General features: G+C 46.4%; 129 protein-coding genes, 1 other RNA gene, 1 pseudogene and 2 riboswitches (2 of these 133 running past the window's edge). Of the genes and pseudogenes, 12 read left to right on the top strand and 119 right to left on the bottom strand.

The window, feature by feature from the left end:
- The 9 genes and pseudogenes from G9F48_RS13890 to G9F48_RS13850 all read right to left on the bottom strand — a co-directional run.
- Nucleotides 1-436, bottom strand: the 5' end (the start) of a protein-coding gene (locus tag G9F48_RS13890) for a THUMP domain-containing class I SAM-dependent RNA methyltransferase (RefSeq protein WP_070082011.1). Its footprint begins 713 nt before the window's first position; 436 of the gene's 1,149 nt are visible here — the first part of the coding sequence; the start codon lies at nt 434-436; the stop codon falls past the left edge of the window.
- 96 nt (nt 437-532) lie between these two features.
- Nucleotides 533-914: RNase P RNA component class B (gene rnpB / locus G9F48_RS13885), an RNA gene on the bottom strand.
- A 55-nt stretch (nt 915-969) separates the two neighbouring features.
- Nucleotides 970-1,269, bottom strand: a complete 300-nt coding sequence (gene gpsB / locus G9F48_RS13880; protein WP_165409638.1) for a cell division regulator GpsB — start codon at nt 1,267-1,269, stop codon at nt 970-972.
- A gap of 79 nt (nt 1,270-1,348) precedes the next feature.
- Nucleotides 1,349-1,897, bottom strand: a complete 549-nt coding sequence (locus tag G9F48_RS13875) for a DUF1273 domain-containing protein (RefSeq protein WP_014305282.1) — start codon at nt 1,895-1,897, stop codon at nt 1,349-1,351.
- Nucleotides 1,898-1,985: 88 nt separating this feature from the next.
- Nucleotides 1,986-2,222 (bottom strand): spore coat protein CotD, encoded by a 237-nt coding sequence (gene cotD / locus G9F48_RS13870; RefSeq protein WP_003153539.1) that lies wholly within the window; start codon nt 2,220-2,222, stop codon nt 1,986-1,988.
- An 83-nt stretch (nt 2,223-2,305) separates the two neighbouring features.
- Nucleotides 2,306-2,413 (bottom strand): annotated as a pseudogene (locus G9F48_RS13865) (hypothetical protein); the annotation flags it as partial.
- A gap of 121 nt (nt 2,414-2,534) precedes the next feature.
- Nucleotides 2,535-3,773 (bottom strand): ribonuclease H-like domain-containing protein, encoded by a 1,239-nt coding sequence (locus G9F48_RS13860; RefSeq protein ID WP_101562215.1) that lies wholly within the window; start codon nt 3,771-3,773, stop codon nt 2,535-2,537.
- Nucleotides 3,774-3,792: 19 nt separating this feature from the next.
- Nucleotides 3,793-6,039 carry a DEAD/DEAH box helicase gene (locus G9F48_RS13855; RefSeq protein WP_165409637.1) on the bottom strand — a complete coding sequence of 749 codons (2,247 nt, stop codon included), beginning with the start codon at nt 6,037-6,039 and terminating at the stop codon, nt 3,793-3,795.
- Nucleotides 6,040-6,137: 98 nt separating this feature from the next.
- Nucleotides 6,138-6,644, bottom strand: coding sequence for a PTS sugar transporter subunit IIA (locus G9F48_RS13850; RefSeq protein WP_012117833.1), 507 nt, complete (start codon nt 6,642-6,644; stop codon nt 6,138-6,140).
- A gap of 138 nt (nt 6,645-6,782) precedes the next feature.
- On the opposite strand from G9F48_RS13850, the gene G9F48_RS13845 reads away from it, so the two are divergent.
- The gene (locus G9F48_RS13845; RefSeq protein WP_156734874.1) at nt 6,783-7,196 is read left to right on the top strand and encodes an Hsp20/alpha crystallin family protein; all 414 of its coding nucleotides are present in this window, start codon (nt 6,783-6,785) and stop codon (nt 7,194-7,196) included.
- A gap of 29 nt (nt 7,197-7,225) precedes the next feature.
- Here the strand turns inward: G9F48_RS13845 and G9F48_RS13840 are convergent, their stop codons facing one another.
- Nucleotides 7,226-7,660, bottom strand: coding sequence for a YppG family protein (locus G9F48_RS13840; protein ID WP_156734873.1), 435 nt, complete (start codon nt 7,658-7,660; stop codon nt 7,226-7,228).
- A 186-nt stretch (nt 7,661-7,846) separates the two neighbouring features.
- On the opposite strand from G9F48_RS13840, the gene G9F48_RS13835 reads away from it, so the two are divergent.
- The gene (locus tag G9F48_RS13835; protein WP_003153532.1) at nt 7,847-8,029 is read left to right on the top strand and encodes a YppF family protein; all 183 of its coding nucleotides are present in this window, start codon (nt 7,847-7,849) and stop codon (nt 8,027-8,029) included.
- A 38-nt stretch (nt 8,030-8,067) separates the two neighbouring features.
- Here G9F48_RS13835 and G9F48_RS13830 read toward each other — a convergent pair whose 3' ends face one another.
- Complete coding sequence (locus G9F48_RS13830) at nt 8,068-8,436, bottom strand: YppE family protein (protein WP_003153529.1); 369 nt, start codon at nt 8,434-8,436, stop codon at nt 8,068-8,070.
- Nucleotides 8,437-8,481: 45 nt separating this feature from the next.
- Complete coding sequence (locus G9F48_RS13825) at nt 8,482-8,727, bottom strand: DUF5446 family protein (RefSeq protein WP_165409636.1); 246 nt, start codon at nt 8,725-8,727, stop codon at nt 8,482-8,484.
- Between the two features lie 205 nt (nt 8,728-8,932).
- On the opposite strand from G9F48_RS13825, the gene sspM reads away from it, so the two are divergent.
- Entirely contained in the window at nt 8,933-9,037 is a 105-nt protein-coding gene (gene sspM, locus G9F48_RS13820) for an acid-soluble spore protein SspM (RefSeq protein WP_003153525.1), read from the top strand.
- Between the two features lie 43 nt (nt 9,038-9,080).
- On the opposite strand, the gene G9F48_RS13815 is transcribed toward sspM, so the two are convergent.
- The gene (locus G9F48_RS13815; protein ID WP_032861546.1) at nt 9,081-10,043 is read right to left on the bottom strand and encodes a DUF2515 domain-containing protein; all 963 of its coding nucleotides are present in this window, start codon (nt 10,041-10,043) and stop codon (nt 9,081-9,083) included.
- 41 nt (nt 10,044-10,084) lie between these two features.
- Between G9F48_RS13815 and recU the strand changes: the two genes are divergently transcribed.
- Nucleotides 10,085-10,693 carry a Holliday junction resolvase RecU gene (gene recU / locus G9F48_RS13810; RefSeq protein ID WP_003153521.1) on the top strand — a complete coding sequence of 203 codons (609 nt, stop codon included), beginning with the start codon at nt 10,085-10,087 and terminating at the stop codon, nt 10,691-10,693.
- Between the two features lie 38 nt (nt 10,694-10,731).
- Nucleotides 10,732-13,515: a PBP1A family penicillin-binding protein gene (locus G9F48_RS13805; protein ID WP_165409635.1), complete on the top strand. Its 2,784-nt coding sequence runs from the start codon at nt 10,732-10,734 to the stop codon at nt 13,513-13,515.
- A 77-nt stretch (nt 13,516-13,592) separates the two neighbouring features.
- Here G9F48_RS13805 and G9F48_RS13800 read toward each other — a convergent pair whose 3' ends face one another.
- The 18 genes from G9F48_RS13800 to G9F48_RS13715 all read right to left on the bottom strand — a co-directional run bounded on the left by G9F48_RS13800 (nt 13,593) and on the right by G9F48_RS13715 (nt 29,808).
- A complete protein-coding gene (locus G9F48_RS13800; RefSeq protein WP_165409634.1) occupies nt 13,593-14,084 on the bottom strand; it encodes a YpoC family protein in 492 nt (163 codons plus the stop codon).
- The gene (gene nth / locus G9F48_RS13795) at nt 14,081-14,740 is read right to left on the bottom strand and encodes an endonuclease III (RefSeq protein WP_003153517.1); all 660 of its coding nucleotides are present in this window, start codon (nt 14,738-14,740) and stop codon (nt 14,081-14,083) included. The genes G9F48_RS13800 and nth overlap by 4 nt, the downstream gene beginning before the upstream one ends.
- An 18-nt stretch (nt 14,741-14,758) precedes the next feature.
- Entirely contained in the window at nt 14,759-15,457 is a 699-nt protein-coding gene (dnaD, locus tag G9F48_RS13790; RefSeq protein WP_003153516.1) for a DNA replication protein DnaD, read from the bottom strand.
- A 94-nt stretch (nt 15,458-15,551) separates the two neighbouring features.
- Entirely contained in the window at nt 15,552-16,844 is a 1,293-nt protein-coding gene (gene asnS / locus G9F48_RS13785; protein ID WP_003153515.1) for an asparagine--tRNA ligase, read from the bottom strand.
- Between the two features lie 134 nt (nt 16,845-16,978).
- Nucleotides 16,979-18,160: a pyridoxal phosphate-dependent aminotransferase gene (locus G9F48_RS13780; protein WP_165409633.1), complete on the bottom strand. Its 1,182-nt coding sequence runs from the start codon at nt 18,158-18,160 to the stop codon at nt 16,979-16,981.
- Between the two features lie 22 nt (nt 18,161-18,182).
- Entirely contained in the window at nt 18,183-18,668 is a 486-nt protein-coding gene (tseB, locus tag G9F48_RS13775; RefSeq protein ID WP_014305291.1) for a cell wall elongation/penicillin-binding protein regulator TseB, read from the bottom strand.
- 9 nt (nt 18,669-18,677) lie between these two features.
- Nucleotides 18,678-18,848: a YpmA family protein gene (locus G9F48_RS13770; RefSeq protein ID WP_003153512.1), complete on the bottom strand. Its 171-nt coding sequence runs from the start codon at nt 18,846-18,848 to the stop codon at nt 18,678-18,680.
- 147 nt (nt 18,849-18,995) lie between these two features.
- Nucleotides 18,996-21,782 carry an ATP-dependent DNA helicase DinG gene (gene dinG / locus G9F48_RS13765; RefSeq protein WP_165409632.1) on the bottom strand — a complete coding sequence of 929 codons (2,787 nt, stop codon included), beginning with the start codon at nt 21,780-21,782 and terminating at the stop codon, nt 18,996-18,998.
- Between the two features lie 121 nt (nt 21,783-21,903).
- A complete protein-coding gene (gene panD, locus G9F48_RS13760) occupies nt 21,904-22,287 on the bottom strand; it encodes an aspartate 1-decarboxylase (protein ID WP_003153510.1) in 384 nt (127 codons plus the stop codon).
- A gap of 1 nt (nt 22,288) precedes the next feature.
- Nucleotides 22,289-23,149: a pantoate--beta-alanine ligase gene (gene panC / locus G9F48_RS13755; protein WP_003153508.1), complete on the bottom strand. Its 861-nt coding sequence runs from the start codon at nt 23,147-23,149 to the stop codon at nt 22,289-22,291.
- A 3-nt stretch (nt 23,150-23,152) separates the two neighbouring features.
- Nucleotides 23,153-23,986 carry a 3-methyl-2-oxobutanoate hydroxymethyltransferase gene (panB, locus tag G9F48_RS13750; protein ID WP_070082024.1) on the bottom strand — a complete coding sequence of 278 codons (834 nt, stop codon included), beginning with the start codon at nt 23,984-23,986 and terminating at the stop codon, nt 23,153-23,155.
- 244 nt (nt 23,987-24,230) lie between these two features.
- The gene (locus G9F48_RS13745; RefSeq protein ID WP_146277072.1) at nt 24,231-25,208 is read right to left on the bottom strand and encodes a biotin--[acetyl-CoA-carboxylase] ligase; all 978 of its coding nucleotides are present in this window, start codon (nt 25,206-25,208) and stop codon (nt 24,231-24,233) included.
- Entirely contained in the window at nt 25,193-26,383 is a 1,191-nt protein-coding gene (locus tag G9F48_RS13740) for a CCA tRNA nucleotidyltransferase (protein ID WP_165409631.1), read from the bottom strand. The genes G9F48_RS13745 and G9F48_RS13740 overlap by 16 nt, the downstream gene beginning before the upstream one ends.
- A gap of 4 nt (nt 26,384-26,387) precedes the next feature.
- Nucleotides 26,388-27,521: an N-acetyl-alpha-D-glucosaminyl L-malate synthase BshA gene (bshA, locus tag G9F48_RS13735; RefSeq protein ID WP_020955989.1), complete on the bottom strand. Its 1,134-nt coding sequence runs from the start codon at nt 27,519-27,521 to the stop codon at nt 26,388-26,390.
- A complete protein-coding gene (bshB1, locus tag G9F48_RS13730) occupies nt 27,518-28,231 on the bottom strand; it encodes a bacillithiol biosynthesis deacetylase BshB1 (protein ID WP_003153501.1) in 714 nt (237 codons plus the stop codon). The genes bshA and bshB1 overlap by 4 nt, the downstream gene beginning before the upstream one ends.
- Nucleotides 28,224-28,637 carry a methylglyoxal synthase gene (gene mgsA, locus G9F48_RS13725; protein WP_003153499.1) on the bottom strand — a complete coding sequence of 138 codons (414 nt, stop codon included), beginning with the start codon at nt 28,635-28,637 and terminating at the stop codon, nt 28,224-28,226. Before mgsA ends, bshB1 begins: the two co-directional genes overlap by 8 nt.
- Nucleotides 28,638-28,660: 23 nt before the next feature.
- The gene (gene dapB, locus G9F48_RS13720) at nt 28,661-29,464 is read right to left on the bottom strand and encodes a 4-hydroxy-tetrahydrodipicolinate reductase (protein WP_071391699.1); all 804 of its coding nucleotides are present in this window, start codon (nt 29,462-29,464) and stop codon (nt 28,661-28,663) included.
- An 8-nt stretch (nt 29,465-29,472) separates the two neighbouring features.
- Nucleotides 29,473-29,808, bottom strand: a complete 336-nt coding sequence (locus G9F48_RS13715) for a nucleotide pyrophosphohydrolase (RefSeq protein WP_003153495.1) — start codon at nt 29,806-29,808, stop codon at nt 29,473-29,475.
- Nucleotides 29,809-29,950: 142 nt separating this feature from the next.
- Here G9F48_RS13715 and G9F48_RS13710 point away from each other — a divergent pair, with 142 nt between their 5' ends.
- Nucleotides 29,951-30,823, top strand: coding sequence for a YitT family protein (locus G9F48_RS13710; RefSeq protein WP_003153493.1), 873 nt, complete (start codon nt 29,951-29,953; stop codon nt 30,821-30,823).
- 23 nt (nt 30,824-30,846) lie between these two features.
- On the opposite strand, the gene G9F48_RS13705 is transcribed toward G9F48_RS13710, so the two are convergent.
- The 35 genes from G9F48_RS13705 to G9F48_RS13535 form a co-directional block, all read right to left on the bottom strand.
- Entirely contained in the window at nt 30,847-32,022 is a 1,176-nt protein-coding gene (locus tag G9F48_RS13705) for an oxalate decarboxylase family bicupin (protein WP_101562226.1), read from the bottom strand.
- A 29-nt stretch (nt 32,023-32,051) separates the two neighbouring features.
- Nucleotides 32,052-32,834, bottom strand: a complete 783-nt coding sequence (gene ypjB / locus G9F48_RS13700; protein ID WP_017418030.1) for a sporulation protein YpjB — start codon at nt 32,832-32,834, stop codon at nt 32,052-32,054.
- A 67-nt stretch (nt 32,835-32,901) separates the two neighbouring features.
- The gene (locus tag G9F48_RS13695; protein WP_185153154.1) at nt 32,902-33,495 is read right to left on the bottom strand and encodes a DUF1405 domain-containing protein; all 594 of its coding nucleotides are present in this window, start codon (nt 33,493-33,495) and stop codon (nt 32,902-32,904) included.
- 107 nt (nt 33,496-33,602) lie between these two features.
- The gene (locus G9F48_RS13690; RefSeq protein WP_003153486.1) at nt 33,603-34,370 is read right to left on the bottom strand and encodes a menaquinol-cytochrome c reductase cytochrome b/c subunit; all 768 of its coding nucleotides are present in this window, start codon (nt 34,368-34,370) and stop codon (nt 33,603-33,605) included.
- A 31-nt stretch (nt 34,371-34,401) separates the two neighbouring features.
- A complete protein-coding gene (gene qcrB, locus G9F48_RS13685; RefSeq protein WP_003153485.1) occupies nt 34,402-35,076 on the bottom strand; it encodes a menaquinol-cytochrome c reductase cytochrome b subunit in 675 nt (224 codons plus the stop codon).
- A gap of 1 nt (nt 35,077) precedes the next feature.
- Nucleotides 35,078-35,581 carry a ubiquinol-cytochrome c reductase iron-sulfur subunit gene (locus G9F48_RS13680; protein WP_003153484.1) on the bottom strand — a complete coding sequence of 168 codons (504 nt, stop codon included), beginning with the start codon at nt 35,579-35,581 and terminating at the stop codon, nt 35,078-35,080.
- Between the two features lie 137 nt (nt 35,582-35,718).
- The gene (locus G9F48_RS13675; protein ID WP_003153483.1) at nt 35,719-36,165 is read right to left on the bottom strand and encodes a YpiF family protein; all 447 of its coding nucleotides are present in this window, start codon (nt 36,163-36,165) and stop codon (nt 35,719-35,721) included.
- Between the two features lie 54 nt (nt 36,166-36,219).
- Nucleotides 36,220-36,759 (bottom strand): ReoY family proteolytic degradation factor, encoded by a 540-nt coding sequence (locus G9F48_RS13670; RefSeq protein ID WP_003153482.1) that lies wholly within the window; start codon nt 36,757-36,759, stop codon nt 36,220-36,222.
- Nucleotides 36,760-36,832: 73 nt separating this feature from the next.
- Complete coding sequence (locus G9F48_RS13665; RefSeq protein WP_003153480.1) at nt 36,833-38,104, bottom strand: tetratricopeptide repeat protein; 1,272 nt, start codon at nt 38,102-38,104, stop codon at nt 36,833-36,835.
- A 318-nt stretch (nt 38,105-38,422) separates the two neighbouring features.
- Nucleotides 38,423-39,709, bottom strand: a complete 1,287-nt coding sequence (aroA, locus tag G9F48_RS13660; RefSeq protein WP_003153479.1) for a 3-phosphoshikimate 1-carboxyvinyltransferase — start codon at nt 39,707-39,709, stop codon at nt 38,423-38,425.
- A gap of 11 nt (nt 39,710-39,720) precedes the next feature.
- Complete coding sequence (locus G9F48_RS13655; RefSeq protein ID WP_071392574.1) at nt 39,721-40,836, bottom strand: prephenate dehydrogenase; 1,116 nt, start codon at nt 40,834-40,836, stop codon at nt 39,721-39,723.
- Nucleotides 40,837-40,887: 51 nt separating this feature from the next.
- The gene (gene hisC / locus G9F48_RS13650; protein WP_043021738.1) at nt 40,888-41,970 is read right to left on the bottom strand and encodes a histidinol-phosphate transaminase; all 1,083 of its coding nucleotides are present in this window, start codon (nt 41,968-41,970) and stop codon (nt 40,888-40,890) included.
- Between the two features lie 11 nt (nt 41,971-41,981).
- Nucleotides 41,982-42,779, bottom strand: coding sequence for a tryptophan synthase subunit alpha (gene trpA, locus G9F48_RS13645; protein WP_070082032.1), 798 nt, complete (start codon nt 42,777-42,779; stop codon nt 41,982-41,984).
- Complete coding sequence (gene trpB, locus G9F48_RS13640) at nt 42,772-43,974, bottom strand: tryptophan synthase subunit beta (RefSeq protein WP_165409630.1); 1,203 nt, start codon at nt 43,972-43,974, stop codon at nt 42,772-42,774. The genes trpA and trpB overlap by 8 nt, the downstream gene beginning before the upstream one ends.
- Nucleotides 43,955-44,608: a phosphoribosylanthranilate isomerase gene (locus tag G9F48_RS13635; protein WP_165409629.1), complete on the bottom strand. Its 654-nt coding sequence runs from the start codon at nt 44,606-44,608 to the stop codon at nt 43,955-43,957. Before G9F48_RS13635 ends, trpB begins: the two co-directional genes overlap by 20 nt.
- 4 nt (nt 44,609-44,612) lie before the next feature.
- Nucleotides 44,613-45,365, bottom strand: coding sequence for an indole-3-glycerol phosphate synthase TrpC (trpC, locus tag G9F48_RS13630; protein ID WP_071391690.1), 753 nt, complete (start codon nt 45,363-45,365; stop codon nt 44,613-44,615).
- Entirely contained in the window at nt 45,358-46,374 is a 1,017-nt protein-coding gene (gene trpD, locus G9F48_RS13625; protein ID WP_165409628.1) for an anthranilate phosphoribosyltransferase, read from the bottom strand. Before trpD ends, trpC begins: the two co-directional genes overlap by 8 nt.
- Nucleotides 46,346-47,893 carry an anthranilate synthase component I gene (gene trpE / locus G9F48_RS13620; protein WP_165409627.1) on the bottom strand — a complete coding sequence of 516 codons (1,548 nt, stop codon included), beginning with the start codon at nt 47,891-47,893 and terminating at the stop codon, nt 46,346-46,348. The genes trpD and trpE overlap by 29 nt, the downstream gene beginning before the upstream one ends.
- A 223-nt stretch (nt 47,894-48,116) precedes the next feature.
- Complete coding sequence (gene aroH, locus G9F48_RS13615) at nt 48,117-48,500, bottom strand: chorismate mutase (RefSeq protein ID WP_070082038.1); 384 nt, start codon at nt 48,498-48,500, stop codon at nt 48,117-48,119.
- Nucleotides 48,497-49,585, bottom strand: a complete 1,089-nt coding sequence (aroB, locus tag G9F48_RS13610; protein ID WP_165409626.1) for a 3-dehydroquinate synthase — start codon at nt 49,583-49,585, stop codon at nt 48,497-48,499. Before aroB ends, aroH begins: the two co-directional genes overlap by 4 nt.
- The gene (gene aroC / locus G9F48_RS13605) at nt 49,585-50,757 is read right to left on the bottom strand and encodes a chorismate synthase (RefSeq protein ID WP_003153459.1); all 1,173 of its coding nucleotides are present in this window, start codon (nt 50,755-50,757) and stop codon (nt 49,585-49,587) included. The genes aroB and aroC overlap by 1 nt, the downstream gene beginning before the upstream one ends.
- Nucleotides 50,758-50,828: 71 nt before the next feature.
- The gene (locus G9F48_RS13600; RefSeq protein WP_165409625.1) at nt 50,829-51,599 is read right to left on the bottom strand and encodes a protein-glutamate O-methyltransferase; all 771 of its coding nucleotides are present in this window, start codon (nt 51,597-51,599) and stop codon (nt 50,829-50,831) included.
- A gap of 189 nt (nt 51,600-51,788) precedes the next feature.
- Nucleotides 51,789-52,235 (bottom strand): nucleoside-diphosphate kinase, encoded by a 447-nt coding sequence (gene ndk / locus G9F48_RS13595; protein ID WP_003153455.1) that lies wholly within the window; start codon nt 52,233-52,235, stop codon nt 51,789-51,791.
- Between the two features lie 120 nt (nt 52,236-52,355).
- Nucleotides 52,356-53,318, bottom strand: a complete 963-nt coding sequence (hepT, locus tag G9F48_RS13590; protein WP_003153454.1) for a heptaprenyl diphosphate synthase component II — start codon at nt 53,316-53,318, stop codon at nt 52,356-52,358.
- A gap of 28 nt (nt 53,319-53,346) precedes the next feature.
- On the bottom strand, nt 53,347-54,048 hold the full coding sequence (gene menG, locus G9F48_RS13585) for a demethylmenaquinone methyltransferase (RefSeq protein WP_003153453.1): 702 nt from the start codon (nt 54,046-54,048) through the stop codon (nt 53,347-53,349).
- A gap of 5 nt (nt 54,049-54,053) precedes the next feature.
- The gene (gene hepS, locus G9F48_RS13580; protein WP_007409455.1) at nt 54,054-54,809 is read right to left on the bottom strand and encodes a heptaprenyl diphosphate synthase component 1; all 756 of its coding nucleotides are present in this window, start codon (nt 54,807-54,809) and stop codon (nt 54,054-54,056) included.
- Nucleotides 54,810-54,965: 156 nt separating this feature from the next.
- Nucleotides 54,966-55,193 (bottom strand): trp RNA-binding attenuation protein MtrB, encoded by a 228-nt coding sequence (gene mtrB / locus G9F48_RS13575; protein ID WP_003153449.1) that lies wholly within the window; start codon nt 55,191-55,193, stop codon nt 54,966-54,968.
- A gap of 20 nt (nt 55,194-55,213) precedes the next feature.
- The gene (folE, locus tag G9F48_RS13570) at nt 55,214-55,786 is read right to left on the bottom strand and encodes a GTP cyclohydrolase I FolE (RefSeq protein WP_003153448.1); all 573 of its coding nucleotides are present in this window, start codon (nt 55,784-55,786) and stop codon (nt 55,214-55,216) included.
- A 186-nt stretch (nt 55,787-55,972) separates the two neighbouring features.
- Complete coding sequence (gene hbs, locus G9F48_RS13565) at nt 55,973-56,251, bottom strand: non-specific DNA-binding protein Hbs (RefSeq protein WP_003153447.1); 279 nt, start codon at nt 56,249-56,251, stop codon at nt 55,973-55,975.
- Between the two features lie 374 nt (nt 56,252-56,625).
- Nucleotides 56,626-58,104, bottom strand: a complete 1,479-nt coding sequence (gene spoIVA, locus G9F48_RS13560) for a stage IV sporulation protein A (RefSeq protein WP_003153438.1) — start codon at nt 58,102-58,104, stop codon at nt 56,626-56,628.
- Between the two features lie 185 nt (nt 58,105-58,289).
- Nucleotides 58,290-59,024 (bottom strand): hypothetical protein, encoded by a 735-nt coding sequence (locus G9F48_RS13555; protein ID WP_165409624.1) that lies wholly within the window; start codon nt 59,022-59,024, stop codon nt 58,290-58,292.
- A 19-nt stretch (nt 59,025-59,043) separates the two neighbouring features.
- Nucleotides 59,044-59,247: a DUF2768 domain-containing protein gene (locus tag G9F48_RS13550; protein WP_003153435.1), complete on the bottom strand. Its 204-nt coding sequence runs from the start codon at nt 59,245-59,247 to the stop codon at nt 59,044-59,046.
- Nucleotides 59,248-59,566: 319 nt separating this feature from the next.
- Entirely contained in the window at nt 59,567-60,604 is a 1,038-nt protein-coding gene (locus tag G9F48_RS13545; RefSeq protein ID WP_003153434.1) for an NAD(P)H-dependent glycerol-3-phosphate dehydrogenase, read from the bottom strand.
- Nucleotides 60,605-60,621: 17 nt separating this feature from the next.
- Nucleotides 60,622-61,932, bottom strand: a complete 1,311-nt coding sequence (gene der / locus G9F48_RS13540) for a ribosome biogenesis GTPase Der (RefSeq protein ID WP_159354321.1) — start codon at nt 61,930-61,932, stop codon at nt 60,622-60,624.
- A 192-nt stretch (nt 61,933-62,124) separates the two neighbouring features.
- Nucleotides 62,125-62,727: a YphA family membrane protein gene (locus tag G9F48_RS13535; RefSeq protein WP_017418044.1), complete on the bottom strand. Its 603-nt coding sequence runs from the start codon at nt 62,725-62,727 to the stop codon at nt 62,125-62,127.
- Between the two features lie 76 nt (nt 62,728-62,803).
- On the opposite strand from G9F48_RS13535, the gene G9F48_RS13530 reads away from it, so the two are divergent.
- Nucleotides 62,804-62,935: a YpzI family protein gene (locus G9F48_RS13530; protein ID WP_003153429.1), complete on the top strand. Its 132-nt coding sequence runs from the start codon at nt 62,804-62,806 to the stop codon at nt 62,933-62,935.
- A gap of 34 nt (nt 62,936-62,969) precedes the next feature.
- On the opposite strand, the gene fni is transcribed toward G9F48_RS13530, so the two are convergent.
- From fni to G9F48_RS13445, 17 genes are all read right to left on the bottom strand, one after another.
- The gene (gene fni / locus G9F48_RS13525) at nt 62,970-64,019 is read right to left on the bottom strand and encodes a type 2 isopentenyl-diphosphate Delta-isomerase (RefSeq protein ID WP_159354322.1); all 1,050 of its coding nucleotides are present in this window, start codon (nt 64,017-64,019) and stop codon (nt 62,970-62,972) included.
- Between the two features lie 14 nt (nt 64,020-64,033).
- Nucleotides 64,034-65,182, bottom strand: coding sequence for a 30S ribosomal protein S1 (rpsA, locus tag G9F48_RS13520; protein ID WP_003153426.1), 1,149 nt, complete (start codon nt 65,180-65,182; stop codon nt 64,034-64,036).
- Between the two features lie 227 nt (nt 65,183-65,409).
- On the bottom strand, nt 65,410-66,084 hold the full coding sequence (gene cmk, locus G9F48_RS13515) for a (d)CMP kinase (RefSeq protein ID WP_156734858.1): 675 nt from the start codon (nt 66,082-66,084) through the stop codon (nt 65,410-65,412).
- A gap of 78 nt (nt 66,085-66,162) precedes the next feature.
- On the bottom strand, nt 66,163-66,339 hold the full coding sequence (locus G9F48_RS13510) for a YpfB family protein (RefSeq protein WP_003153420.1): 177 nt from the start codon (nt 66,337-66,339) through the stop codon (nt 66,163-66,165).
- Between the two features lie 46 nt (nt 66,340-66,385).
- Complete coding sequence (locus tag G9F48_RS13505; RefSeq protein ID WP_015388063.1) at nt 66,386-67,042, bottom strand: flagellar brake protein; 657 nt, start codon at nt 67,040-67,042, stop codon at nt 66,386-66,388.
- 87 nt (nt 67,043-67,129) lie between these two features.
- On the bottom strand, nt 67,130-68,479 hold the full coding sequence (gene ypeB / locus G9F48_RS13500; RefSeq protein ID WP_014305318.1) for a germination protein YpeB: 1,350 nt from the start codon (nt 68,477-68,479) through the stop codon (nt 67,130-67,132).
- Between the two features lie 24 nt (nt 68,480-68,503).
- A complete protein-coding gene (gene sleB / locus G9F48_RS13495; protein WP_015388061.1) occupies nt 68,504-69,373 on the bottom strand; it encodes a spore cortex-lytic enzyme in 870 nt (289 codons plus the stop codon).
- A 132-nt stretch (nt 69,374-69,505) separates the two neighbouring features.
- On the bottom strand, nt 69,506-70,162 hold the full coding sequence (prsW, locus tag G9F48_RS13490; RefSeq protein ID WP_003153415.1) for a glutamic-type intramembrane protease PrsW: 657 nt from the start codon (nt 70,160-70,162) through the stop codon (nt 69,506-69,508).
- A 96-nt stretch (nt 70,163-70,258) separates the two neighbouring features.
- On the bottom strand, nt 70,259-71,242 hold the full coding sequence (locus G9F48_RS13485) for a YpdA family putative bacillithiol disulfide reductase (protein ID WP_165409623.1): 984 nt from the start codon (nt 71,240-71,242) through the stop codon (nt 70,259-70,261).
- Between the two features lie 105 nt (nt 71,243-71,347).
- Nucleotides 71,348-72,622: an NAD-specific glutamate dehydrogenase gene (gene gudB / locus G9F48_RS13480; RefSeq protein WP_003153413.1), complete on the bottom strand. Its 1,275-nt coding sequence runs from the start codon at nt 72,620-72,622 to the stop codon at nt 71,348-71,350.
- A gap of 160 nt (nt 72,623-72,782) precedes the next feature.
- The gene (locus G9F48_RS13475) at nt 72,783-73,367 is read right to left on the bottom strand and encodes a genetic competence negative regulator (RefSeq protein WP_003153412.1); all 585 of its coding nucleotides are present in this window, start codon (nt 73,365-73,367) and stop codon (nt 72,783-72,785) included.
- Nucleotides 73,368-73,518: 151 nt separating this feature from the next.
- Nucleotides 73,519-74,307 (bottom strand): metallophosphoesterase, encoded by a 789-nt coding sequence (locus G9F48_RS13470; RefSeq protein ID WP_101562237.1) that lies wholly within the window; start codon nt 74,305-74,307, stop codon nt 73,519-73,521.
- Between the two features lie 86 nt (nt 74,308-74,393).
- Complete coding sequence (locus tag G9F48_RS13465; protein ID WP_007409443.1) at nt 74,394-74,852, bottom strand: YpbF family protein; 459 nt, start codon at nt 74,850-74,852, stop codon at nt 74,394-74,396.
- Between the two features lie 64 nt (nt 74,853-74,916).
- Nucleotides 74,917-75,687 carry a LysM peptidoglycan-binding domain-containing protein gene (locus G9F48_RS13460; RefSeq protein ID WP_165409622.1) on the bottom strand — a complete coding sequence of 257 codons (771 nt, stop codon included), beginning with the start codon at nt 75,685-75,687 and terminating at the stop codon, nt 74,917-74,919.
- Nucleotides 75,665-76,252: a CPBP family intramembrane glutamic endopeptidase gene (locus tag G9F48_RS13455; protein ID WP_025649801.1), complete on the bottom strand. Its 588-nt coding sequence runs from the start codon at nt 76,250-76,252 to the stop codon at nt 75,665-75,667. The genes G9F48_RS13460 and G9F48_RS13455 overlap by 23 nt, the downstream gene beginning before the upstream one ends.
- A 14-nt stretch (nt 76,253-76,266) precedes the next feature.
- Nucleotides 76,267-77,757, bottom strand: a complete 1,491-nt coding sequence (locus tag G9F48_RS13450) for a RecQ family ATP-dependent DNA helicase (RefSeq protein WP_160182843.1) — start codon at nt 77,755-77,757, stop codon at nt 76,267-76,269.
- Nucleotides 77,750-78,808: a helix-turn-helix domain-containing protein gene (locus tag G9F48_RS13445; RefSeq protein ID WP_165409621.1), complete on the bottom strand. Its 1,059-nt coding sequence runs from the start codon at nt 78,806-78,808 to the stop codon at nt 77,750-77,752. The genes G9F48_RS13450 and G9F48_RS13445 overlap by 8 nt, the downstream gene beginning before the upstream one ends.
- A 268-nt stretch (nt 78,809-79,076) precedes the next feature.
- Here G9F48_RS13445 and G9F48_RS13440 point away from each other — a divergent pair, with 268 nt between their 5' ends.
- Nucleotides 79,077-79,325, top strand: a complete 249-nt coding sequence (locus G9F48_RS13440; protein WP_003153403.1) for a ferredoxin — start codon at nt 79,077-79,079, stop codon at nt 79,323-79,325.
- A 139-nt stretch (nt 79,326-79,464) separates the two neighbouring features.
- On the opposite strand, the gene G9F48_RS13435 is transcribed toward G9F48_RS13440, so the two are convergent.
- Nucleotides 79,465-80,037 carry an ECF transporter S component gene (locus G9F48_RS13435; protein ID WP_003153402.1) on the bottom strand — a complete coding sequence of 191 codons (573 nt, stop codon included), beginning with the start codon at nt 80,035-80,037 and terminating at the stop codon, nt 79,465-79,467.
- 147 nt (nt 80,038-80,184) lie between these two features.
- Nucleotides 80,185-80,319: riboswitch (FMN riboswitch) on the bottom strand.
- Nucleotides 80,320-80,524: 205 nt separating this feature from the next.
- On the opposite strand from G9F48_RS13435, the gene serA reads away from it, so the two are divergent.
- On the top strand, nt 80,525-82,102 hold the full coding sequence (gene serA / locus G9F48_RS13430) for a phosphoglycerate dehydrogenase (protein ID WP_003153401.1): 1,578 nt from the start codon (nt 80,525-80,527) through the stop codon (nt 82,100-82,102).
- Between the two features lie 46 nt (nt 82,103-82,148).
- Here the strand turns inward: serA and G9F48_RS13425 are convergent, their stop codons facing one another.
- From G9F48_RS13425 to G9F48_RS13360, 14 genes are all read right to left on the bottom strand, one after another.
- Nucleotides 82,149-83,210, bottom strand: a complete 1,062-nt coding sequence (locus G9F48_RS13425; RefSeq protein WP_077722536.1) for a sugar dehydratase — start codon at nt 83,208-83,210, stop codon at nt 82,149-82,151.
- On the bottom strand, nt 83,185-83,769 hold the full coding sequence (sigX, locus tag G9F48_RS13420) for an RNA polymerase sigma factor SigX (protein WP_003153399.1): 585 nt from the start codon (nt 83,767-83,769) through the stop codon (nt 83,185-83,187). Before sigX ends, G9F48_RS13425 begins: the two co-directional genes overlap by 26 nt.
- A 190-nt stretch (nt 83,770-83,959) precedes the next feature.
- Nucleotides 83,960-85,741, bottom strand: a complete 1,782-nt coding sequence (locus tag G9F48_RS13415; protein WP_156734855.1) for an ATP-binding protein — start codon at nt 85,739-85,741, stop codon at nt 83,960-83,962.
- Nucleotides 85,738-86,460, bottom strand: a complete 723-nt coding sequence (gene resD, locus G9F48_RS13410; RefSeq protein WP_003153397.1) for a DNA-binding response regulator ResD — start codon at nt 86,458-86,460, stop codon at nt 85,738-85,740. The genes G9F48_RS13415 and resD overlap by 4 nt, the downstream gene beginning before the upstream one ends.
- A gap of 81 nt (nt 86,461-86,541) precedes the next feature.
- On the bottom strand, nt 86,542-87,717 hold the full coding sequence (gene ccsB, locus G9F48_RS13405; protein ID WP_165409620.1) for a c-type cytochrome biogenesis protein CcsB: 1,176 nt from the start codon (nt 87,715-87,717) through the stop codon (nt 86,542-86,544).
- Nucleotides 87,718-87,735: 18 nt separating this feature from the next.
- Nucleotides 87,736-89,364, bottom strand: coding sequence for a cytochrome c biogenesis protein ResB (resB, locus tag G9F48_RS13400; RefSeq protein ID WP_165409619.1), 1,629 nt, complete (start codon nt 89,362-89,364; stop codon nt 87,736-87,738).
- Nucleotides 89,361-89,900: a thiol-disulfide oxidoreductase ResA gene (gene resA / locus G9F48_RS13395; RefSeq protein WP_165409618.1), complete on the bottom strand. Its 540-nt coding sequence runs from the start codon at nt 89,898-89,900 to the stop codon at nt 89,361-89,363. The genes resB and resA overlap by 4 nt, the downstream gene beginning before the upstream one ends.
- A gap of 84 nt (nt 89,901-89,984) precedes the next feature.
- Entirely contained in the window at nt 89,985-90,719 is a 735-nt protein-coding gene (gene rluB / locus G9F48_RS13390; RefSeq protein ID WP_015388055.1) for a 23S rRNA pseudouridine(2605) synthase RluB, read from the bottom strand.
- 93 nt (nt 90,720-90,812) lie between these two features.
- Nucleotides 90,813-91,349 carry a spore maturation protein gene (locus G9F48_RS13385; RefSeq protein ID WP_165409617.1) on the bottom strand — a complete coding sequence of 179 codons (537 nt, stop codon included), beginning with the start codon at nt 91,347-91,349 and terminating at the stop codon, nt 90,813-90,815.
- 4 nt (nt 91,350-91,353) lie between these two features.
- Entirely contained in the window at nt 91,354-91,944 is a 591-nt protein-coding gene (locus tag G9F48_RS13380; RefSeq protein ID WP_165409616.1) for a nucleoside recognition domain-containing protein, read from the bottom strand.
- Nucleotides 91,932-93,083, bottom strand: coding sequence for a D-alanyl-D-alanine carboxypeptidase family protein (locus G9F48_RS13375; RefSeq protein ID WP_165409615.1), 1,152 nt, complete (start codon nt 93,081-93,083; stop codon nt 91,932-91,934). The genes G9F48_RS13380 and G9F48_RS13375 overlap by 13 nt, the downstream gene beginning before the upstream one ends.
- A 112-nt stretch (nt 93,084-93,195) precedes the next feature.
- Nucleotides 93,196-93,681, bottom strand: coding sequence for a DUF3907 family protein (locus G9F48_RS13370; RefSeq protein ID WP_003153380.1), 486 nt, complete (start codon nt 93,679-93,681; stop codon nt 93,196-93,198).
- Between the two features lie 89 nt (nt 93,682-93,770).
- Nucleotides 93,771-94,364, bottom strand: coding sequence for an SMC-Scp complex subunit ScpB (gene scpB, locus G9F48_RS13365; RefSeq protein WP_165409614.1), 594 nt, complete (start codon nt 94,362-94,364; stop codon nt 93,771-93,773).
- On the bottom strand, nt 94,354-95,109 hold the full coding sequence (locus G9F48_RS13360; protein WP_061862345.1) for a segregation/condensation protein A: 756 nt from the start codon (nt 95,107-95,109) through the stop codon (nt 94,354-94,356). Before G9F48_RS13360 ends, scpB begins: the two co-directional genes overlap by 11 nt.
- Before the next feature lie 207 nt (nt 95,110-95,316).
- Between G9F48_RS13360 and G9F48_RS13355 the strand changes: the two genes are divergently transcribed.
- A complete protein-coding gene (locus G9F48_RS13355) occupies nt 95,317-95,406 on the top strand; it encodes a YjcZ family sporulation protein (RefSeq protein ID WP_003153376.1) in 90 nt (29 codons plus the stop codon).
- An 87-nt stretch (nt 95,407-95,493) separates the two neighbouring features.
- Complete coding sequence (locus G9F48_RS13350) at nt 95,494-96,015, top strand: DUF309 domain-containing protein (RefSeq protein WP_156734850.1); 522 nt, start codon at nt 95,494-95,496, stop codon at nt 96,013-96,015.
- A 65-nt stretch (nt 96,016-96,080) separates the two neighbouring features.
- Here G9F48_RS13350 and ribT read toward each other — a convergent pair whose 3' ends face one another.
- The 9 genes from ribT to G9F48_RS13305 form a co-directional block, all read right to left on the bottom strand.
- A complete protein-coding gene (ribT, locus tag G9F48_RS13345; protein ID WP_003153373.1) occupies nt 96,081-96,455 on the bottom strand; it encodes a GNAT family N-acetyltransferase RibT in 375 nt (124 codons plus the stop codon).
- Nucleotides 96,456-96,570: 115 nt separating this feature from the next.
- Entirely contained in the window at nt 96,571-97,035 is a 465-nt protein-coding gene (ribH, locus tag G9F48_RS13340) for a 6,7-dimethyl-8-ribityllumazine synthase (RefSeq protein ID WP_003153372.1), read from the bottom strand.
- Between the two features lie 32 nt (nt 97,036-97,067).
- On the bottom strand, nt 97,068-98,264 hold the full coding sequence (locus G9F48_RS13335; RefSeq protein ID WP_165409613.1) for a bifunctional 3,4-dihydroxy-2-butanone-4-phosphate synthase/GTP cyclohydrolase II: 1,197 nt from the start codon (nt 98,262-98,264) through the stop codon (nt 97,068-97,070).
- 14 nt (nt 98,265-98,278) lie between these two features.
- Complete coding sequence (ribE, locus tag G9F48_RS13330; protein WP_165409612.1) at nt 98,279-98,926, bottom strand: riboflavin synthase; 648 nt, start codon at nt 98,924-98,926, stop codon at nt 98,279-98,281.
- Nucleotides 98,907-100,022, bottom strand: a complete 1,116-nt coding sequence (gene ribD, locus G9F48_RS13325; protein WP_077722542.1) for a bifunctional diaminohydroxyphosphoribosylaminopyrimidine deaminase/5-amino-6-(5-phosphoribosylamino)uracil reductase RibD — start codon at nt 100,020-100,022, stop codon at nt 98,907-98,909. Before ribD ends, ribE begins: the two co-directional genes overlap by 20 nt.
- Before the next feature lie 131 nt (nt 100,023-100,153).
- Nucleotides 100,154-100,300, bottom strand: a riboswitch (FMN riboswitch).
- 119 nt (nt 100,301-100,419) lie between these two features.
- The gene (locus tag G9F48_RS13320) at nt 100,420-100,764 is read right to left on the bottom strand and encodes a hypothetical protein (RefSeq protein WP_003153366.1); all 345 of its coding nucleotides are present in this window, start codon (nt 100,762-100,764) and stop codon (nt 100,420-100,422) included.
- A gap of 246 nt (nt 100,765-101,010) precedes the next feature.
- A complete protein-coding gene (gene lepB / locus G9F48_RS13315) occupies nt 101,011-101,586 on the bottom strand; it encodes a signal peptidase I (RefSeq protein WP_032861567.1) in 576 nt (191 codons plus the stop codon).
- 80 nt (nt 101,587-101,666) lie between these two features.
- The gene (locus G9F48_RS13310; RefSeq protein ID WP_070082052.1) at nt 101,667-102,158 is read right to left on the bottom strand and encodes a CcdC protein domain-containing protein; all 492 of its coding nucleotides are present in this window, start codon (nt 102,156-102,158) and stop codon (nt 101,667-101,669) included.
- Between the two features lie 149 nt (nt 102,159-102,307).
- The gene (locus G9F48_RS13305; protein WP_003153363.1) at nt 102,308-102,739 is read right to left on the bottom strand and encodes a peptidylprolyl isomerase; all 432 of its coding nucleotides are present in this window, start codon (nt 102,737-102,739) and stop codon (nt 102,308-102,310) included.
- A 284-nt stretch (nt 102,740-103,023) separates the two neighbouring features.
- On the opposite strand from G9F48_RS13305, the gene G9F48_RS13300 reads away from it, so the two are divergent.
- Nucleotides 103,024-103,923 carry a DUF1002 domain-containing protein gene (locus G9F48_RS13300; RefSeq protein WP_003153362.1) on the top strand — a complete coding sequence of 300 codons (900 nt, stop codon included), beginning with the start codon at nt 103,024-103,026 and terminating at the stop codon, nt 103,921-103,923.
- Nucleotides 103,924-103,967: 44 nt separating this feature from the next.
- Here G9F48_RS13300 and lysA read toward each other — a convergent pair whose 3' ends face one another.
- The 12 genes from lysA to G9F48_RS13240 all read right to left on the bottom strand — a co-directional run.
- Nucleotides 103,968-105,287 (bottom strand): diaminopimelate decarboxylase, encoded by a 1,320-nt coding sequence (gene lysA, locus G9F48_RS13295; RefSeq protein WP_014305333.1) that lies wholly within the window; start codon nt 105,285-105,287, stop codon nt 103,968-103,970.
- 124 nt (nt 105,288-105,411) lie between these two features.
- Complete coding sequence (locus G9F48_RS13290; protein WP_003153360.1) at nt 105,412-106,893, bottom strand: spore germination protein; 1,482 nt, start codon at nt 106,891-106,893, stop codon at nt 105,412-105,414.
- Complete coding sequence (locus tag G9F48_RS13285) at nt 106,847-107,455, bottom strand: stage V sporulation protein AE (protein WP_102422741.1); 609 nt, start codon at nt 107,453-107,455, stop codon at nt 106,847-106,849. The genes G9F48_RS13290 and G9F48_RS13285 overlap by 47 nt, the downstream gene beginning before the upstream one ends.
- A 3-nt stretch (nt 107,456-107,458) precedes the next feature.
- Nucleotides 107,459-107,809, bottom strand: coding sequence for a stage V sporulation protein AE (gene spoVAE / locus G9F48_RS13280; protein WP_003153356.1), 351 nt, complete (start codon nt 107,807-107,809; stop codon nt 107,459-107,461).
- Nucleotides 107,810-108,826 carry a stage V sporulation protein AD gene (spoVAD, locus tag G9F48_RS13275; RefSeq protein WP_003153355.1) on the bottom strand — a complete coding sequence of 339 codons (1,017 nt, stop codon included), beginning with the start codon at nt 108,824-108,826 and terminating at the stop codon, nt 107,810-107,812. It lies immediately after the preceding gene.
- An 11-nt stretch (nt 108,827-108,837) separates the two neighbouring features.
- Nucleotides 108,838-109,290, bottom strand: a complete 453-nt coding sequence (spoVAC, locus tag G9F48_RS13270) for a stage V sporulation protein AC (RefSeq protein ID WP_003153353.1) — start codon at nt 109,288-109,290, stop codon at nt 108,838-108,840.
- 12 nt (nt 109,291-109,302) lie between these two features.
- On the bottom strand, nt 109,303-109,728 hold the full coding sequence (locus G9F48_RS13265; protein ID WP_003153350.1) for a stage V sporulation protein AB: 426 nt from the start codon (nt 109,726-109,728) through the stop codon (nt 109,303-109,305).
- Nucleotides 109,718-110,338, bottom strand: coding sequence for a stage V sporulation protein AA (locus G9F48_RS13260; protein ID WP_165409611.1), 621 nt, complete (start codon nt 110,336-110,338; stop codon nt 109,718-109,720). The genes G9F48_RS13265 and G9F48_RS13260 overlap by 11 nt, the downstream gene beginning before the upstream one ends.
- Nucleotides 110,339-110,464: 126 nt before the next feature.
- Nucleotides 110,465-111,232, bottom strand: a complete 768-nt coding sequence (gene sigF, locus G9F48_RS13255; protein ID WP_003153348.1) for an RNA polymerase sporulation sigma factor SigF — start codon at nt 111,230-111,232, stop codon at nt 110,465-110,467.
- An 11-nt stretch (nt 111,233-111,243) separates the two neighbouring features.
- A complete protein-coding gene (spoIIAB, locus tag G9F48_RS13250) occupies nt 111,244-111,684 on the bottom strand; it encodes an anti-sigma F factor (protein WP_003153347.1) in 441 nt (146 codons plus the stop codon).
- Nucleotides 111,681-112,034 (bottom strand): anti-sigma F factor antagonist, encoded by a 354-nt coding sequence (gene spoIIAA, locus G9F48_RS13245; protein ID WP_065180567.1) that lies wholly within the window; start codon nt 112,032-112,034, stop codon nt 111,681-111,683. The genes spoIIAB and spoIIAA overlap by 4 nt, the downstream gene beginning before the upstream one ends.
- A 95-nt stretch (nt 112,035-112,129) precedes the next feature.
- Nucleotides 112,130-113,034, bottom strand: the 3' portion of a protein-coding gene (locus G9F48_RS13240) for a D-alanyl-D-alanine carboxypeptidase family protein (protein ID WP_007612342.1). The gene runs 265 nt beyond the window's last position; only the last 905 of its 1,170 coding nucleotides appear in the window; its start codon lies off the right edge, out of view — the gene reads right to left on this strand; its stop codon occupies nt 112,130-112,132.

Genomic DNA, 113,034 nt, shown 5'->3' with positions numbered 1-113,034 from the left:
AAAGGGAAATCTCCACCTTATACTCGGGACCCGTTTCTTCAATCCATTCATTTTGTTTTCCTGATTGAAGTTTCAGCTTTTCCGCTATCGCCTTTTTGACGATCCGCTGGCAGTCGGGCACACTGGCAAGCACTGATTTCACGGACTTTCCGATAACGGGGAACTTTGCGTTTTCCGGAATGTACGCGCGCCAGTCAATCGCTTTTGTTTTTTCAAACAGCTCATCAAACGTTTTTGCCTGAAACTCGGCGACCTGTACTTTGATGCGGTCAGCCGTCCGCAGCCATAAGTTAGCGCGGCAGATCGCAAGCGCATCTCCTTCAAAAATGACTTTTCCGTTGTCTACTTTGCATTCATAACCTAAATCACGCACTTCTTTGGCGACGATCGCTTCAATTCCCATCGGCGCCGTCGCTATTAGTGTGTACTTCTTCATCGTATCACCCTGTCTCTTTTAAGCTTTCGTTTCATTCAAGATAAAAGCTCCCCTTTAAAGGAGAGCTCTAATTTGTCATATCAATAATGTTTAACGTTCTGTAAGCCATGTTTTGTTCCGTCGTACTGCAATCGGCTCATCACCTCGTACTCAGGCGGCAATCATCTATCTACAGAAAGTATTCTGTCCTTCTATCTGTTCAGTTCCTTCAAGAAGGTTCCCCTACCAAAATTTGGGTTTCTCGCTCGAGGGGTTTACCGCGTTCCACTCTCACCATTTCTGATGAGACTTCGTCACTGTGGCACTTTCAAGGATACTCAGCCATATCCGGAGACGTAGGCTTTTTTCCTGCCGTCAGCCTATCAAGGCTGCCCTAGCTTATTTCTTCGCTAGGCACGAACACTACGGGCATCTCAGCACCGTGCGAGCATGGACTTTCCTCTACAGATTCAAAGATCTGCAGCGATTACCCGAACGTTAAGAACACTTGTTCATTATAAAGCAACTTGTCTCATTTGACAAGTGCATCTGCCTTATTCGTCATAAAGTTTGCTGCCGAATACATGTTTCTCAAGGTTGGACAGCCTTTTCAGAATGTCAAAGTTGGTCGTATTGGACTGCACCGGCTGTTTTTTGCTTGCTTCTTCAAGCTGTTTTTTCAGCTGCAGATTTTCCTGCTTCAGTTCTTCAATTTCTTGATGAAAGGTTTCATAATCCTTAATAATCATATCTAAAAATTTGTCAACGTCTTCTTGTCTGTAACCTCTAACGCCTGTTTTAAATTCTTTTTCCAAAATGTCTTTCGCAGAAAGCTTTACTTTATCAGCAAGCATCTTTTTCACCTCATATCGTGAATCATCATGTTATATTTTATTCAGAAACACGTCCCGTTGTCAAATATTCTCTGACGTGTTATGTAAAGAAATCTTCTTCTTCAACGGCGGCACGGAGATCATCCATCGTAATCGAATAAATCGGATATCCGTCTGTTTCACGGCGTTTTTCTGCCTGCTGCAGCATATATTTCGGCGATCCTTCCACCTCCGGATCATATAAAAGCAAAAGCGCATCTGACTTTTCAATAAAGAACGCGTTTTTCTGCCGGAATTGGAGCGGACTTTCGTACGGCCGATGCGTCAGGCTCTCCTCATAATCTGCCTGAGCAAGCACCGCTTCATACATTTCTTTATTCGGCTCCTTCCACTTTTCCTCCTGGCCGTAGAAAGGCGTGATAACGGCAACCTTTAATTCCGGATACTCTTCTCTGAGATCGTACGCCGTTTCTGCCGCCCAAAGCTCAGTCCCCAGCTGTCCGGATATGAGAATCCATTCCAAGCCTTCGTCAATAAAGCTTCTGAGTCTGGTTTCTATCGCCTTTTTTATATAAACAAGCGCCCGGTCATCCTGTTTAAAGATACCGAGCTCAAACGGCTTGTACCCCGTTACGGCTAATACTTTCAATTGATCACCTGCTTAAAAAATGGGGCTCCCCATCGGGCCCCATTTTGATTTGCTGATATCCTAACCGATCTTGCTTAAGCGTTCAATACTAATGATCGCAGCAAGGGCTTCCGCACTGAAAATGCTGGTGAGTTGTCGGGTCAACATTTGAAAAAGTGTGCGGATAGTAATGAACGTGCTCAAAGTTGTGGTGATTTACGTTAGTTGTATGTTGCGGATGAATATGCGGCACAACCGTGTTAGAAAAGCAATGGTGTTCACAGCAATGAGTCGGATGGACAATCGGCGGCATCACGTTTGGTCTGCAACAATGATGATGAAACATGCTAAATCCCCTCTCCATTAACTTTTATTACACTGTTAGGTTATGAAGAAAAGAGGGTGCATGTTCTAATTCAATCACCCAATTTAAAAGTGCGTCAGCAAGCTGTCTTTAAAATTCGAAAATACAAACGCAATCAAAAAAACCACGACAAAGAACAAGTAAAAAACACCTTTATACATACCAACTCTCCCCTATAAATAACTAACGCTATTTTACAAGATGCGGCACCATTCTACAACAAAATCGATGCGGATTCAGAAAAAAATATTTTTGGCGAAACAGCTCGGCTTTTGCGCTTTCCCGGGCAATATTTTAAGAGGAATATTTCCTCTTGAGCCGGGCAATTCTTACATGGAGCTTCTCGGCTTCTTTTTCCGATATTTCCCCGTCTTCTGCCGCCTGCTGCGCGGCCTGCAGAGCTTTTTTGTAATCTTTTGCATGATGCTCAAAATAGATCGCCAGCTCAACCGCTGATTGGTGTCTGCATGTGTGAAGATCAGAGCCCGTCAGTTTCTCCCAAAGGGGCACGGCGTCTTGCCTGCGGTTTTGTTTTTTATAAAGCATCGCTAAGTCAAAAAGGGCCCGATCCGAATCTTCAAAGTCTTTGCCTTGCAGCGCTTCCAGCTGCGAAACGGCGCGATCGGTTTCTTTATGAGCGATAAACCATTTCGCCATGGCGTATGCTTCCTGACGTTCTGACGTCTGATCAGAAGATGCAAAAATCTTTTTTGACATATGGATGTAAAGAGCGATGAGGGAAAGCACATCTTGTTCATTATGCGAGAGCACTCCCTTTAAAAGAGCCGGGTCCTCCGCCTTTAAAAATTGAAAATACAGCATCGGCGCCAAATACCCAGGGGTGTCTTCGTCCCTTTTAAAAGCAAGCTCTTCATTTTCAACCGCCGAAAGCGATACACGCTCTAACTTATGTTTCCAAAGCCGTCTCGCCCCGTGCAGAAGATCAAAGTGCCCGAAGTCAGGAAGTTTCGGAAGCCTGTCCCGCAGCAATGTATGCCTGGTTTTTACCTGCGGCCAGTCAAAGGCTTTTCCGTTATACGTAACAAGGGACGTAATGTCAACCTCACTTAAAAAGCTTTTGTAAAGAGCCGTCTCGTTTCCCGGTTTAGGGAGCAGATGCTGTTTAACGGCGACACGGTCTTCATACACTCTTGCATGGCCGAGCAAAAAGATCATATTGCCGGCCCCGCCGCCGAGGCCGGTCGTTTCAGTATCAAAGAAGAACAGCTGGCTTTTTTCGTATCCTTCTGCTGATAAAGTATGTGTCAAACCGCCTTTATTCCATAATGCCATGACGTCATCAAGTTCACTGAAGCTGTACCGTCCGTGGCGGTGCGAAAGCGGATAGACGGTTTCGCGGATAAGACAGTATTCATCCTCAAAAAAGAAAGGCTTCACTCCGAATGCCTCCCATTCTTCTCTAAACGGGACTTGAATATCCGGGACCGAAAGTTGTGAAGCTGCCGGCTTTTTTTCAGCTTCCGGCACATTCAGGTGGTTTTTCATCCGCTTTAATTTATTTTTCAAGGACATCTTTCGTCCCCCTTTTCTTTTACACGTAATTCAAGAGCTTGAGTATCGCTTTCTTTGCATCTATTCCTTCTATTTCGGAGCCGATGCAGGAAGGACATCCGTCTTGACATGGACATTGTCTGATCAGGCGCTCAGCCCCTTCATTGATTTCATCAAATCGCTTATATACTTCATCGGCAAGTCCGATTCCGCCCGGATAATGATCATACAGAAAGATTGTCGGAAGTCCCGTATGTGCGGCTTTGATTTGCGGCACGACATGCACGTCATTTCGGTCGCACATGACGTATACAGGCACGATATGCTGCAGGACGTGGGCAATGCCTAAAAGCAGCTGTTCAAGTGTTTTTTCGCCGATCTCCGAATCCGTTTCTTTTAATTCAAGCCAGGCTGCACTGGTATGCAGTTCTTCTTCAGGAAGATGAATCGGTCCTGATCCTATATTTTCAAATGTCGTCATTTTAATTTTTTTAAATATTGTCGGAAGTGCGTTCACGGTGACGTCGCCGAAATGTAAGGCCGTTTTCTTTCTGCTGTCCGTTCTGTCAATGTCCAGCACTTTCAGCTGCACCGCTAAATTGGCATCTGTATAATATTCGACATCAACCTTTCGCACGTACGCTTTTTTATGATCCCAATCAAGCTTTTCAACCTGATACTGCACCCCTTCATGAAGATAAATCGCTTCATCATGAAGAAGCGTCATCGCGCTGAAGCGGTCCATTTCTCCGATGATTTTTACATCAGCCGTCTCTGAGCGGTCAACGATGACCACGTTTTCGTGTGACGCCGAACGGAGACTGATGTTGGAGGCGGGAAAAGATTCGCTCGCCCAGTGATAGCGTTCGCGGTTTTCGTGAAGCACCCCTTCTTCCTCTAAATACTCGAGAATGTCTCTCGCATCATTTTCTCCGAATGTTTCATCGGCTCTGAAAGGCAGCTCATACGCGGCGCATTTCAGGTGATCGACTAATATAATGAGATTATCAGGATTAATCCTTGCAGATTCAGGCGAGCGTTTAAAGAAATAATCAGGATGGCGGACAATATATTGGTCAATCGGATCAGAGTTCGCCACCATCACAATAAGCGCCTCTCCCTGCCGCCGTCCGGCCCGGCCCGCCTGCTGCCATGCGCTCGCGACACTGCCCGGGTACCCCGTCATCACGCAGACCTGAAGCTGGCCGATATCAACGCCGAGCTCCAGCGCGTTTGTGCTGACAACGCCGAGAATGCTGCCGTCTCTTAACCCCCGCTCTATTTCTCTTCTTTCTTTCGGAAGATATCCGCCGCGATAGCCTCTGACAGACTTCGCGCCGATTTCTTTTTTTACGATCTCCTGAATGTGGCTTAAAATAATTTCAACCCGGACACGGCTTCTGGCAAAAACAATCGTCTGGATCTTATTTTTTAAAAAAGTTTTGGCAAGTTCGTTCACTTCCGCGGTGGCGCTTTTTCGAATATGCAGCGGTTTATTTACAATCGGCGGATTGTAAAAAGCAAAGTGCTTTCTTCCTGCCGGGGCACCGTTGTCGTCAATCAGGCGCACGGATTTCCCCGTCAGCTGCTCCGCCAACTCCCTCGGATTGGCGATTGTGGCGGATGTGCAGATAAATGACGGCGTGCTTCCGTAAAAAGCGCAGATTCTCATTAAACGGCGGATGACGTTCGCCACATGGCTGCCGAATACGCCGCGGTACGTATGTAATTCATCAATAACGATATATTTCAGGTTTTCAAACAGACTCACCCATTTTGTATGGTGGGGAAGAATGGCTGAATGAAGCATATCGGGATTTGTGATCACAATATGCCCTGCCTTTCTGACTTTCTGCCTGATGGCCGGAGACGTATCGCCGTCATAGGTGAAGCTTTTAATGTCCATACCCGTCTCGTCTATGATTTCATTCAGCTCGCTTTTTTGATCCTGCGCGAGCGCCTTTGTCGGAAATAAATAAAGCGCGCGGCTTGAGGCATCTTCCGCGATAGACTGAAGAACCGGAAGATTATAGCAAAGTGTTTTTCCGGAGGCCGTCGGTGTGACGGCGACAATGCTTTCTCCGTTTTGAACCGTCTGAAAAGCGGAGTATTGATGTGTAAAAAGCCGCTCGATCCCCCTCTTTTCGAGAGCAGCCCGAATGTTCGGATCTACTTGCTCCGGCATCGGCATGGTTTTCGCCTCCCGCGGTTCCTCTTCATGCCAATGCACGATATTTTCATGATTTTTTAATTCCTGAATCAGTTCGCTCAGTGATTTTTTCTTCATCGTTCACACCTCTTTATGAGGTACAGTTTACCGAATATTTGTTTGCCTGGCTAGATGAAAATCCTGCACAAGAAAAAAAGCAGGGAATCAGCCCCTGCCTACTTCATTTTTATCGTAAATAGCTCTGTTTGTCCTTTTTTCGCTTCATTTGCGCCTGCAAATTGCAAAGGTTCTGCGGCATCGCCATTCATAATCACCATAGGGATGACGGTGCTGCTTGCTTTTTCTTTTATTAAATCCAGCCGGCACGTTAAAAGCAGATCGCCTGTTTTCACTTTGTCTCCTTCTTTTACATGCGCTTCAAAGCCTTCGCCGTTCATATTGACGGTATCCAAACCGACATGTATCAAAAGTTCCGCTCCGGAAAGGGTGCGGATGCCGACAGCATGTTTTGTATGGAACAGCTGAATCACTTCTCCCTCAACCGGTGAAACAATGTCTCCGTTTGCAGGCTCGACGGCGATCCCGTCCCCCATCATTTTTTGTGAAAATACGGGATCCGGCACTGAAGCCAAATCCATCACTGCTCCGTCAGCCGGAGAAAAAATCACTTCCTCGGCCGGCTTTTTCCGGCTGTCTCCCAATCCGAATAATTTTTTCAGCAATGTGTTGTGCTCCCCTTCCTAAATGTGAATCCGTTACCAGTTTATTCTCCACTATTTAACCATACTTTCTTTTTTCCTTCAATTCTTAACCATACGGCATAACATCGCATAGTCTGTTTGTAAAAAGGCGGTGGTCATATGGATCAATCACAAAACGATAAACTTGATCCGCAAAGAAATGAGAACATCATCAGCCATGCGATGGACCAATTTTTTCACTCAGGTCCCTTCGCAGAATTGATGCAGGGTTTTCAGCACCTTGTCAATTCGGCTTTTACTGAAGCGCAAGTGACGATTGACGTCAGAGAAGAGCCGACGGGTCTCGCGGTTGATATCGGCGTTCCCGAGACGTTCCGTGACGGGGATATGCTGGTGGAAACGAAAGGGTGCTACCTTCACGTTACAATCCGCTACGATCATAAACAGGCTCATTCATCCCATGTGTCTTCAAGCATGACAAGAACCGTAGTCCTCCCGTATAAGGTAAGTGAAGAAGATATGGAAACATCCTGGAATGAACAGACGCTTACCCTCTTTTTCCCTAAAAAATAAGCATGAATGATAAATATCATTCATGCTTTTTATTTAAAGATACTGGTGAAGCCTTTCACCAGCGATCCGACCTGATTTACGGCGCTTACCATCTGCCCCGTTGTATCTATCATTTTATTAAAGTCAAACTGTCCGTTCGTTTTTTTAAACTGGGAGAGTATGCCTGAGAATTGAGAAGACTGCTGCTGATTCGGTCTGGGAACGGGGTAAGGATTCACAAACTCCGGCTGGCCCCCGGGCATGCCTGCCTGAGGAGGAGCGGGAGCATACGGCGGCTGCATATGACCGTATTCCTGATTCGGATAAAATTGCTGCGGGTACTGCCCTTGCTGATGATATGGCGGCTGCTGCAATGGCTGTATCTGCTGCGGATACGGCGGCTGTAATGGCTGTATCTGCTGCGGGTAGAAATATCCCGCCGGCTGCTGGTACATATTTTGATATGGCTGCGCTCTCCATTGCATATGACATTCCCCCTTGTCTCTCACTAAGTTTCTACTATATATGTATGAATTCCGCCTTGGTTATGTGCTTTCGGTGATTCTGATCTTTGTCAAATGCTGTCGAAAGTCTTAATTTTTTAAAAACAGAAAAAAGTCGAATCGTTATGTTAACATAATCTCAACATACATGAGAGGGGATGCACCATTATGAACGTATCATACTTAAGAAAGCGTTTTGCTGAAGTGAAAAAATATGAAACAGATTGTGCAGATAAACTGATGGACTTTGCAAAATTTCTCTATATTCAAGGCCATCTCACCGCAACCGAATTTCGAAACAGTATGAAGGTTCTCGAAGCAAGTGGAGCAGAAAACCCGGCGTATGAATAACATACCCGACCCCTTTATATAAAAGAAGGCAGCCGTTTTCAGCTGCCTTCTTTTTCAATTTCATCCCTTAATATACGAAGCGTATATAAAACAGATTCAGTTAAATCCCTGTATCTTTTTTTATGAATATGATGAACATATGATTGGAGCATCAGCTCCCCGAAATTTTCTGTAACGGCCTGAATTTGTGCGTGATGAACGTATTTCGGACGGTTTTCCTGAATAAACGCAAGCGCTGCTTCTGTCCAAAGCGCGCAAAGCCGGTCTCTTTTTTCAACATCGGGTTTAATCGTCTCAAAAAAATCATATGAACGGCCTGACTCTTTTCCATCCTGATACCTTTTTTCGGCTTCCAGAACCGCCTCTATCATTTGTTCTGTCAGCTCCAATAACGACTGTGTCTGCAAACGGACTCACCTCAGTACATATGGTACCAAAGTTTTTGCACAAAATCAGCTTATCCGGCAGGCTCTCGGCAAATCCTTTTTACGCCGGTCAGTCAAAAACAGGTCATCAATACAAACATGAAGCTCCCGCGCCTCTTCCTCAAGACGGGAAAGTTTCTCCTGTCTGATTTCTTCAGCTTCCGCCTTACAGGATCTGACTGCTTGGGTAAGCGTTTTTTCAGCAGCAGAAATCCGGATTTCAATATCAGAAAGCAGACGGAGAATATCAGCCTTGCTCGTGTAAACAGACATTCATGTTCCTCCCTTTTATCACTTGCGTCTCTTTCAAATATAATTCTCGTTTTCATACCGCTCTCCTCTGCACATGACAAAACTAGAAGCAGTTCGGCAAACAAACAGAGATTATCCTAAAAGGCGTGCCTTTCGACAAAAAAGTGCCGCAAACTTTGTATGAACCGGCACGTTAATGCAAACGATACAGTTGAGGAGGTGCCGTATGAAAACGAGACCGAAAAATGCAGGTAAACAGCAAAAAACCGAAGCAAAAACAACTGATACGCTTGATAAAAAATTAGGCGGCCCAAACCGCCCTTCCACGTAACACACCAGCAGCCCGAAACCCCATCGAACGGTTTCGGGCTTTTTCATTTCTTCAGCCACTCTTTAACCGCGAAGAGCGCATGGAGCTCCCGTCTTTTCTGGAAGTACCAGTCCGTCAGTTCAAGCTGTTTCGGCATTTTCTCCTGTAAGAAAGCCCCTTTTCTTAACCTTTTTTGAAACCAATCCGCCCTTTCGCCGTCTAATGAGTGGGCAACAATGGGATAGGTTGTCCTCAGCATGGGTGATGTTCTTTTTTTGATGCCGATCATTTTCTCCATATCAAAGCGTGAACCGGTATGAGGAACGGTATCAAGAAAACGGTAAAAAGAAGCGTGAAGATCAGGGCTGAACAGAAGGCGGGCCAGCTGTTTTCCGAGCGTAATTCTCTCTTCGGTTTTTGAAAACCGTTTGACGGAAATTCCGTATAAATGTCCGTCAAATGAAGGGAATATCACCGTATTAAAGTGAAACCAATCACTTAAATAAAAAGGAATCGTGCCAAAAACATTCTTTTTAAACGAAGGATTTTGTATAATAGGTGCTTGGATAGTGTTTTGTTCATTTATAATAAGAGCATACATGAGCCGTTCCGTATCTCCGTCACGCCAAAAGCGGAACCATTCTTCCTGCATAAAAGCCGAGACGCGGAAATGAGGAAGATGACGGAAAAGAGGTTCGCCGATTTGTTTTGACCACTGGTAGACCAGAAGCTGAGGATAGGCATCAGAAAAAATCAGCCAATTCGCCCTTTCATACGAAAGGAAAAACCAGTTTTTCTGACTGCTGTCAAGGCCCTCCTGATAAAGGACGCCTCTTAAATCAGTCATCGACCAGCCCGCATTGCGGGACACAAAGGATGCCAAAAGCGGCCACTTGATCTCAGGATGGCGGTCATAATATGCTTTATAGGCATTCGTCCGGGAAATATTATCGGCATTTTTTATTTTCGTCTCTTTTTCGATCAGGCGAAGAATGGCGGTTACGGTCTGTCGTTTATGCACGTTCATTCACTTCCGTCACTATTAGTTTGATAAGGAGGATGGAAAAAGTGATTCGGTACCCGAATGGAAAAACTTTTCAGCCGAACAAAACGGTTTCATCCCAAAACAGCCAGAAACGGTCTCATTCATACAGTAATCGCGGCATGACCCTCGAAGACGACCTGAATGAAACGAATAAGTATTATCTGGCTAACCAAATTGCTGTCATTCACAAAAAGCCGACACCCGTCCAGATTGTAAACGTCCACTATCCGAAAAGAAGCGCCGCAGTCATTAAGGAAGCTTATTTTAAACAGTCTTCAACAACTGACTACAACGGCATTTATAAAGGACGCTACATTGATTTCGAGGCAAAAGAAACAAAAAACAAAACGGCATTTCCCCTGCAGAATTTTCATGATCATCAGATTGAGCATATGAAGCAGGTGGTCAGGCAAGACGGCATTTGTTTTGTTATTATATCCGCTTTCGGAAAGGTTTATTTCCTCGAAGCCGACAAGCTGTTTGTCTTTTGGGAGAGAAAGGAGAAGAACGGCAGAAAATCAATTCGCAAAGACGAATTAGAAGATGCTTCCTTTCCGATTTCCCTTGGATACTCACCGAGAATTGATTATATTAGTATTATTGAACAGCTTTATTTTTCGCAGGAACAGTAGACTGAGCGAAAGGTTGATAAACGAAAGGTTGAGATGTTATGTCAGATCAATTTACGAGCCGTGAAGAACGCCGTAAGGCAAGGCAGACGAAAAGCACTAAGCCCTCTTCACCGAAAAAAGGCAAGAAACAGCGTAAAGGCGGTTTATTCAAAAAGATTGTGCTGTCCTTGGTTATTCTGTTTGTCCTTGGCATAGTCGGCGGAGCCGCGGCATTTGCCGTTTTGGTTTCCGGCGCGCCGTCTTTGGATGAAGCCAAGCTGAAAACGCCTTACTCTTCAACGATTTACGATAAAAACGGAAAAGAAATCGCGGAAGTGGGCGGTGAAAAACGAACCTACGTCCCGATTAAGGATATACCCGATGTTGTGAAAGAAGCATTTATCGCAACTGAAGACGCCCGTTTTTATAAGCACCACGGTATAGACCCGATTCGGATCGGAGGCGCTTTGGTCGCCAACTTTACGGATGGGTTCGGTTCAGAGGGAGGAAGCACAATCACCCAGCAGGTTGTGAAAAACTCGCTTTTAACCCATCAGAAAACGATTAAACGGAAAGCACAGGAAGTGTGGCTTTCCCTGCAGCTGGAGCGCCATTATTCTAAAGATGAAATCTTAGAAATGTATTTAAACAGAATTTATTTCTCACCGCGCGCCTACGGCGTCGGAAAAGCGGCTGAAGAATTCTTCGGCGTAAAAGACTTGAGCAAGCTTACGGTTGAACAGGCGGCGACGCTTGCCGGAATGCCGCAAAGCCCGACCGGATATAACCCGGTTAAAAACCCGAAGGCTTCCGAAAAACGCCGAAACATCGTTCTCAGCTTAATGGAAAAACAAGGATTCATTTCAAATTCTGAATACCAAAAAGCGAAGAAAGTGTCCATGAAAGATGAAGGCGTCGTCAGCCAAAAGGAATACGATAAAAAGGACACAAATAAATACAGCGCTTTTGTCGAAGAAGTTATGAAAGAAATTGAGACAAAAGAAAAGAAAGACGTCAATATTTCAACTGACGGACTGAAAATTTACACGACTCTTGATACGAAAGCACAAGATTATCTTGATCAATTGATGAACGGAGACACGGCCGGCTTTACCGAAGGCATGCAGGGCGGCGTTACCCTCCTTGATACGACAAACGGAGAAATCCGCGCCATCGGACCGGGACGGAATAGAACTGCAGGCGGGTTTAACTACGCGACAGATACTCAACGCCAGCCAGGTTCGACGATTAAACCGATTCTTGATTACGGGCCTGTCATTGAAAATAAAAAATGGTCGACGTATGAGCAGATTGACGATTCGGCTTACACGTACTCTGACGGCACTCCGATACATGATTGGGACAATAAATACAGAAATATGATATCAATGCGAGAAGCCCTCGCGGATTCACGTAATATTCCTGCTTTAAAAGCATACCAAGCAGCAGGGAAAGATAATGCCGTCGACTTCGCAAATGACTTAGGATTGGGATTAAACAAGGATAGTGTAACGGAATCTTATTCGATCGGCGGTTTTGGAGCTGATAATCCGGGGGTTTCCCCTATGACAATGGCAGGCGCCTACAGCGCTTTCGGAAATAACGGTACGTACAATGAACCGCACGCGGTCACATCGATTGAATTTAATGACGGCACTAAGCTTGATTTAACACCGAAACCGAAAAGTGCTATGAGCGACTACACAGCGTTTATGATTACAGATATGCTCAAATCAGCGGTTCAAACAGGAACAGGTAAGCTGGCTCAGGTGCCGAACGTAGAAGTTGCCGGTAAAACGGGTACGACAAACTTTACTAAAGGTGATATTCAAAAATATAACATTGCTCCAGGCGGAGTTCCGGACTCCTGGTTTGTCGGATACACCCCTCAATATACAGCGGCGGTTTGGACTGGTGTAGAATCTGGCAACAAAGCAGGCAAGAAATCACTGTCCTCTGCAGACCAGCAAGTCGCAAAACGGATTTTCCAAAAGCTGATCTCATACGTTGATGACGGTAAAGGAAGCTTCAAGCAGCCTGACAGCGTCGTAAAAGAAACAGTTGAGAAAGGCTCGAATCCTGCCGCTTTAGCCGGACCGAATACGCCGGATGATAAAAAAGTGACGGAGTACTTCGTGAAAGGAACGCAGCCAACTGCCGTTTCTAAAACGTACACGAAAGAAAAAGCCGATAAACCGACAGGATTGCAAGTGAAATACGACAAAGATAAAAAATCATTAACCTTAAGCTGGAATTATGACGGTGATGCAACATTCAATGTCAAACAATCCGTTGACGGCGGAAGCTACAGTGACATTCAAAACAGTTCGGCAAAAGAAGCCGTCGTCTCAGATGTCACGCCAGGCTCCACATACAGCTTCCAGGTGACAGCGGAAAATGATGACGGAAAAAGCGATACGGCATCAGCATCTTTCAAAGTCCCGAAAGATGAAGAAGACGATGCGGATAAAGATAAAGCGACTGACGATGAACAGAAGACTGATGAAGATAAAGATAAGGACAAGACGCAAACCGATGATTCAAACAAAGATGACGATCAGACAGATACGTCTGACGGATCAGATCAAACACCAACTGATGACCCGGATAAAAATCAGGATCAATCCGATAAGGATCAAACAGATAACAACAATCAGAATCAGCCCGGCAACGGGACCGATAACAACGGACAGCAAGATAACGGCTCTGATAATGATTCCGATTCCGGTTCAGACGGCTCAAATAAACCTGACAGCGGTCAAACGGACAAAAACCAAGACTCATCTTCAAATATCAACGGGCAGTCCAATTCGTCAACCATCCAGTCAAATCCCGCTCATTAGCGGACGAAATCCTTCACCTCAAACAGGTGAAGGATTTTTTTCATACAAAAAAACCTCCTTATAAGAAAAGGAGGTTTTTAACATTTGTTCATGGCTTCATATTTATGATATTGTTTCTTCATCTCCGTCATCAATTCATCCAGCTGAATAAACGAGTGAAATTGAGTCGGTTTTGTTAAAATAAACGCCATTCGCTCCGCCCAATTGATCGGTTCGGCGGGAAAATGCTTTGTTTCAAGCACAGTCCAGTCGAGTGATGTGACCCGCTCCCCTGCCGTCCAATGAAAAGCGGCAATCAGACAGGCTATTCCCTTCAGCATGTCATTTTGATCACATCTCGATTTTCTTGTTTGAAAAACGGGAAGCAGCGTTTCTTTCGTTTCATTCCAAATCTGAAACAGAAACGGGACATATTCGCCCCTTTCCCTCCATGGCTGCACTGTTGGCTGACCGCTGAAATCCATATACAGCGGATGGCGGCGCAGCGCCGCTTTGATCTCGAAGCTTTCCAAGTCCGTAAGGCGGCGCAGGTATGTTTCATAGCCTGCCAGAATGTCAATCGCCGTCACCGTTTCACCAGCCCTTTTTTGTCACGCTTCTGCCCTTCTCTGCATAGCGGAAGCAAAGGACATTCCGCACAGCGGGGAGATTGCGCTTTACAGTGATACCGGCCGAAAAATATTAATCTGTGATGCGTAACAGACCAATCCTCTTTCGGCACTTTTTTCATTAATGTTTTCTCTACTTCCAAAACAGAGTCCTTCCAGCGGCAGATGCCGAGCCGTTTAGAGACCCGTTCCACATGAGTGTCTACTGCGATCGCAGGTACGCCGAAAGCAACAGACACGACCACATTTGCCGTTTTCCGTCCGACACCCGGCAGCTTCACAAGCTCATCCCGGTCTTTCGGCACTTCTCCGCCGTACTCTTCGATGATCATTTTGCTCAGCTTTTGAATATTTTTGGCTTTATTACGGTACAGACCGATTGATTTAATATCCTGCTGGAGTTCTTCCAGCGATACGGCAAGATAATCTTCGGGCCGTTTATATTTTTGAAATAGCGTTTTTGTCACTCTGTTGACGAGAGCGTCCGTACATTGCGCGGATAATGCGACTGCCACAACCAATTCGAAAGGATTTGAATGGACAAGTTCACATTCTGCGTGCGGAAACATATCGCCGATTTTTTCAAGACAATATTCAATCTGCTTTAAATTTAACACGTTTCTCCCCTTCTCATGTTATTGTTCCAGCCAATTGTAAAAAGGCACCTGCCTCGTATACTCTTTTTGCGGATCATTCTGTTTCGTTTGAACACGCCGGAATTTTTGGCTGTGCGCCTTCGCCTGCTCAACCGTTTTGAAGCCGTTCTTTTTCCATTCAAATAAAATCCGGTCAATATAGCGAAAACTGAGTTTCCCCGATAAAACGGCTTCTTTTAAGGCGTGTTTAATCAGAATCGCATCATGCTGATCCTGATCCTGCCATATGGCCAGCGTCTCGCATTCAAGCGGCGACAGCGGTCTTCCGAACTCTTCTTCAAAGATGGTATACAGGCTTTTTTGTTCTCTTTCTGACGTTCTTTCCTGCGTTTCATTTTGAGAATGCTGCATGTAATCATACAGCTTCGCCCATAACGGCTGCAGAGAATATTTTTCAAACTTTATGCCGTTATGGTCTTCACATTCTTCAATAAACAGAAAACCTTTTTGAATAAACATTCTCAGGCAGCTTGTACATTCTTCAGCAGAGATGGACATGCCTGATTGAAGTTCAAACGGCGTCGGAAAATAAGAGCCCTTTTCCAAATGCATTTTAATCTTCAAAAGCAGGATCAATTCGGTTTCATTCAGCCCGAGCTGCCGGTAATGTGTCAGCAGCAGGTTGGGAATGCTTGAAATGCCGAGTTCCTGCATATCTATAAATTGCTGTTTTTTCATCCTTACACCTCTTACTGTAAAAGGTTATCTCCGGGAGCTTTCCCCTTTACTTAGAAAAAGTCTCCCTTGCAGGAGACTTCGTTTTTCATAACTATTACGGATACAGACGGTTCAGAAGTCTCGGGAACGGAATCGTTTCACGCACGTGAGGCGCTCCGCTGATCCAAGCCACTGTCCGCTCAAGTCCGAGGCCGAAGCCGGAGTGCGGAACAGAACCGTATTGTCTGAGTTCAGCATACCATTTGTAAGCATCTGAATCCAGACCGTGTTCTTTTAATCTTTCTTCCAATAAATCCATATCATGAACGCGTTCTGAACCGCCGATGATTTCGCCGTAGCCTTCCGGAGCGATTAAGTCGGCACATAACACGACATCGTCACGATCTTTGGCAGGCTGCATATAGAACGGTTTTAATGACGTCGGGTAATGAGTGATAAACACCGGTTTGTCATAGCTTTCTGCGATCGCTGTTTCATGCGGCGCACCGAAGTCATCTCCCCACTCAATATCGTCAAAGCCTTTTTCTTTCAGGAATTCGATCGCTTTATCGTACGTAATGCGCGGGAATGGCGCTTTGATTTGTTCAAGCTTCGATGTGTCTCTTCCTAATGTGTTCAGCTCGATCTTACAATGTTCCAGCACACTTTGTACGATGTATGCAACATAATTCTCCTGAACTTCAAGGTTTTCTTCAAATTCAACAAATGCCATTTCAGGCTCAATCATCCAGAATTCGATGAGATGGCGTTTCGTTTTCGATTTTTCCGCTCTGAACGTCGGTCCGAAAGAGAATACTTTTCCGAGCGCCATTGCAGCTGCTTCCATATACAGCTGGCCACTTTGAGACAAGAAGGCGTCTTCATCAAAATATTTCGTCGCGAACAGCTCAGTCGTGCCTTCGGGAGCGCTTCCCGTCAAAATCGGCGGATCAACTTTCACGAAGCCTTCTTTGTTGAAAAATTCATAAGTCGCACGGATGATTTCGTTGCGGATTTTCATAATTGCATGCTGGCGTTTCGAACGGAGCCATAAATGTCTGTGATCCATTAAGAATTCCGTACCGTGTTCTTTAGGCGTAATCGGATAATCAGTCGCTTCGTGAATGACTTCAATGGATGTAACAGCAAGCTCATAGCCAAGCGGTGAACGCTCGTCCTCTTTCACAATTCCTTTTACATAAAGTGACGTTTCCTGCGTCACTGATTTCGCAATTTGGAAGATGTCTTCTTCTACTTCAGCTTTGACGACAACTCCCTGAATGAAGCCGGTACCGTCTCTCAGCTGTAAAAATGCGATTTTACCGCTTGAGCGTTTATTAGCGACCCAAGCTCCAATCGTTACTTCCTCGCCTGTGTGTTTATACACTTGGTTGATTGTTGTTTTCAAACTCTTTCCCTCCAGAACAAGAAAGACATTCAGGAATCTGCCTGAATCTCTTTTTTCATCACTTTATTATACCCGTTCTACTCTAACGGGGTCAATGCAAGTGAAAAGCGGCTTTAAAAGCCGCTTTTTCAGAATCAGCTGTGTTTTTCCGTAAAGCGGCGGATTCTCTTGACCGCTTCTTCTAAAAGATCGAGTGACGTTGCGTAAGATAAGCGGACGTTGTCCGGTGAACCGAAACCCGAGCCCGGCACGATGGCGACTTTTTCTTCTTCCAGAAGCGCCTTGACGTATTCATCGACATCTTTGAATCCGCAGTTTTCTGCGGCCGCTTTGGCGTTAGGGAACAAGTAAAACGCTCCTTCAGGTTTGACACAGGTGAATCCGGGAATCTCACTGATCTGAGCGTAAATGGTATTCAGTCTGTGCTCAAATGCCTGTCTCATCTCTTCCAGCGGCTCAGCCGGCCCGTTATAGGCCGCAATGGCGCCGTATTGAGCGATGGACGTCGGATTTGATGTGCTGTGGCTTGCAAGGCTCGTCATCGCTTTAATAATCGTCTCCGAACCCGCTGCATAGCCGATCCTCCAGCCCGTCATGCTGTGAGATTTCGAAACGCCGTTAATGATGATCGTCTGCTCTTTCAATTCACTTGAAAGCTGTGCGATTGAGACGTGTTTTTTTCCTCCGTATGTAAGCTTCTCATAAATCTCGTCAGAAACGATCAGAATGCCATGCTCCAGACACACTTTTCCGAGTTCCGCAAGCTCTTCTTTCGTATACATAACACCTGTCGGGTTGCTCGGTGAATTGATAATGAGCGCTTTTGTTTTCTCGGTGATAGCCTGCTTCAGCTGCTCCGGTGAAATTTTAAACTGATTGGATTCCAGCCCTTCTGCATAGACGGGACGCCCCCCTGCCAGTTTCACCTGCTCAGGATAGCTGACCCAGTAAGGAGTCGGTATAATCACTTCATCCCCTTCATCGAGAATGACCTGAAATAATGTATACAGAGCGTGTTTCGCTCCGGTGCAGACAATGATTTCTGACGGCTTATATTCAATCCCCTGATCGTTTTTGAATTTTTTTGCGATACTGTCTTTCAAGGCCGGCAGACCGCCTGAAGGCGTATATTTTGTGTGGCCTTCATTCATGGAACGCACCGCGGCATCTATAATGTGCTGAGGCGTATTAAAATCCGGTTCTCCTGCTCCGAGGCCGATGACATCATGGCCTTCTGCTTTCAGCTCTTTCGCTTTTGCAGTAATTGCAAGTGTTGCAGACGGTGTTAATGCGGATACTCTTTTTGCCAATTTCAACTTGAACTCCCCCTAATACGTCTCACGGTGTGATGTTTTTGAGAATCTTGCCGCTTGTAAAGTCCACATAGCTAAAGCTATACTGCCCGCTTTTGTTGATATAGGTCACTTCCCATAACGGAACATTGTTTTCTCTCGCCGGGTGAACACCATTCAGCTTGGAAACAAGCCCTTCGTCCCGAACAATCTTGGCAGCCTTGCCGCTTGAAATGCCGTCACTGGCTTTTTTTGAGAGAATTTTTGCTTTTTTGTCGGCCGGAACCCATACATACATATCTTTTCCATGTTTATCCGTTCCGGTAACAACATAATATTTCTGTTTGCCGACAAAGGTCTCCACTTTCTCAGCATCTGTCAGATTCGTTTTTTCTTTAGCGGCTGCGGCAGCTGTTTCGTGGCCTTCTTCTTTTTGAGCCATTGCAGATTTAAAAATGCTGGCCGAAAATAAAAGAACTGCTAAAAAAATAATACCAAATACGGCTGTAAATATTAATGCTTTTTTTCTCATCTTTTTCACCTATGTGCGATAAATGGTGAAGACCGCTTCATTTTGATTTTCTTCGTCGAGCGCAAGGCCGAACATCAGGTTGTCCCGTTTCAAAGTCCGGTTTAATGTATCGACGATTTTATATAAATCATCTGAATGCTCCACATTAATCGTTGACAGAATTTCAATTTTGCTTTCCATTTTTATACCCTCCATCGGTCGAACAAATTTTGTTAGTCATAACGGGATGCGCCCGCGGCATAATAAAATCACAAGGCGGCATGAACCCGCTTTTACTATAAAAACAATTCCTCATCCCACACCACGAAAGCCGCGTTTATGCGGCTTTTATTCCGTTTGGCTGACATAAGCCCCGAGTTCGGCATCCGTCAGCTCCAAAAGGGATGAAGTCGGGAGCGCTTCAAGAAACAGCCGTCCGTATCCCGCCGTCTTTACACGCTGATCTAAAAGAACGATCGTTCCCTTGTCTCCCGCCGTACGGAGCAGGCGCCCGATCCCCTGTCTGAACGTTAACACGGCCTCAGGCAGGGAAATCGTCTGAAACGGATTTTTCCCCTGCTTCTTGGCAAATTCGCATTTTGCGGCGTGAAGCGGATTATCAGGCGCCCTGAAAGGAAGTCTTGCGATCATGACGGTTGACAATTCATCCCCCGGAAAATCAACGCCTTCCCAGAAATGATTCGTCCCGAGCAAAATCGCCCGGCTTGCCGTTTTAAAGGTTTTCATTAATTTACCGGGACTCCCGCCTGAAATACCTTGGGCGAGAAGCTGAATGCCTGAGATCTCCATACTGAGTTTCAGTTCCTGATACACTTTTTTCAGCATATCATGAGAGGTAAACAGGACAAGGATCTTCGGCTGTTTTCCCTTTGACATGATTTCTGCATACTTGGCAATATGCTCAATGACTTCCCGCTCCCCGTCATATTTAACGGATTTCATCTCTTTCGGAATGATGACGTTCATCTGATCATCGTAAGAAAAAGGAGACGGGATGCTTTTGGTGCGCGGATAAAAATCCGAAAGTCCGAGCCTTTCAATCATAAATTGAAAAGACTGCTCCACCATTAAGGTCGCTGATGTGAGCACAACGCTTTTTTTGCGGGCGAAAAACTGGTCTGCCAGCATTTCACCGGGCTCCAAAGGCTGCGCATAGATGCTGACGGCATTTTTTGCGCCCTTCGCATCAATTTCAACCCAAACGGCTTCTTTCTCATCATTTTCAAACAGCAGCCTGCTGAACGTATCGCGATATTCTTTCAGCCCCCTGATACACTTTACATATTCGCCCGCTAAAAAAGCCGCTCCGCTTTTCATCTGATCAAGCTTTTGATGTAACAGTTTCTCCTGTACGGAAAACATGTCAAGCAGCTGATCCAGCATCGCACAAAGCCGCTCCGCTCCGTCCGTTATCATGTGAAACCCTTTATCCTGGCTTTTATGATTGAGACTATAGACGAGACGGTTCAGATCGTCTTTAGGTTTTCTTCGTTTGACAAAAGAATGCACTGAACTGAAAAATGCGTCGCTTTCCGATTGAATATGCTTCATCCACTCATCGGCGTCAAAAAAACTTTCCGCCGGCAGTTCATACGTATAAAACAGTTTTCTCATCCGCTTTAACAGTCCGTGTTCCTTTAAGGTCCCGATTCGGCTGAGCTTTGTGTGCAGACCGATGTATGAAGCTCTCTTCCCCAGGTGCTCGCTGGCGGCGCGTTCGAAATGATGCGCTTCATCAATGATGACCGTTCCGCTTGCAGGCAGTTTTTTCGTTTCACTGCTTTGATCTGAAAACAGCAAAGCATGGTTTGTGATAATCAGATCTGCGGCCTGCGCTTTTTCTTTAGCCCGTTCATAAAACCCGGCAGCCGAGTCCTTCCCTTTTTTCATAAAAGAATTCTCATCGTAAGCCATGCGCTCCCACAGCAATCTGCCGCCTGATGGAAGATTCAGCTCAGCGGCGTCGCCCGTTTCAGTCTCCGTCAGCCAGACGAGAAGCTGCGCTTTCGTCAAAACGGCATCATAGTTGTCATCTTCCTCATGCAGAATATGTTCAAACTTCGGCAGGCACAGATAATGTGATCTCCCTTTTAAAATAGCGGCTTTGACCGGCCAAGGAAACATACGCTCCAAAAGCGGAAGATCTTTAGACATGATCTGCTGCTGCAAAAGAGTAGAGTACGTGCTGATAATGACGGGAGTTTGTTCCGCTTTGGCAAATAAAACAGCCGGAACGAGATAACCGATCGTTTTTCCGATGCCGGGCGCCGCTTCAATCAGCGCATGCTCCCGATTGCGGAAGGCGCCAAGCACTTCATCCATCATCGAAAGCTGTCCTTTCCGCTTTTCATAGCGGGGGATGATGCCGGACAAGATCTGTTCTTTTTCTTCGTTCCACTTTTCAAGGTCAATGGCCGCATTCACCGGACGGGAAACCGGAATTTGATCGGGCTCTTTAATTGAAAAAGAGGCGTATGGAATGCAGCTCTTTTCTTCCGCCGGCCTGCTTTCATGTATAAAGGAATCCAAAAGCAGCGTCAAATCGCTGATAAAATGCTGTGAAAGCCTTCTAAGCTGCTTTAACGTCGGTAAAGGCAAATGTTTCAGTTTATGTAAAATGTCTAAAAAGACCAGTCCCGTAACCTCCGCATCGCTGTCTGCGCGGTGAGGGCGGTCATGAACAATATTCAGCTCCGCGCACAACTCACCGAGCTTATATCCTTCAAACCCCGGGAAAACAATACGCGAAAGCTCAACCGTATCAAGCACTTCACAATCCGGCAGCTCATAGCCCGCTTCGCTCAGTTCATGCCGGACAAATCCGAGGTCGAAATGAATATTGTGGGCAACAAAATACGCGCCGTCAAGCAGATGAAAAATCTCCTCTGCGACCGCTTCAAACGGCAGTTCATTTTCAACCATTCCGGACGAAATTCCGGTCAGCTGTTCAATAAACGGCGGGATGGCCTGCTTCGGATTGATATATTTTGAAAACCGCTCAGTTATTTGTCCATTTTCAATGACAACCGCTGCGATTTGAATGATTTTATCGCCCTTTTTCGGCGAATTTCCTGTTGTTTCGACATCTATGACAACGAACCGTTGTTTGTTCATTAAAATGGACACCTCAATTCTTGCATACGAGAAAAGTGTAACACGTTTTGTTGAGAAATGGAGCGGAAAAACAGCTTTTGCCCCTAAATCTTAAAAGAAAACCCCCATGAAGGGGGCTCTTTTACAAAATCGTGTGTGCCGGTTCCTGACCCAGCATCTGCTCGATTTTATTCTGATCATCCAGAACGGCCACCTTCGGCTGATGGCTTTTTGCTTCCTGATCAGACATCATTTGATAAGAAATAATAATGACTTTATCTCCTTCTTGGACGAGACGGGCGGCAGCTCCGTTTAAACAGATGACGCCGCTCCCCCGCTTACCGGGAATAATATACGTTTCAAGTCTCGCCCCGTTATTATTATTCACAATCTGAACTTTTTCATTAGCGAGCATTCCGACGGCATCTAAAAGATCTTCATCAATCGTTATGCTGCCGACATAGTTTAAATTGGCTTCCGTCACGGTAGCGCGGTGCAGTTTTCCGGCCATCATAGTGCGGTACATATTATGATCTCTCCCATTCATCAATATCAATAATGATATTATCAATCAGTCTTGCTTTAGAAAATTGGACGGCGCAGGCCAGAATGACCTTGCCGTTTAATGTTTTAAGCGGAGTCAGCTCCGGATAAGCGTACAGTTCGGCATAATCAATGACGCCGCTTGTGTTTTCGATGATATCGGTGACAGTTTTTATAACGGTTTCCGGATTTCTTTCACCGTCTCTGACCAGTTCAGCACCTTGCTGCAATGCTTTATAGATCATCGGCGCTTCTTTGCGTTCCTGCTCAGTCAGATAGACGTTGCGAGAGCTTTTGGCAAGTCCGTCTTCTTCTCTGACCGTGTCCACTGCAACCAATTCGATATCCATAAAGAAATCCTCAATCAATCCGTCCACAACCGCTGCCTGCTGGGCATCTTTCAGGCCGAAGTAGGCGCGGGTCGGTTTAACGAGATTGAAAAACTTCGTCAGCACAGTGGCCACTCCGTCAAAATGGCCGACGCGGGAGGCGCCGCACAACACGTCAGTTCTCCTTTTCACTTGCACGGCAACATTTTGCTCGCCTTTATACATGTCACTTGGAGACGGCGTAAACAAAACATCTGCTCCCGCCTGTTCTGCAAGCCGGGCATCGCGCTTTAAATCTCGCGGATATGCTTCGTAATCCTCGCCCGGTCCGAATTGAGTCGGATTGACAAAGATGCTCATCACGACAATATCGTTTTCTTTGTTTGCTTTTTCAACCAGCGTCAGGTGTCCTTCATGAAGAAAACCCATTGTCGGGACGAATCCGATCGTCCGGCCTTCTGAGCGGTATTGTGCAATTAATTCTTTCAGCTGTTGAGTTTCTGTCAGTTGTTTCATCGCTTACTTTCCTCCGTACAAGCCTTGCAGCACAGTTTGGTTTATCTGAAAGGAATGCTTTTCTTCCGGGAAAACCCGTTCTTTCACATCACGGACATAATCGCTGAGAGCCGACTCAATCGTGCCGTCGATTTTGGCGTATTGCTTCACGAACTTCGGTGTTCTGTCCACGCCGTGGCCGACGACGTCATGATAGACAAGGACTTGGCCGTCCGCTTTTGAACCGGCTCCGATTCCGATGACGGGAATGGATACTTCTTCTATTATTTTAGCAGTCAGTTCAGCAGGCACACATTCAAGCACGAGCATCATCGCTCCCGCCTGCTCGCATTTGATGCTGTCTTCAATGAGCTTTTTCGCGCTTTGCTCATCTTTTCCCTGCACTTTATATCCGCCTAATACGCCGACAGACTGCGGTGTGAGGCCTAAATGGCTGACGACGGGAATTCCGCCGAGAGTCAGCGCGCGGATGGATTCGAAAACGCCGTCTCCGCCTTCCAGCTTTAACGCGTCCGCGCCGCTTTCCTGAATAATAGCCGCGGCGTTTTTCAATGTATCCTCTTTTGAAAGGTGGTAAGACATAAACGGCATGTCAGTTACGATAAACGTATTTTTCGCACCGCGTTTTACCGCTTTTGTATGGTGAATCATGTCACTGACCGTTACGCCGACGGTTGAATCGAGTCCGAGCACGACCATTCCGAGCGAATCCCCGACTAAAATCATGTCGACTCCCGCCTGTTCCGCAAGCTTTGCCTGCGGATAATCGTAAGCGGTCAGCATCACGATCGGCTCTCCGTTTTCCTTCATTTTCATGAAATCCAGTTTTGTTTTCATTCTGTTTCTCCTCCTCTAAACGGTGAGGAGATGAGCCGCCAATTCTTCGCAAGCAAAAAAGCCTTCTGTAAAATAAGAAGGATTCCCACTTGTTTAACGTTCGGCGAATGTCATCCCTCTGTCCCAGTCCTTTTTTGGATCAAGGCAGACTTTTCGTAATCTCTGTTCTGCTGATCAGGTGCAGTTCATTATGATACTGCCCATAGGAAGTATACCAAATTCACGAGGCTTGTACCAACTAAGATTAATTGAGCTCAATATCGGCAGAATAGATCTTCTTTATACCGTCTCTCGTTTCCAAAAGAAGAACTCCCTCATCATCAATGCCGAGCGCTTTCCCGTAAAACGTTCCTTGCAGCGTTCTCGCTCTGAGCTCGTTCCCCAGTCCGACCGCATAGCTTTCCCATAGCAGCTTGATCGGTGTAAAGCCGTGGTTCAAGTAATCCTGATAGCGTTTTTCAAAAGTCAGCAGAATCTCTTGTATCAGACCCGCTCTGTCAATTTTTTCGCCGGCTTCCATGCTCAGGCTCGTCGCAATGTCCTGAAGCTCGCCGGGAAAATCGATTTCCTGCTGGTTCACGTTGATGCCGATCCCGAGAATAACCGAACGGACACGGTCTTCTTCCGCCTGCAGCTCAGTTAAAATCCCGACGGCTTTTTTGCCGTGAACCATTAAATCATTCGGCCATTTAATGGCGGCCTGTACGCCTGTAAAAGCCTCGATGGCCTGTACGACCGCAACGGCGGATAACAGGGTGAGCTGCGGCGTTTTTTGCAAAGGAACGTCGGGTCTCAGAATGAGGCTCATCCAAATCCCGTTTCCCTCCTGTGAATGCCATACTCTGGCCATTCTTCCTCTGCCTGCCGTTTGTTTATCGGCGACTACGAGGGTCCCTTCCGGCGCGCCGTCATTGGCAAGTTCATGAGCGGTTTTTTGGGTGGACGGCAGGACGTCCCGGTAATGAAGCTGTTTGCCCAAAACTTCTGTTTTCAGTCCGAAACGGATTTCGGATTCACTGAGTTTCCCCGGTTTTTTAATGAGCCTGTACCCTTTTCGTCTGACCGCCTCAACCTCATACCCCTCTTTGCGGAGCTCCTCTATATGTTTCCAAACGGCGGTTCTCGAGCAGCCGAGCGCGTCACTTATTTTCTGCCCGGAGATAAAGCCGTCACCCGCCTCAGAAAATAAATCAATTAATCGGGTTCTTAATGTTGATCCCATGATGCGAGCCACTCCTTTATGTCATGTTTTCGGTTAGGGAGCTTCCCTGCCAATACCGCTTCTTCAATCCGGCGAAGTTCTTCGGCCACCCATTTACCCGCGCGGCGGTTTCTGAGCTCCATCAGATCAGCGCCTGAAATGTCGAGGTCTCGAAGGCTTTTGATCGGCAGCTGCTCATACAGGCTCTGAACTTCTTTCAGCTTTTGTTCATCAATCGTCTTATGCTGTTTCAGCATCCCGATTTTAACGGCTGAAAACAGCGCCTCTCCTGCCCGATACATCGCTTCTGCTTCCAGTTGCGCCGGATAAACGCTTATGATCTGCACCGCTTTTTTTATGACTTTTCCCGGCAGTTTCCATTGTTTTAAAAACGCCTCGGCGCTTTTCGGACAAAGACCAAGAAACAATAACAGCGCTGCCCAGCGTTCTTCGCGTGCATCTAAAGAAGAAAACGGAAAGCCGCTTGCTTCAAGCATTTGCTGCTCATAACCGGAAAGGCCGGGCAGCTCTTGTATCAGACCTGTCTGCACCATCGTTTGAATCGCTTCTTGTGAGAAAGCGCCCTGCATCAGCTTTTCAAACTCGACGGTCTTTCGTTCTACTGATACATGTGCCATAAGCCCCCTGTCTTTTATGACGGCCTCTCTTGTATCTTTTTCTAACAGAAAGCCGAGCTGACTCATAAAGCGAACGGCTCTCATCATCCGCAGAGCGTCTTCCCGAAAACGGTCTTCAGGGTTACCCACCGTACGGATCAGCTTTTGTCCGATATCATGTGCGCCTCCGAAATAATCAAGCAGCTCTCCTTCGGCAGACATCGCCATCGCATTAATCGTTAAGTCTCTCCGCTTTAAGTCTTCTGATAAAGAAGTAATGAACCGCACAGCTTCAGGGCGCCGGTAGTCCTTATATTCTGATTCGGCACGAAAAGTGGTGACTTCATAGGTTTCATCTTCCCACAGGACGATGACGGTGCCGTGCTCTTTTCCTACATCGACAGTCCGCTTAAAGAGGCGCTCCACCTCATTCGGCGAAGCGCTGGTTGCGATGTCCACATCACCTATTTTTCGTTTCATATAGCTGTCTCTGACGGCTCCCCCGACAAAGTACGCCTGATGGCCCGCCTTCATCAGATGATGAAGGATGGGGAGGGCTTTGACAAATTCCTGTTCCATAAGATCACTCCGGTCCTGCCAATTCGTCATAAATCCGTTCATACTGACTGACGATTCTTTGCGAAGAAAAGGCGGTCTCCACCATTTTCAGCGCATGATCAGTCAATCGTTTGCTGAGCTGTTTATCTTCTAAAACAGCAAGCGCTTTTTCAGATGCCGCCTGAATATCGCCGACTTCCACCAGAAAACCGCTTACTTGATCTTTAATCACTTCGGGGATGCCGCCGATATTTGTTCCGATACACGGCACGCCGCAGGCCATCGCCTCAAGGAGGACGAGTCCGAAACTTTCTTTTTCAGACAGAAGAAGCTTAAGATCGCTGATGGAATACAGCTCTTCCACCCTGTCCTGATTTCCGAGGAGCAGCACTTGATCCTGCAGTCCGTATTTTTCGACAAGCTGCCAAGCGACGCACTTTTCCGGCCCGTCACCGACAAGCAGGAGCTTCGCCTTTGTGTTGGCTGCGATATTACGGAAAACGCGGATGACATCTTTAACACGTTTTACTTTTCTGAAGTTCGAAACATGGATGACGACCTTTTCATCCGGCAAAATACCATGTTTCTCTTTTATACTCTCTGTATTTTTCTTAAGATAAACACGTTCATCAATAAAGTTGTAGATGGTCTCAATTTTTTTATCCGGCTTGATTAAGTCATATGTTTCTCCGGCAAGCGCGGTTGATACCGCCGTCACTCTGTCGGACGCTTCGATGGCAAAACGGATTAAATCTTTTAATGACGGATCATATCCTAAAACGGTGATGTCCGTACCGTGAAGCGTCGTCACGATGCCGATGTCACGCTTGAGCATCTGCTTGGCGAGATAAGCGCATACCGCATGCGGCAGCGCATAATGCGCGTGAATGATATCAAGATTTTCCCTCGCGGCCACCTCGGCGATTTTGCTCGCCAGCGTAAGGTCATAAGGCGGATATTTAAATACCGCGTATTGGTTGACTTCCACCTCATGAAAATGAATATTCGGATGATATGTATTTAATCTGAACGGGATGCTTGATGTGATGAAATGAACCTGGTGCCCTTTTTCCGCAAGCAGCTTGCCGAGTTCCGTCGCAATAATACCCGAGCCTCCGACACTCGGGTAGCATGTAATCCCTATTTTTAATGGTCTCATTGTCCGCCCCCAAAAACATCATCATTCAAAACGGGAAGCTGTTTTGAAAAGAAGCCTTCAGCATACCCCGTCCCGGCTTCTTTGCCATACAGTCTTTCCCGCGCTTCCACCATTTCGATATAACCGTTGGTCAGCGGTGTGTTCACTGACTGCGCCGTAGGAATAAACTGGCTTTGATAGGCGTGCAGGCTTTCTTTTTTCAGATCGATGGTTTCCGTTATGTCGATTACAAAGTCCGGACGGTGAAACCCGTTGATCATATAATAGTATACGCGCTGAGCCTTATGAGCCGGCAGTTCCTGATGATCTCTGTATTTATGAATTCCCGCCGAGAACACCGCCTCTTCGACCAAAGCCGCCGCATTGCCGTGGTCAGGATGGCGGTCTTTCGGATAAGGCATGAAAACGGTTTTCGGCCGGCAGGCTCTGATGACACTGACAATCCGGCGGATGCCGTCCTCACTTTTCAAAAGCCCGCGGTCGGGAAGCGTAAGCTGGATTCTCTCTTTTACGCCGAGAATTCGTGCCGCCTCTGCCGCTTCTTCTTTTCTTATCCCTACCGTTCCGTTAGATGATAGTTCGGCCTCGGTCAAATCGCATATCACCGCGGTTTTTCCTTGAGCCGTAAATTTTGCGATCGTGCCGCCCATACCGATCTCGACATCATCACTATGAGCGCCGAACGCCAGAATATCAACGTGTTCAGACATTCGGCTCTCCTCCGCGCACAAGATTGCGGAAATCAAATGCCCCGCCGTCCAGCGTCCGGACGAGGATTTCCGCTGTTCCCATATTTGTGGCGAGCGGGATCGCGTATACGTCACACAGCCGGATCAGCGCCGAGACATCCGGTTCGTGAGGCTGCGCAGTTAACGGATCGCGCAGAAAAATGACGAGATCCAGGGCGTTTGCCGCAATCAATGCGCCGATTTGCTGATCTCCGCCGAGCGGGCCGGATTGAAAACGTTCAACGGACAATCCGGTCGCTTCCTGGATTTTTAAGCCTGTCGTACCCGTCGCGTATAACTCATGATGGCTCAGTATATCTTTATATGCGGTCGTAAACTGAACCATATCCTGCTTTTTTTTATCGTGAGCAATCAAAGCAATTTTCATTTGATGTTCTCCCCCTTGCCGATTCAGTCGATAATATTTTCGAGTCCGTATACAAGCTGGTCGATTTTCATCACTTGCTCCACTGACAGCTTCACTCCTGACATAAAGGAAGCCCGGTTATAGGAGTCATGGCGCAGTTTCAGCGTCTGGCCGTCCATGCCGAACATGACTTCCTGGTGGGCGATAAGGCCCGGCAGACGCACGCTGTGAAGGCGGATGCCGTTTAATTCAGCACCGCGGGCGCCCGGCAGAATTTCTTTTTCATCAGGATGGCCCTGCTGCTTTTCTGTACGGACGCTTGAAATCATTTCCGCTGTTTTCAGCGCCGTTCCGCTCGGGGCATCCAGCTTTTGATCATGATGAAGCTCAATGATTTCTACATCTTCAAAATAGTTGGCGGCCATTTGTGAGAACTTCATCATCAGCACCGCGCCCAATGCAAAATTCGGAGCGATGATAGCGCCGATTCCTTTTTCTTCAGTCAAGCCTTGAAGCTCCTCTAAATCCGCTTCAGAAAATCCGGTCGTTCCCACAACGGGGCGTACGCCGTGTTCAAGAGCGGCTTTCGTATGTTTTTTGCCGATTTCAGGCGTTGTCAAATCGATCAGCACATCCGGTTTTGTTTCTTGGAAACATGCGCGGATATCCGTATAAATAAGTGCGTCTGAATCAGCTGACATCACTTCCCGCAATGTTTGCTGATCGTATGTATGGTCAATGGCGCCGACAAGCTCAAAATGAGGCGTGCGGACGGCAAGTTTTACGGCCTCCTGGCCCATTCTGCCTCTCGGTCCGGCAATGACGACTTTAATGGTTTCATTTGACATGGTTTCTCCTACTTTCCTTCTTCTTTTCTAGTCCAGCGGTCTTTATCACGTGTATTAAATTTATGCATGACGCGGTTATGAGCTTCCTCCAATGAAATATCAAGGGAGTTGGCGAGGCAGATCAGGACGAACAGCACATCGCCCATTTCCTCTTCCATGCTTTTCTCATTTTCCGTCGTTTTCTTCGGCTTTTCCCCATAATAATGGTTGACTTCTCTTGCAAGTTCGCCCAGTTCTTCCGTGAGACGGGCCATCATGGCAAGCGGGCTGAAATAGCCTTCTTTGAATTGGCCGATATATTCATCGACCTCAGCTTGTAAGTCTTTCATCGTTTTGTCACTCACTGTGCGAATACCTCCTGTCATCTCTTCCATGTTAGCTAATTCAAGTACATTTGACAAATGTTAAAAACGGCAGTTTGCTGTTTTCTTTTGTATCCACTATAATATTTACGCAATCTTATGGAAGGAAAAGGGGTTTGATGCAATGCTTGGAGAAATCAGAATCAAAAACATTTGCTTTATTTTAATCGGCGCCGCTGTTTTTTCATTCGGACTGGTTCACTTTAATATGCAGAACAATTTGGCGGAAGGCGGATTTACCGGCATTACGCTGCTTTTATATGCGTTATTCCACATCAGCCCTTCTATTTCCAACCTGGTATTAAACATTCCTATCTTTTTCATCGGCTGGCGTATGCTCGGCCGGACGATGTTTGTCTATACCCTGATCGGCACCGTCTCTCTTTCCGTTTTTCTGAGTGTTTTTCAGCGCTACGAAATTCATATGCCGCTGTCGCATGATTTAGCGCTGGCCGCCTTGTTCGCCGGTGTTTTTATCGGCGCGGGTCTCGGCATTATTTTTAAATACGGCGGCACGACGGGCGGGGTCGATATCATCGCCAGGCTGATCAACAAATTTTTCGGAATCCCGATGGGCCGGACGATGTTTGCCTTTGACGCCTGTGTCATTCTGCTTTCTTTGTTTACGTATCTTTCTTACAAGGAAGCGATGTACACGCTTGTAGCCGTTTTTGTCGCTGCGAGATTGATTGATTTTATACAGGAAGGCGGCTATGCCGCAAAAGGGGCAACGATTATTTCTTCGAAAAACGATTTGATCCAGCAAAAAATCATTGAAGAGATGGAGCGCGGCGTCACCGTTTTAAAAGGACAGGGATCATATACAAAAGAAGACAGGGACGTTCTTTACTGCGTCGTTCCGAAAAACGAAATTGTGCTTTTGAAAAGCGTCATCACTTCCGTTGACCCGCACGCCTTTGTTGCAGTAAGCGACGTCCATGATGTGCTCGGCGAAGGATTTACGCTTGATGAAAATAAAAATCCGATCAGACGATAATAAAAAGGCGGCTTTTGCCGCCTTTACTGTTCGTGTTTCCATTTGACAACCGGTGATTTTTTCTTTTTCAATCGGCGGGCGAATGCCGGACTGACATTGAGCGTCTGCTCGACGAAGCGCTGCGGCGTCAGTGCCAGCCATTGATTTAAGGAGACGTCTTCGAAACGGTCGCTTTTGAAGATTTCCAGAAAGCGAAGCACGGTGTCACCGGTATTCTGAACATAATGTCCCATTGCAAAAGGAACATATCCTACGTCACCCGCTTGATAGTTAAATGTCCGCGCTCTTCCCTCCGCCGCAAACACCGTCATTTTCGCTTCTCCTGAAAGATAATACTGCCACTCGTCCGTATTGGGATGCCAATGCAATTCTCTCATGCCTCCGGGTTCGACCTCCACGAGAGCTGCGGCAATCGTTTTTGACACCTTAAACGTTTTTGAATCGACAATCTTTACTCTTCCCCCGCCGGTAACAAGAGGCTCCTGCCGGGAAAGCTTGTAGCTGAATGGCTCCAAAACGGGGCCTTCCGGGGAAGAAACTGCTGCCCGCTCAATAGGGGGAGGCGGTTCCAGCTGGAACATGTAACGCTCTTTCTTGTGAATGTAAGCCAGCTCATAACCCGGAACACCGAAGTTCGCCTCCAGCACGCTGCGCGGGGTATGGGCAAACCAGTCCGTTACTGAAAAGGTGCTGTTTTCTGAAAAAGAGCCGTCATCAAAGACGAGCAAAAACTCACTTCCCTGCTCTAATCCTTGAATGGAATGAGGAATGCCGGAAGGAAAATACCACAGGTCCCCTTCACTTACGTTATCAATAAAATTCCGCCCATTTTGATCGACCGCAGTTAAACGTACTCCTCCGTTAATCACATATCCCCATTCGGCTTCTTTATGCCAATGAAGCTCCCGCACAGCTCCCGGTTTCAGTCTCATGTTCACCGCCGCGATGTTTTTGGATACCGGCAGTTCCCTGACCGTCACCTCTCTGGACCATCCGCCGTCTTCAAGCCTCATATGCGTATCAGAAAATGAGAATTTCAAGTTTTGAACCGTTCCTGAATCCGTTGAAGGCGGAACGAGCATGTCAGGATTCTGGAAGTCACGCGCGAGGTTTCGCGGTCCTTCGTCAGTCGCCCCTTTTCTGCCTCTGATCGGCTGCGGGAGGTGTTTTGAAGCCAATTGCTGGATGAGTTTTTTCACTGGCTTAGCTCCTTTACAGCAATTTTTGTTTATTTAGACTTAGGATACTCACGCTTTTTCTCTTTCTTTTTTTCCGCTCTGTATTTTCGGTAGCCGACATATGTCAGCGCAGTAATAATGATACCGCCTGTTGTCAGAATGACCCAGAGCAGCGAAGGGTCAGCGTCATCCCGCTCCACCTTGTCAAAAACCCGCTTTAAATCCTGCTGCAGGAGCGTCAGACGCTCAAGCTTTGTTCCTTTTGTCATCTGCTGAAACCCTTCCTGCTCAATCACCTCGATATGTTTCGCCACCGTATCAAGCTGGCCGGCCGACACATCCATTGTCAGGCTGGGATAAATTAAATCATATAATGATATAAATTCATTCCACTTTTCATTGAAATTTTCACTTCCGTTTCCGCTGACATCTTCTTTTAAGGCGCTGAATGTCGCCATAATCGGTCTTTCAAGCGAACCCCACAGCGGATCGGAGTGGTCTTCCATCGCATCCATTACCAACCTGAACTGGGCGGCTGCCCGGATTTTTTCGGTATCTGAGGCGTCTGCCTGTTTCAGGACGCGCACTAAATCATTAAAGCCCAGAGTCACCTGCCTGACTTCGGCGCCGCTCAGTGAGTTTACGTGTGTCATTTTTTTCTTAAAGTAGCCAAGCACTTGCAGAGCCTCATCATACTGCGAATGCCGCGTCATTTGGAAAACGGTATCCGAAAGGTCGTTCAGTTCCTTGAGACCGCCCTCATCTTCAGCTTTGGCAGTTGTGATGAAACACATAAGAGCAAGTAAAAGACAGATCGTCAGCTTTCGTTTCATAGAGGTCCCTCCCACTCCTTCTCTTTACAGAATATGAGGAGCGGGACAAGGTTAGACCAAGATTCTATCAGTGTAAGTCAAGCTTTATCCGTCTTTTGGAAATCACCAAATAGTATGCAAGGCCGAGTGAAAATATGCTCAGCCAGAATGTAGCATACCCGATCTCTTGCATATAGTCATTGAGCATTGAGTAGCGGGGCATCATGCCGAAAAGATAATCAATGACATCATTATGAAGCGTCCAAACAGCGGCAACGGCAAGATGCCATAACCGGAACCGAAAATACGGGCTGTATAAAACGCCTTGAACGGCCATGGCAAAATGTGAAGCAATCAGCATGTACCCTTCCCAAGGCACCTGCCCCATTTTGACCAGCACAAAGATATTCATTCCGACCGCCCACAGCCCGTATTTTACAAGGGTTACAAGAGCCAGCGCTTCAAACAGCGGCGCGTTTCTTCCCATGAGAAATGCCAGAAGCACAAACAGGAAGAAAAACGTCGCCGTCGGGCTGTCAGGCACAAATATCAGAAATCGGAACGGCGTGTCCGCAAGCTGCGGCACATACCAATAATAGCCGTACACCGTACCGATAAAATTAACGGCAAGAACAAGCAGAAGCATGCCGCGCAACCCTAAAAGATAAGAAATCCACCTCATACCATCAACTCTCAGTCCGTAAAAAGTATGTATCATGCAAAAAAAGCTGACATCCGGTCAGCTCTTTTCATAAAAGTATATCCTGCTGTTGTCTACTTCACAATACGTTATTTCGCTGTCGTTTCAGAAATGAACTTCGCCAGCTGATCAAGCTGTTTGTCATTCCCTTTAAAAATACCGGCTGGCATCTGCCCTTTCCCTTTGACGGCGATTTTTTTAATTTCTTCCGGGCTCAGCCCGTTATCGACCAGGGACGGACCGGCGCCTCCCCCTTGAAGATTATCCCCGTGACAGGAAATACAGCCTTGTTCTTTAAATACCTTATAACCGTCTGATTCAGTATCAATGGCGGCTTCTTTTTTTATTTTCCCTTGCTCCTCCGCCTTCGCCCAGTCATGTGTCGCGACTGACTGCCACGTTAAAAAGACCGTAGCGCAAAGCGCCAAAAGCATCATCCCGACGGCAACCGGACGCTTCCACGGCCTTCTTTCAGACCCCCTGTCGAGAAACGGAGCCAAAAGCAGCGACCCGAAGGCAAGCCCCGGTATAATCATCGCTCCGATAACGGTGTAGCTCCCTGCGGCATATTCATATTTTAAAAGCTGGTATAAAAATAGAAAATACCAATCCGGCAGCGGAATATACCCTGTATCCGTCGGGTCCGCCACCCGTTCCAAAGGCGGCTCGTGCACAATCGTTAAAACGAGAAATCCGACGAGGAAAACGGCTCCGACCATCCATTCTTTCAGCAGGAAGTTCGGCCAAAACGCCTCTGTCTTTCCAGGATACTCTGAATAGTCTTTCGGTATATTCGGTTTTTTTTCAGCCGGTATCCTTGAATCTCCTACAAACTTCATTCCTTTCCCCCGGTGCATGTCATCCCCTCCCTTTTATATCAGATTTGTATTAAAGCGGTCCTGAAATTCCCTGCTTGCGGATCATGACAAAGTGGGCGCCCATGAGCGCAAACAAAGCGGCAGGGAGAAAAAATACGTGAATCGCAAAAAATCTCGTCAGCGTTTGAGCGCCGACAATATCGTGGTGGCCGGCAAGAAGAGTTTTCACCTGCGCTCCGATCAATGGCGTCGCCTCCGCAATCTGAAGACCTACCTTTGTCGCAAACAGCGCCTTCATATCCCACGGAAGCAGATACCCTGTAAAACCGAGACCGAGCATCACAAAAAAGATCAGAACACCGACGATCCAGTTCAATTCCCGAGGCTTTTTATAAGCTCCCTGAAAGAAAACCCGCAGCGTATGTAAAAACATCATCACGATGACTAAACTTGCGCCCCAATGGTGCATACCCCTTACAATCTGCCCGAAAGCGACTTCATTCTGCAAATAATACACAGATTCCCACGCGTTTTTAATATCCGGCACATAATACATCGTTAAAAACATCCCGGACAGCACTTGGATAACGGTTACAAAAAACGTCAAACCGCCGAAACAATAGACAAAAGCCGAGAAATGGTGAGCGGGATTTACATGTTCCGGCACTTCATGGTCGGCGATATCCCGCCACATCGGCGTAATATCGAGACGTTCATCCACCCAGTCATAAATTTTATTCAGCATGTCACCCTTCCCCCCTAGGCTTTGCTTTTCCAAGATACAAAAAGCCGTCCTTTACTTTTTGCTCATAACGGTCAAGAGGCGCGAGCGGCGGCGTGCCCGGAACGTTCGTGCCGTCTTTTTCATACAGACCGTAATGGCAGGGACAAAAGAATTTGTTCGGATTTTTAGGATCATTGTTCCAGTTTACGGTGCAGCCTAAATGCTTGCAGATCGGAGAAAGCGCTATAATTTCATCCCCATGCTTGTAAACCCAGGCTGATCTGGATTCTTCCGATTCGTACCAGGCGTCGACTTGATGAATTTTAAAGTCAAACCGCTTCGGCTCCTTCGTCAGCTCATCCACACTGACAACCTGCACCATTTTTTGATCTCCCGTCGGTTTTAATACCGGGTCCAGCGCAAAACGGACCATAGGCATAAGCGCACTGGCGGCCATAAATCCCCCCACGCCGGTGAGCGCATAGTTTAAAAATTGTCTTCTTGATATATCTTGTTTTCCGCCCATCTCTTCCCCCCCTAAAGATTGACCAAAAATTAACTAAAATAGAAAATAATTCTGATATTTGACACCCTCATAATATATGAATCTTTCAGCAAGGTCAACAGAGGCAAAACGGGTGTTTTGCAGGATGCCTGGAGTTTTTAAGAATTGTTCCACTTCTGTAACAAAACGTTCAAAATTTCTCCGCACTTGTCATCCGCTATTTTTCTCTTTAAAGAGTCTTTCATATGTTCAAACGGAACGGCAGGTATGTATATGACATCAGACCCTATTTCAGAATCCTTCCATTTTTCGTCTGCCGTCAGGAACAAGGCGTGCCGGAAGTTGGTCATCACCTCTTCTTTGAGTTTTTGAAGCAGGGCGATTTGTGATTGGTCTATATCAACATATGTATAAGAGGGGAATAAATATACCCGTCCCTTCAATTGGCGCTCAAGCTCTTCAGAAAGCAATTGAGTGCTTTCCCCCTGTTCAACGGCCTCTTTTAAGCCTCCTGAAGACGTTATGGAAATTAACGGAATGACAGCGGTATCAATGTAATCCGCAGATTGTAAATAGGCATCGGCATCAGCGGCCCTCCATCTCATGTCTCGTTCCTCCTCTTTACGCAACAAGCCTTGCATATTCTGCAAGGCTGTCATTTATGTGAGCTGATTCAATTGGCGGGAAAGCTTTTCAAATGTTTCTTTGTCGTGGCGGTCCAGCGCCTCGTCGATATCTTTAAGCAGCTTTTCCCGCTGGAAAGTGGAAATGGCATGTTCTAATATTTTTTCAGCCATCCCCTGATCCTGTTTATTTTCAAACAGGTCTTTCGGCAGATGCGGATTTGATTCAAGAACAGCGGCATATTCCGGTGAGCTGTAGGCCGAACGGAAATTCAGCTGGATAAATAAATCCTGCTGTTTATTTAACCGGATGTCGTGAAAAGATTTTTCCGCGTCCGTAGTCATGACATTTTCTTTGTAAAACCTAAACGGCACCTCATCAACGCAATGAGTAGACATGATAATGCCTCTCGGGCAAAATTCGGCTTGTTCTACAAAATGGACTTTTTCCATTAATGAATCATGACTCATTAAATAATTTAAAATCCAGACGCACTCCCGGCGTTTAAGCTGATAATGATTTAAAAACCAACGGATAAAATCCTTTTTTTCATTGACAGAAACAGGGGTCTGCATGTAATTCCCTCCTCTATCGATCGTATAATCTGACATCACTTATACATTCAGCAAGCATGGTCCAAAATCCTGCTTATCTTAAAAATTCATCCTCTATCCGTAAGATTGTTTCTTCAAGCTCTTCGTTTGTTCCATCCATTGAAAGCACTTGTTTTAAAAGCGGCAGCGCTTCTTTCTGGAGACCCTCTTCCAATAAGAAGTGAGCGTATTCATATAAGAAATCCCGATCATCCTGATAATGGAGATACGCAGCTTCGAAGCTTTTTTTCGCTTCAGCGTATTGTTCAAGGCCTGTATAGGCCCCCGCCAAATACCAATTGTATTTCGGATCTTCTTCTCCGTAGCCGCGGACTTCCTGAATCAGATCAATAATCTCTTCAAAGCTTTCTTCTTTATGATAGACGGCTAAAAGCGTATGGAGCGCTTCCACGTAACCCGGATCGAGCGCCAGCGCTTCCTGAAGAAGCTTTTTGCCTTCCTCTTCGCTGCCGAGCTTTAACGCCATTTTCGCCGCATAGAGAAAAAGCTCTTTATTGTATTCATCGTAAGTAATACCTTCTTTAGCGGTTTTTAATGCATCTTCATACATGCCTTCTGCCTCGTAGCTTTTTGCAAGCGGCATATAAAGCGATGAATAGGAAGGATCAAGCCCTTTTAAATCAGACAGCTGCTTGATGGCTGTTTTGACCATTCCCGCCTGATAGGCTGTGAACCCGTACCCGAAAATCGTATTCGGTTCTGTATGTTCTGCCGCCGCTTTTTCATACCATGAAATCGCTTCCTCAAATTCACCCGCCGCGCTCAATGACTCAGCCAGCCTCTGATGAACATTTACGCCGCCGATTTCGTGCCGTTCTTTTGCCGTCTCTTCATAGTAAGGAACGGCTTTTGCGTATGATCCCTGAGTGAAGTATAATTCCCCCAGAGCGAAATCAATAACAGGTTCATCTTGTAACATCGCTTTCGCCTGTAACAGCTTTTGCTCACTTACTTCAAATAAGCCCTGCATCTGATACAGATCAGCCATTAAAAGAAGGCTTTCCGCGTAAGACGGGTCTTCCGGAGAAATCGTCTCCAGCACCTCAAGAGCTTTTTCTTCTTCATCAATATCTATTAACAATTCGGCGTAAAAATTCGTCAGCTCAGACTCACCCGGATAGAGGTCATGCAGATCACTGATCAGCGCTAACGCTTTTTCGGCGTTTCCCCATTCATAGTAGAGCTGGGCTGCAATGGCTTTGTCTTCGTCATGAAGCTCTGTTTCAGCTTTTGAAAGCGCTTTGAGTCCCTTTTCGGTTTCACCTGCTTCAACTAATTTTATGGCTTCTTGAATCAATGTATTCAAATCAGACCGGTCCTTTCTTTTCCTATACCTCATCAACCAAATGAAAAGGGTTTTTATTCGGGTTATTCTTATCATAATTCAGACAGGGCCTGCCCGCAAATAAGATGCTTCACCCGGCATTATAGTTTATCAGAAAATGGTTAAGAGGAAAACGGCAAAAAAGGGGACGGCATCTTTATACGCAAACAGCGCAATTTATTCCGGCTGTTTCTGTAACGAAAACGCATTCCCCCTTTCTGTTATTTTTCTGTTTAAGACAAGCTATGTCAAAGCCCAAGATTTTATGACACATGAAGAAAAAAGCCCGAAGAATCGTCTTCAGGCTTTTTTGGCTAATTGATCTAAATGCTCAAAGAATGTCGGATATGAGACATGGATCGCCTCTGTATCACGGATGTCGATCGGCTCTTCTGTCAGGCATGAAGCGATACCGAGCATCATGCCGATGCGGTGGTCGCCGTGGCTTGACACATCGGCTCCGCCCGCAAGCGTTTTTTTGCCGTGTATTTTCATGCCGTCTTCAGTCGGTTCAATGTCTGCGCCGATTTTCCGGAGCTCTGATACGACGGTGTCGATCCGGTTCGTTTCCTTCACCTTCAGCTCCGCAGCGTCTTTAATGACAGTTGTGCCTTCAGCCTGCGTTGCCAAAAGGGCGATAATCGGGATCTCGTCAATTAAACGGGGAATGATTTCTCCGCCGATTTCTGCCGCTTTCAGAGCTGAGGTTTCAATAACCAGGTCTCCGTAAGGCTCTGCGCTGTCCGCTTCTGAAGGAATCACTTCAAGTGAAGCCCCCATTTGCTTTAAGACATCAATCATCCCCGTGCGTGTCGGGTTCAGGCCGACGTTTTTCAGCACAATCCGGCTTCCGGGAACGACAGCGCCTGCCGCGAGGAAAAAGGCCGCTGAAGAAATATCGCCGGGCACGAAAATATCGGCTCCCCGAAGCTTCTGACCGCCCGTTACGGAAGCGCTCGTCTCCGTTTCCGCAAGCTCGGCGCCAAAAGCGTTCAGCATCCGTTCCGTATGGTCTCTTGATTTATGAGGCTCAGTGACGGTCGTCGTCCCTTCAGCCTGCAATCCGGCAAGCAGCACGGCAGATTTGATCTGCGCGCTTGCAACAGGGGAGACGTAATCAATGCCTTTCAATTGTCCGCCTCTTACGGATAAAGGCGTAAACCCTCCGTCCGCTCTTCCGTCAATCGCGGCTCCCATCTGTTTTAAAGGCTCCGTCACCCTCTTCATCGGGCGCTTTGCAATACTTTCATCGCCCGCTACCGTACTGTGAAATGGGCGTCCGGCTAAAATGCCGAGCATCAGGCGGATGGTCGTGCCGGAATTCCCGACATCAAGAAGGCTGTCAGGCTCACAAAGTGCGTCAATGCCCTTTCCGTATATCGTTACATCACTTCCGTTTTGTTCAATGGAGACACCCATTTTTCTGAAGCAGGCAATGGTGCTCAGACAATCGGCTCCGGGCAAAAAGTTTTTTACCGTTGTCGTTCCTTCCGCAAGCGCTCCGAACATAACAGAACGGTGGGAGATGGATTTATCCCCCGGAATATGAATTTCACCGTTTAAAGACGTCACTTTTTCTCTTTTCAATGTTTTCCACCTCAGTCAGCGTAAAATGTGTCATATTTGGCGCGGGATTGAATGCAGGTTTCCGCGCGCTTCCGGTCATCATCAGTCTGGAAACTGATTCTGAGAATTCCGTTAATATCTTCTCTTGTTTCGATAATGCGGATGTTGGTGATACTGATTTTTTCTTCTGCCAGTATCGCCGTAATTTCCGAAATGACCCCCGGATGATCGGGAACATCGACATAAAGGTCATAAAAGGACGGGATCGCTCCTTTTTGACGGAGCGGCAGACCGTCGCGATAATCTTTCGCTTTTTTAAAATATCCGAACAGGCTGTCCGCATCTTCATTTTCTACATAAGATTCGATCGTGTCAATCTCCCGTTTCCATTCTTTGAAGCGGTCAAGCAGTTTATCTTTGTTATGAAGAAGTATGTCCCTCCACATCGCCGGACTGCTTGAGGCGATTCTGGTGATGTCCCGAAAACCGCCGGCTGCGAAACGCTTCAAAAACGGATAATCTTCTTCAGAATGATGAGCCTGATGGACGAGGCTTGCAGCAACGATATGAGGGAAATGGCTGATGACGCTCGTTACGCCGTCATGCTCCTCGGGAGTCATCTCCACAAAGTGGGCGTTTGCCGCTTTCAAGAGTTCCTTCAGATGCGTTACTGACTCTTTAGAAGTTGATTTTCCGGGTGTTAAAATGTAAAACGCATTTTCGAATAAAAATTCTTTCGCGGCAGCGGCCCCGGATTTATGAGATCCCGCCATCGGATGGCCGCCGACAAATTGATAGTGAGCCGGAAGCACTTTGTCGGCGTAGCTGACGACTTTCTGTTTCGTGCTGCCCACATCCGTAATCAGGAGTTCATGGGTGATGTCTGATGCGGCCAGCATATCGAGCATTTTCAGCGTTTGGGCGACAGGCGTGGCGATAATGACAACAGACGCTTGCTGCGCCCCTTCCGTCAATGAGCCGGCCCGCTCGTCAATAATTCCGAGCTTCAGCGCGGCAGTGAGCTGTTCTTCCGAAATATCCACACCGATAATCCGTTTATGCGGATGCTCCTTTTTGATGGCCAATGCGATCGATCCGCCGATCAGCCCGATCCCCGCAAGCAATATAGTATCCTTCATTTCACTCATTTCCTTTTTCATCTATTTTAATAGAGCAAAGAGGTGATGCTTGATCACCTCTTATAATATTTCAGCTAAAATTGTGAGAATTTCCTCATTCTGCTCTTTCGTACCGACCGTAATCCTTAACGCTGTCGGAAATCCGAGCGCCTGTCCTGAGCGGACGATATATCCTTTTTCCAACAGGGCTTGGAACAGTTCATCCGCCGGACGGTTAAAATCAATGAGCACAAAGTTGGTTTGTGAAGGATAACAAGTTAATCCGTGAGTTTCCGCAAAATCATAATACTGCTTAAGGCCGGCTTTATTTTTCTCGACGCATTCCTGGATAAATGTCTGGTCGTCAAGCGCTGCCAGTGCCGAAGCCTGACCGATTCTGCTCGTATTGAACGGCTCTCTCGCCGGTTCAATCTGGCGGATCAGCGCTTCGTCCGCAATGCCGTATCCGACGCGCAGCGCGGCAAGTCCGTACGCTTTAGAGAAGGTGCGGAGGATCATGACATTCGGATATTGCTTTAAAAGCGGAATGCTTTCTGGGTAATCTTCCGCCGTAACATACTCGTAGTACGCTTCATCAAGGACAACGAGTATATGCTCGGGAACTCTGTTTAAAAAGGCAATTAGCTCTTGCTCAGAAGTATATGTCCCCGTCGGATTATTGGGGTTGCATACCCATATGACTTTCGTCTCGCCGTCAATTGCTTCCAGCATCCGGTCCAAATCATGAGCGCCGTCACTGCGGAGCGGCACCTCGCGCACCTCAGCGCCTTCAATCACCGCATTGTGTCTGTATTGCGGGAAAGTCGGGGCGGCGGTAATCGTGTTTGCCTGATCATTTAATAAAGAACGGCAGATAATCTGCACTAGCTCATCTGAGCCGTTTCCGAAAATGATCGAAGATTCACTGACCTGCAGATGCTCACTGAGCCGCGTTCTCAAAGCGGCACTGTAACCGTCGGGATACAGCGCAAGCTGCTCAATCTCCTGATGCAGCGCATCTTTTGCGGCCTGTGAACAGCCGAACGGATTTTCGTTAGAAGCGAGTTTTACTACTTTTTCAAGCCCGTATTCCATTTTCACTTCTTCTATTGGTTTGCCCGGCTGATACGGTTTCAGCTGCCGCAGCTGTTCTTTAATCTGCAAATCCAGTCACCTCATTTTACACTGTACAGTCGTCCGAACGTCTTTGCGTATTCTTCAAATTCAAGAAGCGCATCAGCTCTTGTGCCGGGATTCACAAGCTTTGTTTTAAGCTCTTCAACTTTTTTGACAAGCGCGCTGCCGACAACGACACCGTCAGATATTTCATTCATCCCGTCAACCTGTTTGCGGTTTGAAATGCCAAAACCGACCGCCACCGGAACAGAGCTGAATTCTTTCACCTTACGGATGAAAGAGTATACAGAAGGATCGAATTCGCTGCGTACGCCCGTCACTCCTAAAGAGGATACACAATACACAAAGCCGCGGGCCTGTTCAGTAATTATTTTCAAACGGTCTTCACTTGTCGGCGCAACCAGTGAGATATAAGCGATGTTCTCCTTTTTGCATGTCATTTGCAAAAGGGCGCTTTCCTCTAATGGAAGGTCGGGTACAAGCAGGCCGTCTATGTCGTTTTCCCGCAGTAAAGCGAAAAAGTATTCTTTTTCTAATTGTAACACAGGATTATAATACGTAAAGAGGATAATTGGAATATGAACGCCGTTTTTTTTCATTTTGCCGCCAAGTTCAATGGCTTTTACGATATTCATTCCGTTTTCCAGAGCCCGTTTTGAAGCCCGTTGTATGACGGGTCCGTCCGCAAGCGGATCTGTGTAAGGAACGCCGATTTCAAGGGCAGAAGCGCCTGCATTCTGTAATGATATTGCCAGTTCAACAGAAATGTCAGGAAGCGGATCGCCCGCTGTGATAAAAGGGATAAACAATTTTTCAGAATCTCGCAGATTAAACATGTGTCTCCACCCCGTTTTCCAAAACATTCATCAGCGTATGAACGTCTTTATCTCCTCTTCCCGACAAACTGACGAGAATGATTTTGTCTTTATCCATGTCCTTTGCCATTTCGAACGCTTTTGCCAGGGCGTGGGCAGATTCAATAGCCGGAAGAATACCTTCTGTTTCAGAAAGCAGACGTAACGCGGCAATCGCTTCATCGTCTGTCACGCTTTCGTACGTTACACGGCCGCTTTTGTGCAGATAGGCGTGCTCAGGGCCGATCCCCGGGTAATCAAGGCCTGCTGAAATGGAATACGGTTCGATAATCTGCCCGTATTTATCTTGTATTAAATAGGTCATTGATCCGTGAATCACCCCGAGCGTCCCTTTTGCGATCGTTGCCGCATGCAGCGGTGTATCAATCCCTTTTCCGGCCGCCTCGGCGCCGATCAGCTCAATATCTTCGTCTAAAAAGGCCTGAAATATGCCCATCGCATTGCTTCCGCCGCCGACACATGCAACAACCTTATCCGGGAGCGTTCCTTCAATCCGGCGGAGCTGTTCTTTCGCTTCCTCGCCGATGATTTTCTGAAATTCGCGAACGATATACGGATACGGGTGCGGACCCACTACAGAACCGATAAGATAGAAATGATCTTCACAATGCTGGACCCAATACCTGATTGCCTCATTCGTCGCATCTTTCAGCGTCCCGTTGCCGCTTGTGACCGGCACCACTTCCGCGCCGAGCAGTTTCATTCGGAATACGTTCAGCGACTGGCGCGCAACGTCTTCTTCACCCATAAAAACCGTACATTTAAAACCGAATTTTGCGGCGGCTGTCGCCGCAGCCACACCGTGCTGTCCCGCGCCGGTTTCGGCGATGATTTTCGTTTTGCCCATCTTTTTAGCAAGCAGAATCTGGCCTAACGCGTTGTTAATTTTATGAGAGCCGGTATGGTTTAAATCTTCTCTTTTCAGATAGATTTTCGCCCCTCCCAAATACTCTGACACCCTGTCTGCGAACGTTAATGCAGTCGGTCTTCCGGAGTAATCAAACAATAGTTTTTTATATTCGGCATGAAAAACGGGATCATTCTTTAATTCTGTGAAAGCCGTTTCGATTTCCTCAAGGGGCCGCATCAATGTTTCAGGGACAAATTTGCCGCCGAATTCGCCGTATCTTCCGATTTCATTTGGATATGGATACATAGTGGTTCATCCTTTCTTCTAAAAGCCGGATCAGTGTTTGATCCTTGTGTCCGTTTTTTTCAATTCCGCTGGCAAGATCTATACCGCACGGACGCGATCTCAGTAAGCCGGTAATCGTCTCAGGATTAACACCGCCCGCAATAAAACAGCGCTTGCTTGCATTTTGAGCCTGCTTTCGGTACAAGGGGACACGGGCCCATGAAAACGCGATTCCCGTCCCGCCTCTCATTCCTGTCACTGAAGAATCAATGACATAGCCGTCGACAGCAGGTGCAAATTGAGCCATCTGACGGAGCGTCCCTTCCCCGTGATGGAGCGCTTTCCATATTTCCGAGCGCACAAGCGGACGGAGACGGAGGGCATCCTCAGGCGATTCATCACCGTGAAGCTGGATGACGTCAAGTGCCAGATCAGAGGCGATTTGCCCGATGTTTTCTATCGTTTCATTTACAAATACTCCGACATGTTTCTTGTCTGTCCGGACCTGCTCTTTCCATTTCCGGACCTCATCCGGCGTTACTCTCCGTTTGCTTGGGGCAAAAATAAATCCCAGATAATCCGCTTCTGAAGCTGCCGCAAGTTCATAATCACGCTTCGATCGTATTCCGCAGTACTTTAACTCAGGCTTTTTCATATCGTCACTCCCCGAACAGTCCGCGGATCGCCTTTTGCTGCGAATCCTCTCTCATTAAGGATTCTCCGACCAATACAGCCTGCGCCCCGTGCTTGTTGACGAATTGCAGGTCAGCCAAAGAACCGATGCCGCTTTCGCTGACCAGCAGGCAGCCGTCCGGCACAAGCTGCGCTATTTTTTCCGTTTGCGAAACAGAAGTACGGAACGTTTTTAAGTCCCGGTTGTTTATGCCGAGAATGTCCGGCTGAAACACTTGTAAAATCCGTTCAAGCACAGTTTCACCATGGACTTCAACGAGAACGTCCATGCCCTTATCGCGGGCTTCCAGATAAAGCTCATGAAGCTCTGAAGGTTCCAGCGCTTCCCCGATCAGCAAAATGGCATCGGCACCGATCCTGAACGATTCCTCCACCTGAAGGGAATCAATAATAAAATCTTTTCTCAGCACGGGAAGAGACACGGTTTGTTTCACATCTGTCAGAAATTGATTTCTCCCCTGAAAAAAACGGGTATCCGTGAGAACCGAAAGGGCGTCGGCTTTAGCCGCTTCATAATCCGCCGCAATCGTTTCCGGAACAAAATGCTCTTTAATCAATCCTTTAGACGGCGAAGCTTTTTTCACTTCGGCAATCAGCCCGATAAAACGGTTCGGGTTCAGGAGTGCTTCTTTAAAGGATCTCCGTTTAATTTGACAGGTTTCCGGCAGCACGATGGATTTGATTTCTTCTTTTTTCTGCTGAATGATTTGATCAAGCATACATTTCTTCCTCTTTCTGTTTCAGACGTTCGAGCTGCTTTTTGGCATCTCCGTTTTGAATCGCTTCTAAGGCTGTTTTCGTTCCTTCTTTCAGATCGTTTGCAAGACCTGCCGTATAAATGGCCGCGCCCGCATTTAAGGCGGTAATATGCAGAGCGGATAACGGAGCTTTATTTGCAAAAATATTCTGAATGAGGAGCGCGCTTTCTTCCGATGAATTCACTTGAATATCCTTCAATGAACCTTCTGCAAAACCGAATTGTTCAGGTGAAACGGAATATTCCAGACGTTCACCGTTTTTCAGTTCAATGATATCGGTCGGTGCTGTGATGGACAGTTCATCTAATCCGTCACGCGCCGACACAAGCATGACGTGTCTGACATCAAATTGTTCCAAAGCGCTTGCCATCAGGCGCGCTTTATCAGATGAATAGACGCCGATCACCTGCCGCTTCACCTGCAGCGGGTTGCTGAGCGGGCCCAGCAGATTAAATACGGTTCGGAAGCCAAGCTCTTTTCTTGCGGCGGCGACGTGCTTCATTGACGAATGAAACAGCGGCGCAAACAAAAAACCCATTTGTTTCATTTCAATGCTGCGTTTGACGCTTTCTGGAGTGGCTTGAATGGAAACCCCCAGCTTTTCCAGCACATCCGCGCTGCCGCTTTTAGACGAAACGGAGCGATTTCCGTGCTTGGCAACTTTAGCTCCGGCGGCAGAAGCTGTAATCGCCGCTGCCGTGGATATGTTAAACGTAGAAATCCCGTCGCCGCCTGTTCCGCACGTATCAACGACATCCGCCAAGCCACCCGCCGTCTGTGCCCGCGCCCGCATCACTTTTACAAATCCGGCAAGCTCCTCCGCCGTTTCACCCCGGTGGGCTAATACCGATAAAATCCCGCCGATCTCAGACTGCGACATGTCCCCGTTCATCATCATCTCCATCAGCTTTTCGGCTTCTCCGGTTTTCAGCGTGCGGCCATTAACGCACGATTGCAGAAATTTGTTCATCCGTCTTCTCCTCCCCGCCAGAAAAGATGTCTTCTGCGATTTGAATCGTTTTTAAAAGCGCCCCCGCTTTGTTACAGCTCTCTTCATATTCGGCTTCCGGGACGGAATCAGCGACTATTCCCGCGCCCGCCTGCACCGACGCCGTACCGTTTTTGACACTCATGGTGCGGATGGTGATACACGAATCAATTGACCCGTCAAATCCGATATAAGCAATACATCCGCCGTAGGTTTCTCTGGAAGTCGGTTCTAATTCATTTAAAAGCTGCATCGCGCGGATTTTCGGAGCGCCCGAGAGTGTTCCTGCCGGGAATGCCGACATCAGCGCATCAACCGGATGGACGCCCTGTTTTAAACGGCCGGTTACAACAGAGATGATGTGCATCACATGTGAAAAAGAAACGACCTTTGTGAATTCCGGAACGGCTACGGAACCGTACTCCGCAACTCTGCCGATGTCATTGCGCGCAAGATCGACGAGCATATAATGTTCAGCTTTCTCTTTTTCGTCATTCATCAGCTCTTTTTTCAGGCGTTCGTCCTCTTCTTTTCCGGCGCCCCTTCTTCTCGTTCCGGCAATCGGATGAATTTCCAAGTGCCTGTCATGCACGCGGATCAGACGTTCAGGCGAACTCCCGACAATGTCTCTGTCAGGCAGTTTGATATAGTACATATAAGGTGAAGGATTGATGATGCGGAGCACCCTGTACAGCTCAAATGAATGTCTGGATATCGGAATGTCAAACTTTTGCGAAAGCACCCCTTGAAAAATGTCTCCGGCTTTTATATATTCTTTCAGTTTATCGACGCCGGCCATAAACTCTTCTTTTGTATAATTGGATGTCACATCGGCAAAACTTGGCGTTTCAAATGATTCTTTAGAAAAAAACGGCTCTTTCATATCTTTCGGTTCTGTCAAAATACCGATAAGCTTACGAAGCTCCGCGCAATTTTCTTTAAAAACGGCCCGCTTTTTTTCCTCCGTCTCCCGGCCGTTAAGCGCCGCATATTGAATGAAATGCACTTGTTTCGTTTCGTGATCGTACGCGATGATTTTCCGGCAGACAAACAGCATGCATTTTTCGAAATCTGTTTCTTTCGCGTGGCTCGGCACGGAAGGCTCAATCAAAGGAATCATGTCATAGCTCAGATAACCGACCGCCCCTCCCGAAAACGGGATATCAAGCTCGGGTGTTTTAATGCGGAAGCTTTCATTCATCCAATCAAGCACGGCTTTTAATTCTCCGGCTTCAAACAGCGTATGCCCTTTTGGATCAGCGGCAGTGAATGTGTGATGACTCTCTTTAATCGTGATAAAAGGATCGAGGCCGATAAAAGAGTATCTCGACCAGCTTGACGACTCATCCTTGCTTTCTAAAAGATACGTAATGTTTCTGTCCAGTTTTTCAACCATCTGAATGGGTGTGATCGTGTCGACCGTAAAAGTCTCTGCGATTGGAATGGTGCGGTGTGTCAGACTGTCCTTTAAAAATAAAGAAACATCCGATTGTAAATTCATGATTCTCCTCCTTACGGTAAGGAGAATGAGATGAAGAGTGAGAGGAGTCTTGCGTATAAGAAATAAACCCAAAAGAAAGGCTTCTTTTGGGCAGAATAAAAACGTGTTTATCTCAGCTCAGCTAAACTCATTCTCTGCTACCCTATTCTAAACTCAACTGTTCAATATCTTACTTACCAGCTCTATACACACTCTTGTGTATTTCTAAGCTTTGTTTATCGTATTACATGTCAGTATTTTTTGTCAATGATAAATCCGGCCTTAACACAACGGCTTTTTCTAAATAGACATGCTTGATTTCATCCTGAGGCATATCCGTCTGAACCGTCATCAGGACACGGATACACTTTTGCAGAGCGCCTGTGACATCCATTTCCTGCATGCACGTCACCGGGACGTACTGCCACCCGGAAAGGCGGCGGACCGCTTTTGCCGGAAATACGGAATGGATATCAGGCGTGGCGGATAACAGGATCTGTACAACGTCTTCCGGCTTGCATCCATTTTGTTCAATGATTTTTTCAAGCAGCTGCTGTGTTTTTTCTAAAATTTCTTGTTCGGTGTCTTGTTCCACCGTTGTTGCTCCGCGAATGCCGCGTATCATCATGCTGTTTCCTCCATTCGCCATTTGTTCAGCAAATTTTCGAGCTCATCTTTTGAAAGCATGCAGTCCCGCGCTTCGCCTAATTCTTTTAACACGATGAACTGTGTCATGCCTCCGCGCGTTTTTTTATCATTCATCATCCGGGCGGAGAGAACCGTCGTTTCAATATCTTGTCTGATGCTTCCCGGGTAGCCGAGCCCAATCAGCCATTGTGTGAGTTCTTTCCTGTTCATCTGGCAACCTGCAACCTGTTCACTCACGTAAAGGGCAAACTGCATGCCGAGGGCGACCGCATCTCCATGAGTAATCCGGCCGTAGCCGTATTCCGCCTCAACGGCATGGCCGAGCGTATGGCCGAAATTCAGAAAAGCTCTTATCCCCTCTTCCTTTTCGTCCTCACGCACGACGGCCGATTTGATTGAAATTCCTTTATAAATCATTTCATTCAGCTCAGCGCTTGTCAGTCCTTGCAACGTGTCAAACGTGAGAAGCTTTTCTAAAAAAGCATGATCGGCGATAAACGCGTGTTTGATCACTTCAGCCATGCCCGATCTCAGCTCTTGTTCCGGCAGGGTTTTCAGAAGCTCCGTATCGTAAATCACCGCTTTCGGCTGATAAAACGCGCCGATTAAGTTCTTTCCGAGTTTATGGTTGACGGCCACCTTGCCGCCGACCGCACTGTCATGGGCAAGCAGTGTCGTCGGCATTTGAATGAAATCAATTCCGCGCATAAATGTTGCTGCGCAAAAGCCGGTCAAATCACCCGTCACGCCGCCTCCGAAGGCGATCATACATGAGGAGCGGTCCATATGGAAAGCGATCGCTTCCGTTTGAATCCGTTCATACTCTTTTAGAGACTTCGCTTCTTCTCCGCTTGGAACGATTACTTTTTTCACGGGCCATATTTCGCTTAATAGCCGGAACATCTCATCGCCGTAAAGCCGGTCAACTTCAGCATCGATGACGAGAAGGATCTTTGTCAGCGGCCTGTTCAGTGAAGACAAAAGAGCAGCGGCCTGTTTCCTTATGCCTTCACCGATATACACGGGATATGCGGAGGAAGCTGTTCGAACCTCAAGCTCTTTCATCAGAATTCCCTCGATAGTTTTTTCATGTTTTCAACATTTTCTTTAATACGGTCGATCTGGTCAAGCCCGAATTGTTCTACGACGGCATTTGCGATTTCCCAGGCCACTGCTGCTTCAGCCACTACGCTTGCTGCCGGAACCGCGCAGCTGTCTGAACGTTCAATGCTCGCTGTAAACGGTTCTTTCGTTTCAATGTCGACGCTTTTCAGCGGCTTATACAAAGTAGGGATCGGTTTCATAACGCCGCGGACGACAATCGGCATTCCCGTCGTCATACCGCCTTCTAATCCTCCGAGCCTGTTTGTGGCGCGTGTATAGCCTTTCTCTTCATCCCATACGATTTCATCATGAACTTCACTGCCGTTTTTGCCGGCCGCTTCAAAACCGATGCCGAACTCTACGCCTTTAAACGCGTTAATCGACAGAACGGCAGCAGCGAGCTTGCTGTCCAGCTTACGGTCATAGTGGACATAGCTTCCGACACCGACCGGCATACCTTCGACGATCACTTCAACGATTCCGCCGATCGAGTCACCGTTTGCCTTCGCTTCATCAATGGCTGCCATCATTTGACGGCCTGCTTCTTCATCGTAGCATCTGACCGGTGATTCTTCCGTTACCCGTTTGAGATCCTCAATGGATGTGTAATCGGTTTTCTCTGCTTTTACGCTGCCGATTTGCAGGACATGTCCGGCGACTTTAATGCCAAGCTCCGCTAAAATCTTTTTAGCGACGGCTCCGGCAGCCACGCGAACCGTTGTCTCACGCGCGGAAGATCGTTCTAACACATTTCTCATATCGCGGTGATTATATTTAATAGCCCCGTTCAAATCTGCGTGTCCCGGTCTCGGTCTTGAAATCTGGCGTTTCATTTCACTTTCTTCTTCTTCTGTAATCGGTGCGGCGCCCATGATTTTTGTCCAGTGAGTCCAATCTTTATTTTCTACAACGAGCGCGATGGGTGAACCGAGTGTCCGGGCATGCCGCACGCCGCTTGTGATCTTCGCTCTGTCCGTTTCAATCTGCATGCGGCGTCCGCGGCCGTGCCCTTTTTGACGTCTGGCAAGCTCAAAATTAATATCTTCTTCAGTTATATAAAGCCCCGCAGGCACACCTTCTATAATTGTCGTCAGCTGCGGACCGTGTGATTCTCCGGCTGTTAAGTATCTCATTTCTTTCTTCTCCCTTCATCGCATTAACGCTTTTAAGTAAAACTATACCACAAGTTTTCATTAAATGTCTTCTATCTTTTTTGATAAAAAAATGTATCAGTGCTCTCAAGGCCGAATTTTTCCGGGCTGAAAATCTGCTCTGTGCTTCCGACAAACAGAATTCCGTTCTTTTTCAGGCTGCCCGCCATTTTCACATACAGCTCTTCTTTTGCTTTTTCAGTAAAATAAATAAAGACGTTGCGGCAGACGATCAGATCAAAATCCTGTTCATAGCTGTCGGCGAGCAGGTTGTGCCGCTTAAACCGGATGTTTTTTTGAATCTCTTGTTTTACTTGATAACTGTTGTCAGCCTGCTTGGTGAAATAACGGCTTTTCACGGAAGCCGGCACCTCTTGCAGCGAGCGTTCCTGATAGATGCCCCGCTTGGCTTTGCTTAGCGCCTTTTCATCAATATCTGTCGCCAATATATCAAATCCGGCCAAACCCGCCTGCTGATTGAGAATCATGGCCAAGGTATAGGGTTCCTCCCCCGTTGAACAGGCCGCACTCCATATTTTTAACGGTTTGCTATGCTTTATTAACGGAAGAATTGAGGTTTCAAGAACTTCCCACCGTTTATAATTTCGGTAAAATTCAGAAACATTGATCGTCATTCTGTCCAATGTTTCATTTAATAAAAGCTTGTCTTTCTCCAAAGCGGCGGCAAATTCCTGAAAATCTTTGAATCCCTTTTTTTCATAAAGGGACGTCAGCCGCCTTTTCATTTGTGCTTCTTTGTATAAAGATAAATCAACGCCAGTTATTTGTTTCCACTTGGTGATAAAAATGTCGTAAGGCTCCATTGCTTCTCTCCCAATCTCGCTGTCTTTTGTCCTAGTATAGCCTGTTTTCTTTCTAATTTGTACGATTTCAATAAAAAAATCAGCCCGCAGGCTGATTTGTGAGAAATGAAAAGACAGGGCAGCGCAGCCTCTGTCTTTCTTAAAATATGTAAACCTTTTCATAACAAGAGAAAAAGAAAGGCTGACGGCTTAGTACACCCAGTCGGCCATTAATTTTTGATACGGTACAAGCTCTTCCTGTTTGAAGAAAATGTCAATTTCCCGCTCAGCGCTTTCTAAGGAGTCTGAACCGTGAATGATATTTTTGCCGACAAACATGCCGTAGTCACCGCGGATCGTGCCCGGCAGTGCATCTTTCGGGTTCGTTTTTCCGATCAGCTGTCTTGTGATCTCTACTACATTTTCCCCTTCCCATACCATTGCAAATACGGGTCCTGATGTAATGAATTCCACAAGCTCGCCGAAAAACGGCTTCCCTTTATGTTCAGCATAATGGTTTTCAGCCATCTGTTCTGAAACTTGCATTAGCTTGGCTCCTGCCAATTGTAAGCCCTTACGCTCAAATCTGGATAAAATCTCTCCGATCAGCTGGCGCTGTACGCCGTCCGGTTTTACCATGATAAAAGTTTTTTCCATAAGATTCTCCACCCCATCATTATGTATAGGCTTTCAAGTTGCACACCGAAATCGTAACATCTTTCTGACAATTAATCAATCCAGGGCGGAGAATGTTCACATCTTGTTCGTAAAAGGAATTTAAAATTTCCGTTTGCCGATATATTTGGCGATGGCGGCCAATGATGAGCGCGCCCGTCCTCTCGGCAGTGTATTCAGTTTCTCAAACGCTTTTTTTAAGTACCTGTCACTGACGGCCATTGATTTTTCAATCGCGTCTGTGCGTTTAATATTTTCAATAATGGGGGCGAGCTGCTCCTGTGTTGTTTCACTGTTAATTAATTTCAGCTGATTTTTCAATTCAGGCTGACGGAGCGCGTACAAAACGGGCAGAGTGACATTTCCTTGCAGCAGATCCCCTCCGACCGGTTTTCCCAGTTCCTCTTCCGTTGAAGTGAAATCAAGAATGTCGTCAATAATCTGATAGGACATGCCCACGTAATAGCCGAACCAATATAATGCTTTGTGAATCTTCTCATCAGCTCCCGAAGCGATGGCGCCGAGCTGGCAGCTGACGGCAATGAGAAGAGCCGTTTTCCGTTTGATGCGGCGCAAATAGGTTCTGAGGTTTTGTTCCATATTGTATTTATCTCTGATCTGTTCAATTTCTCCGAGGCATACTTCTACGATGGTTTTGGACAGGATCCGGTGGGCTTTCGGCTCATCCAATCTCGTCATCATCTCAAGTGAGCCCGCAAGCATATAATCACCGGTATACATGGCGATACGGTTGTCCCACTTGGCTTTGATGGTCGGCTTTCCCCTCCGCAGCTCGGCGTCATCAATGACGTCGTCATGCACGAGGGACGCCATATGAATCATTTCCAGCGTCACCGCAACATATTTTATTTTATTAATGTCATAGTCGCCGAACATGCCGGAAAGCAATACGAAAACAGGGCGGATCCGCTTGCCTCCCGCCTGGAGCAGATGGAGCCCGGCTTCACTCAGCAAGGGATAGTCTGACCGCACCGTTTGCTCAAGCTCCCTTTCGATCACATCAATATCGTCATTTAAAAAAGAATAGGCCATTTTAAATTTCATATCATTCACCCAAACATCTGTATATTCATCATTTCCAACCGATATGCGTAGCGGCCACTCCGCCGGTAAACGAATGGTATTTGACATTCGTCAGGCCCGCTTCTTCAAACAGACGCGCAAGTTCTTTCATACCGGGAAATTCTCTTGCCGATTCTTGAAGCCAAGAATATTCTTTATAGCTCTTCGCAAACATTTTTCCGAAGAAAGGCATGATGTATTTAAAATAAAGAAAATATGCCTGTCTGAATCCGAACATTTCCGGCTGGGATGTTTCCAGACATACGACCTGCCCTCCCGGTTTGACGACCCGCCGCATTTCTTTCAGCACGGTCAGATAGTCGGGAACGTTCCGCAGCCCGAAGCCGATGGTGACAAAATCAAAAGAATCATCAGCGAAAGGAAGCTCCATCGCATTTCCGTGCAAAAGCTCAATTTGGCTGTAACCGCCCTCTTTCACTTTTTTCTCGCCGATGCTCAGCATATTTTTGCTGAAATCCAGTCCTTTGATTTCGCCGCTTTTTCCGGCTGCTTCGGCGAGGGCAATCGTCCAGTCAGCCGTTCCGCAGCAGACATCAAGCGCTTTTGCGCCTTCTTTTACATTCATGATCTGCATCGTTTTATCGCGCCATTTTTTATGCTGCTGAAAACTGATAACAGAGTTCATTTGGTCATAATTTTTATAGATTTTTTCAAACACGCCGTGTACGCGCTGTTCTTTTGACTCCTGCATGTTGATTACCCTTCTTCCACTTTCTGATGATATGTTTTGTCCTGGCTGATCGCCTTAAGCCGGTTCAGCATTAGGTTTTGGATTGGTGAATTGAGCGGCAGCAGCGTTTCAATGCTTTGCTTTGCCTTTCGGAAGCTATCTTCCATTATGTCAGCCTTTGATTTCCCTGACTTTACAATATTGCCGATGACATCGAGAAATATAGCATTGCCGTTCATCAGCCGCTTATATACAAAAAAATCACTCGCCAGCTCTTTCCAGCGCGGAAGATTAAAGTGGTCTGACACTCTGTGAAACAGGGCCGCTTCCACAATCGCCATGCTTTCGATCAATTGATTCAAGTCATTGACAGACCGATCGTACAGACGGATTTTATGCTCATTGATTTCTTTAATTGCCGTAGCGAGCGTCCGAATCATATAGATATCCTTCATTTCAGATAAAAGCGAATAATACAGTCCGCTGAAATAGTCGCCGGCAAGCACGGTGAGCTGCCGGTTTTTATTTTCGTCTCGCTTTAACGCTCTGGCTGTTGTCACTTCATCGTGGGTATCAAGGGCGCTTTGGACAAGCATCGCAGTTACTATGTAATTTTCTCTGTCGTTGTTCTTAATGTCCGCCTCTTCAAACAAAGCGTGAAAAAGAAGAAGCTTATCCTCATCGATTTTAGGCGCGGAAATATGTTTCGCTAAATAAGGATGAGACAGCTTTTGTTTTAATTTCGTATTTAGATTCGCTAAAGTTCCGTAGATGTCTTGCAAAAATATCACCCTTGTCCCCAAATTCACATTTATTCTAATATGTATGAGATTTACTCGTCATTATTATACGCAGGTATCATTATAGCATAAAAAAAAGAAATTGGCTGTATTCTCCCGCCGTTTGCGGGCATTTGGCAAAAGCGGGAAACAGCCGGCTTATTTTTTTTCGCTGTTCATTTCTCCGTAAGCGGTCTGGATGAGGGCGTTGCCTCTCACTTTGATGGCAGAGGTATGCTCAGTAAACTGAGCGATAATCACTTCGCCTTTGTCCAGTTTTTCGGAATGGTGAAATTTCGTATCCGTTCCTCTCGTTAAACCGATGACGTTCACGCCGTCCTCGACCGCTTTAATGACGACAAAATCACTTGAATGCTTTGAATTCATATCTGCACCCTCTATCATTATTAATCCGCACGTTTAATATGTTCTAACACTTCGGAACGCGCCGCTGCGTCATCTTTAAAAATACCTCTTACAGCGGAAGTCACTGTTTTTGCGCCCGGCTTTCTTACGCCCCTCATCGTCATGCACATATGCTCAGCTTCGACGACAACCATGACGCCGTGGGGATCTAAGGTCTCTACGATGCTTTCTGCAATCGTTGAAGTAATGCGCTCCTGCAGCTGCGGGCGTTTTGAGACGGCTTCCACCGCCCGTGCCAATTTACTCAGGCCCGTCACTTTGCCGCCGCGCGGAATGTAGGCAATATGCGCTTTTCCGTAAAAAGGAACAAGGTGATGTTCACACATGGAATGAAACGCGATATCTTTTACAAGAACAAGCTCCTCATGGTCTTCTCCGAAAACGGTTTTAAAGTGTTCTTTCGGGTCTTCATTTAATCCCGAGAATACTTCCGCGTACATTTTTGCCACGCGTTTCGGCGTATCTAAAAGCCCTTCCCGGTCCGGATCTTCTCCAATCGCCTCTAAAATCTGGCGAACCGCCTGTTCAATCTGTTCTTTATTAACTTCTTTCATTGTCTGTGTCCTCCACCATTGAATACATTTAATTTCGATTCTAGCACATTTGCCGCGCCAAAAGCAAAACGAAAGTCCTGCCCGGTGACCGGGGCTGCTTAAATATGAAAAGCCCCTTTATCAAGGGGCTTTTCTGTGAAGAAACAAAGTGTATGTATCAGATGCATACACGATCTATATTCACAATTATTTTCCTGCAACAGCGTCTTTAAGAGCTTTACCTGGTTTGAAAGCAGGTACTTTGCTTGCAGGGATTTCGATTTCTTCACCTGTTTGCGGGTTACGTCCTTTACGTGCAGAACGCTCGCGCACCTCAAAGTTACCGAAACCGATCAGTTGGATTTTATCACCGTTTTTAAGTGCATCTAAAATCGTATCAAAAACAGAATCAACTGCTTTTGTAGCGTCTTTTTTAGACAATTCGCTTGCTTCAGCAACCGCATTGATTAGTTCTGTCTTGTTCATGCCTTTCACCTCCTCCCAAAAGGGTATCAAATCAGCAGTTTATTATCATTTCTTCACAGTTCAGCCTGATTCTAAACCTGTCTGATAAAAAATCAAAGCAGGGAAGAACAGACAAGTAAACGGCTTTTCATAAGAAAACAGACACTTTGAGGAATGTTTGTCCAACAAAGTGAAGATTTTCTGTATGTAGAGTAACACATATAAAAAGCCATATCAAGCATTTTAAAGCCTCAATCCCTTGCTCGTCAAGGTTTTCACGTGTTTTACCGAACAAATATTCCTTTTTTTGCTTTTTTCCTCCTAATCCTTGATTGATTTCCAGTATCTAAAAAGAATAAAAAAAGACCCCCCGTTTCAGGAAGAGGTCCTTCAGCTTACAAAATAATGGCGATCAGGCCGCCTGAGCCTTCGTTAATAATTCTCTCAAGCGTTTCTTTCAGTTTGTATCTCGCATTTTCCGGCATGAGTGACAGTTTTGCGGAGATTCCTTCTCTTACGATAGAGCTCAATGATCTGCCGAAAATATCGGAATTCCAGATAGAAAGCGGATCATCTTCAAAGTCCTGCATTAAGTAGCGGACAAGCTCTTCACTTTGTTTTTCTGTCCCGATGATCGGTGCGAATTCACTTTCCACATCCACTTTGATCATATGAATGGACGGAGCGACCGCTTTCAGCCTTACTCCGAACCTTGATCCCTGCCTGATGATTTCCGGTTCATCCAGGCTCATATCGGTTAAGGCCGGGGCGGCAATGCCGTAGCCGGTCTGTTTCACCATTTTCAGCGCATCTGATACCTGATCATATTCTTTTTTCGCGTGGGCGAAGTCCTGCATTAATTCAAGCAGGTGGTCTTTCCCGCGGATTTCAACGCCGACCACTTCTTTTAAAATCTGGTCATATAAATGATCCGGCGCATACAAATCAATTTCTGCGACACCCTGGCCAAGTTCGATTCCGGCCAATCCGGCGCTTTCAATAAATTCAAATTCACTGAAGTGGCCGACAACCCGGTCGACATCGCGCAGGCGTTTAATATCTTTTACGGTTTCTTTCACTGATTCCTGATAGCTCTCTCTGAGCCAATGATTTTCTTTCAGCACCATGACCCAGCTCGGAAGGTTGACATTGACTTCCAGCACAGGGAACTCGTAAAGCGCTTCTCTGAGGACGCTTAACACATCTGTTTCCCGCATGCTTTCAACACTCATGGCGAGGACAGGAATATCATATTTCGCGCTTAATTCAGCTCTGAGCGCTTCTGTTTCCGGGTGGTACGGTTTTACCGAGTTGATGACCATAATAAACGGTTTGCCGACTTCCTTCAGCTCGTCGATGACTCTTTCTTCCGCTTCCACGTAATCGCCCCGCGCAATATCGCCGATTGAGCCGTCTGTCGTAATGACGACCCCGATTGTGGAGTGTTCCTGGATGACTTTTCTCGTACCGATTTCCGCAGCCTCATGAAAGGGAATCGGTTCTTCGTACCAAGGTGTATTGATCATTCTCGGACCGTTTTCATCCTCATATCCCTTCGCCCCGGGAACCGTATATCCCACACAATCCACAAGACGGATGTTGACATCAAGCCCTTCCGCGACATGAACGGACATGGCTTGATTCGGGACAAATTTTGGTTCTGTGGTCATTATCGTTTTTCCTGCTGCGCTTTGCGGAAGCTCATCCTGCGCCCGCGCTCGGTCGGCCTCATTGCTGATATTCGGGAGCACCACAAGCTCCATAAATTTTTTAATGAATGTAGATTTCCCTGTACGGACAGCGCCAACGACTCCTAAGTATATATCGCCTCCTGTTCGTTCAGCGATATCCTTGAAAATATCGACCTTTTCCAAGTGATCCCCTCCCGGACTTCCTATCCTTATCATTTTTCATTCACCATTCTCCAATCAAATACAGGACACTATATGTGTATGACGTTGTCCTATTTCAATATGACATCTTTAGAAAATTTTCAGGCAGTCTTTTCTATCAAAATCAAAAAAACCTTTCTCCCTATTTGTATGCGCGGGAAAAAGGTTCATTCCTGTTTCGTTTGACTTTCTAAAAAAACGGGTTCCTGTTTTTCATTTACGGTGTATGTGACTGAAAAGGCCGGGACGAAAGGAGTCTCTTTCCATAAAATATCCTGAATTTCCGCACCCGGTTTGATTTTCTTTTTGTTTTCCTTCAGGCAGCGGGCGAGATCGACGCGATAGTCGGCATAGATTTCTCCGTCAGCGCCGATTAAAAGCGGCAGAGACGTGCCTGAAACCGGACTTTTGACCGAAGGAGAGTTTTTCATGCCGAGCTTTTTTTCATTTAAAGTGAACAGCCCTTTTGAAACGGCGTCCTCATAGGGAGGATATGTATGCTTTTCCTGATACATTTTGACACGCAGCTTCATGTCGCGGATTGCTTCCGCCATTTGGAGATCGACCAGCTTGACGGTCGGCTTATTTTCCACATCGACAAGCACGTATTGGTACATTCCTCCGCTTTCATAAGCTGAGGCCGGCGGCTCCTCTATGTATCTGGGCGCGAGCCGCTTAAAATCTATCGGATATTTTTGATAGAGCGGTGTTTTCATATCTTTTGTCTGAATCGGCAGAAGTCCGCCGTTCGCCTTTTTAAATTCATCCACTGCCGCTTGCACCTGCTGAAGCTGATGTTTGTAGGATACTTTATTTTCAGTTTTTTTCGCTTCAGGGTACAGACAGCCGGACAGCAGAAGCACCGCCATTGCCGTTATGACGGCCATTTTCAACTTATGCATTCCGCGCCCCCTTTTGGCTTTATTCATTGACAGGCCCGCTGAAAACGACCATTAACACGATCAATCCCGAGATGACCATGCAGGCATAAGCGAGTGAAGAAACCGCTGCTTTTATCAGTTTGTTTTTCACTTTGTACCTGCTGACATAAATAGAGGCGACCGCAACAAACATTAATCCCATAGCACCAAGCGCAAACCACATTTTCATCAATGCCACACTCACGTTCGTGTCCCCCCGTCCCATCATTGTAAGCGTTATATTTCATTTTAATATACAAATGTTGAAAAGATCAACAGGTTTTCCATCTATTGAAAAAACAAAAAAACTGAAGCAAAGAGGGGGACTTTGCTTCAGTCAAGTTGACTATATTCACCTGTACGTCTGAGATACACTCTCTTGGACTTCGATGCTATAGTATGCGTAGATGCGTACGTCTGCATCCTCTTCTGCCTAAATCAGCAAATGTTTTAAGCGATTTCAGCCGGAGAGTTCTGCGTTTTGTACTTTCGTCACTTCAGAATATGCTGACGGCATGTTATTGTCACTTCACCCGGTTTTCGAATGTGTTGACCAAGTCTTCCATCTCATGGGTTTTCACTCTGGCCATTAAGGATTCTACGGCCGTTTCTACCTTCTGCCCGTTAAATAATACTTGGTGAAGCGCTTCTGTGATCGGCATTTTCACCTGATATTTTTGTGACAGCTGATACGCAGCTTTCGTCGTCCGCACGCCTTCAACAACCATGCCCATCTTATCCAGAACAGCTTCCAGCTTGTATCCTTTGCCGAGCAGGTTGCCGGCGCGCCAGTTTCGGGAATGAACGCTTGTACACGTCACGATTAAATCGCCTACGCCTGTCAGGCCGGAAAAGGTGAGCGGATTTCCGCCCATCTTTGTGCCGAGTCTGGCGATTTCAGCAAGACCTCGGGTGATTAAGGCCGCTTTTGCATTATCTCCGTATCCCAATCCGTCTGTAATCCCCGCTGCAAGAGCGATGATATTCTTTAACGCTCCCCCTATTTCAACACCGATCATATCCGGATTGGTATAGACGCGGAAATGCTGGTTCATGAATAAATCCTGAACCGCTTCTGCAGCCTTGATATTTTTTGAAGATGATGTAACAGTCGTCGGGTGTCTTAATCCGACTTCCTCAGCGTGGCTCGGCCCTGAAAGCACGACGATGTCTTTTCTGTACTCCTCAGGCAGCTCCTCTTCCATTAATTCTGAAATGCGGAGAAGCGAATCCGGCTCAATTCCCTTGCTGACATGAACAAAAATCGATTGTTTCGGGATGTACGGCAGAGCCTTTTTCAGCACTTCCCGAATGGCTTTTGTCGGAACTGCCACAATGATGAAGTCAGCTCCTTTTAAAGCCTCGCTTAAATCGGCTGTCCCGATGATAGAACTTGATAGCTCCACCCCCGGCAGGTAATCTTTGTTTTCATGCAGTTCGTTGATTTGATCGATTAATTCGGCACGGTGTCCCCACATCATGACTTGATGTCCGTTATCAGCCAGCACTAAAGAAAGTGCAGTGCCCCAGCTTCCCGCTCCAAGCATTGCCACTTTTTTCATCTCTGTATCACACCTTTTTATTTTCTTGCTCTTGCAAATATTTTAATTGGCGTACCTTCAAATCCGAAAGCGTCCCGGATTCGGTTTTCTAAAAAGCGTTCATAAGAAAAATGCATCAGTTCCGGATCGTTGACAAAAACAACGAAGCTCGGCGGCTTAACAGCGACTTGAGTCGCATAATAAATTTTCAGACGGGAGCCGTTGTGCGTCGGAGTCGGATTCATGGCGACCGCATCCATGATGACATCATTTAAGACATTTGTCTGCACGCGGAGAGAGTGGTTTTCACTCGCTTTAATAATCGCAGGCATGAGTGTATGAATCCGCTTTGTCGTCAGTGCCGACATAAACAGCACCGGCGCATAATCGAGAAATTGGAAATGCTCCCGAATATTCTGTTCAAATTCTTTCATCGTGCGCTCGTCCTTATCAACGGCATCCCATTTGTTTACGATAATGACGACGGCTTTCCCGGCTTCATGGGCGTATCCGGCGATCCGCTTGTCCTGCTCAAGGATGCCTTCTTCTGCATTCAGCACAACGCCGACGACGTCTGAGCGGTCAATGGCTTTTAACGCCCGCAGCACACTGTATTTTTCTGTTGTTTCATATACTTTACCCTTTTTTCTCATTCCCGCCGTGTCAACGATTACAAATTCCTGCTGATTGTAAGTGAACGCCGTATCCACAGCGTCTCTAGTCGTTCCGGCTACGTTGCTCACGATAACCCGCTCTTCGCCGAGCATCGCATTGACAAGGGATGATTTTCCGACATTCGGGCGGCCGATCAGGCAGAATTGAACGACATCATCACTGTACTTCGTATCCGGAATGTTTTTAAAATGCTCGGCACAAGCATCGAGCAAATCTCCCAATCCTAAACCGTGTGTGCCCGAAATCGGATACGGTTCTCCAAAGCCGAGCGCATAAAAGTCATAGATGTTCGCTCTCATTTCGGTATTATCTAATTTATTAACGGCTAATACGACCGGTTTTTTCGTCCGGTACAGTATTTTTGCCACTTCTTCATCCGCAGACGTCACACCTTCGCGGCCGTTCACCATAAAGATGATCACATCAGCCTCGTCCATGGCGATTTCAGCCTGCTGGCGGATCTGTGTCAGAAACGGTTCGTCTCCGATATCAATTCCGCCCGTATCAATCAGGTTAAAATCATAATTCAGCCATTCCGCCGAACTGTATATCCGGTCCCGCGTCACTCCGGGGGTATCTTCTACTATTGAAATTCTTTCACCCGCAATCCGGTTAAAGATTGTGGATTTTCCCACATTCGGTCTTCCGACAATGGCTACGACAGGTTTACCCATAGTACCCTTCCTTTCAATCCAGCCGCTTACATTTTCACAAAAAATTGTTCAACCGGTTATTAAAAATCATCTTCGCTATGAAAAGAACCCTTCAAACAGAAGGGCTTAACTCATTTATTATATCAGTTTTCACTGAGATCACAATGTATTCTTCAAAATGTTTCGCATTCATGTAACAGTCTCCGTCTGTTTTCAAGACATTTTTGTCGCTCCTTTGCCCTGCTTTTTGCTTTTTTGGCTGATGCGCGCCGCAAGCTGTTCATATGTAGTCAGCCCGACGAGAAGAATGACTCCCGCCGAACAGCCTGAAAGCCATTTATAATCACCGACGGCTGCTGCACCCGCAATGTTGCGGATGACCGCAGCATACAATAACTCCCCCTGGCACATGCCGAGAACAAAAAGACAAAGCCTCTCAGGGAACCGCCCCTCAACAGAAAGCGTAATAACGGTAAGCAGTATAACCGCCGCCCATTCAGGTTTTATGATAAACCAAACAGGGTCATATAATGCAAAAAGAAAAATAAAGCCGTATGCCGCAGACGCCGTCAGATGAATCACAATATGACGGAGCCGTTTATGCATGCCGAGGCTTCCCGCATAAACAAATGCCGCAGCAAAAAACATGACATATGCCGCGTTCAGCGTAAAATAAGCCGTTATCTGATGTATGCTTGCCATCATATTAGTCAAAATAAAGACTGATACGTAAAAACGGCTTTTTGTTTTGGCAAAAATAAAAGTCGCAAGTATCCATAAAAACCACATTGACCAGTAATAATAAAACGGTTCCATAATCGCTCCTCCTCTGACCAGTATGGAGCGGGAACGCATTTTTTAAACCAATTATGCCTGAAAGGAGCGGATAAGGATGGGAAAAGACAGACAGGAGAAAAAACTGAAAGCCTCCCGCCGGGTGGAATCTGATCGCGATGATTCGATTCACCATAAAGGAGCGACAAGCCTTGAACAAAACGGTGAATTCCGAAAAAGAAAATCGTAAAAAACAGAAAAAGGCATGCGTGTTCGCATGCCTTTTAACGTCTGCTGAAACGGGATGTGTCAATTCCCCGTTCAGAAAGCCAGTGATGTGTGTCACCTTTTATGACCAAAGGCGCCTTTTGCAATTGGGCAACCGATCGGCATCCGAGGGCGGTCATAATCATTTTCAGCTCTTGTAAAAGCGCCGTCATCTCGTCAAACAGCCCCTCTTCTCCTTTGGAGGTGAGAGCTTTCAGGAAGGTGCCGGCCATTCCCGCGCCGGAAGCGCCGAGGGCAATCGATTTGGCGACATCCAGGGCACTTTGCAGCCCGCCGGATGCGATAATTGATTGATCAGCGGAGAGCGAGTGGATTTCCGCTAAGCTTGCGGCAGTGGAAATTCCCCATGTATTAAAAAATTGAAGCGCCTTCTCTCTGCGCATATTTTCAATCTTAGAGAAATTTGTACCGCCGTATCCGCCGGCATCAACTGCTGCCGCGCCGGCATCAAATAACTGCCGTGCCGATTCCCTGCTCATTCCGAAGCCGACTTCTTTGACAAAAACGGGAACTCCCGCTTCCGCCGCAATCCGCTCAATACGGCCGAGAGCGCCGGTAAAGCTTCTGTCTCCCTCTGGCATGACGATCTCCTGAATCACATTTAAATGAATCTGGAGGGCATCCGCTTGAATCATATCAATTGCCCTTTTCGCCTGCTCGGCATCCGCCTCGCTGCCTAAATTGGCAAATATCAGCCCGTCCGGATTCTCTTTTCTGACGATCTCGTAAGAATACCGTTCGGAGGGATCTTTTAAAGCCGACATTTGCGAACCGACAGCCAGCGGCATGCCGGCTTTGCGCGCGGCTCTTGCCAGCGATCTGTTAATTTCGTATGTAAGCTGTCCGCCGCCGCCTGTCATCGCATTGATAAAAATCGGCGAACTGCTTGTGAGTCCGCCGATTTTCGTTGATATATCCACTTTTTCCAATGCTAGGTTCGGTAGGCTGACATGAACAAACGTAATATCATCAAGCCCCGTTTCCCGGTTTTGACCGGTAGACAGCGCATGATTTATATGTTCTCTTTTTCGTTCTGCTCGTGTCACGTTTTATCACCAATTTATTTTAATTTATTAAGCTTGTCTCCGATTAAATCGCCAAGCTGGAAGCCGGTGCTCGGCTCTTCTTTCGCCTGGTATTGACGGAAGTCCTCCTGATCGGCTTTCGGCGCTTCTTCAAGCTCACGCATGCTTAAGGAAATGCGCTCTTCGCTTTCGTTCACGTCAAGCACTTTCACTTTAACAGTCTGTCCTTCTTCAAGCACTTCATGCGGCGTTCCGATATGTTTATTGGAAATTTGCGAAATGTGCACAAGTCCTTCCACGCCCGGAAGAATTTCAACGAAGGCGCCGAAGCTTACAAGGCGCTGCACTTTTCCTTCAAGCACATCTCCCTGTTTTACCTTTTCGCCGATCTGGCTCCAAGGTCCCGGCAGCGTTTCTTTAATAGATAAAGAAATACGCTCGTTATCGCGGTCTACGGACAGTACTTTCACTTTTACGTCCTGACCTTCTTCCACCACGTCAGACGGTTTTTCGACGTGTGAATGAGACAGCTGCGAAATATGAACAAGCCCGTCAATTCCGCCGATGTCGACAAATGCGCCGAAATCAGTCAAACGCTGCACTTTTCCTTCAAGCACGCTTCCAACTTCAAGCGTTTGGAGAAAATCATGCTTTTTGGCTGTCTGTTCTTTTTCCACTACAGCCCGGTGCGACAGAATCACCCGGTTTTTATCACGATCGAGTTCAACGACGATAAGAGAGAGGGTTTTCCCTTTATAGTCAGTGAAATCCTCGACGAAATGAGCTTCGACAAGTGATGCGGGAATGAAGCCGCGAACGCCGATATCAACGACGAGACCGCCTTTCACCACATCTTTCACTTCAGCTTCAAACACTTCTTTTGTGTCGAATTTTTTTTCAAGGTCTTCCCAAGCGCGGTCAGCATCAACGGCACGTTTAGATAAAATCAAAGCATCGTCTTCCACTTTTGTTACTTTCAGGTCAAGCTCGTCGTCAACTTTTACGACATCCGATGCTTTCTCTACATGAAGACTTGATAATTCACTGATTGGAATGATTCCGGACTGTTTGACATTGACAATTTCGACATCTACATGCTTGTCCTCTACCTTTGTCACAATCCCTTTTACTACATCTCCAACCTCTGGCACTTGAACATCAATTTGATTCATTTCCTCTGTCATTTGAATAACCTCCTTGGTCCAAACCTACACAGCTTAATTAATACGGTTTGAAAGCTGAACATGTGAATGTCCGCTTTTCAGCCGAATATGTATTAAAGAATCATCCAAAAAAGATTTTGAATGATCAATAAAAAGTTTTATTAGTATTAACTTCTAATAAAAGGACTGGTTTGTCAAGCAATAACATCTTGTCTTTTGAAAAAAATTAAAAAGCGCTCCGCCCGAAGTTAACGTGATTTCTGTTCGACGATCTCCAGAATTTTTCCTGCGACTTCGGCAATGCTGAGTGACGTCGTATCGATTTCAATCGCGTCTTCCGCTTTGCGCAGCGGGGAAACTTCCCTCTCTGAATCGAGTTTGTCGCGTCTGGCAATTTCTTCAATGAGCGTCTCGTAATTCACGTCATATCCTTTTTTCTTATTCTCTTCATATCGGCGCTTCGCTCTTTCCTCTACGGACGCGAGCAGAAAAATTTTCACTTCGGCATCAGGCAGCACGTGAGTACCGATATCGCGGCCGTCCATGACGACACCGCCTTTTTGTCCGAGCTGCTGCTGTCTTTTGACCATTTCTTCTCTGACGCCTTTATGCTTGGCGGCGATGGATACTTGGTTGCTGACTTCGTCTTTTCGGATTTCTTCTGTCACATCTTCTCCGTTTACCAGAACGATTTGTCCTTCCGGAGCGGATACAAGCTCAATTTCCGTACGCTTCAAAAGCTCTGTAAGCGCGGATTCATCGGTTAAATCGGCATTCTGCTTGAGCGCCGTGTATGTAATGGCACGATACATCGCCCCTGTATCAATGTACACATATGATTTTTTCTCAGCCACTATTTTAGCAACGGTGCTTTTTCCGGCAGCGGCCGGCCCGTCGATCGCAATTGATAATTTCTTGTCCATAATCTCTCTCCTTGCTCTTTACTCCTCTATGGATTGTATCATGAACTGCCGGAAAAGGGGCGAAAAAATTGAGCTGATTTACCGCTTTACCGTTTCAATCCATTCTTTTTTCTCCATTTTATCAACTCCCTCATATTTCACGGCTTTCGAAATATAAGGTTCAATAGGCTGATAATGAAGCAAAAACTGCACCGCGCCCAAAATGATAAGCTGAATGCAGACCAATTTGACCAGCAGACGTTCAAACGTTTTCATACACGCGCACCTCCATTAGGATTAGTATGGAAAAGTGCGCTGCTGTTTATTCCGACAGACTGTTTCTTCTCTGCTGCAGCTGCGCGCGCATACAATATTGGAGTAAAAGCTGCTGCGCTGCGGGGCCGATTTCTGTAAATTCAAGCGTCATTTTTTGTTTATCCGCCTTTTCATCATAAAAAATCCGCTGGGTAAGAGCCTCGGCCGTTATATCCGCCTCATTTTCCTTGCCGGGAAGCGAAAATGAGACATACAGCTTTTCACCTGGTTCCGCGGAAATATGCTCAGGCATCACAACAGCGATTCCGCCGGCGCTGATATTAGAGGAAACCGTTTGGAAAGCGGTTTTTTTCGCTTCCATTTTGACGGATACATCCAATACTGCGTCTGCACGGACGTATCGGCGTCTTTGAATCCGCTTCATTTCCTCCTGAGGGGGGATGTCCAATCCGATCATCGGGATGGGTTCTTTTTTCTTTCCTTTGATTATGCTTTTAAATTGATACGGTACTTGGCCATTCCCCATAAATTCCGCTGTTATTTCCAATCCTTTATGCAAAAAGACCGTCCGTCCCGAATCCAGATCGACGGGATATGAGATATGGAGTTCGCCGTTTTCAACGCTTACTGCTTTGCTCCTCGCTTTTTTGGGCTCATTGTTCTCTATGTATTCAATCCAAATATAATCTCCGACAGCTATCATGGGCCTTCACTCTTTCATTATTTATGCTTTTATTAAAGCATGTAATGAAAAAAAGGAAAAGACTTTTAGTCCTTTCCTCCTTTATTTTTATAGGTCTTTATATATAGGTTCTGCACTTTTTAATTTTTCTATTTTTTCCTCTTTTCCGTCGTCCGCATTAATGAACATTTGATACGTGTCTTTCCCGATCGTCCCGAGCATTTCGTAGCAAAGCACTTCCTGACCGAGTTCATTCGTGATCAGCGCCTGCCGGGTCTCCCTCACTTCAACATTTTTATTCAGCTTCGCTTTCGCTTCATCAGCTGACAAAGCGGGAGCCGGAATCGTTCTCGTGCGGTGCGCCGCCAGGTAATCACGCGCGGAAAAACCGACGACTTCACCATCATCCAGCGCCACTTTCATTCGGATGGCTTCCGGATAAATGCGGACGTTTTTCTCCACGGGAATAAAAGAAAAGACGCCGATGTTATTATATTGCGCGCTTTCATCAATTTCGAGGCCTTTTGTTTCATATCCGTTTTTCTTTAAAAACGCGACGGCCCGGTTAGATGCTTCATTGAGGCTGATCTTTTGTTTCTTCACGCCCCGTTTTTGAATCAAATAGACAGGATGTCCCCCTTTTTGGGTAATATCCATATAGATAAAAGATTTGTGATCCGCGTCATTCATGCGGATACTGTATACATCCCGATTCGTCTTCCGGCCGCTTTTGACCACTTTAATGGAATAATTATGATCAGGCGCAAACCGTTCTGCGATTTTTACCGCTTCTTTTTCCGTAATTTGTTTTCCTTTCAGATGCGTAAAACCTTTTCGTTCTGTATTTGCGCTTGTAAACGTAGGGCTGGTACTGTCTTCAGAAAAAGCGCCTACATTTTTTTCGACTGTTTTAAAGCTGTCGACGATCGTATTATCGCTTTGTTTTTTGTCAGAGGCGAGCGCCATTTCAACATCCATCCACCGTAAATTTTTGCTCATGACGAGATGCTGAACGCTGCGGAGCTGGTTTTGAATGTTCTCCGCCTGTTTGTACAGGCTGTTCAGTGTTGTATATTCTTTCTTATCAAGCGGTTTTTGGTCTAAATCCCGGACGGATGTTTTATAGCTGAAATCTCCTATATTGGATAAAAACTCCTCCGTCTTATTAAAAGGCATGAGAGTCAGGGGCAGCTGGCTCACATTGTTATGTGCTTCAGATGTAATTCTCCATACATCAATGAGCGCCGGAGACAGAGATTTTTTACTGTTCATTGCAAGCGTCGTCCCGATTTTGTCGTGAAGCTGATCAACATGGTACGTCAGTTCATGAAAAGCCCTCTGATAATTATTTTCCGCGTGCAGAAGGACCGCATCTTTTTCCTGATGCTCTTTATATCCCCAGTATCCGGTTGCGGCGATCGCGACACCGAGAACAGCGATAATGATTCCTCTAATCATGTTAACACCTCATTTTGCGTACTTTTACTCACAGAAAATGTGCTTTCCGATTCTTTTAATCTGCGGACGTCCCCAAATCCATTTGCTTGTCGCCGTATCAGGATTGAAATAATAAAGCGCGTTTTCAGAAGGGTCCCATCCGTTGATCGCATCAAGAACCGCTTCTTTTGCTCTTTCATTCGGCTGCATGTATATTTGGCCGTCGGCAACGGCGGTAAACGCGAGCGGTTCGAAAATGACGCCGGCCACCGTATTCGGAAATAACGGGCTTTTAATACGGTTTAAAATAACCGCGGCGATGGCAACCTGTCCTTCAAACGGCTCACCGCGCGCTTCCCCGTACACAGCCTGCGCCAGAAGATTGATGTCGTTGTTTGAGAAACCGCCAGGCATATTGGCCGCTGTCGTATTTTGCTTTTGATTTGACTGACCGCCTGTATTGTTTTGCGGCTTTTGAGCAGGCTTATTCGTTCCCGCCGGCTTCTGCGCTCCGGCTCTCGGTTTTGTTTGGTTTTCCAATGGGACGTTGCCATAATGAGTGAACGTATTCCCTTTTTGGATCTGCTCCATTACATATTCACGGTAATATTTTGATTTTGAAATCAGCACCTGTTTGGTTTTCGCCCCGACGAGGCCGTCAACCGGCTTCATGCCGAATTTCTCCTGAAAATTTCTCACGGCCCAGTATGTGGTCCAGCCGTAAACACCATCGATTTTCCCGTTATAAAATCCGTTATATTGAAGACGGGCCTGCAATTCTATAACATCATCACCCGTCGCGCCTCTTTGAATCACTTGATTTGAAAACGCATGAACCGTTTCATGATGATCGAAGAAAGCGGCGGCGAAAGAAAATAGAATGAGACATGCCATAAAGGCTCCTTTGCACTTCATCTCTTCAAGCCTCCTACTGCAAAATTTAAAGTGTACCCGTATTGTCTGTCACGCGGATATTTTTATACACCGTTTCCTTCTTATCCCTCATCAAGGCATAAAAAAAGAAACCGCACGCGATGCGCGGTTTCTTCACACTTGGATCATATTGACGGAGCGTGCTTTTTTTGCCTTTCGCAGCCCGAACCACCATAAAAACAGCATAAACGGCAGCATATAATATACCCAATGATTGAGGGCGGTAAGAATAAAATCGTACGAACCGTGCAGACATGAAGGGACGGCCAGCGAAATCACAAGCCATTTGACACGGGCTTTTTTCTGCGAAAAGCGGGCTTTTCCGAGATAAAACCCCATAATCACTCCGATCAGCGCATGGCAGGAGACCGGCAGAAGCGCCCTTATGAAAGCATGCTCAACGCCGTGGCCGAATAAATACAGAATATTTTCAAGCGTGGCAAAGCCTAAAGACACACTGGCCCCGTAAACGATTCCGTCATAATGCTCATCAAAATGAGCATGCGGGTACACACTGATCATCAGAACGAACCATTTCACCGATTCTTCCAAAAATCCCGAAGACAAAAACGAAACGAAAAAGCTTCCTCCCCCCACATGCTCTTTTTCAAGAACATATTGGATAAACATGGTCGGAAACACAAGGACAACCCCGAGAAAAAAAGACCTCAGCACCATATGTACGGGTTCATTGTCATACTGATCTTTTAAATAAAAATAGCTTAACAGCGCAATGCCGGGAGCAATTCCTGCAGAGATGATTGCAAACATCAGGCAACCTCTTTCCTTTATATTCCTATATCTATGGTACCATGTTGTTCATATTTTTACATCTTTCAATTTTTTTAAAAAAGAGCATATGAATGATCATATGCTCTCTGCACCCAGCCGTTTTGATATTTCGTTTGCGATCAAGCCGCCGTGAAAACGGCCGTTCTCGATAAAAATTTCATTGGCGTTATTTCCAGCCGCAATGACTCCGGCGATAAAAACACCGTCAACATTTGTTTCCATCGTTTCTTCCCGGAAAAACGGCCGGCCTGATTCCGCATCAATCCGCACACCGATTTTTTCGAGGAAACCGTGATCGGGATGGTATCCCGTCATGGCAAATACGAAATCGTTTTTCAGCCGGACCGTCTCATTTCGGCCGGAGCGGAAAATGATTTCATCTTCCGTCACTTCTTCAAGACAAGCGCCGAATTCCATCCGGATTGTGCCGTTTCTGACAAGGGCCTCAAACTCAGGCAGAATCCACGGCTTGATGCTCGGGGAGTACTCATGTCCTCTGTAGAGCACCGTGACGCGCGCACCGGACTTCACGAGTTCCAAAGCCGCGTCCACACTTGAGTTTTTCCCGCCGATCACAGCAACATCTTTATCAAAATAAGGATGGCCTTCTTTAAAGTAATGAAATACCTTAGGAAGCCCTTCACCCGGTATGTTCATATAATTCGGATGATCATAATATCCTGTCGCAATGATACAAAACGGAGTGAGGTAGCGGTCTTTTGACGTTTCTACAAGAAAACGGCCGTCTTCCTGTTTCGTTACGCGCTCCACCGTTTCAAAGGCGTTTACGCGCAGCTCTTTTCTTCTGACAACCTCTCTGTAATAAGAGAGAGCCTGTATTCGGACCGGTTTTCTGTTTTCCGTAATAAAGGCGATATCGCCGATCTCCAATTTTTCACTTGAACTGAAAAAAGTTTGGTGGGTCGGATAGTTATAAATGCTGTTTACGACATTCCCTTTTTCGATCACAAGCGCGTTCACGCCAATTTGCTTCAGATGTATAGCCGCCGATAATCCGCAAGGACCTCCGCCTATTATAATTGCTTTTTCTTCTGTCATGTCCTTCAACTCCTGCGATTGGCATTTCCATCATAAGTTTCCACTCATATAAAAAATCTCCTATATTATCATAGGAGATTTTTTTTGTTTATGCAAACGATTGGTTTATATCCAGCCTCTGAAACGCGAAGCCTCAGCCATTTTCCGCACGCCGACCATGTAAGCCGCAAGCCTCATGTCAATCCGGCGGTTTTGGGACATTTCATAAATATTATTAAACGATTTTATCATCATATTTTCCAGTTTTTCCTCGACTTCTTCTTCACTCCAGTAGAAGCCCTGGTTGTTTTGAACCCATTCGAAATAAGAAACCGTTACACCGCCGGCGCTCGCCAGAACATCGGGAACCAGCAGCGTTCCTTTGTCTGTCAGGATTTTCGTTCCTTCCAGTGTCGTCGGTCCGTTTGCCGCTTCTACCACGATTTTCGCTTTGATGCGGTCAGCGTTTTCTTCTGTAATTTGGTTTTCGATCGCCGCCGGGACAAGTATATCACAGTCCAGCTCAAGCAGCTCCTGATTCGTAATGGTGTCATTGAAAAGCTTCGTCACCGTTCCGAAGCTGTCTCTGCGGTCAAGCAGATAATCAATATCAAGACCGTCCGGATCGTAAAGGCCTCCGTACGCGTCAGAAATTCCGACAACTTTCGCGCCGGCGTCATGCATAAACTTAGCCAGATAGCTGCCCGCATTTCCGAAACCTTGTACGACGACGCGCGCGTTCTGAATATCGAGACCTTTTTTCTTGGCCGCTTCTTTTATGCAGATGGTGACGCCTTTTGCCGTCGCTGATTCCCTGCCGTGGGATCCGCCGAGTACAAGCGGTTTTCCCGTAATAAAGCCGGGTGAGTTAAATTCATCAATTCTTGAATATTCATCCATCATCCAAGCCATAATCTGTGAGTTTGTAAATACGTCAGGTGCCGGGACGTCTTTAGTCGGTCCGACAATCTGACTAATTGCTCTTACATATCCCCTGCTCAGCCTTTCAAGCTCTCTGAATGACATATTTCTCGGATCACAAACAATTCCGCCTTTACCACCGCCATAAGGAAGATCAATAATTCCGCATTTTAAACTCATCCAGATGGAAAGTGCTTTCACCTCTTTTTCAGTTACATTCGGGTGAAAACGAATGCCGCCTTTTGTCGGACCTACGGAATCATTGTGCTGCGCACGATAGCCTGTAAATATTTTCACAGACCCGTCATCCATCCGAACAGGAATTTTAACCGTTAATAATCTGAGCGGCTCTTTCAGCAGTTCATACACTTCTTCTGGATACCCCAATTTTTCCAGAGCTTTATGTATTACGGTTTGGGTTGATTTTAATACATCATGTTTGTCTTCTTCATTATGACCGGTGAATCGATCGGCTGCCATTTGAGTTAACCTCCTAAAATCTTCTGTTTCTCTCATGCTCCCTTTCAGTGACTAGTATACACCTTCAATATCTCCGTGCATAGAAGAAAGACAATGATTTTTCCATTATTTCGCTTAAAAAAAGACGGCCGCTGAAAACAGCTGCCGTTTCAAATCTTTTTTATGAAAAATGTTTCTGGATGGTCTCCACAGCATTGCCGTCCATGATGAGTTTTCCGTACTCATGGAGCCTGTAAATCGTAATCGTCGCCGGGTGTCCGTATTCAGCCAGCACCGCGATGACACCTTCGGCGGAACGGGAGCCGAGGTCTTCAAGGCTTACATAGTATTGGTTCTCATAGTGGTAGACGGTGCCGCCGGTAATCCCGATTCGGTGAAGGCTTCCGGCAAGCTGAATGATATCTTCAAACGAATGGAACTGATAAATAATATCCGGGCTTTCGTCAAGTTTGACCTGCATCTCGATATAATCATCGTCATATTCGTCATCTTCTGCGTCCGCGTCATGATTTTTCGTTACAATCACAACCATACCTTGTGCCTGAAGAGAATATACTTCCACCGCGATCGGACCATTCGCTTCAAAGCCGAGCTCTGTATTTGCTTCATTCATCATATCTTTAAATAACTGGTGGACTTTAAACGAGTCCTTCCAGAGGTCTTCTTTTGTCAGTCCCCGATCAGTCAGATCGTCGAGGGTTAAAAAGATTTTAATCTTATTATAGTTCAGACGCTCAAGCCGCATAATGTTCCCTCCTGCCTCTTCTTGCACACAAATCATATAACACAGTATATGAATAAATGAGTCATAGGTTCTTAATTTGTTATCAGTTTACACCGTGTACAGCGGGAAGACAAGCAGAATGCCGTTTTTTATCACCGCGGCCGGATTTGTTTCAGGAAAACGGCTCATCCGGTCCGCACAGCGTAATCATATGCGTCTCCGGCTTCGCCCCGAGCCTCAGCGGAACTTTTGTCGTCCCGTAGCCGTTGCTGATCAGATAATGCGCTTTTTTTACCGTTCCCGTCCCGCCCAATTCATACGGCCCGAACCGGCCGAAACGGATTTGGCCGCCATGCGTATGGCCGCTGAACACAGCGTCAATCCCGTCTGACTCCCTCATCTGCTCATGGATGTCAGGATTATGGCAAAGCAGGAGGTTTACTTTGTCAGCATCCGTATATCTGATTGCAGATTCGTAATCATCCATCATCATTCTGATATCATCCACCCCGCAGATCGTAACGGTTTCCCCTTTATAAGCAAACTGAACCGATTCATTTCTCAGCGGAATCACTTTGTAAACCCGTAAAAGTGAGAGCAATTTTTGCTGGCTGACCTCGTAATCATTATTTCCCCACACATAAATAACAGGCGCGAGAGCCGTCAGACGTTTGATGTTTTCTTCAATTCTGGCGTAAGGAACTCCGCCCTCCGCCAAATCACCGCCGAGCAAAACGGCATCCGGCTTATAAACTGCCGCTTCGCGGAGAAGCTTTTCATCAATTAAACGGCGGTGCACGTCAGATATAAAGAAGATGGTGAGCGGCTTCATCCCTTTCATTTTATCAAGCGTAAATGTATGTGTTTTCAAATGGCTGCCGTTTGCCGTTTTGTACATGACGGCCGCCATAACTGCAGCCGCTCCCGCCAATGAGCCGAGAATTCCCGCTGTAAGCTTCATAAACGCACTCTCCATTCTGTCATTGTCTTACATTAGACGGACAAACAAAAAAAGACGTTTCTATCCTTTCCGGAAAACGCCTCATTTTATTTGCTTTCAAAATAAAGATTGATATCATACCGATGTTTCATCAAGTGAAAAACAGATTCTCTCGCCCTCCATTTTTCAGGCTGGGGCCATAAATCCGTGCTTTTTTGGATAATTTCACATCTCAGTTTATGAAATTCACCCTCAGCTTTTTCTTCCTTTTTTTTAAAATAATAAGAAGTGCAATACGCAAAAGCGGAAGCCATAATCCAGCACAAATAAACCGTATGGCCTAATATTTCCTGCAGAATCAGCTGCGGAGAGGCTTGGGGGGCATTAAAGCTTTTAAACATCAGCAGTATACACATCAGGGAAAAACAAACGAGGGACGCCCACTGCCATCTTCGGCATTGTGCGGCATAATTTTCGTATTTTAATTTCCGTTTCACCAGCGCCTGAAGCATTTGTTTCGTCGGTCCGTCAGCAAATCGGTCTAATTGCTTCCATAAAGAATCCATGCGCTTCACACCTTGTCCGTTTTCATTGGTACACTATATGAAAAACACGGTGAAAACATGCATATTAATCAGACAGCGGAATGTTCAGAACCTGGCCGGTGTACACGTCGTTTCCGTTTAATCCGTTGTAGCTGCGGATTTTCTCTTCGCCCGCCCGGCTTTTATAATATTTCATTGAAATGCGGTAAAGCGTTTCTTTCGGCTGTACAGTATGCTGTACGGTCCGCACTTTTTTCGGGACAGTCCCGGCTTGATCACTCGCGGCAGCCGGAGCCGCTTTTTCACGGACAGCCGGCGGAGACTGCTGTTTTGTCTCCGCGTATTCGGTGTCTGTCGGCTTTACTTGTTTTTCTGAGGGTGTTTCCGTTTTTTCAGGTGTTTTTTCACTTGGTTTTTCTTTTGTTTTTTCAGATGCAGCCGCTTCTTTCTTATCTTTGTCGTCAGACTTTTTTTTCGGTTGTTCTAAAAGAGCGGTTTCTGACGTTTCTTTTTGAGCGCCTTTCGGAATAACGGCAGGCGCGCTTTCACTGTGGTCAATGAAGACATCTTCATAGTCCTTCGGGTCAAATCTGCTGCTGTTCGTCATATAAAGAAGACCGAAAAAGACACCGATTGTTACGATAATGAACAGGACGGTCAGAAAAGTGAACAGCGGCGTTTTTGTTTTGGTTTTTTCCTTCACCTGCTCTTCCTTTTTTTTACGCTTCTCTTTTACAGATTGTCTTGTCGGGAGGCTGTCTTCAAGATATTCAATTTGTTCATCCGCGGCCGCGGCAACCTGCTGCTCGGCACGCAGCTGAGCTTTTCTTCTTTCAACTCTTGACATTTCCGTCATAGAAACCCCTCCTAACATATTGAAAACGGATCTGACAGGCAAATACCGCATCAATAATAAAATGCGCTGTAACCGGAACGAATAAATTGCCGGTCCATTCATAGATAAGCCCCAGCAAAAGACTGATGCCCGCAACCATCATAAACAGAAGCCACTTCGCCATGTATCTGAAATGAAGCACGGTAAAAATGAAGCTGGCGGCCCATAAGCCGATATGTGTCTGCAGAACGCCTCTGAACAAAATCTCTTCGCTGAACGAAATGAGAAGCGTCAAAAATAAAATGTGCAGAACCGGCCTGTTCTTAAAAAGCAATACATTAATGCCGCCGTCATCATATAAATGCGAAGGACACCATTTCATCACCGCCAGATCGGCAAAAATGACAAGGACGGCAAGAGTTACACCGTACCATATGATATTATCGTCACGTATATGCCACAGCTTTAAAAAATCGTGAATGTCGGTGAAAAAGAAAAAGCCGATGACAGCTGAAACCGCCAATATGAGCAATTGGGTGGCATACAGCTGTATCACAATCTCCCGGTCTGAGAGCTGCTGGATCAATTCGCTTTGCCGTCTCAGCTGAACTCACCCGCAGACTCTGAACCGAAAATCCGGCCTAATTCCAGCTTCCAATCTTCAAACCGTTCCATGTTTTTCCGTTCTCCTTTTTGCTCGTATGGAGCCAGATCAAGGCCGCAGCTGCTGCAGCATTGTCCGGTTTGACCTTCAGGCTCATACGATTCATCAAAATAAGACAGCAGCGCTTCTCTTATACATTCTTTCCGCTCTAATAACGCCGAAAAACGGTTCATTTTACGCAGCTTCTTTTCCACGCGGTATGTCAGTTCTTCCTGCAGCTGCTCTTTTGTGGTTTTTCCTTGCAGATACAGGTGGACGGCCGTTCGCGCCTGTGTTTCCTGAACGCCCTTATTGATCAGAACGTCCCGAAGCTTTCGCTCATCACCCGTACCGGCATCCCGTATGACGGCCAGAATGCCTTCCAGATCATAATCAGACAGGCTTTCTGTCTGAATAATCTGCTGCTGAAGCTCGGTATCGCCGGGCGCCCTCAGCAAAATACTGACACTCGGGCTGCCGTCGCGTCCCGCTCTGCCGATTTCCTGCATAAAGGCCTCGGCCGTTTGGGGAGGATAAAAGTGAATGACAAAGCGGATATCTGACTTATCCACACCCATGCCGAACGCATTGGTACAGCAGATGCAATCAAGCTGGTTATGGATAAATTGCTGCTGGATCAAGATTCTGTCCCCTGTATCCATTCCGCCGTGATAATAATCCGTCCGCTTTCCCGTTTTTTCATTCAGCTCAGCCGCAAGCTCTTCCGCCCATTTTCTGGTCGGACAATATATGATACCCGGCCCTTCAAGCTTTTCGGCAAGCTCCGTGAGCCTGCTTATTTTTTCGGCATTATCAGCCAAATGTTCTGCCGCCAGGAGAATATTCGGCCGGTTGACTGAATAAAGATGACGCACAGCATGCTCAAGTCCGAGCACATCCGTCACGTCTCTGAGCGTTTCTTTTGTCGCTGTTGCGGTCAGCGCCAATACAGGCGGCTTTCCGAGTGCCTGTCTGAAAGGCCCGAGCTTCGAATAATCAGGCCTGAAATCATGTCCCCATTCTGATATGCAATGAGCCTCATCAATAACAAATAAACTGACCGGAACGTTTTTCAAACGGTTCAGTACATAAGGTGAAGAAAGGGCTTCAGGAGACATATAGAGAAATTTATACCGGCTGATGTTGCTGAGAATAAAATGCCGCTCTGCGGAATTCAGCATGCTGTTTAATGCCGCAACCCGCTTTTCTCCTTTTGCTTTCAGCTGCTGCACCTGATCTTCCATTAATGAAAGAAGCGGTGAAATAATCAGCACCAGCCCGTCCATCATGTAACCCGGGAGCTGATAGCATAATGATTTCCCCCCGCCGGTCGGAAGCATGGCGATCGTATCCTTTTTTTGGAGCACGCTAGTCATAATCTCTTCCTGCCCTTTTTTAAAGGAATGCAAACCAAAATACCTGGATAAAGCTTTATGCAGCTCAGTCATGCTGATTCACCGTCTTTGCCAGCGCCAGCCTGATCTGGAAATAGCTGAAGCGCATCTGCATTCCTTCGCGAATCCGTTTAATTTTATTCGTTTGATGCTGTTTTGCAAATGCCGTTATCATACGCTGTTCCTCTTCAGAAAGATACTGTTCTATAAAAAATGCAGGCTGATGCAATGATATTTCTACGATATGGTCTTCGATTGTGGCGGTTTTTAAATTTCTGACCGCGGCGATCCGTTCAATCGGAAACCCTTTTTCCAACAGCTCGAAGGTTTTTCTGGCAGACTGTGTCAGCGCGCTTTCCGCCTGCAGATCGGACAACAGCTCGCGCAGAGCGGGATATGCACATTGCGGAAGCGATTGAATAACATAATGTACCGCTCCCCAAAACTGGACGGACACATACCATTCATCTTCGTTCAGCTGGAGAGCGAGCTGCTTATTCGTTTTGCCGATTCTGTTGAATGAAGTTAAAGAATAGACAAAAATAAGCGCCTGCCGTTCACTTACGCCTTGCAGAAGCTGAAACAGCGCGTCATGCATTTGGACGGAAAGCTCTTTAGCATCTCTGTTTTTCCGCATGAACCGTTTGACCCATCTCAGCGTCTGCACATCGTTGGTAACCGGGATATATTGACTGCATTGATGCTCTTTGTTTGACAGGACTTGAATGAGCAGGGAAAGCCGCCTCCACAGAGTGACGGCAGGCGTTTGATAATTCGCGCCGTGGCAGTGCTTCGGCCAAGGCCGCTCGGCAAACGCCCGTTCAAGCCTTTGAACGCCGCGCGCAGTCACTTTCCACGTTCCCTCTTCTTTTCCGGCTGTAATGTATGAGTTCTCGGTGAGTTTATGCAAAGAAGCCGCAATATCGCCGCGTTCACACTGTGAAGCCATGCCGAAATATTTAGCGATCTGAAATAAGCCGGCATCCTGAATGGTTTGAGACGACTTTTTTCCTTTTAATAAATGAAACACAGCACTCGGAGTCCGTTCGCCGTCTATTTTGTCCAGACAGTCGAGAACCACGGTATCAAAGTAGTTTATCGCCAATCTAAACACACCTACATTTCTTTTGTGACAAGTTTCGTTTTTTGGTTCTTTTTATTTTAACAGATTTTCATATAAATTTGACGTTTAAAGTCATCTTTTAGGGGGAAGTGCTAAAGAGAATCCCTTATGTGATAAGCATTCTCAATCATTTTTCTGTTGAAATTTGACACTAACATCATTACAATAAGTAAGAGGAATAGGTGTTATATTTAAAAATATATAAGGTAAACCATTTGTTCCAACACGAACAATCTGGGAGGTTTTATTCATGGCAAAGTACACAATTGTAGATAAAGATACGTGTATTGCATGCGGCGCCTGCGGAGCTGCGGCACCAGACATTTATGATTATGATGATGAAGGCATTGCGTTCGTTACGCTTGACGAAAATAAAGGTGTCGTCGAAGTTCCGGAAGTTCTGGAAGAAGATATGATTGACGCATTTGAAGGATGCCCTACTGATTCAATCAAAGTTGCGGATGAACCGTTCGAAGGCGACCCGCTGAAATACGAATAAAAAAGCCCTCCCCGTGAGAGGAGCTTTTTCGTCCTGAATAAGACTCCGGCTGTTATCGGCCGGAGTCTTATTTTTTTGCAGATCAGCACAAACAAAAAAAGCGTCCGGCTGTTCTTCACAGAGCGGACGCTTTAAGCCTTTATTGTGTTTGGATGCTGCGTTTTTGTTCAATCCAAGGTTTCAGCTTCGTAAAGATGAACGTAAAGACGATGGTGATGATAATGCCTTTTACAATGTTAAACGGCAGAATTCCTGCGACAACCGCCGTTTTCAACTGGCTGTTTGACAATGCTGGTGAATGTAAAAACCAAGTATACGCGGGCAGGATAAGAATATAGTTCAAAATACTCATCAGCACGGTCATCGCCGCGGTTCCGGCCAGCAGGCTCACTGCAAGCCCTTTTGCAGAATTGAGCTTTTTAAACATAAACGCCGTCGGCAGAATAAATAGCGTTCCCGCGATAAAATTGGCTGCCTGCCCGACAGGCACGCCGGCCATGCTTCCTTGAATGATATACTGCAGAATATTTTTAATCGCTTCAACCGCAATCCCCGCCGCAGGCCCGTAAACCAAAATGGCGATAATTGCAGGAACGTCACTGAAATCAATTTTCAAGTAATCCGGCAGCCCCGGAAACGGGAAATTTAACAGCATAAGCACAAACGCAATACTGCTAAGCATACTGATGACAACTAATTTTTTTACTTTCACAATGCTCTCTCCTTTTCGATCAAATCTCTCGAAAAGAGGAAAGGTTCTTTTGCGCCCCAATAAAAAAACCGCTTTTGTTAAAAAGCGGGAGCTTACTAAGGCTTGGCAAAGAAACGTTTGATATAAGCATCAAAACGTCTGCTGAACCTCCATCTTCTCCCATCCAGACTATACTGTCGGCTCCGGAATCTCACCGGATCCTGCCGCCGAAGCAGCTCGCGGGCTTAGAGCGTGATGCTCATCACCGCCGGTAGGGAATTTCACCCTGCCCCGAAGATTGATCTTATGAATTTATTCACATTATATATGATCAAATTGTAATTGTATAGAGAACTGCTCAATTTTATATAAAATATTGATGAGGCCCATTTTAACTGAATTATTGGCTTCCTTTTCTCCTTTACTGCGTCAATACACATTGACACTCTATTGAGAATATGATAAATTATCAGATATTTAGTCAGCTAAACTAGGAGGAAATCTAACAATGTTTCGAGTTTTGGTCTCAGATAAGATGAGCAATGACGGCTTAAAGCCGCTGATGGAATCAGACTTTATAGAAATTGTTCAAAAAAACGTCGCGGATGCAGAAGATGAATTACATACCTTTGATGCCCTGTTAGTCCGCAGTGCCACAAAAGTAACCGAAGAATTGTTTAAAAAGATGACTTCTTTAAAAATCGTCGGCAGAGCCGGTGTCGGCGTAGACAACATCGACATTGATGAGGCCACAAAACATGGAGTTATCGTGATAAACGCGCCGAATGGAAACACCATTTCAACGGCAGAGCATACATTCGCGATGATTTCTTCATTAATGAGACACATCCCGCAAGCCAATATCTCAGTAAAATCAAGAGAATGGAACCGGACGGCTTTTGTCGGAGCGGAGCTCTACGGAAAGACTTTAGGCATTGTCGGTCTGGGCCGGATCGGAAGCGAGATTGCCCAGCGCGCCAGAGCGTTCGGTATGACGGTTCATGTATTCGATCCTTTCTTAACCGAAGAGAGAGCCGGCAAAATCGGCGTAAACAGCCGGACATTCGAAGAAGTGCTTGAAAGTGCGGATATCATTACCGTCCACACGCCTTTAACAAAGGAAACAAAGGGACTGCTTAACAGAGAAACCATTGCCAAAACGAAAAAAGGCGTCCGTCTTATCAACTGCGCAAGAGGCGGCATTATTGATGAAGCGGCGCTTTTGGAAGCGCTGGAAAGCGGCCATGTCGCAGGCGCTGCCCTTGACGTGTTTGAAGTGGAACCGCCAGTTGAATCAAAGCTTCCCGACCATCCGCTTGTGATCGCCACACCTCACTTAGGCGCTTCAACGAAAGAAGCACAGCTGAATGTCGCGGCACAGGTTTCTGAAGAAGTGCTGCAGTTTGCAAAAGGTCTGCCTGTCATGTCAGCGATCAACCTGCCTGCGATGACGAAAGATGAATTCAAAAAAATCCAGCCTTATCACCAAATTGCCGATAAAATCGGAAGTCTCGTATCACAATGTATGAAGGAACCCGTCAAAGATGTTGCGATTCAATATGAAGGCACCATCGCCAAACTTGAAACATCATTTATTACAAAAAGCCTGCTGTCCGGTTTCTTAAAACCGCGTGTAGACTCAACGGTCAATGAAGTGAACGCCGGCGGTGTAGCAAAAGAACGCGGTATCAGCTTCAGCGAGAAGATTTCCTCCAATGAATCAGGATATGATAACTGCATCAGCGTAAAAGTAACCGGAGACCGGAGCACATTTACGTTAACGGCTACGTATATCCCTCACTTCGGTGAACGAATCGTTGAACTGAACGGCTTTAATATTGACTTAAATCCTGCCGGCCACCTCGTTTATATCCAGCACCAGGATACGACTGGTGTAATCGGACGCGTCGGACGCATCCTCGGCGATAACGATATCAATATCGCTACCATGCAGGTAGGCCGTAAAGAAAAAGGCGGAGAAGCCATTATGATGCTTTCTTTTGATAAACATTTAGATGATAAAGTCGTCAATGAGCTGACTTCAGTTCAGGATATTGTTTCCGTTAAACTGATTGACCTTCCGTAACCAACAGAAAACCCAAAACATATGAATGTTTTGGGTTTTTTTACGTTTAATGGGTCGGAAGCGGATTAGGCGCGGCAGGCACAGCAATAGGTTTTGTCACATCATAATTACCGATTTTCTTTGCGTGTGCATGTGTGAACAGCACCTCAGAATAACCGAATTCCTTCGCGGTTAACAAAAGCCCTTCGATCATTAAAATGCCTTCCAGCGAATCTTCAACTTTATGTTTTTCGGACAATTGGATTCGCAGCTGCTCGCCGTCTTCCTTTTCCGATACCGATGCAATCGCATCTGCTTCTATAATGCTCGCGGTCTGTGAGCCTCCGTCTGTTGTCTTCATCCCGTCAATAGCCTGATATACTGAATAATAGGTTTGTTCAGACGGGATGAGATACTCTTGTCCCAGACTGTCGCTGTAAGAAAAATACGCCCGGTTTGTCTGTTTATGTACGGACATCTCAGCGGAAATGCCGTAAGATTTATAAAAATCCTGTCCGGCTCCGTTTTGAACCTTTTTCAATTTAATCCGCTCGTAAGGACTCCATGTCAAAGTCTCTTTCAGCATCTTTTTCAATAAGTCAGCATCGGCAGCTGATTCGATAGAAAGACGTCCGTTTACCTGCACAAGCAAATCCTTCTTATCCGCCGTTACCTGCACACCGTCCAAAAGGTTCGGCACAGAAAGGAAAGATTCGGGCACTTCTAAGTTTTCTGCATCAGATAATGCCTCTGAAACCGATTCGTCAGGCTTCTTTTTTTCAAAACTGACCGGAATGACGGCGGATGTATCTGAATCGGCAAACGCCAAAGTAATGTAATTGTTTTTGTTTTCGTTAGAAACGACAAACGTCTTCTGATCCGGCTTGACAGCAGCTGACTGACTGGCTTTTTCAGCTTGACCGCTGTCAGCTGTAAGATCACCGGCAGATTTGTTTGTCATCAGGTGAGGAGAAATAATCAGAGCGATGCACAATGCGCAGATGCCGGCTGCGGCGGGGCCGATCCAGCTTCGAGCCGGTTTTTTCCTGTACGGTTTACCCGTTTCAATATTCCGGTAAATGGCCTCGGGTGAACGATGATCTCTAACCGCCGGAAGTTGTCTTAACAACTCCTCTACTCTTTCTTCGTTCCAATATGACTTCATCATCCATTAGCTCCTCCCTCAAAAGCTCCATCTGTTTCCGAAGTATTTTGAGCCCTCTGTGTTGGGTCGTTTTGACTTTGCTTTCCGAGAAGCGGAGAGCGGCGGCTGTTTCCTGAATGGAATATCCCTGAATAAATCTCAAGATAATAACAGCTCTTTGATCAATGGTGCAATGATCAAGCGCGGTATAAATTTCCCGGACATTTTCATGCTGTACGGCGAGTTCGTCCGGAAGCAAATGCTGATCTCTGACATCTTGTGTATCCCAATCAAACGTACCCATAATACGCTGTCTGATCGTCTGCTGCTTGCGGAACCAGTCAATCGCCACATGGCGTGCGATGGACAACAGCCATGTTTTTTCACTGCTTCTTCCTTCAAATGTATGATAGGAATTCAAGACGCGGATATACACTTCCTGCGTCAAATCTTCAGCCTGCGACTTATCTTTTACCATATAAAATAAAAATTGATATAAATCTTGATGGTATGCATCGTATAATATCTGAAAGGTTTCTTCCATGGGAAACCCCTCCGTTCACTTTTTTGTCGTAAAAATGCGTTGAAAAGTTACATTACAACTATATTACGAGAAACTGGAATTTGGAAGGGAATTTATATTAACATATTCTTAAATTTTTAAAGGAGAAACAAACAAAAAACACCCGCAGAACATGCGGGTGTTTCGTATGGAACAAGATTGTTCGTCAATTTCAGACGTCATCCTGCACTTTTGTCGGAATATAAAATGTAAACGTCGTCCCTTTGTCGATGCTGCTGTGAACCGCAATTGATCCGCCGTGGGCTTCCACGATATTTTTTACGATGGCGAGTCCGAGTCCGGTCCCCGCCCTGCCTCTTGTTCTTGCTTTGTCCGCTTTATAAAAACGTTCAAAAATAAAAGGCAGATCCTCTTCCGGTATTCCCGAGCCGGAATCTTTGATATCGATTTTCAGTCCGTCTTTTACGGTATGAACCGCGATATGAACGTTTCCGCCTGACTCCGTATGGCGCAGCGCATTATCTATAAGGTTGGTAAACACCTGTTCCATTTTGTCTTCGTCAAAGACACACTCCGGCTGAGACACCGAGATGTCCTCTGTGAGCGAAACGCCTTTTTCCTTCGCTACCCCGGAAAATTTGCGGGAGATCTTCTCCAGAAATTCATGCAGGTTTACCGTTTCATAGCGCAGACCTGTATGTCCGGATTCCATTCTGGCCAAATCCAGCAAATCATTGACGAGCCGGCCCATGCGAAGAGATTCATCATAAATGATCTGCGCGATTTCTTTTTTCTCCTCTTCGGTGCTTGCAATGTCGTCCACTATTGCTTCACTGTATCCCTGCAGCATAGAAATCGGGGTTCTGAGCTCATGACTGACATTGGCAATGAAGTCTTCACGCAATTTATCCAGCCTGCGCTCTTCGGTCATATCACGGAGCACGGCCACGGCGCCGCGGACGTGTGATTCCGCATAAAGAGGCGACATCAATAAAACCCATGACCTTCCTTGAAGCGTCATTTCAATCATTTGCTCTTTTTCCGTGTTCACTGCATTTTGAAACAGCTCTTTTGCTTCAGGGGGAAGGTTGTCTCCTTCTTTAATGTTCATGTTCTGCTCATAATACCATGCCTGCAGAAAACGTTCGGCCGGCGGGTTGGTCACCAAAATGGTGCCGTCGATATTAATGGTGATGACCCCGTCTGCCATACTGCTTAAAATATTGGACAGCTGTTCTTTTTCCTGATTCAGCGCGTTAATATGGAAATTGAGCTGCCGTCCCATCTGATTAAAGGCAATGGCCAGTTCCCCGATTTCATCTTGGGTCAGAATCGGAATTTTTGTATCAAACTTTCCTTTCGCCAAGTCTTGGGCGCCTTCCCGCATTTTCCGAAGGGGATATGTCACCCTGCTGGATAAAAAGAACGCGAAAAACGTTGTCAAGACGATGGCAATGCCCGCCGCAAGAAAAATATAGCGTGTCGTATGTTTCGTCGTATCTTTGACGGCAAGCAGCGATTGGGATAAAAAGACCATGCCTTTTTTGCCGTCTTTTTCATAGGGCACTCCGACGATCAGCCGTTCGTTATCCGAACCGGCATTTTTGGGGACCGCGCGTTTGCTTACTTTATTGCGGTCTGTCAGCGCCTTGTGCAGATCCCGGTCATGTTTAATCTGCTCTAATGTAATAGAGGATAAATGATTATCGTCATTGGGCGAATACCAGACATGCTTATCATCCTGAATGATCGCGATGCTCGTTAAATTGTCCGCCAGTTCCCACGTGATGGATCTGGCAAGCGGCTGGTCTTCATGATTTTCTATTATGACCGCGATTTTATCGGCAAGCTGCGTTAAATCTTTTTCCGCTTCTTCAACGTGGTAATTTTCTATAAATTCCAGAAGCAGCACCGTTAAAATAAATAAAACAATTAACACGAGTGAAAGAATGGTAAACCAAAGCTTTCCTACTACGCTTTTCCAAAACTTCATTCAGCGCCTACCTCAAATTTGTATCCGACTCCCCAGACGGTGACGATTTTTTTCGCCGCTCCCGGGGACACTTTGTTTAATTTTTCACGGAGCCGTTTGACATGAGTGTCCACTGTTCTGAGGTCTCCGAAAAATTCATACTGCCACACTTCTTTTAAAAGCTTTTCCCTGTCGTACACTTTGTCCGGTGTTTTCGCCAGGAAGTACAGCAGTTCATATTCCTTCGGCGTCAGGCTCACCTCCGTGCCGTCCGCAGTCACCCTGTGAGCATCGTGATCAATGGATAGATGCGAAAAGACGAGCACATTTTTAGTCGGGGTATTGGCTGTCAGATAAGATGTTTGGGAAGCCCTTCTTAAAAGCGCCTTTACCCGAAGCACCACTTCTCTCGGGCTGAAAGGCTTGACGATATAATCGTCCGTACCCGCTTCAAATCCCTGGACGCGGTTGGCTTCTTCCCCTTTTGCCGTCAGCATGATAATCGGGGTCGCTTTTTTTTCTCTGAGCTGCCGGCATACTTCTATTCCGTCCGTTCCCGGCATCATTAAATCCAAGAGCACCAGATCATAATCTGATGCCAGCCCCATTTTAATGGCCTCGTCTCCGTTTTCCGCTTCTTCAATCACATAGTTTTCCCGTTCAAGGTACATTCTTAAAAGGCGTCGAATTCTGGCTTCATCATCTACTACTAATATTTTAGTTTCATTTGTTTGATCCATCGTTTTCCCCCTGCTTTCCTTCTGTTACTTTCATTTTAACAAACTGTGCGGCAGCTTGAGAACTGTATCGGCTTTTTGCATCTATGCGTACGAATGAAGTCCGGCAAGCACGAGATTCACAAAAATTAAGTTAAACATAATAATGGCGAAGCCGATGACGGCAAGCCACGCGGACTTTTCGCCATGCCAGCCTCTTGACAGCCGCAAGTGCAAATACGCTGCGTAGAATAGAAAAGTGATCAGCGCCCATACTTCCTTCGGGTCCCAGCCCCAAAAACGCGTCCATGCAAGCTGCGCCCAAATCATCGCAAACACAAGCGCGCCGAGTGTGAATACCGGAAAACCGATGGAAACAGCGCGGTAGCCGACTTCATCGACCAAGTCCAGATTCACATTTTTGACGAGCGGGCTTATAAGAGCGCTGATCCTCTTTCTGAATATCAGCCTGAGCGCCCCGTATAAAACGAGACCTGCGCCAAACGACCAGATCACCGTATTGACCTTTCTGCCTGAAAAAATGGCCGGAAGCTCAATAAGCGGCTTCATTGCGCCTTCCGTAAGCAGTTCTCCGTCATGCGGGCCGACAAGCGCAGGCATATCATATATCATCACGCTTTTAGCCTCTTTTTTATCCACCCAATTAAATTCTGCTTTGTAGTCCGCCAGCCGGAATGCCGACGTGACGGCGATAAATGCCACGGTCGTCACGAGTATAAACATGATGACTTCAAGCCAGAACGTTTTTTTGCCCGGTCTGGATTGGTCGACATGCTTTAACAGGAAAATGACGCCGGCTATAAAACTGATCGCAAGAATCGCCTGCCCGAGCGCCGCCGTCGTGACGTGAATGTACAGCCAATTGCTCTGCAGTGACGGAATAAGCGGCGTGATGTCTGTCGGAAACATGCTTGCATATGCGATAAGCAAAAGCGCGATAGACAATGTGAACATGCCTAATGAAGGCAGTCTGTAAATAAAGTAAATAATAATAAAAGCGAGAACAAGCATCATGCCGAATGACGTCGTAAATTCAAACATATTGCTGACAGGCGCATGTCCGCTTGCCGACCATCTCGCAATGAAATAGCCGAGATGACAAAGAAATCCGAAAATGGTTAACGTGATTCCGATAGCCGACCAGCGGCCCTTACCGTCCTTCGCACCTTTTGTTCCCCGGATGGCGCCGCCGAAAACCGGGACGGCAATTAAATAAATCAAAAAGGCAGCATAAAGAAAATTTGCGCTCAGCTCCGCCATGACACCACTCCTTTTTCACTAGGCCTGATTTTTGGCCAATTCTTTTTGATCGGCCGGCTCTTGAATCCCGGTCCCGCTAAGAACAAATTCGATATCCTTTTTCAGACCGAACCAGTTTTTGTTCGTATGTCCCGCCACAAGCACTTCATGATCACCTGTTTTGATCCAGATCCTTCTGTGCTGCCAGTACATCCCTTGAATGACGCCGATCATAAAGATCGCGCCGCCGACGGCAAGCACCCATAAGGTTAAGTCTTTTCTGACGGTGAGTCCTGTAATGTTTTTCGTTTCCACATGGTCGAATTTTAATTTGTACTTGTTACTTTCGGAACCTTCAACAGTCTGCTGAATCGCAACAAAACTTTTCTCCCCTTTCGGCTTGTCGGGAGCCGTGATTTTAAAGACAAAAGCCGGATTGTTAGGAACCTTCGTTTTCGTGCTCGGTTCTCCGTCCTTGTTAAAATAAAAATCAGGAAGATAACTGGCGATCTGCACTTTGTAACCGTTACCAAGATCGTAGTCCGTGTCGGGATCAAGAAGATTGATCTTCAGTTTGCCGAATGACTGTTTTGTTTTTTGGTCGATCAGCTGAAATACCATCTGATCGAGCTGGTTTTCTTTATAGTCCACCTGATACACAGAATAGGAGTCAAAGCGCAGCGGTTCATTGACGCGGATATTGTTTTCTTTGACTCTTTTAAGCTTCGGCTTTTCACCGAATACAATGTCGCCTTCCCTCTTGTACAAAACCGCATCCGTTGTGAAGGATTTGGCGACTTTGCCGTTTCCGGCTCTGTCAATGGCGTCGGCGAATACTTTTTTCTCAGTGTCTTTGTTATATGTCTGCATCGTGAACCGGTTGTTTTTTAAGTAATATTTGCCGTCAGTACCGGGGATCTGGGCGGTTTCGCCTTCACGGACCCAGAGCGTTTCATCAACATACATACCGGGTACAAATCTCAGCATGGCTCCGATCAGAAAAATGATCAGGCCGATGTGATTGACATAGGGCCCCCACCTTGAAAAACGGCCTTTTTCCGCCAGGATGCTTCCCTCTTGTTCTCGCACTCTATAATGCTTTTTTTTCAATCGTGTTCTGAGGCTATCAGCCGTATCCCCGCTCAGCTCGGTTTCTGTCCGGCTGTATAGACGCTGCCTCTTCAAAAAGACCGGATTCCGCCGAACTCCTTGATTTTTCAGCGCCCTGTACAAAGGAATCACCCGATCCAGGCTGCAGATGACCAGTGATATGCCAATGGATGCGATCAGGAGCATATACCACCATGAGCCGTACAGGTGATGAAACCCCAGCAAATAATACAGTTGGCCGATTATGCCGTACTGCTGTTCATAATATGTATCCGGCTGGGCGCCCGGCGGCAGATAAGCTTCCTGCGGAAAAACCGTGCCGAAAGCAGACGCCGCCAGAGTAATGACGATCAGCCATATTCCGACTTTTACGGAAGAAAAGAAGTTCCATACCTTATCTACGATTGTTTTGTTATATGTTTGCGAACGCCTTGCGCTGCCGTCGTACCGCATATCGGCAAGCGGCGATTTTTGATCATCAAGCGGCTTCCCGCACGACTCGCACAAAACCGTCCCGGCTGGATTCACGTGCCCGCATTCACATTTGACCTTTTTCATGAAGACGCCTCCGGCTTAATTAAATTCATATAGTCATGAACCATGCGTTCTGTCATCGTGCCGGTCACCACTTTCACGACTTTTCCGTCGGGATTGATCAAAAATGTCGTCGGAATAGGTGATACGCCGTACGCGTCCAGCACTTGCCGGTCAGTATCAAGCGCAACCGGGAAATTGACGCCGTATGTTTTCATAAAATTATGTACTGCAATTTTTGATTCGCCGACATTTACCGCAACCACCTCGACACCGCGGTCTTTAAAATGCTTGTATTGATTCTCCATGTAGGGAAATTCCTGCTTGCACGGCTCACACCACGTTCCCCAGAAATTCAGAAAAACACCTTTCCCTTTTAACTGACTCAGTTCTATGAGTCTGCCCTCTGTATCTTTCAGCGCGAAATTCGGGGCTTTGGACCCCTCAGATATACGCTCTCCGTTTGTGTAAACGGCATTATAGATGGTATATCCGAGCGCGCAGAGTAAGATGAGAAGGATGCCGGTCCGAATGAATAAACGCCGCCGTTTTTTGTTCATTGTACACTGCTCCCCTCCCCTGTCTGCAAATCCATTCAATTATATCATCTACACGTTTTGTAATTTTTGAAGGTTATGTGAAAATTAGAAAGCGTTTTTACCGTGTTCAGCTAAAGCCCGCAGCCTTTTCACCTCATGCGGCGTCAATTCTCTTGCGTCTCCTGTGCGCAGACCTCTTAAATCTAAAAATGCGTATTCTTCACGTTTGAGTTTCAGCACGTCATGACCGATCGCCTCAAACATGCGGCGGACCTGTCTGTTTCGGCCTTCATGAATCGTCAGCTGAATAATGCTCGTCTGCTTTCTTTTGTCCAGGGAAAGCATTTTCGCTCTGGCCGGCGCTGTCTTGCCTTCTTCAAGCTGAATGCCGCGCTCAAGCTTTCTCAGAAGTTCCTTGGAAGGAATCCCCTTCACTTTGGCGACGTACGTCTTATCAATTTCGTATTTCGGATGCATGAGTTTGTTGGCAAACTCGCCGTCATTTGTCAGCAATAAAAGTCCGCTCGTATCATAATCAAGTCTGCCGATCGGATAAATGCGCTGCGGCACTTCTTTGAAAAAGTCGGTCACCACTTTCCGCCCTTTGTCGTCATCAGCTGCTGAGATCACTCCTCTCGGTTTATAAAGCAGAAAGTACACGGGTTCTTCCCGCTCCACCTTTAATCCGTTTACTTCAATCTGATCAGAACCGGTCACTTTTACGCCGAGCTCTGTTATTACTTTTCCATTCACCTTTACTTTTCCTTCTTTTATCAGCTCTTCTGCCTTTCTGCGTGATGCCACGCCGGCATGAGCAATAACTTTTTGCAGTCTTTCCATGTCGTTCACCTCAAGTATAATCTTACTTTTTTCCCCTTGAACAAACAAGCTTTTTCAAGGAGAGTTATTCTGATATATAAAAAGCGCCTGATTTCAGGCGCTTCCAAATAATAACGTAACTATGATGATTGCTGCAACCACCCCGATCAGATCAGCAAGAAGACCAACCTTTAAAGCATCCCCCATTTTTTTTATGCCGACCGCCCCGAAATACACCGTCAGGACATACAGCGTCGTGTCAGTCGATCCCTGCATGACCGAGGCCAGTCTGCCGATAAATGAATCAGGCCCGTACACGGCGATCAGATCTGTCGTCATGCCGAGCGCCGCCGTCCCCGAAATCGGGCGGATCAGAGCAAGCGGCACGACTTCTGCGGGAATGCCGAGCGCTGTAAAGAAAGGCTTGCACAGCCCCATGACAAAATCCAGCGCGCCTGAGGCCCGGAATACGGTAATCGCCACCAGCATCCCGACCAAATACGGAATGATGGAAAACGCAATCTCAATTCCTTCTTTTCCGCCTTCAACGAATGATTCATACGTCGGCACTTTTTTGATCGTGCCGTATATCAATATACCGGCGATAATAATCGGAATCATGGCTAAAGACAGCCAATTCACCATTTCCATTCGCTTACCTCCCTTTTCTTTTGCGGCGGTACCAGAAGTAGCGGTCAATGAAAATCGCGCCGATTCCCGAAATTAAAGTCGCTAAGATGGTCGGCCCGACGATATCGGTCGGTGATTTCGCCGAATAAGCCATGCGCACGGCAATGACGGTTGTCGGTATCAATGTAATACTCGAAGTATTTACCGCCAAAAAGGTAATCATGGAACGGCTGGCCTCAGACTTACCTCCATTCAGCTTTTTCATCTGCTCCATGGCTTTAATGCCGAGCGGTGTCGCCGCATTTCCCAGTCCGAAAAAGTTTGCCATGAGATTTGATAAGATGTATCCCATCGCCGGATGATCAGGGGGAATATCGGGAAACAGCTTAGAGATAAACGGGCGGCACATTCTGCTGAATATATCCAAAAGGCCGGACTGCTCGGCTATTTTCATCAGGCCGAGCCAGAAGACGAGGACGCTCATTAATCCGAACGAGATCGTAACCGCTTCTTTCGCTCCTTTAAAAACGGCTTCATTCACATCCTGCAAGGTACCGTTAAACATCGCAAAGACAAGTCCGATTACAGTCAGCCATACCCAGATTAAATTGACCATGACGAACCGCCCGCCGCGCTCATAAACAGGCTCGTAAACGTCTCAATGAAATGCTTTTTCGGTTTTTTATGGCACTCGTTTTCATAATAGACGGGAATCTTGGCGATCACTTTCCCATCATGCATAACAGTCATCCGGCCGACGACATCAGGAATGAGAGATGCGTCCTTTTTCCAGGCTTTTTTCGGTTTTATTAAGGTTGTGCGGATTTTTACATCGTCGATTTCATCCTCTTTTAATAAATATTTGACATCCCGGGCAATAAAAGCGTGTTTTCCGTAAAACGTCTTTTTCAGCTTCGGGATGCCGCCTTTTTTAGCGACGACATAGGTTTTATAGTGCTCAAAGACATAATTAAACATATTCATATGGTCATCCCAGTCATCCGGATCATTTATGGTGACCGCGATGAGATCCGTTCCGTCTTTTGAAGCCGTCGAAACGAGCGTCCGTTTCGCGATTTTTGTGTAACCCGTTTTTCCGCCTGTGCTGTAACGGTAGAGCCCAGTCAGAAGCTTGTTTTTATTTTTCCATACCCGGTCCATCGTTTCCGCCTTATACACTTTTGTGCCTGAAACGGTCCGGTATTCCTTGATTTTCATCGCGTATTTAGTCAAAAGCGCCATGTCATACGCCGTAGAATATAAATTTTCATGGTCGTCCAGCCCGTGCGGATTTTGAAATTTTGTATTTTCCATCCCGATTTGCTCGGCTTTTTTGTTCATCATAAATACAAAACCGTCAAGGCTTCCGCCGACATATTCAGCTATTGCCGCAGCGGCGTCATTTCCTGATCTCAGCATAAGCCCGTAAACGAGATCTTTCAGCTTTACTTTTTGTCCCGGCTGAAGATAAATGGCTGAGCCTTCCGTTTTTACGGCATTCGGGGAAACCGTCACGGTCTCTTCCATCTTCCCTGATTCAATCGCCAGCACCGCCGTCATGATTTTCGTAATGCTTGCAATCCGCCGCTTATGATGTTCATCCTTGGCGAATAACACCCTGCCAGATGCTCCGTCGATAATAATCGCGCTTTTTGCGCTGACATGTATTTGGGCATGTGCCGTATTGCCGTCTGTAATGGAAAAAAGAATAACAAAAGTCAAAAGAAATACGGCAGCTTTTTTGAGAAAGCGCATGAATGCTCACGTCCTTGTTGTGGGTTTGTACAAGTTTATGCGCCTGTCCATGACTTATGAATACCAATTGCATCACTTTCACATAAAAAAACTCTCCCAAAAGGAAGAGTTTTTATCTGACTGATGCCATATTTGAGCCTGATGCTTCATATTGCGCCAATTCTTCCCGCATGCGCAGAAATTCACTGCTGAGCGAAAGCAGAAGGCTCCGCAGCGAGTCCGGCACTTGCTGGTAGAATTCAATCGCGCTTTGGCCTGTATAAGCGGCGCGGCTGTTTTCGTACCATGTATCCTTTTTCGGCATGAAAAACTCTTCCACGCACTGATGATACACTTTATACAGCGTTTTTTCCGCTCTCACCTCATGAAACGGCTCCTGCATTAAGAGCCGCCGGCAGGCTTCCTGGGCGCCTTCGCAAAAGACGGTCATCCTCCTCAGCACACTGAGCACGTCGCGGCAGTATGCCTCATCCGCCTCTCCTTGAGCCCGCATCTCCGGCAATGTTGTATGATTTAAATAGCTGCTGACCATCGTGACAACCTCGGCTAAAAATTCACCAGTTTCTTCAGTATGGGCCCTCACAATCGAATTTCCCATTTCCGTCCGTTTCCTTCCTCTCTTGTACGTCGTCATTTGCGTCATTCATCAATGGCCTTTCCCTACTATCGTATGATGAAAAACGGTTATTATTTAATATCCTCAAAAGTTTGGTTGAAGTTTTCAAAGAATAAATCGGCTTCCTCCTGGAGAACGTCTTCCTCCGCATTTTCAGGAAGCGGCGGGAGCTCATCCAATGTTTTTAAGCCGAATTGTTCAAGAAATACCGGTGTCGTGCCGTATAAAATCGCCCGGCCGGGACCGTCGGCGCGGCCCACCTCACACAGCAGCGCTTTTGACACGAGGCTGTGCAGAATCCGCTCAGACTTCACGCCCCGGATATCTTCAATTTCCGCCCGTGTGATCGGCTGCTTGTACGAAACGATCGCCAGCACTTCCAAAGAAGCCTGTGACAGCCCTTTTGACGGCACTTCGATTAGTTTTTTCAAATAAGGCACGAATTCTTTTTTCGTTCCAAGCATATACGTATCCGCATATTCGGTAAGCTCGATGCCTCTGTCGTCTTCCTTGTACTGAGCGGCCACTTCTTCCATGATTCCGGCCAGTTCCGCTTCTTCTATTTCAAGCACCGTCACCAATTGCTTTTTGGTCAGCCCTTCATCACCCGCCGCATACAGCAGGGCTTCCACAATCGCTTTCCAATTCACGATATCAAGCGCCATGAATGGATTCACTCCCCGTAATGTATATATCTGAAAAGTTTTCTTCCTGTTCAATGATAATCTGCTGATTTTTCATCAGTTCCAGGACTGCTAAAAACGTCACGACGAGATGGTCTTTTTGCCGAGAAGGAAAAAGCTCCGTGAAGTTTATTCTTCTCCCCGCCGTTTTTAAGCTTTTTACGATTTCGTTCATTCTGTCTTCAATCGGTATTTCCTGCCTAGTAATGGTCGTTTCTTTCGGCCGCGTGATTTTTTTACGCTGAAGCACCTTTTGAAACGCGCCGATCATGTCATAAACGGTCACCGACAGTTTATGCTCGGTCTGTTTGATTTCTTTTGCATACTCACTTAAATCACTCGGCGGCTTTGTAAATGACTTTTGTCTTTCTTCTTCCCGCTCTTTTAAATCCTTCGCAGCGGTTTTATACTTTCTATACTCAATCAGCTTTTCAATCAGCTCGTCCCGAGGGTCTTCTTCTTCAAGCATTTCGTCTTCAAACAGTTCTTCCTCTTGTTTCGGAAGCAGCATTCTGCTTTTAATGCTGAGAAGCGTCGCCGCCATGACCAGATATTCACTGGCGACATCAAGTTCAAGCTCTTGCATTGTATGTACATATAATAAATATTGTTCAGTAATGGTTGCCACGGGTATGTCGTATATGTCGATTTCAAGACGGTTAATCAGATGAAGCAGCAGGTCCAATGGGCCTTCAAACGTATCAATTTTCACTTGATATTCTACCATTATCTCACCATTTTCAGTATCACTCTCATTGCCGGAAAAACTGGCTACCCTTTAGTATAATCCACCGAAATGCTCTCGTCCAATACTTTTATACACGTCCTCCGTTATTTAGAAAATACTGAAAAAGAAGATATACGCCTATACCTTTAAAGGCGGATGCACATATGATAGCCGTGTAAACTTGAAACAAAGGGAGGCTGATTTCACATGAGCGGAGCTTGTTTCGGCGGAGGTTTTGCATTAATTGTCGTTCTGTTTATTTTGCTCGTTGTCGTAGGAGCATCTTACATCTGCTAGTTCCTCAGGCTTCAGACACCAAGCCGCTCTTTTTTCCTTTTCATAGCGCTGTGGTACACTGGTTTTAGCATAAAAGGAGGAAGCGGCTTGTATCCTAAAGCTTATATCGGCTTTTTGGCCGAATTTCACGCATCAAGAGATTATTTTGAGTGTCATGAACTGTTAGAGGAATATTGGAAAGAAAGCCCGGCTGAAAAGCGGAGCATTCATTGGGTCGGCCTGATTCAGCTTGCCGTCGCTCTGTATCACCAGCGCAGGGGAAATGAAGCCGGGGCGAAACGGCTGATTGCCAACAGCTTACGTATTCTCCGGTCTGAAAAGCAGGCGGTCTGTTCTCTCGGGCTCAGCCATCCGAAGCTGATTGAGCTGATAGAAACGCTGTCAGACGATATAGAAGCGGGCCTGCCTTACAGAAGTGTTATGCTTCCGATTACAGATGAAGCCCTGAAAGAAGCATGTCTTGCCGAATGCCGCCAAAAGGGTTATACATGGGGGCAAGACGGCGTATCAGATACCTTTCTTATTCATAAACACCGCCTGCGGGACAGGACGGATGTCATTAAGGAACGCGAACGGGAAATTGAGAGAAGAAAAAAAAGCAGAGGCTGACGGTCAGCCCTGCTTTTTCTATATCAAAACAGCTCCCGAAACCGTGAAGATTCCGGGAGCATTTGTCAGTTATTATATGAGATATCCTGATCTTTTTGATGTTGACAGCGTTCAAAAAAGCTTTGCGTTAATTCATTCGGAACGAGTGCCTCCGTTTTGAACAGACGTTTTAAGGCGTCCATCATTTGCTTTCCGATTCCTTGATGGCGGTGAGAAGGATTCACGCTGATATGCCGGATTTCAACCTCTGAGTCCTTTTTTTCGACTCCGATCGCTCCGACGATATCTTCATCCTCTTTCCAAAGAAAGAGCTGGCGGCCAGTATCCGTTTCATAGTCCTTTATTGTCTGCTGAAGCTGCTTGAGATCTTTTTCATTCGGCATAAATGACAGAAGACCCATCGCAATCTTTTCAAACGATTTTTTATAACGAATTAACATAAAAACCCCTCTATATCCAAAATGTCCATTCATGTCCTATCAAACGGATACATAAGGCGATCCGTTTTCTCACATTATATCATTTTCGCCGCGGTTTTAAACGCTTTTCAACAAATTATTCAAATGAGCGGTTTAAATTTGCCATTTCAATGGCAGATACTGCGCAATCCGCTCCCTTATTTCCGGCTTTTGTTCCGGCTCGTTCGATGGCCTGCTCAATGGTTTCAGTCGTCACGATGCCGAAGATAACCGGGACGCCCGTCGCCGTTCCCGCCTGGGCGATGCCTTTTGCCGCTTCATTGCAGACATAGTCATAATGCGTTGTCGCTCCTCTGATAACCGTGCCGAGCGTAATGACGGCATCGTATTTTTTCGTTTCCGCCATTTTCTTTGCCGCAAACGGGATTTCAAACGCTCCCGGCACCCAAGCGACGTCAATGTCGTTTGATTCTACACCGTGGCGAAGCAGCGTGTCTTCCGCTCCGCTTAACAGCTTGCTCGTTATAAATTCATTAAATCTGCCGACGACGATTCCGATTTTAAGTCCTGTTCCTACTAGGTTTCCTTGTATGATATTCATATGTTATCCATCCTTTTTTGTGAGATTTGTTTTTAGAAATGGAGCAGATGTCCAAGTTTTTTCATTTTGGTCTGTAAATACTGTTTGTTATGCTCACTCGCTTCCATTTGAAGCGGCACCCGTTCTGAAATGCTGAGACCGTATCCTTCGAGGCCGGCGATTTTCCGGGGGTTATTGGTTAAAAGTTTCATATCCTGAACCCCTAAGTCGCGGAGAATCTGGGCGCCGATGCCGTAGTTGCGCAGATCAGGCAGAAAGCCGAGCGCTTCGTTCGCTTCAACCGTGTCGTACCCTTGTTCCTGCAATCGGTACGCCTTCAGCTTATTGATTAAACCGATTCCTCTGCCTTCCTGGCGCAAATACAATAGAACGCCGCGGCCTTCTTCAGCAATTTGCGCAAGCGCGGCATGAAGCTGAGGTCCGCAATCACAGCGATGGGATGCAAACACATCGCCCGTCAGGCATTCTGAGTGCACTCTGACAAGAACGGGTTCGCTGTTAAACGGAACTTCCCCCATGACAAAGGCGAGATGTTCTTTTCCGTCAACCTCGTTTGTATATCCGTAAACTCTAAACGTGCCGAAGTCAGTCGGCAGCGTAATATCAACTTCTCTGTTCACAAGTGTCGTAATGTTGTAACGGTACTCTATTAAGTCTTTAATCGTAATCATTTTCAGCTGGTGGCGTTCGGCGATTTCAGCTAACTCCGGCACTCTGGCCATTGTGCCGTCTTCATTCATAATTTCACAAATGACGCCCGCTCCCTGAGATCCGCAGGTTTTTGCAAGGTCAACGGCTGCTTCCGTATGGCCGGCCCGCTTCAGGACGCCTCCTTTTTTTGCGATTAAGGGGAAAATGTGGCCCGGACGCTGAAAATCGTCAGACACAGATTCCTCGTTCAACAGCGCCTGAATCGTAAAAGAACGTTCTTGAGCGCTGATGCCTGTTTTTGTCAGCCTGTGGTCAATACTGACCGTAAACGCGGTCTCATGTGAGTCCGTATTATGATCGACCATCGGGTGAAGATCCAGCCGGCCGGCGATGTCTTCAGACAGCGGCGTGCAGATCAGGCCTCTCCCATGGGTCGCCATAAAATTCACCACTTCAGGCGTGGCATGCTCAGCCAGCGCTACGAAATCTCCTTCGTTTTCTCTGTCTTCATCATCGACAACAATGATGACTTCACCTTTTTTCAGCGCCTCTAACGCCTCTTCTATCGTATGAAACATATCGATCTTCCTTTCTAAAAGCCGTTCTCGCTTAAAAAGGCTTCCGTGATAGTTTGATTGCTTTTCGTTTGTTCTGTTTTGTGCAAAAAGCGGTATAAGTATTTGCCGATCATGTCACACTCAATATTTACGGTCGATCCGACTGTTTTCGTGTGAAAAATCGTTTCTGAGATGGTATGCGGAATGATGGATACCGTCACGCTTTCGTCTGATAGACCGAAAATCGTCAGGCTCACGCCGTCTACCGTAATTGAACCTTTCAATACGAGCGTTTTTGTCAATTCCGGCGAAAGTTTTAAATCGTAATAGACCGCGTTGCTTTTTTTCTCGATCCGCGTAATTTCCGCCGTTCCGTCCACATGCCCTGATACAAAGTGGCCGCCGAACCGTCCGTTGGCGGACATCGCTCTTTCCAGGTTTACTTTACTGCCTTTTGACAAGCCGTTCAGCGAAGTGACTTTCACTGTTTCCGGCATAACATCAACCGTAAATTGATTGTCAGAAAATCCGGTTACGGTCAGGCAGATGCCGTTTACCGCAATGCTGTCGCCAAGTTTCACATCACTTGTCACTTTTGAAGCGGTGATGGTTAATGCCATGGAAAGGCCTGTCTTTTTGATTGCTTGGATCGTGCCTGTTTCTTCAACGATTCCTGTAAACATCGTCACCATCCTTTCCATCTTTAGGTATGGCCGTCAGTTTTATATCCGGCCCGATTTGGGTGATTTGTGTGAATTGCAAATGTGGGACATCTTTCATTGATTGAAAACCTTCACCGGAGATCAAGCTGGGAGCAAGCGTTCCTCCGATTAATTTAGGGGCGAAATAGAAATGAAGCTCTTGGAAACAGCCTTCCTTGACAAAACTTCCGTGTACGGATGCTCCGCCTTCCACATAAACGGACATTATGCCGTTTTCAGCGAGAATACTGAGCACCTCAGGGATGTGAATGCGGTCTGTTTCCAGCGGAAAAACTTTTATTCCGAGTGCGGTCAGCCGGTCTTTCTTTTGCACGTCTGCACCTTTGGCCGTAAATATCCATGTCGGCGCAGCGCCGTCAGTGAGCACATTTGCCGTTTCAGGAATGGTCAGCTTTGTATCGAGAATCACTCTGACCGGCTGCTTCACCGCATCAGGAAGCCTGCAGGTCAGGCTCGGATTATCGGCTTTGACTGTGCCTGCTCCGACAAGAATGCTTTGGTGCGATTTCCTGTATTGCTGGGCATCAAGCCTTGCCGCCTCTGATGTAATCCATTTGCTTTCACCGGTTTCGGTCGCTGTTTTCCCGTCAAGGCTCGCGGCCGCTTTCAAGGTGACATACGGAAGTCCGGTCCGCATGAAGTGAAGAAACATTTTATTCAGCTCTTCTGCCTGCTGTCTGAGAAGTCCGGTTTTCACTTCGATGCCCGCTGCTTCCAGCATTCCGATGCCTTTTCCGGCTACAAGCGGATTCGGATCTTTCACAGCAATGAACACCCTTTTTATCCCCGACTTTATTATCAGTTCGGCGCATGGCGGTGTTTTTCCGTAATGGCTGCAAGGCTCCAGCGTCACATACAAATCGGCGCCTTTTGCGTGTCTGCCGGCCATATTAATCGCGTGAACCTCGGCATGCGCTTCTCCGTATTGCAAATGGGCGCCCATTCCGACGATCTGTCCGTTTTTGACGACGACAGCGCCTACAAGAGGATTGGACTGTGTCTGTCCTTCACCGCGTCTGGCAAGTTCTATTGCCGTATTCATATAATATTCATCCATCGTTATCCCTCCCTTCTTCCACGCAATTTGGCGTCAAAAAAGCCCCGAATGTTTACACAGTTCGGGGCTTTGCCAGTTTTAATCCATAGGAAATAAGACTATACAGCAAGTTTATTTTTTGCATAGCTTCTCTCATCCTTCTCCCATCCAGACTTTCACTGTCGGCTTCAGCTTTTCACTGAATCCACCGTATACAGATGCATACGGGTCACGGGCTGTAAAGCGCAAAGCGCCTTATTACCGCCGGTCGGGATTTTCACCCAGCCCCGAAGGATACAATCAATATTTTTTTGTCCTTATCCGCTATTATAACATCCTTTGCGGCAGGCGCAATGAATTTGCACCTCATTATTCAGAAAAATAAAAAGCGCCCTTTTCCCATAAAAGGCGTCTTTATTTATTCGTTCACTTTGACGACCTTCAATAAGCCGTCAATCCGGTTTGATTTGCTGAAGTACGCTTTAATCTTATCACCTTTTTTCACATCGGAGAGATCCTGCTTCAGCTTGTCGCCGTTAAAAATAATTTTTGTGCCGTTCGCTGCCGTACCGTGATACTCAGTTCCTTCGATTTTCGTAATTTTATATGTTTTGACTGTATATTCTTCTTTTTCCTGGGACAGGGTTTGTCCGATTGCAGTCGGCACGTCTTTCAGTTCAATATCGTTTATGACCATATAACCGCCCGCTAATAACAGCAGCAGTACAAGTAAAATGGCTGCTTTTGTTTTAATTCTTCCCATTTTTCTACCTCCAGCCCGTATCAATCTATTCATTACTATGTCATATTCCTTTTTTCATGAATAGAAAACCGTTCTTCCCTGCGTGAGTTATTCATATAACGTTTCATTAAGGGAAGATGTTTCATGTATCTGTAAAACTTTCTATCTATTAAATAGATATACGAATTTATGTTCTGTTTTTGAGGGTGGAGAGATAAATTTATATAAAAAAAGCAGTTTTCTCATGAAGAAAACTGCCTGTACGGTTTATTTCGTCTTTCGAATTTCGTTAAACGGGAAGAAGACGAATTTTGATGTGCCCGCTATTTGTTTTTTCGTAAAAAGACCGAGGCCGTTGCGGCTGTCCATAGATTCTCTGCGGTTATCACCCATGACGAAATATTTGTCGTCCGGCACTTTCACCGGGCCGAAGTCTTCTGTCAGCCGGTCATAGCCGTCTTGCTTCGCCTTGTGCTTGTTTGCCGCTAAATACGGTTCGGACACTTTTTTGCCGTTGATATACAGCTGATCGTTTTTCATTTGCACCGTGTCGCCGGGAAGTCCGATAATCCGTTTGACATAGTGCTCATTTTCTCCGTTCAGCACGACGATCTGGCCGCGTTTGAAGTCGCTTATGTATTTGACCGTCATATTGACAAAGATTCTCTCGCGGTCATGCAGCGTCGGATCCATTGATCTTCCATCAACGAGATAAGGGGCAAATAAAAAGTTTCGGATGAGCAGTGCCAGAACGACAGCGATGATAATGGCTTTCGCCCAATCAAGTACGGCGCTTTTTTTAGAAGTTTTTTCTTTTTCTGATTTCAAGTGATTTCCTCCCATTAGCCATGGTCGTTTTTATTTTACCATGAATCCCTGCACAGAGGGCAAATAAGCCCCGCACCCCATCCATTTTTTTCATTTTATAAGCCGGATCTGCTGATTTTACGGTATTTCACGAAACTTCCGATCCGCCAAATGCACAAATACACAAAAGCAAGCTCCATCGTTAAAACGGCGAATTCCGCCGCGTCAATGTTTTTGAAATATTGGCTGAGCGCGATACGGATCGCAATAATCGCGATAATGACATATTTAAAGTTTTTATTCCGCTTGGAGTAGACAAAGCCGTCTTCCCGGATTTCATAGGCGGTTTGCGACAGCATGATGACACCGAATACCGCGCCTAACAGTCCGGCGATGGCGAGCTCCCAAAGAGCGGGAAAATGAAACGGCTTTCCCGGGATATTCATGAGCTGGCTGATACTGAATGTGAAAATGACGGCGATAATCAAAAGCGGGAGAATGATGCCGAAGCCGCCGCCTTTAATCGGCCTGTTTCCCTTTTTCACCCTGAACCAAATCATAAGTGCGAGAATGATAATGACAAATAAAACGGTTGCCAATTGAACCAACGTTTCTACCTCTTTTCATTGTTGTAATCGGTCTTTTTCACTATACCAGAATGATCACCGATGTTCATATATGTATTTTTTCATGATTTACACATGAGAATTTTCATATACATAAAAAAACCCGCCTGAAAAAGGCGGGTTTTCCGTCATTATCCTTCTACACGGATTTCTTTCATTTTGTCTCCGTTAGACATGTTTTTCGCATGCTCTAAACCGCTTGTCACTTTTCCGAATACAGTATGAACGCCGTTTAAATGCGGCTGCGGCTCATGTACGATGAAGAATTGGCTTGAACCCGTGTCTTTACCGGCATGCGCCATTGATAAAGAACCGGCTTCGTGTTTATGCGGATTGCCTTCTGTTTCACATTTGATCGTTTTTCCGCTTCCGCCCATGCCTGTCCCAGTCGGATCTCCGCCTTGGCTGACAAAGCCCGGAATCACGCGGTGGAAAATAACGCCGTCATAAAAGCCTGTATTCGCCAGATTTTCAAAGTTAGCGACTGTATTAGGCGCTTCATTCGGATAAAGTTCAAATTCGATTCTGCTGCCGTTTTCCATTTCGATGTAACCAGTTTTCATTCTCATTCCTACTTCCGTATTGTTTTTTGTCAAAGCCCTCTTCAATATGAATTTCAATTGTAAGCCGGCTTTCTTTTTGATATTCTTTTGAAGGAAGAGGCCTCTGCTCTTCTTTTCGCGGCTATTATACCACACCTTCAGCCGGAAAACGAATCTCCCCGCTTCCGCAGAAAGAAAATGAAACCAGAACAGCTTCACAGCCGTCTATGTATCGGAACTGCTTCACGCAGGTCCTCACAAACCGCTTCAAAACGGCATTTGTGAAAAGAAGGAGGTTAACCGCTTTGAAAAAAATGTGGATTGGATTGCTGGCGGCGGCCGTTGTATTGTGCACAATACCGAAAATCAGCCTGGCCGATGCCGCAGTCGGAGATGTCATCGTCACACTGGGGGCGGATCTGTCAAACGAAAACCGTCAGAAAGTGCTTGACGAATTAAATGTCCCTGATAACGCGACAAAAGTGACGGTCACTAATAAAGAAGAACATGAATATCTGGGAAAATATATATCGAATGCCCAAATCGGCACAAGAGCCATCTCTTCGTCATCCATCACGGTGGCAAAGAAAGGGTCCGGGCTTGACGTTAAGACCCATAATATCGATTCCATTACGGATGAAATGTACTTAAACGCCCTGATGACAGCAGGAGTGAAAGATGCGAAAGTATACGTGACGGCGCCGTTTGAGGTATCAGGCACCGCAGCATTAACGGGAATCATCAAGGCATATGAAGTCTCATCAGACAAAGCGATTTCAGAAGATGTAAAACAGGTCGCCAACCAAGAGCTTGTCACCACTTCAAATCTCGGGGATAAAATCGGGGATAAAAACGCCTCCGCGCTTATCGCAAACATTAAAGATGATTTCGCGAAAAACGGTGTGCCCGATACAAAAGAAGGAATCGAGAAAAAGGTCGATGATGCGGCTTCAAACCTTAATATTACACTGACTGACGCTCAAAAAGACCAGCTCGTTTCATTGTTTAATAAAATGAAAAATGCAAAGATTGATTGGGGCCAAGTCGGCAGCCAGCTCGATAAGGCAAAAGACAAAATCACGAAGTTCATTCAATCCGATGAAGGCAAAAGCTTTGTTCAAAAAGTTATTGATTTCTTCGCTTCGATTTGGAATGCGATCGTGTCTGTATTTACAGGAGACAGCGGATCAAGTTCTGACAGCTGAACGCAAAAAGAGACCGGACGCCATTGTTCCGGTCTCTTTTTTATTTATTGTTTGACCCCCGTCTTAAACGGCAGATCCAGTTTTACAATGTCTTCATAAGTTTCTCTTCTAATGACAAGATGCGCTTCGCCGTCTTCCACAAAAACGACGGCGGGACGCGGAATGCGGTTGTAGTTGTTAGCCATGCTGTATCCGTACGCTCCCGTGCAGAAAACGGCGAGAAGATCGCCTTCTTTCACTTCCGGAAGGTCTATATCCCAAATGAGCATATCCCCGCTTTCACAGCACTTACCCGCGATGGATACCGTTTTGTCGTGGTGTTCTCCGATTCTGTTTGCCGATACGGCTTCATATTTCGCCTGATACAGCGCAGGACGGATATTATCGCTCATGCCCCCGTCAACCGCTGCATATTTACGGGTGCCGGGCACTTCTTTTTGCGAACCGATGGTATAAAGCGTCGTTCCGGCGTCTCCGACGAGCGAGCGTCCCGGTTCAATCCAGATCTCCGGAATGTCAAAAGCGTGCAGCGCTGCGTTTTCTTTTACCGCTTCGATAATTTTTTCCACATAAACGGCGGGATGAAGGGGTTCATCCTCTTCCGTGTAGCGGATGCCGAAGCCGCCCCCTAAATTCAGCACTTCAGAGACAAAGCCGAATGATTCTCTCCATTCATTCAGTTTTGCGAAGATTTTTTCTGCGGCCAGCACAAAGCCCGCCGTATCAAAAATTTGCGATCCGATGTGGCAGTGAACGCCGAGAAGCCGGATATGGTCTGACTGCAATACTTGTTCAATCGCCTTTTCTATTTGCCCGTTATGCAGATCAAAACCGAATTTGGAATCTTCCTGCCCCGTCGTAATATAATCATGCGTATGCGCCTCTACCCCCGGAGTGATCCGCAGAAGCACATCCATTGTGCGCCCTGATTTGCGGCACAGTTCCGCGAGTAAGGATATTTCATAAAAATTATCAACGACGATGCAGCCGATTTGATGATCGAGCGCCATTTTCAACTCTTCTTTGCTTTTGTTGTTGCCGTGAAAATGAATCCTGTCAGCCGGAAAACCAGCCGCAACCGCCGTAAACAGCTCTCCGCCGGATACAACGTCCAATGAGAGCCCCTCCTGCTCAGCAAGCTGTATCATCGCAACGGAAGAAAACGCCTTGCTCGCGTACGCGACCTGCGCCTTTAAATCCGCGTCAATGAATGCCTGTTTAAAGCTTTTAGCGCGCTCACGTATTAAAGCTACATCGTAAACATAAAGAGGCGTGCCGTAATGCTCCGCTAAATACAGCGCGTCCACGCCTCCGATTTCCAAATGACCTAGTTTGTTTTGTCTGCTTGTGCCATGTAAGAACAATGCTCATTCCCTCTTTCTGATCCGCCTATGGGTGAAAAGGACAGCTTCTTTTGAGCTGTCCTTATACAAGTCACGTATAAGTTAAGACATACAATATCATAATCTTCTGTCGGTTTCAATGCGATTATGAACCGCTTGGCTGTCTTTGACGGTCTTTCGGGTGAACAATGCTCGGTCTGACTTTCGCTCCCGGCACTGTCGTCCGGACGAGCACCTGCCACAGCGCCTTGCCGTTAAACGGTAAAAACGGCCATAAATACGGCGTATGAAACGAGCGGATATTCGCCATTATGATCAGCAGCAATGTAAAGCCTATCACAAAGCCTTTCACTTGGAAAATGGCCACGAGCACCATTAAGATGAGGCGTATCATTTTATTGGCGAGGCTGAGCTCATAGCTCGGTGTGGTAAATGATCCGATGGCGGCGATCGATACGTACAGAATCACTTCTGCTGAAAACAGCCCCACCGCTATGGCGATTTGACCGATCAGCACCGCCGCAATCAGACCCATGGCGGTGGATAAAGCGGTCGGCGTATGGATCGCGGCCATCCTGAGAAACTCAATCCCCAAATCGGCCAAAAAGATTTGCAGAATGATCGGGATATGCGTATTTTTATTTAAACCGATAAAATCCAATCTTTCAGGCAGAAGAGACGGTTCAAGAACAAAGAGGAACCAGATCGGAAGCAGAACCGTTGAAGCGATAATACCGAAGAACCTGATCCATCTTAAAAATGTTCCCACTGAAGGCGCCTGCCTGTATTCTTCCGCATGCTGAACATGGTGAAAAATCGTTGTCGGCGTTATGATCACGCTCGGTGACGTATCAACGACGATGATGACGTGCCCTTCCAAAATATGATTGGCGGCCACATCCGGCCGCTCCGTGTATCTGACCATCGGAAACGGGTTGTAGCCCTGTTTGACGATGAATTCTTCCACTGTTTTATCAGACATCGTCAATCCGTCAATGTCAATCGCATTCACTTCGTTTTCGACGATGCTGACAAGGTCCGGATCTGCGATGTCTTCTATATACACAATGGCAAGATCGGTCTTAGAGCGCTCGCCGACTTTCGTAATTTTGACGCGGAGCCTTTCGTCCCTGATTCGTCTTCTGATCAATGCTGTATTAATAACGATATTTTCGATAAAACCGTCTCTTGCCCCGCGGACGACCTTTTCCGTATCCGGTTCTTCCGGTGTGCGTCCGGGGTAACTTCTGACGTCAACGATAAAGGCGAAGCCCGCGTCTTCAACGATAACGGCCACAAGTCCGGAAAGCACTTGATCTGTTGCTTCGTCGAGCGTTTTGACTTTTTGGACCTGCTGATTGACAAGCCTGTTTTCAACAACGTCAATCGCTTCATCCGCATTCTCGTCATAATTATTAACGTCGACGAGCTGTTCCATTAAATGAATGATAAACAAAGTATCGGTTAATCCGTTGACAAAGTAAATCTGGACTTCCCGGTCTAATACTCGAACTTTGCGGACGCCGACATCATAGCTCGTTCCCATACCGACGCGGTCTTTAAAAAATTGTTCATTTTTTCTAGGATCCCGGTATACCTTGATCATATTTTCCGGTTTTTCCGGCATGGCTTTCGCTCCTTTCTAAAATGAATTCGACCGCCTTCATCGTAATCGGCGAGCCTTTGGATATGTCATCTTTTCTCCCCATCTTTCCTATGTCGCCGATGCCCACAATGAGAGGAACGTCCAATTTATCTAGACAATACACCGTATCTCCGTTCATTCTGTGCTCGTCCATTTCTCTCATTCCGGTTTTATCGACGCCATACTCCGTCACTTCTCCATCACGGTCAATGGAGACATCGACTTTCGTCCATTCAGCCTGATGGGTCTTAGAAGCGACCGCAATCACCCCCAGCACTTCAATGTCCTGATGTGAGGCGACATATTTCAGCGCCGTTTCGCCCGGCCCTTCCCCTTGCAGGCCTGAATCGTCAAACATGACAAACACCGGGTCATTCGGCGCGGCTTTAATCAGCTGAACAAGTTCGGGGCCGCTTCTGGTTGACGGATTGCCCTTTGATTGGGAAATACACCGCCCGCCTGCTTTTTCCGCGGCATATTCAATTGTTTTGGCGGCGTATACGTCCCCGTCTGTCACAAGAATGACCTTCCGTTTCGTCATCAGGCATTATCCTTTCGGTTTAAAAATAATGGCTACAAGAAATGCGAATAAAATCGCTGAAGATATACCGGCGGAAGTAAGTTCAAAAATCCCCATGGCGATCCCGATAAATCCATGCTCGTGAGCTTGATGCATGGCGCCGTGCAATAAGCTGTGACCGAAGCTGACAATGGGAACCGTCGCGCCCGCACCTGCAAATTCGATAAATTTGTCATATATTCCGAACCCATCCAACAAGGCGCCGATGACGACAAAAGTTGTCATCACATGGGCGGGTGTCAGTTTAAAAATGTCAAGCAGCAGCTGACCGATAATGCATATGATTCCCCCGCAAACAAAAGCCAACAGATATTCCATTTATGATGCACCTCCCGCCCGCTCAAATACCACACCGTGCGCGATGGTCGGAATGGTTTCTTTCTGCTGGATCATTGTCGGACTTAAAAGCGCTCCTGTCGCGACAACGAGCACCCTGTTCAGAGCCCCTGATTTTAATTGATTAAAAATATGTGTGTACGTAACAAGCGCGGAGCAGGCGCAGCCGCTTCCGCCCGCAAACACCTGCTGGTCCGGCGTATAGATGAGAAGACCGCAGTCATCGTGTTTCGTTCCGGCGGGATAGCCTTCTTCTTTGAGCAAATCTTTCACGATCGGCGAGCCGACGCCTGAAAGGTCTCCCGTTAAAATCAGATCATAATCATCCGCCGTGCGGTTTAAGTCCTGAAGGTGCTGTTTGATTGTGTCGGCGGCAGCGGGCGCCATGGCGGATCCCATATCGAACGGGTCCGTAATCCCGAGGTCGCTTACTTTTCCCACTGTTGCGCTTGTAATCTTGATATCAGAAGGGTTTTGGCTGATGATGACCGCCCCGCCCCCCGTGACCGTTGAAGTGGCGGTATCCGGTTTTTGCCCGCCATATTCCGTCGGATTGCGAAATTGCCGTTCTGCGGTCGCGTTATGGCTGCTCGTGGCTGCGATCGCCCGGTTCGCAAAACCGCCGTCAATGAGCGCGGATGCGACGGCAATCGTTTCCATTGATGTCGAACAGGCGCCGAACAGACAGAGGAACGGGATTTTCAGATGTCTGGCGACGTAGTTGGCGGTCACATTTTGATTTAAAAGATCCCCCGCGAGTAACAAATCAATATCGCTCTTTTTCAAATTCTGTTTTTGCAAAGCTGAGTTGATGGCATCTTCCATTAACTGACGTTCCGCCATTTCCCAGTTTTTCTGATTGCAATGCATTTCATCGTATGTCTTATCAAACAGCGAACCGAGCGGGCCGTCTTTTTCTTTCGGTCCGGCTGCCGTCCCCGCCGCATTTACAAATAACGGGTTTTCAAACACCCAGGTTTGCTTTCCGGTTAATTTCATTTTTTCTCCTCCTACGAAAACAGTTTTTCACAAGCAAACCGTATCAGGCCTACGATATAGGCTGCCACGACGCCGAATACAATGACGTTTCCCGCCAATTTAAACATGTTTGTCGCTACTCCGAGCACGAGTCCTTCACTTCTGTGTTCCAGAGCCGCGCTTGTCATACTGTTTGCAAAACCCGTCACCGGCACGGCTGAACCCGCTCCGGCAAACTGCCCGAGTCTGTCATAAATGCCGAATCCGGTCAAAAGAGCGGAAATTAAAATAAGAGTGGCGGCCGTCGGGTTGCCCGCTGTTTTTTCATTAAAATTAAAAAAGTGGATGTAAAAGTCTTGAAGAGCCTGCCCGATCAGACAGATCAAACCGCCGATCAGAAAGGCTTTGACGCAATTCCAAACATATGGCGGTTTCGGCTGATAGTCTTTCACTTTTGTTTTGTAATTTTCTTTTAAGTTTGTCACGTCGGTTCCTCCTTATGAATGATGGATAAAATACAGCCAATGAAATAAAGAGCCGGCTATTTTGCCGAACACAATGGCCATCAGCAAAATGATGATTTTGCTGCCGAAGCCGATCCGTTTGGCAAGAATGGGAAGCACATTCAGCACTTCTGTAAGCGCGGCGGCCAGCATGCCGATAAACATGCCGGCCAAAAGCCCGACCGGAACGGCCAGCCATTCAGATAAAAAAAAATGATTCATATTTAAGGTTTCCCAGCCGCCGAACACAGCTCCTGAAATAACAGCTCCTTCGTAGGCCTGTACAAAGCGCATTGTTTTTGTCAGCTGCATAAGGCGGGGGACGATTCCCATAACGGTTAAAAAAGCCACAAAGCCCGCGCCCACGGTCAGCCCTCCGCCAAGCCCGACAAATATAACGAAAAGAATGCTAACGATCATGCAGATCTTTCATCGTCTCTTCATTTTCGTGCATTGCGACATAATGATCGAGATCAAGCTGATAATTAAACATCTCGACTTCCAGCGGGCTTGGCTCTTCATTCAGGCGTTTTTTGAAGATGTGATTAAAAAAGACGATCATACCGAGACCGAGGCCGATGCTGTATGGAACCTGAAGCAGATACGGATATTCATTCCGTTCGCCCGTTATGATTTCATATAAGGCGATATGAACTTCTCTCATACTGACATCTTCATGAAAATTCATAATGGCAAGACATGAACCGATAAAAAGCAGGAGCCAGACACCGACGAAAAAAACGGCTGACAGCTGCTTTTTCTGGTAATGGATTTCCACTATCGTTTCAGCGCCGCCGACGGTCTGTACATCAAGCGCGGGAAAAGCGGTATGAATGGTTTTCAGCACTTTTATGATGTCCAGCACGACGATATTTTTGTCTTTTTTCGTGACCTTATACAGCGGCAGTGCCGACAGTTTTTTTTTCAGCTTTTGCTGTCCCGCAATCTGCGCGGCGTCGCCGACTGTGATGATATCTCCGGTATGAGCCTTCACGCGGTGGCGAAGTCTGAGAAATATTCGTCTTTCCATCTTGCATCACCATCTTTCGGGTGGTTATATATGTAGTATGTGGTTCACTTTTGTTCTCATTCATCAGCGGCAAAAGACCATAAATTACCACCGATGCACAAATAAAAAAAGCCGGCCCGTAAAAGGTCAGCTTTCCGTATGATCCATCTGCACTTTAATCTGCTTTAATATTTTTTTCTCCAGCCTCGATACCTGGACTTGGGAAATCCCGAGCCGTTCGGCTACTTCCGACTGTGTCTGATCTTTATAATATCTCAGATAGACAATGAGTTTTTCCCGTTCTTCCAAATCACTGATCGCTTCCTTGAGGGCGATTTTGTCAAACCACTTCTCTTCTGAATGATCGGCGATCTGATCAAGCAGGGTGATCGGGTCTCCGTCATTTTCATACACGGTCTCATGAATGGATGAAGGCGCCCGCACCGCTTCCTGCGCAAGCACCACATCCTCCGCATCAATTTCTAAATGATCCGCAATTTCCTGAACGGTCGGCACTCTTCCGTATGTTTTTGACAGTTCATCTTTCGCCCGGCGTATTTTATTGCCGAGCTCTTTTAAAGATCTTGATACTTTGACGGTTCCGTCATCGCGGATGAAGCGCTGGATTTCTCCGATAATCATCGGCACGGCATAAGTTGAAAAACGGACATCATAGGACAAATCGAATTTATCAACGGATTTTAATAATCCGATACAGCCGATCTGAAACAGATCGTCCGGCTCATAGCCTCTGTTTAAAAACCTTTGAACGACGGACCACACAAGACGCATGTTTTTTTCTATGAGGAGGTCTCTTGCCTGCTGGTCGCCCTCTTGGCTCTTTTTGATTAATTCTTTGACTTCATGATCCTTGAGCTGCGCGTTTTTGCTGTTTTTCTTAACCTCCACATCCATAACAAATCTCCTTAATTACAAAGCGCTTTGCTTTTTGATAGGTGTTTTGTTAAGCGTATCGTCGTTCCCATCTCCGGCGAGGAATCAATCGTGACATCATCCATAAAGTTTTCCATAATGGTAAAGCCCATTCCGGAGCGCTCAAGCTCGGGTTTTGTCGTAAAGAGCGGCTGGCGCGCTTCCTCAAGATCCGTGATCCCGAGGCCTTCATCACGTATGGTCAGATAGACGACATGATCCTCCAGCGTAACGGAGATATACACCTTTCCGTCGCAGTTTTCTTCATAGCCGTGGATGATTGCGTTTGTTACCGCTTCTGATACGACGGTCTTGATTTCCGTCAGCTCATCCATCGTCGGGTCGAGCTGCGCGATAAAAGAAGCAACTGTTACGCGCGCAAACGATTCGTTCTGACTGAGGGCTGAAAATTCAAGATGCATCTCGTTTTTCATGATGCCACCCCCAACGTTAAAAGCGCTTTTTGTTCCGATTGTTCGAACCTGATGATTTTAAACAGGCCGGACATGTCAAACAGGCGTCTCACCGCGGGCGAAATCGCGCACACGACCATTTCTCCGCCGAGCTGTTTAATTTGTTTATAACGCCCTAAAATCACGCCGAGGCCGGAGCTGTCCATGAAGGTAAGATCTTCAAGGTTCAGCACAATGTGACGGATGCCGTCAGCCTCCAGCGATTCAGTAACCCTTTGTTTTAATGATTCTGCCGTATGATGGTCGAGTTCACCTGTTAATCGAATACAAAGCACGGATTCTTTGACATGAAAGTCAATTCCAAGGCTCATGCTCATTCCTCCTTGATATGATCGGATAATGAGTGTTTCGATTTTCGGGAAAGCAATTCCTTCACTATGACAAAACTAGTGCCCGTTCGCCACGATTATTTAAATTTTGTCCAATCTCCCATCGTCCGCTTCAGAAAAGTGAGAAAACCCGCTTTTTCCATGTCGTCTTTTGCCGTGACCGGGCTTTCAACGAGCACCTTTCCGTCTTTTTTCAGAACGAGGCTGCCGAGCACCTCTCCTTTTTTAACCGGAGCCGTTACATTGCCGTTGATTTTCACTTCTTTTTTTACTTTGTCCATGTTCTCTCCCTTTTTGGCCAGAAGAGAAATCGGCTCAGATGTGGTCAGCTTGATCAGTTTCTTTTTTCCTTTTTTTACCTTTACCGTTCCGACGATTTGATCCCGTTTGTACAGCGGGTGTGTTTTGAACTGGCTGAAGGCGTAATCAAGCATTTTGGTCACTTGGGCGTTTCTTTCTTTCGGGGTGCTGGCTCCGAAAACGACAGCGATGACCCTCATATTTCCTTTTTTAGCGGTGGCGGTTAAACAATACTTCGCTTCGCCTGTAAAGCCCGTCTTCACGCCGTCTACACCCGGATAAAATTTGATCAGCCGGTTTGTATTGACGAGCCAGAACTTTTTGTCTGTATTTTCTCTTAAATAATCCTCATACGTTCCCGTAAATTGAGTGATTTTATCGTACTTTAATAATTCCTTCGCCATTTTCGCCATGTCATAAGCAGAGCTGTAATGGTCTTTTTCAGGCAGTCCCGTCGGGTTTTTGAAGGAGGTATCTTTCAATCCCAATTCTTTTGCTTTTTTGTTCATCCGGCTGACGAAATCCTCTTCTGAACCGGCGATATACTCCGCCATTGCGACAGATGCGTCATTTCCGGAAGCTATCGCAATTCCTTTGAGCATTTCTTTTACCGTCATTTCTTCTCCGGGTTCAAGGAAAATCTGTGATCCGCCCATAGACGCGGCGTGTTCACTCGTCCTGA

The organism is Bacillus sp. EKM420B (assembly GCF_011065565.1).
Classification (GTDB): domain Bacteria; phylum Bacillota; class Bacilli; order Bacillales; family Bacillaceae; genus Bacillus; species Bacillus velezensis.
Note: the sequence above shows the minus strand (reverse complement) of the source record. Positions and strands in the feature narration are given on the sequence as shown.

Bases quoted from the DNA above. Each gene is read 5' to 3' on its own strand.
- G9F48_RS13380 (WP_165409616.1), bottom strand. From the start codon at position 91,944: ATGGTCAATTTAATCTGGGTATGGCTGACTGTAATCGGACTTGTCTTT.
- aroC (WP_003153459.1), bottom strand. From the start codon at position 50,757: ATGAGATACTTAACAGCCGGAGAATCACACGGTCCGCAGCTGACGACA.
- G9F48_RS13335 (WP_165409613.1), bottom strand. From the start codon at position 98,264: ATGTTTCATACGATAGAAGAGGCGTTAGAGGCGCTGAAAAAAGGTGAA.
- gpsB (WP_165409638.1), bottom strand. From the start codon at position 1,269: ATGCTTGCTGATAAAGTAAAGCTTTCTGCGAAAGACATTTTGGAAAAA.
- G9F48_RS13375 (WP_165409615.1), bottom strand. From the start codon at position 93,083: ATGCGCTTTCTCAAAAAAGCTGCCGTATTTCTTTTGACTTTTGTTATT.
- G9F48_RS13290 (WP_003153360.1), bottom strand. From the start codon at position 106,893: ATGCCGGAAAAACCGGAAAATATGATCAAGGTATACCGGGATCCTAGA.
- G9F48_RS13370 (WP_003153380.1), bottom strand. From the start codon at position 93,681: ATGGGAAATTCGATTGTGAGGGCCCATACTGAAGAAACTGGTGAATTT.
- hbs (WP_003153447.1), bottom strand. From the start codon at position 56,251: ATGAACAAGACAGAACTAATCAATGCGGTTGCTGAAGCAAGCGAATTG.
- G9F48_RS13745 (WP_146277072.1), bottom strand. From the start codon at position 25,208: ATGGGATCAACATTAAGAACCCGATTAATTGATTTATTTTCTGAGGCG.
- panB (WP_070082024.1), bottom strand. From the start codon at position 23,986: ATGAAAACAAAACTGGATTTCATGAAAATGAAGGAAAACGGAGAGCCG.
- G9F48_RS13260 (WP_165409611.1), bottom strand. From the start codon at position 110,338: ATGGAAAGACGAATATTTCTCAGACTTCGCCACCGCGTGAAGGCTCAT.
- trpA (WP_070082032.1), bottom strand. From the start codon at position 42,779: ATGTTTAATCTGCGAGATTCTGAAAAATTGTTTATCCCTTTTATCACA.
- G9F48_RS13860 (WP_101562215.1), bottom strand. From the start codon at position 3,773: ATGTCCTTGAAAAATAAATTAAAGCGGATGAAAAACCACCTGAATGTG.
- trpD (WP_165409628.1), bottom strand. From the start codon at position 46,374: ATGAACAAATTTCTGCAATCGTGCGTTAATGGCCGCACGCTGAAAACC.
- G9F48_RS13545 (WP_003153434.1), bottom strand. From the start codon at position 60,604: ATGAAAAAAGTGGCAATGCTTGGAGCGGGAAGCTGGGGCACTGCACTT.
- G9F48_RS13535 (WP_017418044.1), bottom strand. From the start codon at position 62,727: ATGGAACCGTTTTATTATTACTGGTCAATGTGGTTTTTATGGATACTT.
- gudB (WP_003153413.1), bottom strand. From the start codon at position 72,622: ATGGCAGCCGATCGATTCACCGGTCATAATGAAGAAGACAAACATGAT.
- G9F48_RS13855 (WP_165409637.1), bottom strand. From the start codon at position 6,039: ATGAAGAAAAAATCACTGAGCGAACTGATTCAGGAATTAAAAAATCAT.
- G9F48_RS13690 (WP_003153486.1), bottom strand. From the start codon at position 34,370: ATGCACCGGGGGAAAGGAATGAAGTTTGTAGGAGATTCAAGGATACCG.
- G9F48_RS13505 (WP_015388063.1), bottom strand. From the start codon at position 67,042: ATGATAGCTGTCGGAGATTATATTTGGATTGAATACATAGAGAACAAT.
- serA (WP_003153401.1), top strand. From the start codon at position 80,525: ATGTTTCGAGTTTTGGTCTCAGATAAGATGAGCAATGACGGCTTAAAG.
- G9F48_RS13360 (WP_061862345.1), bottom strand. From the start codon at position 95,109: ATGGTAGAATATCAAGTGAAAATTGATACGTTTGAAGGCCCATTGGAC.
- ribT (WP_003153373.1), bottom strand. From the start codon at position 96,455: ATGTTAATTCGTTATAAAAAATCGTTTGAAAAGATTGCGATGGGTCTT.
- G9F48_RS13450 (WP_160182843.1), bottom strand. From the start codon at position 77,757: ATGACTGAGCTGCATAAAGCTTTATCCAGGTATTTTGGTTTGCATTCC.
- bshB1 (WP_003153501.1), bottom strand. From the start codon at position 28,231: ATGTCTGAACACGTTGATATTCTGGCGTTCGGCGCTCATAGTGATGAT.
- G9F48_RS13475 (WP_003153412.1), bottom strand. From the start codon at position 73,367: ATGCGGCTTGAGCGTCTGAACTATAATAAGATTAAAATCTTTTTAACC.
- G9F48_RS13805 (WP_165409635.1), top strand. From the start codon at position 10,732: ATGTCAGATCAATTTACGAGCCGTGAAGAACGCCGTAAGGCAAGGCAG.
- G9F48_RS13460 (WP_165409622.1), bottom strand. From the start codon at position 75,687: ATGACGGAAATGTCAAGAGTTGAAAGAAGAAAAGCTCAGCTGCGTGCC.
- scpB (WP_165409614.1), bottom strand. From the start codon at position 94,364: ATGGCGCTTGATATCGTGAATTGGAAAGCGATTGTGGAAGCCCTGCTG.
- trpB (WP_165409630.1), bottom strand. From the start codon at position 43,974: ATGTATCCATATCCAAATGAAATCGGAAGATACGGCGAATTCGGCGGC.
- cmk (WP_156734858.1), bottom strand. From the start codon at position 66,084: ATGGACAAGAAATTATCAATTGCGATCGACGGGCCGGCCGCTGCCGGA.
- G9F48_RS13840 (WP_156734873.1), bottom strand. From the start codon at position 7,660: ATGCAATGGAGAGCGCAGCCATATCAAAATATGTACCAGCAGCCGGCG.
- G9F48_RS13385 (WP_165409617.1), bottom strand. From the start codon at position 91,349: ATGGAAATGGTGAATTGGCTGTCTTTAGCCATGATTCCGATTATTATC.
- trpE (WP_165409627.1), bottom strand. From the start codon at position 47,893: ATGAATTTACAATCGGATGTTTCTTTATTTTTAAAGGACAGTCTGACA.
- G9F48_RS13635 (WP_165409629.1), bottom strand. From the start codon at position 44,608: ATGAAAAAGCCTGAGTTAAAGTACTGCGGAATACGATCGAAGCGTGAT.
- G9F48_RS13530 (WP_003153429.1), top strand. From the start codon at position 62,804: ATGGGAAAAGACAGACAGGAGAAAAAACTGAAAGCCTCCCGCCGGGTG.
- G9F48_RS13440 (WP_003153403.1), top strand. From the start codon at position 79,077: ATGGCAAAGTACACAATTGTAGATAAAGATACGTGTATTGCATGCGGC.
- dinG (WP_165409632.1), bottom strand. From the start codon at position 21,782: ATGAACAAACAACGGTTCGTTGTCATAGATGTCGAAACAACAGGAAAT.
- sigF (WP_003153348.1), bottom strand. From the start codon at position 111,232: ATGGATGTGGAGGTTAAGAAAAACAGCAAAAACGCGCAGCTCAAGGAT.
- hepT (WP_003153454.1), bottom strand. From the start codon at position 53,318: ATGAAATTTAAAATGGCCTATTCTTTTTTAAATGACGATATTGATGTG.
- G9F48_RS13470 (WP_101562237.1), bottom strand. From the start codon at position 74,307: ATGAAGCTTACAGCGGGAATTCTCGGCTCATTGGCGGGAGCGGCTGCA.
- sleB (WP_015388061.1), bottom strand. From the start codon at position 69,373: ATGAAGTGCAAAGGAGCCTTTATGGCATGTCTCATTCTATTTTCTTTC.
- G9F48_RS13845 (WP_156734874.1), top strand. From the start codon at position 6,783: ATGGATCAATCACAAAACGATAAACTTGATCCGCAAAGAAATGAGAAC.
- ypjB (WP_017418030.1), bottom strand. From the start codon at position 32,834: ATGAAACGAAAGCTGACGATCTGTCTTTTACTTGCTCTTATGTGTTTC.
- G9F48_RS13740 (WP_165409631.1), bottom strand. From the start codon at position 26,383: ATGGAACAGGAATTTGTCAAAGCCCTCCCCATCCTTCATCATCTGATG.
- G9F48_RS13815 (WP_032861546.1), bottom strand. From the start codon at position 10,043: ATGAACGTGCATAAACGACAGACCGTAACCGCCATTCTTCGCCTGATC.
- spoIIAB (WP_003153347.1), bottom strand. From the start codon at position 111,684: ATGAAAAACGAGATGCATCTTGAATTTTCAGCCCTCAGTCAGAACGAA.
- resB (WP_165409619.1), bottom strand. From the start codon at position 89,364: ATGAAAAAGGTCAAATGTGAATGCGGGCACGTGAATCCAGCCGGGACG.
- G9F48_RS13305 (WP_003153363.1), bottom strand. From the start codon at position 102,739: ATGAAAACTGGTTACATCGAAATGGAAAACGGCAGCAGAATCGAATTT.
- aroH (WP_070082038.1), bottom strand. From the start codon at position 48,500: ATGATGATACGCGGCATTCGCGGAGCAACAACGGTGGAACAAGACACC.
- rluB (WP_015388055.1), bottom strand. From the start codon at position 90,719: ATGGAAAGACTGCAAAAAGTTATTGCTCATGCCGGCGTGGCATCACGC.
- prsW (WP_003153415.1), bottom strand. From the start codon at position 70,162: ATGTTTGCAATCATCTCTGCAGGAATTGCTCCCGGCATTGCGCTGTTA.
- G9F48_RS13320 (WP_003153366.1), bottom strand. From the start codon at position 100,764: ATGGGAAGAATTAAAACAAAAGCAGCCATTTTACTTGTACTGCTGCTG.
- G9F48_RS13265 (WP_003153350.1), bottom strand. From the start codon at position 109,728: ATGATCGTTAGCATTCTTTTCGTTATATTTGTCGGGCTTGGCGGAGGG.
- menG (WP_003153453.1), bottom strand. From the start codon at position 54,048: ATGCAGGAGTCAAAAGAACAGCGCGTACACGGCGTGTTTGAAAAAATC.
- G9F48_RS13355 (WP_003153376.1), top strand. From the start codon at position 95,317: ATGAGCGGAGCTTGTTTCGGCGGAGGTTTTGCATTAATTGTCGTTCTG.
- G9F48_RS13770 (WP_003153512.1), bottom strand. From the start codon at position 18,848: ATGGAAAGCAAAATTGAAATTCTGTCAACGATTAATGTGGAGCATTCA.
- resA (WP_165409618.1), bottom strand. From the start codon at position 89,900: ATGAACAAAAAACGGCGGCGTTTATTCATTCGGACCGGCATCCTTCTC.
- panD (WP_003153510.1), bottom strand. From the start codon at position 22,287: ATGTACCGCACTATGATGGCCGGAAAACTGCACCGCGCTACCGTGACG.
- ndk (WP_003153455.1), bottom strand. From the start codon at position 52,235: ATGGAAAAAACTTTTATCATGGTAAAACCGGACGGCGTACAGCGCCAG.
- panC (WP_003153508.1), bottom strand. From the start codon at position 23,149: ATGAAACAACTGACAGAAACTCAACAGCTGAAAGAATTAATTGCACAA.
- bshA (WP_020955989.1), bottom strand. From the start codon at position 27,521: ATGAGACCATTAAAAATAGGGATTACATGCTACCCGAGTGTCGGAGGC.
- G9F48_RS13695 (WP_185153154.1), bottom strand. From the start codon at position 33,495: ATGAGGTGGATTTCTTATCTTTTAGGGTTGCGCGGCATGCTTCTGCTT.
- G9F48_RS13555 (WP_165409624.1), bottom strand. From the start codon at position 59,024: ATGCATAAGTTGAAAATGGCCGTCATAACGGCAATGGCGGTGCTTCTG.
- trpC (WP_071391690.1), bottom strand. From the start codon at position 45,365: ATGCTTGATCAAATCATTCAGCAGAAAAAAGAAGAAATCAAATCCATC.
- ribH (WP_003153372.1), bottom strand. From the start codon at position 97,035: ATGAATATCATACAAGGAAACCTAGTAGGAACAGGACTTAAAATCGGA.
- G9F48_RS13680 (WP_003153484.1), bottom strand. From the start codon at position 35,581: ATGGGCGGAAAACAAGATATATCAAGAAGACAATTTTTAAACTATGCG.
- ypeB (WP_014305318.1), bottom strand. From the start codon at position 68,479: ATGATTAGAGGAATCATTATCGCTGTTCTCGGTGTCGCGATCGCCGCA.
- G9F48_RS13465 (WP_007409443.1), bottom strand. From the start codon at position 74,852: ATGGATTCTTTATGGAAGCAATTAGACCGATTTGCTGACGGACCGACG.
- lepB (WP_032861567.1), bottom strand. From the start codon at position 101,586: ATGGGAGGAAATCACTTGAAATCAGAAAAAGAAAAAACTTCTAAAAAA.
- G9F48_RS13655 (WP_071392574.1), bottom strand. From the start codon at position 40,836: ATGAGTGAAATGAAGGATACTATATTGCTTGCGGGGATCGGGCTGATC.
- G9F48_RS13510 (WP_003153420.1), bottom strand. From the start codon at position 66,339: ATGAAAACGTTTGAACGTCTGCTGGTCAAATTGGTCTGCATTCAGCTT.
- G9F48_RS13415 (WP_156734855.1), bottom strand. From the start codon at position 85,741: ATGAAGTTTTGGAAAAGCGTAGTAGGAAAGCTTTGGTTTACCATTCTT.
- rpsA (WP_003153426.1), bottom strand. From the start codon at position 65,182: ATGACAGAGGAAATGAATCAAATTGATGTTCAAGTGCCAGAGGTTGGA.
- der (WP_159354321.1), bottom strand. From the start codon at position 61,932: ATGGGTAAACCTGTCGTAGCCATTGTCGGAAGACCGAATGTGGGAAAA.
- spoIIAA (WP_065180567.1), bottom strand. From the start codon at position 112,034: ATGAGCCTTGGAATTGACTTTCATGTCAAAGAATCCGTGCTTTGTATT.
- sigX (WP_003153399.1), bottom strand. From the start codon at position 83,769: ATGGAAGAAACCTTTCAGATATTATACGATGCATACCATCAAGATTTA.
- ribD (WP_077722542.1), bottom strand. From the start codon at position 100,022: ATGGATGAATATTATATGAATACGGCAATAGAACTTGCCAGACGCGGT.
- aroB (WP_165409626.1), bottom strand. From the start codon at position 49,585: ATGAAAGAGCTTGAGGTTCGAACAGCTTCCTCCGCATATCCCGTGTAT.
- mtrB (WP_003153449.1), bottom strand. From the start codon at position 55,193: ATGAATTCAAAGCATTCAAGTGATTTTGTCGTCATTAAAGCGGTCGAG.
- tseB (WP_014305291.1), bottom strand. From the start codon at position 18,668: ATGAGAAAAAAAGCATTAATATTTACAGCCGTATTTGGTATTATTTTT.
- G9F48_RS13825 (WP_165409636.1), bottom strand. From the start codon at position 8,727: ATGTCTGTTTACACGAGCAAGGCTGATATTCTCCGTCTGCTTTCTGAT.
- ribE (WP_165409612.1), bottom strand. From the start codon at position 98,926: ATGTTTACAGGAATCGTTGAAGAAACAGGCACGATCCAAGCAATCAAA.
- G9F48_RS13710 (WP_003153493.1), top strand. From the start codon at position 29,951: ATGCTTGGAGAAATCAGAATCAAAAACATTTGCTTTATTTTAATCGGC.
- G9F48_RS13675 (WP_003153483.1), bottom strand. From the start codon at position 36,165: ATGAGATGGAGGGCCGCTGATGCCGATGCCTATTTACAATCTGCGGAT.
- cotD (WP_003153539.1), bottom strand. From the start codon at position 2,222: ATGTTTCATCATCATTGTTGCAGACCAAACGTGATGCCGCCGATTGTC.
- spoVAD (WP_003153355.1), bottom strand. From the start codon at position 108,826: ATGAAATTAACCGGAAAGCAAACCTGGGTGTTTGAAAACCCGTTATTT.
- G9F48_RS13600 (WP_165409625.1), bottom strand. From the start codon at position 51,599: ATGGAGCCTTACGACATTTTTATCACCAAGTGGAAACAAATAACTGGC.
- G9F48_RS13835 (WP_003153532.1), top strand. From the start codon at position 7,847: ATGAACGTATCATACTTAAGAAAGCGTTTTGCTGAAGTGAAAAAATAT.
- G9F48_RS13485 (WP_165409623.1), bottom strand. From the start codon at position 71,242: ATGACAGAAGAAAAAGCAATTATAATAGGCGGAGGTCCTTGCGGATTA.
- qcrB (WP_003153485.1), bottom strand. From the start codon at position 35,076: ATGCTGAATAAAATTTATGACTGGGTGGATGAACGTCTCGATATTACG.
- dapB (WP_071391699.1), bottom strand. From the start codon at position 29,464: ATGTCAAATGAAACCATTAAAGTCGTCATTGCCGGACCGAGAGGCAGA.
- dnaD (WP_003153516.1), bottom strand. From the start codon at position 15,457: ATGAAAAAACAGCAATTTATAGATATGCAGGAACTCGGCATTTCAAGC.
- mgsA (WP_003153499.1), bottom strand. From the start codon at position 28,637: ATGAAAATTGCTTTGATTGCTCACGATAAAAAAAAGCAGGATATGGTT.
- spoVAE (WP_003153356.1), bottom strand. From the start codon at position 107,809: ATGGAATATCTGTTGGCTTTTGTTTGCGGGGGAATCATATGCATTATC.
- sspM (WP_003153525.1), top strand. From the start codon at position 8,933: ATGAAAACGAGACCGAAAAATGCAGGTAAACAGCAAAAAACCGAAGCA.
- folE (WP_003153448.1), bottom strand. From the start codon at position 55,786: ATGAAAGAAGTTAATAAAGAACAGATTGAACAGGCGGTTCGCCAGATT.
- G9F48_RS13670 (WP_003153482.1), bottom strand. From the start codon at position 36,759: ATGCAGACCCCTGTTTCTGTCAATGAAAAAAAGGATTTTATCCGTTGG.
- resD (WP_003153397.1), bottom strand. From the start codon at position 86,460: ATGGATCAAACAAATGAAACTAAAATATTAGTAGTAGATGATGAAGCC.
- ccsB (WP_165409620.1), bottom strand. From the start codon at position 87,717: ATGGCGGAGCTGAGCGCAAATTTTCTTTATGCTGCCTTTTTGATTTAT.